Raw genomic sequence first — 113,436 nt, 5'->3', positions numbered from 1 at the left:
ATACATCGACGGCTGGAGACCCCAACAGATGTAGTCGATAGTGTGCTTCGCATTATCGATGGCATCGTATAAGGCGCCGAACGCCTCCTCGCCGTTGACCAATGGGCGATACGATGCCTCCATCGGAGGATACTCAGTCAGTTGCACGAACCATGGCGTACAGATCAGTGCCGAGGTGGTCTGGTCAAGTGCAATCGGGGTAACAATAGATGAAGGTTTGCCCACGTTTTCATTGCTCCGCTTCAGGATTGAGCAACTTGCTGTAACGCTGCCGGTTTAGCGCGCGGTCGCCCGATGGATTGATATCAGCGGATGGCTGACTCTCATGGAAGTGAAAGCCCTGATTCGCGAGATCACCATTCGCTGCGTTGCTGCGATATGCCTTCGCGACTGGAATCGTGTGTGTCACCCCGCTCGCCAGTTCGAGTTTGTATTGCTGCGTGGTCGGATGGTGATCGACCTGGAGCAGCCCGGTTTCATCGAATACCCCTTGTTTGACCAGGGTGCTGCCCACAAACAGCCTGTAGGGCATGCCAGCGGGAATCGCAGCCCGCGAAGCGGGTGACGCCGCGGTATTCAGCGCGAGCGGCACGGTCGGCAGGCCTGAGAGCACCGGGTGCGTCAGGTCCAGCGGCTGGTTCAGCGTCGCCTTGCCCTGCTTCTGGATCGTGATGACCTTCAGGAACAGATCGTTTGGACCGCCGAGCGTGATGCTGCCGTCCTTGAACTGGATGAACGCACCACCACAGGTCAACGTCATTTCCTGCTTCGCCACGATGCGCGCCACGCCATTGACACTCGATATCGTCAGGTCCTGGTTCGCATCGAGCGACAGCGGGCCGCCCTGCGCCTGTATCTCGACGGGGCCTTTGGCCGCAAAAATCTTGATGCCAGCCTTCTGCACGAACAGCGAAATCTTCTCTCCCGCCGCCACCGTCCAGCGCTTCAGCACGCTCCAGTCGGCGTTCTTACCGGTCACGGTTGAAATGTTCTCCTGGGCCGCGAACTGGATGCCCTGGCCCGCAACGATCCCCGCCGAGGCGGGAGTACTCATGAGCAGCCCCGGCTTCTTCAGGCCGTCGAAATCCTCCTTCATCTGCTGCTGCGCGTCGGTGTCGGCCGGTTCGGCCTTCGCACTCGCCGCAGATGCAGCCAACGCCTTCGCGGTCGCCAGGGCGCTTTCGAGCTGCGCGATGGTCTCCTGCATGTCCAGTTGCTTGCCGGTCGCGGCGGGGCGGTCGTAGGCCGTCAGCATCATGCCCTTGCCCGCGCGATTCACCCCGTAACCCGATGTTCTCACCTCGAAGCCTTCGCCCCGGTATTCGAGTTTGTTGTTAACCAGGTATCCGAGATTCAGTTGTGACTTGCCCGAGTGTTCCGTACTGAGCTTGACCCCTTCCTGGCCCGCCCAGTCTTCCATCCGCAACTTGTTGTTCGCCTGCGTGCGGATCATGTTGCGCGAGAGCCAGCGCCGGTCGTTCGTGATGAGGTCGCGCGCCTGGCTGTGGTGATGAAACCCGCAAATTTCCGGCTTGTCAGGGTCCCCGTCTCTAAACCGGATTATGGCCTCGTCATTATCCAGCGCGACAAAGTGCATGCCGGTCTGCAACTTCCCCGCGAAGGGTTTGGCCAGCCGCATCGGCACGCTCTCACCGCCTTTCGGCCAGGTGCCGAAGTCTGCATCCAGACGGATGACGTAGTAGCCGACAGCATTGAGATAGCCGTAGGTGTATCTGTCAGGACTGCAAATCCGTGCGCTGAGTGTGCCTGAAATGCGAGCCCAAGTTTCCGGCCTGAGCTGGAGCCGGAAGCGCCGGTTGGCGGGAATCGCCCTGAAGCGGTTCGTATAGGGCGCATCGCGCGCACCGCTGTGCGTGACCTCGATGATGACCTGGCCTTTGGGCGCATCGGGCAGGACAAGATCGGACTCCAGCACACTTGCGCACTGCAACGCCAGTACGTTGCTCTTGCCCTCGTAGATGATCTGCCGTGCGAGGGCCGCCTCGTGGCGAAGCTGCGCCTCCCACTTTGCCCCGGCCTGGTCGAGGTGGTGAGTCCCGTAAATGTAGGGCTGGCCGTAGGTCGTCGGGTCCTGCGGGGCGAGGTTGGCACTGTCTCTAAATCTCTCCCAAGCCGATTCCGGGTTGTAGTCGGCCACCGTGTACGACTGCGGCACCGTCTCCGCGTGGGTCTTCAGTGCCGTGACCGCCTCCACGCCCCCCGCTTCGAGCCCCGCCGCCTCGTGGTACGGCACAATGTGCTGCGGCTCGTCGTAGAGATAATGGTCGATGTCATCGGCGAAGACGACCTGATCGCCGTACTCCGATTCCTGGATAAAGGCGTAGATGCCCTCTTTCTGCATCAGCATCTGGACATAGGCCAGATCGGTCATCTGGTGCTGGAAGCGCCACGCATGCACCGGATACTGGCGGCGCAGCCGGAATGCCATCAGGTGATCCGGAATGCCGTGGCGGCGCAGTACCGCCCTGATGATGTCGGGGGCCGATATGTGTTGATAGACTTCGGTGGTGGTGACCGCCGCCAGCCGCCCGAAGTGCGACTTCAGGACGAACTGGTGCCGCGTAAAATCGTTCGTCGTCTGGATGGCCGAAACGCGTTCGAGGTAGCCTGAAAACTTCTTCACGCTCCCGTCTTCCGCGGTGATGACGAAAACGGCGTCGAGGTTCAGGTAATCCGCGCGGGGCAACTGGTCGGGATGTGTTGCCTCGATCATCACAGTGACTGGCTCCCCCATCGCCTCGGTGGCCGTGAATGACACGACCGACAGTTCTGCGGCACTTGCAGTTCCGGGAATCTCAAGGTGAAACGCCTGCCTGCCGGGGATGGCAAGCAATACGTCTTGCAGGTCTGCCACAGGCCTGGCCTCCTTGCTGTTTATTGTGAGAGGCGCGGCCTGGTGCATCAGGACTGCAAAGGGTAAAAGGCCGCGATACGGGGCTCGTTGAGCCCACCACGTTTTCTACGCCTGCGGCCAGCCCACCTCAACAGGGTCCGGTCAGAAAATTGCAATGGCTTGACGGGCCGCAACACTGCTGGCGGCACACGCACTGACGTCTTACTGGATTTACGGAGAAGGCCGATACACATCGGAGCGCAAACCCGGCGCGGCAAGGCTTGTCCTTCCCGCGTCCGCCCGCCCAGGCCCAGCCCACATGATGCAGGTCCCCTGCGAGCCTCTATAGCGGGGTGCCGTCGCTCGGGTCGGGCTTAGACGGCACGGCGGGCGCATCCGGATGCAGGGCGTTTTGGCGAACTGGCGTGGTACGCGTTACGGACTGACATGACGGTCAACGCGAACCACCGAATGAAAGCTCAAAATTGAGCGCTCGTTGCCCTCTGCACGCGTCGCGCGATCCGGTGACGAACTGTTTTCCGCGAACGGTTTGCCACGCCGGCTCTCTTCGACGACGCGCAGGAACATGCCGAGCGCTCCCCGCTTGACGTGCTTCTGGTGGTTGGCAGACAGCCCCTCATCGCGCAGATTCAGGGAGGTGTCGAGTACCAGTCTGCGCTCTGCCGCCCACTTCGCAGCGTAGCTGGCCTGGCGTTCGATACCGGTGCCGGCGCTCTGGGTTTTCGTGCTGATGCGCTCGTAGGAGTACACGCGGCGGCCGTGGTGTGGCGTGCTCGCCGGGGTGCGTTTGGTGTTCATGTTCTTCCCGCTGTATGGGCTCAAACATTCGGTATAGTTTGAAGTAGCACCAGCAATCTGGTGGACTATTACATCGTTTGTCACGGCGATTACGACGTCGATTCGTTCTTCCGCCAGGATGGCGGCGTCTATGGGCGGTTTAATACGACGGCCGTTTTTTCATACCTCGTTGGCATCGTCGTGCAACTGCCGTTTATGGCAACGGACCTCTACACGGGTGAAGTCGCCAAACGGCTCGGCGGCGCGGATATCTCGTGGATCGTCGGACTCTCGCTGACGTCGCTGGTTTACTACTTGGGTTGCAAGCTGAAGCCGGCCTCTACGGCGGGTGCCGCCGGACAGTCCGGCCGCCGTTTCCGGTCGACTCCCACGCAGGCGCTTGCCGATCGAAATGTGCGTGAAGCCATCGCCGAAGTCGAATGACGCTCTGAGCGATCGCATCGTGACTACCGTGGGCCTGCCGCAGGCGTTGACGTACGGCGCCGGCCCGATGCGGCCCACGGTAATCCAGTCGCCGTCCGTGTAGCGCCAGGTCCGACAGATTCAGGCATGGAAACCGTGCCTCCATGTCGGAAAGCCCCAGGCATGGCTTCACGCGGACGCTCGACGAGTGGGATCTCGAACTCGTCTGATTCCGCGAGCCGGGTCGTCTGTCTATCCTGAAACCAGTTCAGCCGATTTTGACAGAGACCACCATGAGCCCGCTTTCACTGATTGAAATTTCGTCCATTCGCGCTCGCGCTCATGCGCTTGCTGGGGATGAGCCGCCGCACGCCGGGACAGGCGCCTTGCGCTCGCGCGACGAGACTGGCGCTGCCGCCGAAGGGCGCGGCAAGAGGTTTGCCCTGACCGGTGCGGTCTTCGCCGGCATTCTCATGTCATTCGGCGCGCTTGCCGCGACTCACAGCATGTTCGACGGAAGCGGCGCGACAAACGACACGCATGACGCGCACTGAGGCACTTTCGCCAGTCCGCTCGCGATCGGGATTCACCATGTTCAACACTCGCCATTCTCGCGCGGTCAAATCGACTCCGGTCGATCCGGACCGCTTGCTCGCCACGCATATCGAGCGCCACATCCATCTGTATATGGATATCGGCATGGTTCTCGCGTGTCTGCTCATTTTCTCCAGCGCATATTCCGCTATCCACATCCTGCTTGATAGCCTCTGGTAGGGGCACGGGCACACCATCGCGACCCGGCAGACCCACGCACGGCGCGAACCGCCCGTGCCTCCCATGGGCAGAATGCTGTGCGCCGATCCGTCTGGCCGCGCGGAGCGCCGAACGTCCGATTCGATCCATCCCCAAAACGCGCCGTACCACTTCCAGGCGTCGCCCCCGGAAACCGGGGCTCCCCCAAAACGTCAGTGCCGAATATCAGACGATAGGCCGCAATCAAATCGCGGAAAATCGTCTGAATAATCACGCCAAACGTTTGCAAATACGTCGAGTAAAAAGGGTGATATAAAGTCGCGACACATCAGTGCCGTAGACTTGCGAGCGGGCCGCATACGCATGGCGCCGGACCGCTTTGAAACCGCATTGCAATCGTTAAATCCAGGCGCAAAGGAGGCCTTCCCGTGATGACCGTGCTGGGCTGCATCGTCTACAAGCACAATATCTGGCTTGTCATCGTGGCCCTGCTGATCTGCGGCACCGGCTCGTGGGTCACCGCGCGCCTCGTGCGGCGCGCGTTCGCCACGCGCGGCGTGCAGCGCGCAGGCTGGCAGTTTCTCGCGGCCACCGCGTCGGCTGTCGCGATCTGGTGCACGCATTTCGTGGCGATGCTCGGCTTCGATCCCGGCGTGCCCGTGAGCTTCGATCCCTTGCTCACCTTCGTCTCGCTGGTCATCGCGCTGGCCGGCAGCCTGATTGGCTTCGCCGTGGCGTGCAGCGGCTTCACGCGCGCGGCGCCCGCGCTGGGCGGCGCGCTCGTCGGCCTGGCCATCGCGCTCATGCACTACACCGGCATGGCGGCCTACCACGTCGAAGGGCTCGTGACATGGAGTTGGCCGTACCTGATCGCCTCGATTGCGCTCTCGGTCGGCTTTGGCGCACTCGCGCTCGACTGCGCCGCGCGGCGAGCGGACGGCTCGGTGGCCGTCGTGGCCGGCTTGTTCGCGACTGCGATCGGAACGCTGCACTTCACGGGCATGAGCGCGTTCCAGGTCGAGCCGATGGCCGTGTCGGGGCATTTCTCCGATCCCGCCGCGCTGCAGGCGCTCGCGCTTTCGGTGGCCTGCATGGCCTTCGTCATCGTGGGCGCGGGCCTCGTGAGCTATTTGCTCGACGACAGCGTGCGCGCCGAATCGCTCGAGCATCTGCGCAGCATGGCGCTCTCCGACATGCTCACCGGCATGCCCAACCGCGCGGCCTTCAATGAGCGGATCGATGTGGAGATGGCGCGCGCGGAGGCCGAGGGCGGAAGGCTCGCGCTGATCGGCATCGACCTGAACCGCTTCAAGGACGTCAACGACCTGCGCGGCCACCATGCCGGCGACGAGGTGCTGCGCATTCTCGCGCGCCGCTTCGCGAGCCTCGTGCGCGAGGACGAATTCGTCGCGCGCGTGGGCGGCGACGAATTCGTGGGCATCCTGCGCTTCGCGCGGCGCGAAGCGCTCGACGACTTCCTGTTGCGGCTCGAAACTGCCTTGTTCCGGCCAATCCGTTACGACGACTGGGAGGTGCTCTCGGGCGCGAGCCTCGGCGTGGCGATCTACCCCGACGATGCCACCACGAAGACCGTGCTCGTGAACAACGCGGATCTCGCGATGTATCGCGCGAAGGCCGACCTCACGCGCTCGGTGTGCTTCTACGAGCCGAAGATGGACGAGACGGCGCGGGCGCGCCGCACACTCGCGGCCGACCTGCGCGAGGCGCTCGCGCGCGGCCAGTTGAGCGTGCACTATCAGGTGCAGACCTCGGTCCCGAGCGGCGAGATTTGCGGCTATGAGGCGCTGCTACGCTGGGAGCATCCGCGCCTTGGCTTCGTCTCGCCGGCCGTGTTCATCCCGCTTGCGGAGGAGAACGGCCTGATTCTCCAGATTGGCGCGTGGGTGCTGCGCGAGGCCTGCATGCGCGCGGCGACCTGGATGCCGCCGTACAAGGTTGCCGTGAATCTTTCGCCCGTGCAGTTCGTGCACGCCGACTTGCCCGCGCTGGTGAGCGAGGCGCTCGCCGAGACCGGCTTGCCGCCCGCGCGGCTCGAACTCGAGCTGACCGAATCGACGATCTTTGCCGATCGCCAGCGCTCGCTCGACGTGCTCCAGCGCATCAAGGCGCTTGGCGTGAGCCTCGCGCTCGACGACTTCGGCACCGGGTATTCGTCGCTCGATACATTGCGCTCATTCCCGTTCGACAAGATCAAGCTCGACCAGTCGTTCGTGAGCGAGGCCCAGTCGAACCGGCAGGCGACGGCCATCATTCGCGCCGTGCTCGCGCTCGGCAAGAGCCTTGGGATTCCCGTGCTGGCCGAAGGCATCGAAACGCAGGACCAGCTCGATCTGCTCGCGGGCGAAGGCTGCGACGAAGTGCAGGGCTTTTTGCTGGGCCGGCCCGCGCCGCTCGCGCAACTCGTTCAGAGCGGCAAGATCCGACTGGCGGGCGAGCCGCAGACCCAGCTGGCGGCAGCGGGCTGAAGCGAGACGCACCGCCAGGCTGCACCGCACGCGTGAGCCGCGACGCGCGATTCAATCGAAGCTCAATCGAAGGCGCTAAAGCGTGGCGCGCATTGCGGCAGCCAAGCGCCGTGCTCTTGCGCGAAGGCCCCGCGCGAGACGTTGTGCGGATGATGGGGCGCCTCGGCGAGCCCCAGCACCGGCGAGACGCAGGCGTCGCTGCCTTCGAACAGGGCGATCCATTCGTCGCGCGTGCGCGTGGCGACGGTTTGCTCGATCCGCGCGGCAATCAATGGCCAATGCGCCTTGTCGCGCTGCGGCAGCTCGAGCAGATCGTCCGCGCCGATGCCCTTCATGAACGCCGCGTAAAACGGCGGCTCGATGCAGCCCACGGCAATCCAGCCGCCGTCCGCGCAACGATAGGTGCGATAGAACGGCGCGCCGCCGTCGAGCAGATTGGTGCCGCGCGCGTCGCTCCAATGGCCGGCCGCGCGAAAGCCGTACAACATGCTCATGAGCATGGCCGCGCCGTCGGTCATTGCGGCGTCCACCACGCAGCCTTCGCCGCTCGTGCGTGCGCGCAAGAGGGCCGCGATCACGCCGAACGCGAGCACCATGCCGCCGCCGCCGAAATCGCCGACCAGATTGAGCGGCACCACGGGGTCGCCGCCTGCCGCGCCCACGGCGTGCAGCGCGCCCGAGATCGCGATGTAGTTGATGTCGTGGCCGGCAGTGTGCGCGAGTGGCCCCGTCTGGCCCCAGCCCGTCATGCGGCCGTAGACGAGCGCGGGCCGCCGCGCGCGGCACACGGCCGGGCCGATCCCGAGGCGCTCCATCACGCCGGGGCGAAAACCTTCGATGAGCGCATCGGCATTGGCGATCAAGTCGAGTGCGCGCGCCACGTCCTCCGCGCGCTTCAGATCGAGCGAGACGTGCTCGCGTGCGCGCGACAGCGGGTCTTGGGGCAGCGCCTCGCCCGCACGGCCGATGCGGATCACACGCGCGCCCATTTGCGCGAACAGCATGCCGCAGAACGGCGCGGGCCCGAGGCCCGCAAATTCCACGACCGTTACGCCTTGCAGCGGTTGGTTCATCTTTGGTGTCTCCCGGGTCTCCGATGGAGCGCGCACATTCACAGCGTGCGCGCGATGATTTCCTTCATGATCTCGTCGGTGCCGCCGTAGATGCGCATCACGCGCGCATCCACCCAGGCGGTGCCTACTACGTACTCCGACATATATCCGTAGCCGCCGTGCAGTTGCAGGAAGTCGTCGAGCAACTGGTTCTGCAGCTCGGTGGCGTTGAGCTTGGCCATGGCTGCGTCCACGGGCGAAAGCTCGCGGCGCAGATGCCGCGCGATGCAGTCGTCCACATAGATGCGCACCATCTCGGCCCTGGCGCGGGCGTGTGCGAGCTTGAAGCGCGCGTTCTGAAAGTCGAAGATCGCCTGTCCGAAGACCTTGCGATCGCGCGTGTACTGGAGTGTGCGCTCGAGCATCCCTTCGATCGAGGCGACGGCGCGCACGGCGATCACGAGACGCTCTTGTGCGAGCTCATGCATGAGGTAGGAGAAGCCGGCGTTTTCGTCGCCGAGCCGTTGCGTGACCGGAATGCGCACGTCCTCGAAGAAGAGTTCCGAGGTGTCCTGTGCGCGCAGGCCGATTTTCTCGAGCTTGCGGCCCTTGCTGAAGCCTGGGGTGCCGTCTTCCACCACGATCAGCGAAACGCCTTTCGAGCCGAGCTTTGGTGCGGTCTTGCAGACGAGGATCACGAGGCTTGCGTTCTGACCGTTCGTGATGAAGGTTTTCTGGCCGTTGATGATGTAGTTGTCGCCTTCGCGCCGTGCTGTCGTGCGTACCGACTTCAGGTCGCTGCCGGTGCCGGGCTCGGTCATGGCAATTGCGCCGATGTGCTCGCCGCGGGCGAGCTTGGGGAGCCAGTTGCGCTTTTGGTCTTCGGTGCCGTAGGCGTAGATGTAGGGGGCGACGATGTCTGAGTGTAGCGGGAAGCCGATGCCGCTTGCGTTCACGCGTGCTAGCTCTTCGATCAGGATGGCCGCGTGGCCGAAGTCGCCGCCGCCTCCGCCGTATTCTTCGGGAATTGTGCAGCAGAGCAGGCCTTCTGCGCCGGCGCGGAGCCAGATTGATTTGGGGACGATGCCGTCGTGCTCCCATTGCTGGTGGAATGGGACGATCTCACGGTCGATGAAGCGGCGGGCCTGCTCGCGGAAGAGTTCGTGGTCTTCGCGGAAGATGCTGCGCATGATGGATGTCTCCTGAAATTGAGATTTAATAAGTTAAACTGATTGTTTTTTTAATCTGATGATTGCTGTATTGCTTTGGCCTTAACTTGTATTCGCGGCGGGCCGCAGGCGTTGCCCCTGTGCGGGGCGGCACCTACTTTTCTTTGCCGCGGCAAAGAAAAGTAGGCAAAAGAAAGCCGCTCAAACCGCCAGTGTGACGCCGTCCACCACTGCCCTGTATATCGGAGCGGCTCCGGGGCGTCTGTCACCACGCGACGTCAACCGGAGTGACTAAGGGCTCATCCATCCGGCGGCGCTGCGCGCGCCGTAGGGCATAACCAAAACCGGTGGGATTCACACGTATTCGTAGGACTCCAGCATATTCGATCGGCGCACGCCCACGCATTCGCCAGCCAGCACGCCTGTGCATTCACTAGTCAGCACCCCAACGCATTTACCGGCAGAACCCCAGCGCATTTACTGATCAGCACTTCAGCACATTTACCGGTCCGCACCTTCGCGCACTTACCGGGTGGCACCCCAGCGCATTTGCCGGCCAGCGCGCCCGGTTTTCCTTGCAGACCCTTCCGCCCGCGCGTAGCGCGTGGCGGGAAGGATGAGCGCCTTGTCACTGAGGCGGAGTGTGCGAGGCGACGGATGCTCCGGAGCCGCTCCGATGGACAGGGCAGTGGTGGACTGCGTCACACTGGCGGTGTGAGCCGCTTTCTTTTGCCTACTTTTCTTTGCGGCTGCAAAGAAAAGTAGGTGCCGCCCCGCACAGGGGCAACGCCTGCGGCCCGCCGCGAAAACAAGTAAATGCCAAAGCGCGTTAACAAGCGAAGAAAATCAGCGCACAGCGATCCGATATCGCTCTTTCAACAGCCGCCGCAGCAGCTTCCCATTATCATGCCGAGGCAGCGCCTCCTCAAACTCCACCGATCTAGGTACCTTGATATGGGAGAGCCGTTCCCGGCAGAACACTAGCAGCGCCTCCACAAGCTGCGGACTAGCCGCATCACGTTCACGCAACTGCACGACGGCCTTCACGGCCTCCCCAAACTCATCATGCGGCACGCCAATCACGGCCACATCGGCCACGGCTGGATGCTCCGCAAGCACATTCTCAATCTCCTGCGGATAGACATTCACACCACCGCTGATGATGAGATCGACGCGCCGATCACTCAAATACAAATAGCCATCGGCATCCACATGCCCAATATCGCCATACGTCGCCCAACCGTGCCGGTTAAAGACACCCCGGGTCTTCACCGGATCGTTGAAATACTCGAACGGAGGCCCGCCTTCGAAGAACACACGCCCAATCTCGCCCACAGGCAAATCGCGGTCTTCATCGTCGACGATATGCAACGTGCCGAACTTGGCGCGCCCAACCGAGCCGCGATGCGCGAGCCATTCCTCGGGCCCGATCGCCGTGAGCCCCACGCCTTCGGAGCCCGCGTAGTATTCGTAAATCACAGGCCCGAACCATTCGATCATCTGCTCCTTGACAAGCGGCGGACAAGGCGCGGCCGCGTGGATCGCCACTTTCAGGCTGCGCACGTCGTAGCGCTTGCGCACCGCCTCGGGCAGATTGAGCATGCGGATGAACATCGTCGGCACCCACTGGCTGTGAGTGACCCGATAGCGCTCGATCGTATCGAGCGCGGCCTTGGGATCGAACTTGCGCAGCACGATGATGCGACCGCCCACGCGCAGCACGCGCATCAGATAGCGCAGCGGCGCCGCGTGATAAAGCGGCGCGGTGCTCAAATACACGGAGTCCTGATCGAATCCGAAGCTCTTGCGCCACGAGGCCATTTCGGTGTCGTCGATGGCGCGCTGTTCCCACGGCACGAGCGGCTTGAGCACGCCCTTCGGCAGGCCCGTCGTGCCCGACGAGTAAAGAAAATCGCGGCCCTGGGGGCAGGCGGGCAGCGGCTCGCGCGTGTCCACACGGGCGAGCGCATCGTTGAGCGAAGCGAAGCCAGGCGGCGGTGCGCAATCCACCGCGCTACCCAAGGCGTCTTCCGCTGTCGCCATGAAGCACGCAACCCCTTGCGTGGCGCCCTCGGTCACGAGCGTTTGCGCGAGCTCGCGCATCGCCTGCGAGGCGATCAGCACGCGCGCGCCGCAGTCCTTGAGGACGTGGGCGACCTCGCGGGTCTTCAACTGGATGCTGATGGGGGTGTAGTAGAGGCCGGCGCGCTCGGCGCCGACGGCGAGCACGGCAAGCGCGGGATGATTCTCGAACAGCAGCGCTATGCCGTCGCCGGGTTGCAGGCCAAGGCTGATCAGCCAGTGCGCGACCCGGTCTGCGCGTTCGTTCAGTGCTGCGTAAGTGAGGATTTCGTTGGTGCCGGCAAAGCGCAGGGCTTCCTTGCCGGGTGCTGCGACTGCTAGTTCGCGGACACGCTCCACGGTCTCGTCTCCATATCGTGCGCGGCTCCAGTCACACTGCCGAGCGCTGCCTCCACGCGCCTGACCAGCGACATCAGCCGGGGGGCAATGTCGGCGGTCAACTGGTTGCCGCTGATGTTGAATACCGCAATGGAACAACTGAAAACCCAGTACTCGTCGTCGATGGGCGAAGCGAGTGGAATCGCCACCGAATGAATTTCGCGCTGCATGTCGCCGTGCGAGATCGTGCAGCCGTATTCGCGCAACTCCTGCTGCGCCTGCGTGAGGCGCTGTGCGAGCAGCTCGCCCTTGGCCGGGTCGCGCGTGAGCGTTTCCTGCAGATACTGCTCGCGCGCCTCGGCCGGCAAGGTCCACAGATACGCGCGGCCCGATGCCGTGCGCGAGAGCGAGACCCGCGTGCCGATCTCCGAGCGGTACACCGCGCTGCCCGCGCCCTGGATCACCTCGGCGTAGGCGAGGTTGAGGCGATAGCCCACCGCGAGCGTCACCTGGCCCTGGCAATAGTCGGCCAGCTCCTGCATCAACGGCCGCGCAAGCTGGCGGATCGTCATGCGGCCGAGCGCAGGCGCGGCGAGGCTCAGCATCTCCGTGCCCAGCACGTACTTCGAAATGCGCTCCGAGTAGCGCAACAGACCGAACTCGCACAGCGTGTTGATGAGCCGCAGCGCCGTGGGCTTGGGCAAGCCCGTGCGCTCCACCAGCTCGCGCGCCGACAGCTCCGACGCCCCCATCGAAAAGCACTGCAGGATCCGCACGCCGCGCGCGAGCGCGCTCACAAGCTGCGAATCGGGCTGTGCATCTGCTGCATCGTCGCTGCGCGGGGTGGCCATGTCGGTCATTTCGGGTTCCTTCGTCAAGGGTGAGGGCGCTGCAGGCCGGGTTGGGGCGAGCGCGGCCCGCCGTGCGGCAAACCCGGCATTCTAGCTTTCACCTGTGGGCTGGAACAATTTTTCAAGACGACTGGCTCATTTTTTCGCAACAGCGGCGCTTTGCCGCGCCTAACAAGACGCTCAACTGTGCTGCCGCGGCTGAAATTCGATCTTGCAAGTCCGAAACATGAGCCTAGTGTTGCGGATTGACGATCAGAAATCAATAAAAATGATCCTTGTGTTTCGAAAAATGTTAACCGCTATTGAATTTTTGAGATGGCTTGGTGTATTTTGATCCGGTGGATTCATTTTTAGTCTCCGGTGCGCGGTTTTTGCCATCGCGCTCTCGCGTCCGATGAAACGGCGCCACCGGTTTCCCCCACTTCAATCATCGAGCGAACCATGATCCAAAGCGCGGTAATCGTCGACGCAGTGCGTAGTCCCATGGGCCGGAGCAAGACGGGCGGCGCCTTCGTCGACTTGCATCCGGTCGACCTGCTTTCGCAGGTGATCCAGCAACTCGTCGAGCGCAACGACCTCGACCCCGGCACCGTGGACGACGTCATCATCGGCTGCGTGAGCCAGGTGGGCGAGCAGGCCTCCACGCCGGGCCGCGCCGCCTGGCTCGCGGCTGGTTTTCCGCAGCACGTCCCTTCCACTACGGTCGAGCGCAAGTGCGGCTCGAGCCAGCAGGCCGTGCACTTCGCGGCGCAGGCCGTCATGGCGGGCGTCAACGAGATCGTCATCGCGGGCGGCGTGGAGTCGATGAGCCGCGTGCCGATGGGCTCGTCGCGCATCGGCCGCGATCCCTATGGAGCGCGCTTTCACGCGCGCTATCCGCAGGGGCTCGTGGGCCAGGGCGTCAGCGCCGATCTGGTCGCGCAGAAGTGGGCACTCACGCGCGAGATGATGGATGCGTACGCAGCGCAGTCGCACCGCCGCGCCGACGAAGCGCGCGCCGCGGGCCATTTCGCGCGCGAGATCGTACCGATCGAAGTGCAGGGCGAAGCGGGCACGCGCCGCATCGACCTGGACGAAACCATCCGCGCGGGCACCACGGCCGAGCGTCTCGCGAGCCTCGCGCCCTCGTTCGAGGACGCCGCGCTGGCCGAGCGCTTTCCGGGCATCCGGTTCAACGTGACGGCGGGCAATGCCTCGCAAATTTCTGACGGCGCGGCGGCGCTGCTCGTGATGAGCGAACAGAAGGCGGCGCAACTGCGCCTGAAGCCGCGCGCGCGCATCGTCTCGTTCGATGTCTGCGGCGACGATCCGCTGCTGATGCTCACTGCGCCCATTCCCGCCACCGAGCGGCTGCTGAAGAAGGTCGGTCTCTCGATCGGCGACATTTCGCATTTCGAAGTGAATGAGGCGTTTGCCTCGGTGCCGCTCGCGTGGCAGAAGGCGCTGGGCGCGGACGCGTCGCGCCTGAACCCGGCGGGCGGCGCGATTGCGCTGGGGCACCCGCTGGGCGCGTCGGGCGCTCGCCTCATGACCACCATGCTCAATGCGCTCGAGCGCAGCGGCGGACGTTACGGCCTGCAGACGATGTGCGAGGCGGGCGGCATGGCCAACGCGACGCTCATCGAGCGCCTCTAAGCACAACACGGCAACACAACGACAGGAGAGACGGCATGGAACTGAAGGGAGCGGTAGCCGTGGTGACGGGCGGTGCGTCGGGCCTGGGCCTCGCGAGCGCGAAGCAACTACTGGAGAAGGGCGCACAGGTCGTGATCGCCGACCTCGCGAGCTCGCGCGGCGCGGCGGTAGCCGACGAACTGGGACCGGCGGCGAGCTTCGTGCCCGCCGACGTCACCAGCGAAGCGGACATGACGGCCGTGTTCGAAGCGGCCACGAAGCGCGGCACGCTGCGCGCGCTCGTGCACTGCGCGGGCCGCGGCGGCGCGGTGCGCCTGATCGAGAAGGACGGCTCGCCCGGCTCGCTGCAAGCCTTTGAAGACGTGGTGCGCGTGAATCTCATCGGCACCTTCAACGCGCTGCGGCTCGCGGCGGCGGCCATGGCGCGCAACACGCCCAACGCGGGCGGCGAGCGCGGCGCGTGCGTGCTGACCGCATCGGTGGCCGCCTACGAAGGGCAGATCGGCCAGGTGCCATATGCGTCGTCGAAAGCGGGCGTGGTGGGCATGACGCTCGTGGCCGCGCGCGATCTCGCGAGCAAGGGCATTCGCGTCTGCACTATCGCGCCGGGCCTGTTCGACACGCCGCTGCTCGCGCGCCTGCCCGATGAGATCCGCGATGCGCTCGGCAAGATGGTGCCGTTTCCGCCGCGTCTCGGTGTCGCCGACGAGTTTGCCTCGCTCGCGCTGCATATTCTCGAGAACCCCATGCTCAACGGCGAAACGATCCGCCTCGACGGCGCGATCCGCATGCAGCCGCGCTGAGCGGACCCTCGGGACGCTCACAGGCGTCCGCCGATGCGCGCGAGGGGGGGGCGGCGGCGTTTGCGGAGAAGCGGCCGGCGCGGTGGCAGGGGAGATAAACGGCTAGTTCAACGGCGCGCGGGCAGTTGACGCGCGGTGCGAGCGTGCGGCATCATCGTTTGCATGAACTTCGATTTCATCGCACACCTCACCACCATGACAACAACGACCGCCTCTGGCGGGTCGTGAGGTTGGTGCGCGAACGGTCACCGTATCTGCTGTATCAGCCACAAGGCCCCGCCGGCATCGGACGGGGCCTTGTCGTTTCTCCGTCCGGGGTTGGCGCTTGCCGAATTGCCCGCTAACGCCCCAGGCACTCAACGGAGAAAACTCATGCTCAGTTCCGCTTTCAATCGTCGCGCGCTATTGATCGTCGATATGCAGGTCGGCTTGTTCAAAGGCGGCGAGTCGCCCTACGAAGGCTCGCGCATTCTCGCGAACATCAACAGGCTCATCGCGAAGGCGCGCACGGCGGGCGCGCCTATCTTCCTGGCGCGCCACACCGGCCCAGCGGGCTCGCCGATAGCGCCCGGCAGTGCGCTCACGCAACTGTTGCCAGAACTCAACGTGGACGCCGAACGCGACACGGTGTTCGACAAGATGCGGCCCAATTGCTTCATGGGCACGGGTCTCGCGCAATGGCTAGCGGACGCTGGCGTGGTCGAAGTGGCGATTGCCGGAATGAAAACGGAATACTGCGTCGACACGACCTGCCGCGCAGCGCCGGATCTCGGCCTGCGACCGGTGCTGGTCGAAGACGCGCACACCACGATGGATACGCCTGTGCTGCGCGCGCGCGACATCGTTGCTCACCACAACCGTACCTTGAACGGGCCGTTCGCGACGCTCGCGCGCACGGCCGATGTCCGCTTTTAGCCGGCGCGAATGTGCCGTAGCGAGGCCTTAATGGTGCAAGGTCGACGCGAGCGTTTGCGACGATGCTGGTGGCGGCATCGCCGCCTCATCGAGCGCGTCGAAAATACCGACCACACCCTCGGCCACGCCATTCCAGTGATCGAGCGCGTGCGTACCCACGATCTCATCCCAGAAGGATTCCGAACCATATTGCAGGCGCTGCGCATGCAGCCGCCGCGTATAGAGCTGCAGATCGAACCCGGCGGCGATGCCCATGGCGCCCACGAGGCCATGCGCGCCGTTCGCGACGAGCGGCGCCGCGCGGCTCGCGCGCGCCTTGGCAATCGCGCTCGCGAGGCGCTGCCGGCCGCTGCGATGCGCGGCGCAGCCGAGCTGCGCGGCCATGCGCGTGGCCGCGACGTGATCGGCCATCACGCCCAGTTGCTGCTGCACGGCCTGGACCTTGCCTGGCGAGCCGCCGAACGATTGGCGCTCGTTCACATAGCCGGTCGTCATGTCGAGCACGCGCTGCATCGCGCCCGCCATGGTGGCCGCGGTCACGAGCGCGCCCAGCTCGGCAATGCCGCGCGCGGGCAGCGCGTGCGCCGTGCGCGTGTCGAAGCGCACGGTGGCGTCCAGCGCTTCGCCGTGCTTTTCCACGCAGGCCGTGTCGAGCGAGACGAGAAACGTGCCCGCCGACGTTTCGACCACGACCGCGTCGGCCACCTGCCCGTAAGGCACGAAGGCCATGCGTTGCGTGGAATCGGCGATCGCCAGCGCGACGGGCCCGCGCGGCGCCTCCACGCCGGCCGCGGCCAGCAGATGGCGCGCGATCATCGTGTGCGCCGCCGGCAGCGGCAAGGCGTGCTGGCCGAACGCGAACAGTACGCCCGCGGCCTCGGCGAGCGGCAAGTCCGCGCCGCCCTGCGCCTCGGGCACGAGCGCGTCCAGCAATCCCAGTGCCTCGAGTTGCCGCCAGAGCTCGCGGCCCGCGCGGCGGTCGTGCGCCGCTTCCACGCCGCGCACGAATTGCGGTGTGCAGAGGTCGGCGAGCACGGTTTGCGCCGAAGCGGTCAGCATGTCGTCCATTCGTTTCTCCCCTTTGTCTAGCGTAGTCCTGGCATCGTTCGCGCTCAGGCGGGCCGGCCCGCTTCGCACGCCTGCCCGTAGAAGCCGTGGCCAGGCAGCAGTACGTCCGGTGCTATCGCCATGTCTCATCCCCATGTTTTTTTCTAAAGGGCGGCGCGTGAGCGCGGCCCAATTCCGTTCCGATTCTAGGATCGCGGTCAAGACGAGGCAACCTGAAAAAAATCTCCGCTGCATCAATTGGCCCTGTGTTTTAGGCCCTGTTTCGTTGATTCGAAAACAAAAATCGCGCGCCACGCCAATAACTTCGGGGTATACGCCAGGGCTGTGCCGTGGCGGACGGGCCGTGCCACTTTCCTGCGCAACAATCCATTGCCGGATCCGAAATGGCGTAGTGCGCGCGAAATGGAAATATCAGCTGGCTAGTTGCATATGCAATTAATCTTCGGCACTGCGCGAATGATCGGTGTGTGCCGTGTTGGCTTGAGGGTTTTCCCGTAGCCGCCGGATACGCAGGCTCGAAGCCCACCCCCCAAACCTAGGTGCAATTGCCGACTTCCACCGAGCCGAACGCCGGCTTTTCCGAAAACAAATTGTTGGCTTGCTGGTGCTCGCCCACACTGGCACCTGTTCCATAGCGGCAAACCCATTGCAGCAGGCGCGTTGCAGCCACTGGGCGCGGCGCACCCGGGGCCCCCAGGCCGGTGCCGCTATTGAATGATTCGAAATGCGAACTAAAACGCGGCGGTAAAACCTCATACAAAAGGCCCTCGAGGCAACGGAGGAGACATGACCCGATTCAAGCCGCGCGCGGCGCAAGCGCGCCGTGCCGTGCGAAGGCTGCGCCGTCTCGCCGGCGGCGGCACCTCGACGGCGGCGCTGGTCGCCGCGCTAAGCGACCTCCTGGCACCCGCGCAAGCCCACGCAAGCGAATGGAAAGTGGGCGTCGAGTTGCCGCTGACCGGGCCGCTCGCGCAAGCCGGCACGGAGATGTACCGCGGCATCCAGGTGGCCGCCGACCAGTTCAACCGGCGCCATCCGCAAGACAAGATCACGCTCGTCGCCATTGATGACGAGTCGAATCCAGCCAAGGCCGTCGCGGCTGTCGAGCAGCTCGCCTCGCAGCACGTAGTGGCCATCGCGGGCGCGGCGAACTCGAACTGCGCAGGCCCGGCCTCCGAGGCCGCGAGCAAGGCGGGGCTCGTCTACGTCACCTCGGGCGGCACCAGCGACGACATGGTCACGCGCGGCCTCAAGAACTTCTTTCGCGTGAGCAACACGCCCGGCTATACGAAGGGCATGACGGGCCTCTTCGAGACGCTCGGTGTGAAGTCGGTGGCCATCGTCTATTCGACGAAAGACGCGACCAGCGACCTCGCGCGCCAGCTGGACGCCGCGCTCAAGGCCAAGGGCGTGAAGACCTTCCTGCATGCCTACGATCCTTCGATCAGCGACTTCAAGCCGCTCATCAACAAGGTGAAGCTGCAGGACAAGCCCGACGCCATGGCCATGCTCGGCTACGAGAACGACTACGTGGGCATCCTGCGCGCCTCGCGCGTGCTCAAGCCCGAGCTCAAGGCGATTGCCGCACCATGGGCGTTCGCGAGCCCGAAGATGGCGCAGTCGTTCCCCGATCTCGTGCCGAACGTATACGGCGCGACCGTGCTCTCGTCGCCGGCCGATTACCGCTCGGCGGACCAGCGCGACTTCTCGGACACCTATGAGCGGCTCTTCAAGACCGTCTCGAACTACCAATCGCAGACTTCGTTCGTCTACGCGCAACTGCTCTTTGACGCCATTGCGAGCGCACAGAGGGCCGGCACGCTCGACAAGGGCGGCCTGGCCGACACCTTGCGCGCCACCCGGCGCGACGACACCTTCCTCGGCAAGGTGAGCTTCGATGCGCGCGGCGACAACCCGAACTATGTCGCGCACATGGGCCAGTTCGCCGCGAACGGCAAGCTCGCGCTCGTCTGGCCTGCGCAATATGCCACCGCGAAGCCCGCCTACCCTGGCGTGCCGTGGTGAGCCTCCGCGATTCAGATAGCGCCTGAAATCCTCGCCACGCGAAGCGCGCATCCAGACGCGCCGCGTGCGAGCTGCACGAAGCACGCCCTCGCCATCGAGCCAGGGCGCGCACGACAACATCATAAAAGACGGTTTGGAGGACTCGATGTCCCGCAGCACTTCTCGCAACGCCGATTGCGGCAAAGGGCGCGTGTTCGCGCGCGCGATCATCAACCTTGGCGCCTGTGCGCTCGCGCTGCTGGCAGCCACACCGTCCGCATTCGCGGACGTGCTGCCGGTGGGCGTCGAGCTGCCGCTCACGGGCTCGATGGCGCGCGCGGGCAACGCGCAGCTCGAAGGCATCAAGGTGGCCGCTGACATGTTCAATCGCGGCGATGGCAAGCACAAGGTCGCGCTCACCGTGATCGACGACGAAGCGCAGCCGGCTAAGGCCGTTTCCGCCGTGGAGAAGCTCGCCTCGCAGGGCGTGCTCGCGATTACCGGCGGCTATGGCTCGAACGCCGTGAGCCCGGCCTCCGAGGCGGCCGACAAGGCCGGCCTCGTCTACATCACCTCGGGCGCCGTCGATAGCGCGATGACTTCGCGCGGCCTCAAGCGCTTTTTCCGCATCGGACCGGCGTCGGGCTACTCGAAGGCCGTGTTGGGGCAGTTGAGCGCGATGGGCGTGAAATCGGTGTCGATCGTCGTCTCGACGAAGCAGGCCACCACCGACCTGAGCAACGACGTTTCCACGAAACTGCGCGCGCAGGGCGTGACGGTGACCGTGCACGCCTTCGAGCCCACGATGACGGATTTCAAGCCGCTCGTGAACAAGATCCGCCTGCAGGACAAGCCCGAAGTCATGCTGATGATCGGCTACGAGAACGACTATATCGGCATCCTGCGCGCAGCCAAGGTCCTCAAGCCGCAGCTGAAGGCGGTGATGGGGGTATGGGCGATTGCCACGCCGAAGATGGCCGCCGAGTTTCCGGACCTCGTGAACAACGTGATCGGTTGCGCGATGCTGCCGCATCCGGCGCAGTTCGGCAGCGCCGAAGGCAAGGCGTTCGTCGACGCCTATGTGGCCGCCTACAAGAAGGAGCCCGACTACGTGGCCGAGTTCGCGTTCGTGCAGTCGATGCTGCTCTTCAACGCGATGGCGCGCTCCGCCGACGCCGGCACGCTCAAGAAGGACGGCATTGCCGCCGAGCTGCGCGCGAAGCCACACGACACGCTGATCGGCAAAGTGAGCTTCGCGGCCAACGGCGAGAACCCGGCGTTCTCCAACAACATGGCGCAGATTCAGGGCGACCGTATCGTGCTCGTGTGGCCGAAGGAGCGCGCCACGGGCAAGCTCAACTATCCGGCGCTGCCATGGTGAGCGCGCCGCGTTCGCCGCATTCGCTGCTATCGCCGCAATCGTCGTTCTGGAAGAGGAGGTCGCGATGACCGAACTCGTTTTGCAATCGCTGTATTCGGGCGTGCTCGTGGGCGGTGCGTATGCACTCGTCGCGCTCGGGCTCGCGCTCGTGTTCGGCTCGATGCGCATCATCAACCTCGCGCACGGCGAGCTCGTGCTGCTGGCGGCCTATATCGCCTACACGTTCGAGACGCGCCTGAACCTGAACCCCGTGTTCGCGATTCCCGTGGCCATTCCGGTGGTGTGCGTGGCGGCGGTGGCCGCGTGGTATCTGGTGAGCCGCATCAAGCGCGACCGCGAGTTGAACTCGCTGATCCTCACCTACGGCATCGGCATCGTGCTGACCAACGCCGTGCTGCTGGGCTGGGGCGCCGACGTGCGCTCGACCGGCAACGCCTGGCTGCAAGACAGCGTGATGCTCGGCAACCTGCTCTCCATGCGTAGCGAAGTGCTGTCGTTCGGCATCAGCGTCGTGTTGATGCTCGCGCTCTGGTGGTGGCTCTCGCGCTCTTGGTACGGCCGCGCCGTGCGCGCGATCTCGAGCAACCGCGACGCCGCGCGCCTCATGGGCATCGATCCGCGCAAGACCGAGCTGGTCTCGTTCGTCGTGGCGGGCGTGCTGGCCTCGTGCGCGGGCGTGTCGATCTACGTGTCGAGCGCCGTGCAGCCCTCGATCGGCGAGGCGCTCACCGTGAAGGCGTTCATCATCACCGTGCTGGCGGGCGTGGGCTCGATACCGGGCGTGCTGGCGGGTGCGATGCTGCTGGGCATCACCGAAGCGCTGACCGTCACGCTCGCCAGCTCCGCATTGCAGGAGCTGGCCGGCATGCTGCTGTTCCTGATCGTGCTGTACGTGCTGCCCAACGGCCTGTTCGGCGTGGCGAAGCGAAGGGGGTAAGGCCGATGACGACGCATTTCAATCCGCAAGCGGGCCGTTCTGCGTGGCCCGCCTCGCGTGTGGCCGCACTGGCCGTCACGCTGGCCGTGCTCTATGTGGCCGTGCCGCTCGCGCTCGGCCAGAACCTCTATCTGATGAGTCTCGCCGTGGCCTCGCTCACGATTGCGGGCATCGCGCTCGCGTGGGCGTTGCTTGGCAACCTGGGCGGCATGGTGAGCTTCGGGCACAGCGCGTTCTTCGGCGTGGGCTCGTACATCTCGGCGCTGCTCACGCTGAAGGCGGGCTGGCCCGTGTTTCCCGCGATCGCCGCGGGCGGCGTGGGCGCGGCGATGGCCTCGTTCGCCATGGCGCCCGCGCTGCGCCTGAAGGGGCCGTACTTCGCGCTGGCGATTCTCGCCTATGCGCAGATCTTCCGTATCGTCGCGACCGAATGGTCGGGGCTCACGGGCGGTGCGAGCGGCCTTTCCAGCATCCCCTCGCTGCCGAAGGTGGCGGGCTTCGACTTCGGCAGCAAGAGCGGCGGTTACCTGGTGATCCTCACGATCGTCATTGTTTTCGCCGTGGTCTATGCGAAGCTGCGCGGCTCGCACGTCGGGCTCGCGCTGCGCGCGATGCACGAGTCGGAGGACGCCACGCGCGTGGTGGGCGTGAACAGCGTCATCCTCAAGCTGGCAATGCTGATGCTCTCAGCGCTCATGACCGGCCTCGTGGGCGCCTTCAACGCGCACTACATCAACTTTCTCGAGCCCGACTACGCGTTCAACGCGAGCTGGGCCGTGGTGCCCATCATCGCGGCGATCTGCGGCGGCTATCGCACCCTACTCGGGCCGCTGGTGGGCGCGGTGTCGGTGTACCTGATCGATCAGCTGGTGCTCAAGAGCCTGTTGCCGACCGGGCATCAGATCGTGCTCGGCATGCTGCTCGTGGCGATGATCATCGTGAGTCCCGCGGGCCTGACCGCGTTGCGCCTCAAACGTACCCGGCGAGGTGTCTATGCAGCAGGCTGAATCGAAAGCGGAACTGCAGTTGCAGGACGTGTCGATCCGCTTCGGCGGCATCACGGCAGTGAGCGGCGTCTCGCTCACGCTCGGCACGCACGACGTGGTGGGCCTCGTCGGCCCCAACGGCGCGGGCAAGACCACGCTCTTCAACGCGGTCTCGGGACTCGTGCGCCCCACCAGCGGGTCAATTCGCTTCGAGGGCGTGGACCTGCTCAAGACGCCGCTGTACCGGCGCGCGCGCCTTGGCATCGGGCGCACCTTCCAGGTGCCGCAACCGATGCACGAGCTCACGGTGCGCGAGAACCTCCTGGTCGCGCAGCGCTTCGGCGCGGGCCGGGTGGACGAAGCGCGCATCGACGAAATCCTCGATTTTCTGGGGCTTGCCGGCAAGGCGCAGCGCGACGCGGCCACCGAACTGGCGCTCACCGAGCTCAAGGCGCTCGAAGTGGCGAAGGCGCTGGCGACGGGCCCCAGGCTGCTGCTGCTCGACGAAGTGCTGGGCGGCCTCGAGACAGCCACCAAGCGGCGCTTCATGAAGACGCTCATCGACGTGCACGAGCGCTATAACGTAGGCATCCTGATCATCGAGCACGATATCGAAACGGTGATGAACCTGTGCCGCCGCGTGGCCGTGCTCAACTTCGGCAAGCTGATCGCCGATGGGCCGCCTGCCGAGGTGTTCCGCGACCCGGAAGTGGTGCGCAGCTATACGGGGGAGGCGGCCCATGCTTGAGATCAACAACGTGCGCGCGGGGTACGGCGCGATCAACGTGCTGTGGGACGTGACGCTGAACGTGGCGAGCGGCGAGGTGACCACCATCGTGGGCCCGAACGGCGCGGGCAAGACCACGCTGCTGCGCGCGATCATGGGGCTCGTGCCGCTCGAGCGCGGCCAGATCGCCTTCGCAGGCGCGCCGCTCGCAGGCGTGCCCACTTGGGACATGGCGCAGCGCGGCATTGCGATGGTGCCCGAGGGCCGCATGATCTTCCGCGACATGTCGATCGAGGAGAACCTCATGCTGGGCGCGTTCGCGAAGACGCGCCGCGCCGGGGCCGCCCGGCAGCTCGAAGAGGTCTACGCGCTGTTTCCGCTGCTCAAGGAGCGCCGCGCGCTGCCGGCGGGCACGCTCTCGGGCGGCCAGGCGCAAATGCTCGCGCTCGGACGCGGGCTCATGTCCGCGCCGCAACTGATGCTGATCGACGAGCCCTCGCTCGGGCTCGCGCCCGTGATGGTGCAGGAAGTGTTCGCGATTCTCGAGCGGCTGAAGGCGGCGGGCCGCACGATCGTGCTGGTCGAGCAAAACACCCATATGGCGCTGCGGCTGGCCGACCAGGTCTACCTCATGCAGGGCGGCAAGGTCACGTTCGCGGCGCGCGCGGCGGAGGTGGAGGTCGAGGTGCTGCACGACATGTACTTTGCGCGTTGAGGGTGTGGGTCGGGTGGGGTGAGGGTGCGATCAGGGCGCGAAATTGAGACGCACGGTCAAGCCTGCCGGACAAGCCTGGGTATTGTCGCTGGGTAACTAACAAGGGCGATCGGCCGCGTTCGTGACGTTAACGAACGAGGGGCGGCCGGGGAACACCTTGCGCATCGCGGTGCGGGTTCGGGGGGCAGATCGACCCGCGACGACGATGCTCCGGACCGCTCTTCCCGGGCGCCGGAACCCACGACCACAGGCAAAAAAAATGCGTTCCACACAGCAGCCACAGAGACCCAATGCCGGCAGCCTGCTGCCGGCCAGCCTTGCCGACACCGAGCTCGACCACGTCGAGCGCATGGTCCAATACGTGACCCACACGCAGGGCGCCCATTCGCCGCGCGGGATCGACGCCGATTACTGGAAGAAGCGCCTGCGCGTGCTCGAGCAGACTTACGACCTCGTGGCCTCGCAACGCCAGCGCGTAGCCAGGTTGTTCGCGCTGCTCGAGCGTGGCCAGCTCGACGGGCAGGGCGGTGCTGGCGTGTCCGTAGCTGCAGCGCGGCGGGGCGTTCCTGCGTTTTAGCTTGCCAGCTCCACGCCGCGTGCTGTCCGCGGGGGCTACCCGAAGCCATTGCGCTGAGGCGCGTGGGTGCGTCACGCCATCGGCGAACCCGGGCGGCGCTTCCTGCTTGCTTTCCGCCGGCTTCCCGCTGGCGCTCGCGTGCGGCTTCGCAGGTGGCTTCGCGGCCGGGTGGGCGCGTTCGTGTAAGATCGCCGGATTCTCGGGCGCCGCACGAATGCGAGCCGATGCCCGCCTGTCCATGCCGCCGCCACAGCAATGAAAGCATCCGAGCGCCAACGTATCATTCTCGACCTCGTGCAAACGCGCGAGGCCAACGTCGAGCAGTTGACGGAGGCGTTGGGCGTATCGGAGGCCACCATCCGCCGCGATCTGGCGGCGCTGCACAAGCAGCGCCGGCTCGTGCGCACCTATGGCGGCGCGACGGCGCTCGTGGGCGTGCACGAGCCGGAGGCTTCACTGGAAGAACGCAAAGCGGCGCGGCGCGAGCAGAAGGAGACCATTGCGCTCGCGGCGGCCGCTCACGTGCATGACGGCGACACGGTCATGCTCGACGGCGGCACGACCTGCGCGGCGCTGGCGCGGCATCTGGCCGTGCGCAAGGATCTGCACGTGCTCACAAACAATCTGCTGGCCGTGACGACGCTCGCCAACGCGCCGGGCGTGCACGTGACGCTGCTCGGCGGCGACTTGCGCAGATCGAGCATGAGCACGATCGGGCCGCTGGCCGAGCTGCTGCTCACGCGCGTGAGCGTGGACAAGGCTTTTCTGGGCGCCGATGGCGTGGTCGCGGGCTTCGGCCTGTGCGAAGCGAGCGCGCCGCAGGCCTCGCTCAAGGACTGCATGATCCGGCGCGCGGCGCAGATCATCGTGCTGGCGGACGCCGACAAGCTCGGCCGCGCGCGTCAGCAGCACTGGACGCCTATCGAGCGCGACTGGCGTCTGATCACCGCTATGAGCGCGAGCGAAGATGCGCTCGCCCCGTTTCGCGCGCTGCCGCAGGTGGTGGTGGAGCTGGCGGGGGAGTCGGCCCCGCGTTGAGAGCGGCAAGCGGCGCGGCCCGCGGGACTGCTCGTTGCGCCGCCCGCTGGTTCCCCAAAGCGGCCCGACGCTGGCTCTACAGCCCGCGCCGCTTTGGCGCGACAATAGCGGGATCATTGCCACAGGCGCGCGGCCCGAACGCCGTTAGCGCCGCCCAACCGCGGAGCCGCCATGTACGTCCCAGCCCATTTCGACGAGTCCCGAACTGAAGTCCTGCATGCGCTCATCGCGCAGCATCCGTTCGGCACGCTCGTCACGCACGGTGCAGGCGGGCTGGACGCCAATCACATTCCGTTCGAACTCCTTGCCAATGAAGGCGCGCTCGGCACGCTGCACGCCCACGTCGCGCGCGCGAATCCGCTCTGGCAGGACGTGGCTGACGGCGATGAAGTGCTCGCCATCTTCCGCGCCGGCGACGCCTATATCTCGCCCACCTGGTATCCGAGCAAGCACGAAACGCATCGTCAGGTGCCCACCTGGAATTACGTGGTCGTGCATGCCCACGGCCGCATCCGCATCCGCGACGACGAAAAATTCGTGCGCGGCGTGGTGGCCCGCCTCACGCGCACGCACGAGGCGAACGAGCCCCAGCCCTGGAAGATGGGCGACGCGCCCCAGGACTATCTCGACACCATGCTCAAGGCGATCGTCGGACTGGAGATCGAGGTCACGCGGCTCGTGGGCAAGCGCAAGCTCAGCCAGAACAAGGAGGCGCGCGACATCCACGGCGCCGGCGACGCGCTCGTGGCGCGCGGCCGGGAAGACCTTGGCGAGCAGATGCTCGAGATTGCCGCGCGCAAGGCGGAGCAGGGCTGAAACGCGCGCGGCGGCGCAGGACACGCCACGCACCGCACGCCACACGCTTCGCACCGCGTGTTCAGCGTGGCTAGATCACCAGCCGCGAATGGCCGATCCCGCCGCCCTTTTCTACGCGGATCTGCGTGGCGATGCGCTCCTTGAGGCCGTCGACGTGGCTGATCACGCCGATCATCTTGCCGCTCGCGTTGAGCGTGTCGAGCGCATCGAGCGCGATTTCCAGCGTATCGCCGTCGAGCGTGCCGAAGCCTTCGTCGAGGAACAGCGAATCGATCGAAGTCTTGTGGCTCACCAGATCCGAAAGCGCGAGCGCCAGCGCGAGGCTCACGAGGAAGCTCTCGCCGCCCGAGAGCGTGCGCGTATCGCGCTTGGCATCCGCTTGCCAGCCGTCGACGATCTCCAGTTCGAGCTCGCCCGTCGACTTGCGGCGCAGGAGATAGCGCGCGTGCAGGCGGTCGAGGTGACGGTTCGCGAGCGCAAGCAGGTGGTCGAGCGTGAGCCCTTGCGCGAAGCGGCGGAATTTGTCGCCCTTCGCAGAACCGATCAGCGCGTCGAGCCGTTGCCAGAGATCGGCGTCGTGGGTCTGCGCTTCGATCTGCTCGAACAAGGCGCGCTGGCTCTCGCGCTGCTGCGCGTCGCGCGTAAGCAGCCCGCGCTGGTGGCCTAGCCGTTCGTTGAGCATGGCGCCTTCTTTCTCCGCCGTTTCGAGCTGTGCTTCCAGTGTGTCGAGGGTGGCCTCGGTCAGTGCTTGCTGCTGCAGGCCCACGAGTTTTTCGCGCACGCCTTGCAGCAGTGCGCTCGCCGTTTTCTGCTCCTGCTCGCGTTGCTGCTTGAGCGTCTGGAGTTGCTTGCGCGTCTCGGCGGGCAGGAGCGCGGTGAGGAAGGCGGCTTGATCGGCGAAGGGGCTGCCGCCGAGCGCTGCTTGCCACGTTTGCGTGGCGTCGTCGAGCGCGGTGCGCTGTTGCGCGAGTGTGCGTTCGAGATGCGTGAGCTGGCCATCGAGCGTGGCCAGTTCGTGTGTCAGCGCCTCCGCGCGCGCGACACTGGCTTCGAAGGCTTCCGGTGAGATGAGTTCGCTGCCTTCGTCATCGTGATCGACATCGTCGAAGAGGGATGCCGTCTGGTGACCACGCGCCGGGTCGGTTGGTACGGATGTCGAAGTTTCGATGCCGATGCCTTTGCAACGCTCGCGCCACGCCTGAACCTGCGCGTGCGCGACGTCGCATTGCCCACGCTGGCGCACGAGCGCCTGCTCGAGTGTTTGCAGGCGTCGTTGCGTCTCTTGCCACGTGCGCCATTCGGCGCCGCGCGCTTGCAGCCATGCGGCGCCGTCCCCGGGCACGGCGTCGAGCGCGTAGCCACCCGCGCGCACCGATTCGAGCAAGGCCGCTGCCTCGTGTTCGAGGCCGGCTTGCAGCGTGTCGCGCTCACGGGCGATCTCGGCAAGCCGCTCCTTCATGCCGTTGAGCGTCTGCTCCAGCAATGCAGCCTGAGCGCGCGCGGCTTGCAGCGCGTCCGAGTGACGGCCGTTCGCTTCGCGTGCTCGTGCGAGCGTTTGCTCCGCCTCTTCGGCGGCGTCCAGATGCTGCTTGACCTGCTGCGCGGCCTGCGCGGCAGCCTCGCGCGCCGCTTCGAGCGCCTCGGCATGTTGCCAGCCGGTTTCATCGATGGCCGATTGCGGTGGTAGCGCCGCGACAATCGCGTCCCATTCTTCGCGGCCCTTGGCCGCGCCCGCGGCGAGCCGTTCAAGCTGCGCACGCTGCTGACCCTGCGTGGCGCGTAGCGCCGACAACGCCTCCGCGGCCCCGCGGACACGTTGCTCCAAAGCCTGCAACTCAGCACGAACCGCTTGCAGCGCGGCTTGCGTGGCCGAGACGTCGAGCCCGCGATACGCCTCGATGGCGGGATGCTCGTGCGAGCCGCAGAGCGGGCATGCCTCGCCGGGCCGCAACTGTTCGCGGTGTTGCGCGAGACTGCGAATGACCTGTTCCTGTTCGAGCAGCTTCTGCTTGTCGTCCGCACGGGCCTGACATTGCACATGTTCCTGCTGCAGTGTCTTGAGCGCATCGTCTTGCGCTTCGATGTCTTGCGCCACGCGCGTCAGATTGGCCGCGAGCACGCGTTCATCTTCGGCGAGCGTGCGGCGGCGCCCGGCCACGGCTTCCAGTTGCTGCCAGCGACTGAACGTGGTTTGGCCGGTTTGCCAGGCGTCGCGTAGTTGCGCGAGCGTCTGGCCGGCGAGGCGCTGCTCATGTGCGGATTGCAGCGCTTGCAGGCTCGTGTCGGATTCGGCTTTGGCGCGCTCCGCTTCGGCGAGCGTCGCGGCGTGCCGTTCGCGTTGCGCGCGCCGTTCGTTCTGTTGCTGCTCGAGATCGGCGCGCTGCTTCTCGCGTGCGGCTAGTTCGGCCTGCGTGCGGCGGCGCTGCTCGAACTGCTGACGCCACGCGCCAATCCGCTCGCCAAGCTGCGAGAGATTTTGATTGGCACTGCAAAAGTCTTCAAGCTGCCGCTTTTGATCGTCGAGCTTCGCGAGTTGCGCAAGCGCTTCGCGCGCGATGCCCGCGGCCAGCGCGGCGGTCGAACCGTACTCGCGCCGCTGCGCGGCGAGCCGCTCTGTGCGGTCGCGGCGCAATGCAACAAGATCCGCGCTGGATTGCCGGCACGCCGCTTCCGCCTGCTGCACGGTTTGATAGGCCGGGCGCAGTGTCTCCGCAGGCTCGCTTGCCGAGAGGCGCGCGAGCTCGGGCGCGGCGGCCTCCAGCGCGGCGGTTGCCGCGGCAACACGTGTTTGCGCCGACTGCGCATCGGCTTCGGTCTGCGCCAGGTCGCGGCGCCATTGGCGCTGAGCTTGCAGCGTTTTCGTCTGCGTGGCGAGTGCGTTCAACTGGCCCGTGAGCGTGCCGATCTCCAGCTCCATCGACTCGCGCTGCTCGGCGCTCAGCAGTTCCATGCCCTCGGCCCTGGCGCGCAACTGCTTGAGCGCGTCACGCGCTTCGCCGGCGCGCTCGAAGACCTTGCGCGAGATTTCGCCGTAGATCTCGGTGCCGGTGAGCTCTTCGAGCAATTCGGCGCGGTCGTTCGCGGTGGCGTTGAGAAACGCCGCGAAGCCGCCCTGCGCGAGCAGCATCGAGCGCGTGAAGCGCGGGAAATCAAGCCGCGTGATGTCCGTCACGCGCTTGAGCTTCTCGTTGATGTGCGTCGTGAGGATCGTATCGCCGCCGCCTTCGGGCGCCACGCTCGCCAGTTCCACGCGCGGCGGCTGCAAGGCGCCGTCGACTTTGTCGCGCGCGCGGCGCTGGCTCCAGAACGCGCGATAGACCTCGCCCTTCACTTCGAAGACCACTTCCGCGAGACAGTCGGCGGTATGGCGCGTCATGATCTCGTTCGCCGATGCGGAAACCGTCTTCAGGCGCGGCGTCTCGTGATAGAGCGCGAGGCAGATCGCGTCGAGCAGCGTGGACTTGCCCGCCCCGGTGGGCCCGGTGATGGCGAAGAGGCCTTGCTCGGCGAACGGCGGCTTCGTGAAGTCGATATGCCACTCGCCCTTGAGCGAGTTCAGGTTCTTCAGGCGCAGGCTGCGGATCTTCATGCTTCGCCCTCCACGGTGGCGGCGAGCACACGCTTGTAGCGCTCGGTGAGGGCATCGCGCACGTCGTCTTCGAGAGTTTCGTGGGCGAGACGGCGCGCGAACACGTCGAGCGGATCGAGATCGTCGAGCGTGACGCCTGCATCGCCCGATAGCTGCGCCACGTCGGTGCCGCGCTCGCGACGAATGCGCAGCACTTCGAGCGGCAGGCCCTCGGTCATCGTCTGGATTCGTGCGGGGAGGTCGGTCAGGTAGTCGTCTTCGGCCACCGTCACTTCGAGCCAGACGGGCCGCTCCGCCGAGGCATCGCTCGCGGCTTGCGCGAAGGCGTCGGGCAGCGATTTCAGGTTGCCCTTGAGCGCGACGAGCGGCTGAAACACGGGCACCGGCAGGGGCGTCACGGCCTCGAGGCCCGCTTCGCCCAGATCGACGAGCAAAACTTCTTTTTGCTGGGTGGCTTCGTCGAAGCTCAGCGCGATGGGCGAGCCGCTATAGCGGATATGCTCGAGGCCGCCCACCTTCTGGGGCCGGTGGATATGCCCGAGCGCGAGATAGTCCACGCTCGGGAACGCGCTGGTGGGGAAGGCATCGAGCGCGCCCACGTAGATCTCGCGCACCGATTCGCTCGCGCTCGCGCCCACCGTGGTGAGATGGCCCGTGGCGATGAGCGGCACGTTGCGGCCTAGTTGCGCGCTCAACGTTCTGCGCTGGTCCTCCGCTGCCGCGTGGACGGCCTGATAGTAGGCCTGGATCGCGAGCTGCAGCGATTGCTGCTTTTGCTCGGCGCTCTGGCCGTATTCGCTTTGCATGACGTCGCGCGCGCGAATGAAGGGCACCGCGCAGACCACGCAGCCGGGCGCCGCGCCCGCACCGCCGCTTTCCTTTGCCTCGACATTCGCGTTGCCGTTCGAGCGCCGTGGTCGTAACGGCAATACGCGCACCTGATGCTCAGGCGCATCGGCGGCCGGCACCACACGTGCGGAGAGTTGCTCCAGCAACGCGCTGCTTTCGCGCAGCGTCGCCACCGAGTCGTGATTGCCGCCGAGCAGCAGCAGCGCCACGCCGGCCGCGTGCAGGCGCACGACGAGCTGGCTATAGAGCTCGCGCGCGTAGCTGGGCGGCGTGCCGGTGTCGAAGATGTCACCGGCGATCAGGACGGCATCGACGGCATGCGCGTCGAGCTGGGCCACGAGCCAGTCGATGAGCTGCTGATGCTCGGCCTGGCGGCTCTTGCCCATGAAGTTCTGGCCCAGATGCCAGTCTGAGGTGTGGAGGAGGCGCATGGGGGTGAGGCAGAGTTCGTTGTGAAGGCGGCCCGCGCGAATGCGGCGCGAAAGTGAAGCGCGTAAAGGATCTAAAGCGGACCTGAAGCGGATTCGCAGCGGGCGCAAGTGGAGGATTGTAGTGCAGGCGCGCGCTTGCGGCGCCCGGCGGCTTTGCGTCCCGTGGGCGCAGGGGTTCCAGCGACCGTCTCCGCAATGGCCTCGATTGCCCCGAATCAGCCCATTGTCGAGCGTGCTGTCAATCATGACGTCGCCGCAGATTTGCATACTTTCAGCAGGCAGAAAATTTGCCGATCGCGAGATTGCGTAATGGAGTAGAGTCGATCCGGCAGCAGATCGGGCGCTTCGCGCGACGTGAGGCGCTTCAACCTATCGCGGTTCTTGCAGGGAGAACAGCATGGAAGCCATCACTCCGGAAGGTCTCGAGCCTGATGCGTTTGGATTCGGTGGTAATGGACAAGTCGTCGTCTGGGCATTGCTCGAGAATGACGACGACGACGGCGAGATGCTCCAGATGACCGCGTTGCTCAAGACACTGCTTGCAAAGACAGGGAGCCTGGCCACCTGCGTCGAGTCGACTAAAAGCGTCTCGGGCGCACATAAGAAGCTAGGCGGGGGACGCTCGATCTGCATTACAGGTCATTCGCGCTTTCGCGACGAGGACGGCGCGATCATCCCGATGCCGGACCGCACGCTGGGCGGCTTCAAGGTGGACGACGTGATTCAGGAGCTGGCGCTTGCCATCCGGTATCACGGGATCAGTTACATCGAATTCTGGTGCTGCGAGACGGCCTGCAGTGAGGAGACAAAGGACCTGGACGGCGGCAGCCGCAAGGGGGTCGTCGAGCAATGCTCAATGAAGACGTTCGCGAAGATCCGGGGGTTCGACGACGCAAAAACGTGGTCTCATCTGAGCACGCTCCAGTACGTCTGCCTCAAGTTGTCGAAGATTCTGTACGCGTACTACAAGGAAACCTGGGTCGACTATGCCCTGCACATCACGGGCCTGAACGGCGTTGGGTACATCACGGCCAGCGACAGGCAAATCGTGACGTTCGACCAGGTTCAGATGCTGAAAACCGTGAAGGACATCGGCGCCCTCGAGGAAAAGATCGGGACCAAAGCCGAAGGGACCCATGACGCAGGCAACCTCAAGCTAGCCGAGGGCCGTTTGCGCAACCACATCGCGGCACGGCGATGTCACTACATCTCCATGTTTATCGATACGGCAGTGATACGCCGGTACATGGAGAAACAAGCGGAGAAGGCGGCCCGCAAGGCGGAGGAGGACGCAAAGGGATCCGATGGAAGCTCGGGTTCGCCTGGGTTGCCGAAAGGGCCTGATCCAGGTCCGGGCACCGGTGGCGCGGGGCTCACCGTCGGCGCCTTTTAAGCACGATTCGCCATGCCGCCGCTCGAGCCTGACGGCAAGCGCGTCGTCTGGCAGGTGCGGCCCGCGCGAGCGGCCGACTGGCCGGCCATCGAGGCCACGCGCTTTGCCGCGATCTCGTCGCCCATCGGCCCCGCCTTGTCGGCGCGCGAGCAGGCGGCCTGGTTGACCATGCCGATGACCGACCTTCGTGCGGTCATCGGCATCTCCGAAGGTGCGTGCGTGGTAGGCGAAGCACAGTGCGCCAGCACCGGTGTAGCCGGTTACGCCTGGGCAAGCGCAGGCGCCCGCCCGCATCTGCGCGCGTTGTACGTCGAGCCGGGCGCCCGGCGTCAAGGCCTCGGAAGCTTTCTTCTGCATGCCGTCGAGCGTCAATTGTTCGAGCAAGGCGCCCGCGAGCTATTCGTTGCCGCGGCACCGGGCGCCGTCGACTTCTACCGCCATTGCGGCTATGCCGTCGACTGTGAGTTCACGTTGCCACTGCGCGACGACGAGGGCCCTGTGGCGCTGCGTCTGCGCAAGATGTGGAAGCGGCTCGCTTGATCATTAAGCAAACGCCTAAAGTTTTGGCGCCGTCCTGCCGTTGACCCGGGTTGAATCGGGAACACCGCAAAAGGAGACGCCAGCGCACGGCCATCGACTTGATGTCGATACGCCATCGATTCCGCTTGTGTCCCGGGAGACCAGCATGCTTCACAAGCTTTCGATACGCGCGAGTCTGACCCTGATGGTCGCCTTCTTTGGCGTCGTGCTCGTGATTGGCGCGGCGGCAGGTTTGCTGTCGATGCGCGCGGGCAACGACGCCATGCAGGACATGTACACGGTCGACACGCCGGCCGTCGCCGATCTCGAGGGCAGCGCGGGCCAGTTGCTGCGCCTGCGGCTCGCGCTCGCCACGTATGCGTCGCTTGCCGATCTCGGCGACCAGGACGGCGCCCACGCCGTGCTCAAGCGCTTCGACCAATACCTGAAGATCTCGAACGAACGTCTCGATCACTATCTCTCGATCGTCTCGGGCGACGAAGAAGACCGCCGCCTGATCGCCCAGATGCAGGACAAGCGCAACACCTTCCTGCACGAGGGCGTCGATCCCGCGCTGGCCGCGCTCAAGGCGGGCGATCGCAACACCTTCCAGGAACTGCAGGCGCACAAGCTCCCTGCGCTCTACAACGGCTTCGAAAAGGCCATGCTCGTGCTGGAGCAACGCCAGATCGAGCGCGGCGCGCAGCGCTATCGCGAGGCGCAGGCGCGTTTCAAGGCAGTGAGCATTGCTGTGGCCGTGGGCATGGTGCTCGCGCTCGTGTTCGCGTGGCTCGCTCGCGTGGCGCTGATCCGCGCGATTGTGCATCCCGTTAGCGCGGCGGTCGAGCAGTGCGAGCGGATTGCCTCGGGCGATCTGGGCGCGGCGGTCGCGCTCGCGTCGCGCAACGAGATGGGCCGGCTCTCGGCGGCGCTGCAGCGCATGCAGACGGCGCTCATCAACATGGTGGGCACCGTGCGTGACGGCGCCCAGTCGATCGACACCGGCGTGAGCGAGATTGCCACCGGCAACACGGATCTTTCGCAACGCACCGAGGAACAGGCCGCCTCGCTCGAACAGACGGCGGCGAGCATCGAGCAGCTCACCTCCACGGTCAAGCAGACGGCCGGCAACGCGCAGGAAGCCAGCGCGCTCGCGCACGGCGCGTCGGGTCTCGCGGCGCGCGGCGGCGAGCTCGCGCGCGAAGTGGTGGGCACGATGCAGCACATCGTCGACGATTCGCGGCGCATTGCGGAGATCGTCGGCGTGATCGAGGGCATTGCGTTCCAGACCAACATTCTTGCGCTGAACGCCGCCGTGGAAGCGGCGCGCGCGGGCGAGGAGGGGCGTGGCTTCGCCGTGGTCGCGGGCGAAGTGCGCTCGCTCGCGCAGCGCAGCGGCGCGGCGGCCAAGGAGATCAAGGCGCTCATCGACACCTCGACCTCGCGCGTCGAAACCGGCGCGGGCCTCGTGGAGCGCTCGGGCACGACGATGGAGGAGATCGTGGGCGCGATTGCGCGCGTGAGCACGATCATGGACGAGATCGCCACGGCGGCGAAGGAGCAGAGCACCGGCATCGACCAGGTCAATCTCGCGGTCGCGCAGATGGACCAGGTCACGCAGCAGAATGCGGCGCTCGTCGAGCAGGCGGCCGCGGCGGCGGCGTCGCTGGAGGATCAGGCGCGGCGCCTGAGCGCGGCGGTGGCGGTGTTCAGGACCTGAGGGCGAACCGCCTGGGGACCTGGCCGGAGAGGGCGCTGGGGGTGGATGCGGCGCTTCGCGCTATCATTGCCCCCATGACCGACGGGGTCGCCCCGATCGAAGCCGAATTTCACGCCGATTCAAGCCGACGATGGCCACAAAAAACACGACAGGCACCGCGCGCCGCAGCGCGGGGCCGGGCAAGCGCGCCGCGCTGCCACCCGAGGAGACGCTCCCCGACACCGAAGCCGGTGAAGCGGGCGCCAATGCAGACGAGGAAAGCGCGGGCACGTCCACCTATCTCGTGCCGGGCCTCGAGCGGGGCCTGCGCATTCTCGCCGAGTTCTCGGCGCGCGAGCCCGTGCTGGGGGCGCCTGAACTTTCGCGGCGCATTGGCATTCCGCGCACGACCACGTTTCGTCTGTTGCAGACGCTCGAAGGGCTGGGCTTCATCGAGCGCGCCAACGGCGACCGGCAGTACCGTTTGAGCGTGGCGGTGCTGCGCCTGGGCTTCGAGTACCTTAGTTCGCTCGAGCTTACGGACTTTGGGACGCCGGTGCTGGAGCGCCTGCGTGACGCTACGGGCCTGAGCACGCATCTGCTGATTCGCGACGAGCGCGACGTGGTGTTCGTGGCGAAGGCGCAAACGCGCGAGCCGATGTTCAGCTCTGTGAAGGTCCATGTGGGCACGCGCTTGCCCGCGCATGCGACCGTGCACGGTCAGGTGTTGATGGGCGACCTCACGCTTGGCGAATTGCGGGCGCTTTATCCCGAGAAGCAGCTCGAACGCTATACGGACCGCACGCCCGCGACCGTGGCCGATCTCTATGCGCGGGTGCGCGAGTTTGCGCAGCAGGGCTATGCGGTGAGTGAAGCGTCGTTCGAGACCGGTATTTCGGTGGTGAGCGCGCCGGTGCGCGATCAGTCGGGGCGGATTGTGGCCGCGCTTACGGCGACGGTGCCGCGGTCGGATATCGGTGAGGGCGAGCGTGGGCCGCTCGTGGGTACTGTGTGTGCTGCGGCGCTCGATTTGTCGATGCGGCTTAATTATCGGCCTGCGCCGGCTGATCCTACTGCGGTTCAGGCTGCGCAGGCGCCTGTTGCTAAGAGCCGTAGTCCGCATTTGCTCTGATGCGGTGGGAGGTGGCCTGGGATGCGCCTCCAGGCGTGGTGTTGGTTTTTTGGTGCGGTTCTTTGTGGCGTTGGCCTTAACCTGTTTTCGCGGCGGGCCGCAGGCGTTGCCCCTGTGCGGGGCGGCACCTACTTTTCTTTGCCGCGGCAAAGAAAAGTAGGCAAAAGAAAGCCGCTCACACCGCTAGTGTGACGCAGTTCACCACTGCCCTGTCCATCGGAGCGGCTCCGGAGCGTCTGTCACCACGCGACGTCACCCGGAGTGACTAAGGGCTCATCCATCCGGCGGCGCTGCGCGCGCCGTGGGGCATATCCAAAACCAGTGGGATGCACGCGTATTCGTAGGACTCCAGCGTATTCGATCGGCGCTCGCCCACGCATTCGCCAGCCAGAACGCCCGTGCATTCACTAGTCAGCACCCCAAAGCATTTACCGGCAGGAACCCAGCGCATTTACCGATCAGCACGCCCGCGCATTTACCGGTCTGCACCTTCGCGCACTTACCGGGCGGCACCCCAGCGTATTCGCCGGCCAGCGCGCCCGGTTTTCCTTGCAGACCCTTCCGCCCGCGCGTAGCGCGCGGCGGGAAGGATGAGCCCCTTGTCACTAACGTGGAGTGTGCGAGGAGACAGATGCCCCGGAGCCGCTCCGATTAATAGGGCAGTGGGGGACGGCGTCACACTGGCGGTGTGAGCCGCTTTCTTTTGCCTACTTTTCTTTGCGGCTGCAAAGAAAAGTAGGTGCCGCCCCGCACAGGGGCAACGCCTGCGGCCCGCCGCGAAAACAAGTTAAGGCCAACGCCTTGAGCTTAAAGCACTCAGAACGAGTGATGAATCCCCGTAAGCACGATAGCCTGATTGCGTCCGCTGGACACGCCCGCCGTGAAAAAGGCCGCCTGCGCACTCGAATTCGCGTGCTCATAAAGCGCATTCACATAAACCTGCGTACGCTTCGAAAGCGAGTAAACGTCGCCGATCATCACCTGGCTCCAGCGCCGGCCCTCGAGCGTCGAGGTCGCCGCACCGCCCACCACGCTGTTGAACGCCGTGACCTGGTAGTTCGCGCCGGCATCGTAGCTCTGGAACGTATCGGACTGGCCGCCGGACTCCAGCTTCGTGCGCGTATACAGCCCGTGCAAAAGCACTTTGCCAAACGAATACGACGCGCCAATACCCATATTCTCCACCTTGTCGGCCAGATAAGTAGCCGCAGGCTGATCCTGGAACGTCGTGATACCCGTAGTCGCAATCGACACCGTACGATCATGCTCGTTCGACCAAGTGGCGCCAGCCTTGAACGGACCATTCGCATAACTGAGCGAAAAGCTCATCGTGCGGCCATCCGAAAAGTTCGTGGTATTGCCGAAGCCGAACATCGCGCCCGCCGTAAAGCCATACCACGTGGGCGAGCGGTATTTCACCGAGTTGTTGTAGGGCACGACGCCGGTATCCGCGAGCTCGTCGATATTGCCCGGATGGAAGGCATACCAGCTCCCCGCGAGATACGCCGTGCTGAACGGGTCGAGCACGTCGAACGAAAAAGGCGTCTGATGACCGAGCGTGAGCGTGCCGAACTGGTCCGATGCGAGACCCACGAACGCCTGACGGTTAAAGAGCGTATTGGCCACCGCCATCGCGCCCGTGTTGGTGTAGAAACCGTTTTCGAGCGTGAAGATCGCCTTGAGACCGCCCCCCAAGTCTTCCTGGCCGCGCAGGCCCCAGCGGTCGGGCTGCGTATTGCCCTGCTCCTCCATCCACTTCGAATGGCCACCCACGTTGCTGACGTAGGCCACGCCCGCATCCAGACTGCCATATAGCGTGACGCTGCTCTGCGCCCATGCAGACGAGACGGCGCAGATTCCCGTCAACCCCGCGGCAATGAAGTGTTTCAACTTTGGACTCCTGATCGTATGACGAAATGCCGGTGTGATCATCCGGCAGACCCAATCCCTCGGCGTTGCGCGGCGCGCTTCTAGCGGCGGCTCACGTTCTTCGTTGTATGTTCCATATATGGTACGACGTACTGTGTATGGAACGTTTTGGGAAGTATAGTGACTCTCGCGCGACGCCAAAATACTTTTTTTGGACGGTAGTTCCCCCAGGTACGCACACGCGGCGGTTGGCTCGATACGCGCGTAAGTGCCCGCACCGTAAGCGTTTTGGCAACTTTGGCGGCACGCCCGGTGGCGTTGTTCATGTCCCTTTCAAAGTTGCGCTCGGTGTTTTCCCCAGGCGCAGCGGATTTCTATTTTCTCCCCGCCGGAACGTTCCTATAATGACCATACATAAACTAATGTTCCTTATATGGAACACGGTTGATCGAGAAAGGTGAGAAATGGCTGAAGAATGGCGCTGCGCCGGGCATGCCGGCGATCTGTCCGAAGACGCACCGCTCGAGTTCAAGCTCGACGGCACGGAAATCGGTATCTACAAGGTGGGCGACGAGGTCTACGCACTCGAAAACGTCTGCCCTCATGCATACGCGTTGCTGACGCAAGGCTTCGTCGATGGCGACACCGTCGAATGCCCGCTGCACGAAGCCGTGTTTCATATCCCAACCGGGAAGTGTCTCAAGGAGCCTGGCGGCCGCGATCTGAAGACGTACGCGGTGCGACTCGCTGGTGAAGAAATCCAGATCAAGGTGGAATGACATGCGTGAAGTCCCCGTGAATTTCAATCCGTTGCTCAAGCCCTGGCTCGCGCCGCAACCGAACAACGTGGCCGGCAAGGGCGTGATCGAGCAGCCGGGCCAGACCGAAAACCTGGTCTGGCAAACGCGCAAGGCCGAGCCCACGCAATACGAGAACGATTTCGGCGACGCGCTCGAACAGGTGTTCGAAGCCGGCGCCACCGAGCTCGACGAAGTGGTGGCGGGCCTGAACCGCATCGGCTTCCGCACGCCGGAAGGCACGGCCTGGAACGCCGAGCGCCTCACCGCCGAATTCCGTCTGCTCGCCGAATGAGCCCGGCTCCGGAAACACGGAACCACGGCAAACACTGAACACGGAGACCCCACATGACGTCCCCCACGCCTGAAGCCACCGGCAGCGCCGACCCGATTCGCGCCTATCTCGACCGCGGCATCAAGAACTACTGGTATCCCGTTGCGCCGAGCTGGCAAGTCGGCAACGCGCCCATCGGCATCACGCGCCTTGGCGAGCAGATCGTGCTGTGGCGCGATCAGGACGGCCAGGTCCACGCACTCGAAGACCGCTGCCCGCACCGCGGCGCGCGTCTGTCGCTCGGCTGGAATCTCGGCAACCGCGTGGCGTGCTGGTATCACGGCATCGAAGTCGACGGCAGCGGCACCGTGCAGAACGTGCCGGCCGTTTCGGCCTGCCCGCTCGAAGGCACGAAGTGCGTGAAGTCGTATCCGGCGCAAGAGCACGCTGGCGCGGTCTTCCTCTGGTTCGGCGACGAAGCGCACAAGGAACCGGCGCCGCTGCAATTGCCCGAGGAGCTCGTGGGCGACGAATATGCGAGCTTCCTGTGCATGTCCAACTGGAAGTGCAATTACCAGTACGCCATCGACAACGTGATGGACCCGATGCACGGCGCCTACCTGCACGCGACCTCGCACTCGATGGCCGAAGGCGACAAGCAGGCCGACATGCGCGTGCGCAAGACCGAGAGCGGCCTGATGTTCGAGAAGGTCGGCCAGCGCGACGTCAACTTCGACTGGGTCGAGCTCGGCGAAACCGGCTGCCTGTGGATGCGCCTCGCGATTCCGTACAAGAAGAAGTTCGGCCCGGGCGGCAACTTCGGCATCATCGGCTTCGCGGTGCCTGTGGACGAAGACAACTGCCAGGTCTACTTCTGGCGCACCCGCAAGGTGCAGGGCTGGCAGCGCGACGCGTGGCGCTTCATGTACCGCAACCGCCTCGAAGGCCTGCATTGGGACGTGCTCGAGCAAGATCGCTACGTGCTCGAAAGCATGGCGCCGAATGCACGCGATCACGAGTTCCTCTATCAGCACGACGTGGGCATGACGCGCGTGCGCCGCATGCTGCGCCAGCGTGCTCAACAGCACTTCGCCGAGCTTGACGCGCTGCGCGCCCAGCATGGCGAGGCCGCGCAAGCCGCAGGGCACAGCCATGCATGACGCCCAGCTTGCGGCGCAGGCAGCGCTTGCCGGCCGCCGCGTGATCGTCACGGGCGGCGCGCGTGGACTGGGTGCGACGTTCGTGAGCGCGCTGGCCACGACCGGTGCGCGCGTTACCTTCGGCGACGTGCTGCACGATGCGGGCGAGGCGCTCGCGAAGTCGCTGGCGGCCGAGGGCCACGACGTGGCGTTCGCGCCGCTCGACCTCGCGCAGCCCGAGAGCATTGCCGCATTCGTCGATGGCGCCGCGCAACGCATGGGCGGCGTGGATGCGCTCATCAACAACGCGGCCATCACGAACTCGGGCGGCAAGCTCGCGCAAGAGATCAGCGTGGCCACGTGGGACGCCGTGATGGACGTGAACGTGCGCGGCACCTGGCTCATGTGCGCAGCGGCGCAGCGCTGGCTGCGCGAGTCGGGCCGTGGCGCCATCGTCAACATCGCTTCGGATACCGCACTTTGGGGCGCGCCCAGGCTGCTCGCCTACGTGGCCAGCAAGGGCGCCGTGATTGCGATGACGCATTCGCTCGCACGCGAGTTCGGTGCGGATGGCATCACCGTCAACGCCATTGCGCCGGGCCTCACGGAAGTGGAAGCCACGGCCTACGTGCCGGCAGAACGCCACGCGTATTACCTCGAAGGGCGCGCCCTGCAGCGTGCCCAGGTGCCCGAGGATGTCTCGGGCCCGGTGTTGTTCCTCTTGTCCGACGCGGCGCGCTTCGTGACCGGACAACTGCTGCCGGTGAACGGCGGCTTCGTGATGAATTGATTTCGTGGAATTGAACATGAGTTCTCAGGAACCCAAGGAGAAAACGATGGCCGATGCCGATATCGAGTGCAAGTCGTGGGACCGTCCCGCCGACGCGAGCTTTGACGACTGGATGACGAGCCGCGTGGCGCGCTATGAAACGCGCCGCTACGACTGGGACGCGCTGAAGTTCCAGGCCGACTACGACCCGAAGTACCGCCGCGCGCAGATGCGCTACGTGGGCACGGGCGGCACCGGCGTCGCGAAGGACACGAACACCGTGCCCGCGGGCGGCTTCACGTTCTCGACCATGGTGATTCCGGCCGGTAACATCGGCCCGAGCCATATCCATATGGATGTCGAAGAAATTTTCTTCGTGCTGCGCGGCAAGATGAAGGTGATCTGCGAGAAGGACGGCGAGACGTGGGAAGCCGTGCTCGGCGAACGCGACCTGATCTCGGTGCCGCCCGGCGTGTACCGCACGGAAATCAACGTCGGCGAGGAAGACGCGCTGATGTGCGTGATGCTCGGCTCGCCCAAGCCCGTCACGCCGACTTATCCGCCGGATTCGCCGCTCGCGAAGATCAAGCGCGAAGCGAAGTAACGCGACGCAGGCAAGCGACGCAGTCAAGCCAACCACCCACGACTCCGCAACGGACCACCCAGTCATGAACGAAGCGATCGACACCGCCGCCTCATCGGCCGCCGCGCTCGAAACGCGTCTCGCGCGCTTTGCGCTGCGCGAGGCCCGGGCCGGCGAGGCGCGCGTGAGCTATCGCGAGGCAGCCGGCGAGAGCGGTAAAGAGGCACTGCCGCTCGTGCTGCTGCATGGCATTGGCTCTGGCGCGGCTTCGTGGGTGCAGCAGTTCGAAGCGCTTGGCGAGGCGTTGGAAAATCCGCGCCGCGTGCTCGCGTGGGACGCGCCCGGTTATGGCGCTTCCACGCCGGTCGCGAGCGCGTCGCCCGTTGCCGCCGACTATGCGCGTGTGCTGGCCGGCTGGCTCGACGTGCTCGGCATCGAGCGCTGCGTGCTGGTGGGCCATTCGCTTGGCGCGATCATCGCGGGTGCGTTCGCTGCGGCCCATCCGGCGCGCGTGAGCGGCTTGCTGCTGATTTCGCCCGCCGGAGGCTACGGCGCCGCCGATGCTGCCGTGCGCGAAGAAAAGCGCAATGCGCGCCTCGCGATGCTGGCCGAACTCGGCCCGCAGGGCCTCGCGGAAAAGCGCAGCGCGAACATGCTCTCGCCGTACGCAGACGCCGGCTCGCGCGCCTGGGTGCGCTGGAACATGTCGCGCGTCGTGCCGCACGGCTATGCGCAGGCCACGCATCTGCTCGCGAACGCCGAACTCGCTGCCGACCTCGCGCGCTGCGTGGGCAAGGTGCCGATGGCCGTCGCGGTGGGCGCCGAAGACACGATCACGACGCCGGCGGCCTGCGAGCGGCTCGCGCATATCGCGCAGGCGCCGTTTCAGACCGTGCCGTGCGCGGGTCACGCAGGCTACATCGAACAGCCCGACGCATACAACGCGCTGATCGATGCTTTCTGTTCTGCATACTAAGTACTACGGAGCTTATAGAATGACACCCGACGTCGCCAGCGCGTCCCCCGACGCCGACGCAGACCGCAACGACACGAGCTACCGCGTGCCGGGTCTGGAACGGGGCCTGCGCATTCTGACCGAATTCTCGCCGCGCGAGCCGGTGCTCGACGCGCCCGAACTATCACGGCGCCTCGGCATTCCACGCACCACGGTGTTTCGTCTGCTGCAGACGCTCGAATCGCTCGGCTTTCTCGAGCGCGCCGACCGCGACCGCAACTATCGCCTGGGCGTGGCCGTGCTGCGCCTCGGCTTCGAATATCTGAGCTCGCTCGAGCTGACCGATCTCGGCCTGCCGCTGATCGAGGCGCTGCGCGACGCAACCGGCCTGACCACGCACATCGTGATTCGTGACGGACGCGACATCGTGTTCGTCGCCAAGGCGCAGAGCCACGCGCCCATTTTCAGCTCGGTGAAGGTCAATGTCGGCACGCGCCTGCCCGCGCATGCCACGACGCACGGCCAGGTGCTGATGGGCGATTTCACGCTCGACGAATTGCGCGCGCTCTATCCGGAGCCGCGGCTCGAACGCTATACGCCCTCCACGCCGGAAACCGTCGAGGCGCTCTACGAGCGCATTCGCGAGGACGCGGAGCGCGGCTACGCCGTGAGCGAATCGTCGTTCGAGCGCGGCATTTCGGTGGTCTCGGCGCCGGTGCGCAACGACTCGGGCCGCATCGCCGCCGTGGTGACGACGACCATTCCGCGCCCTGGCATCGACGCGCAGTTGCTCGACAGCGGCCTGATCGACAAGGTGCGCCACGCCGCTGACGAACTCTCGAAGCGTCTGAATTATCGGCCGCAACTCCGGCCGCAAACGGCTGCCCACGCAGCCGGCAGGAAATCGCCTTACATGAAGGCATTGGGGATCAAATGATTGAACTCGACTTGAGCGGCCAGGTTGCGGTGGTGACGGGCGGATCGTCCGGCATCGGCCTCGCCAGCGCCGAACTCTTCTTGCGCGCGGGCGCCTCGGTCGCGATCTGCGGCCGCGACAGCGACCGCCTCGCACGCGCGGAGCGCGAACTGCGCGAGCGCCATCCGCAGGCGCAACTGCTTGCCGCGCGCTGCGACGTGCTCGACGCCAGCGACGTGGCCGCCTTCGCGGCCGCAGTGGAACAGCGCTTCGGCCGCGCCGACATGCTCGTGAACAACGCGGGCCAGGGCCGCGTCTCGACCTTCGCCGACACCACCGACGAAGCCTGGCGCGAGGAACTGGACCTCAAGTATTTCAGCATCATCCGTCCGACACGCGCGTTCCTGCCGATGCTGCGCCACGCGGCACAGCAGGGCAACGGCACCGGCAATGCCGCGATCGTCTGCGTGAACTCGCTGCTCGCGCTGCAGCCCGAGCCGCACATGGTGGCGACCTCGTCGGCGCGCGCGGGCGTGCTCAGCCTCATCAAGTCGCTCGCGGTGGAGCTCGCGCCCGAGCACATTCGCGTGAACTCGATCCTGATCGGCATCGTGGAGTCGGGCCAATGGCGCCGCCGCTACGAGAACGACAGCGAGGCGCAGGCCGCCGGCCAGAGCTGGGAAGACTGGACGCGTGAGCTCGCCCGCAAGAAGCACATTCCGCTCGGCCGCTTCGGCCGCCCCGAAGAAGCCGCACAGGCACTGTTTTATCTGGCCACGTCCCTGTCGTCCTATACGACGGGCAGTCATATCGATGTATCTGGAGGCGTTGCACGTCATGTCTAATCAAACCACCGTCGGCGAACTGATCGCCGCCTTCCTCGAACAATGCGGAGTCCAAACCGCTTTCGGCGTGATCTCGATTCATAACATGCCGATCCTCGACGCCATCGGCTGTCGCGGCAAGATCCGCTATGTCGGTGCGCGCGGCGAAGCAGGCGCGGTCAACATGGCGGACGGGCTCGCGCGCGTCTCGGGCGGTCTCGGCGTGGCGTTCACGAGCACGGGCACGGCGGCGGGCAACGCAGCGGGCGCGATGGTCGAAGCCCTCACGGCCGGCACGGCGCTCTTGCACATCACCGGCCAGATCGAAACCGAATACCTCGATCAGGACCTCGCCTATATTCACGAGGCGCCCGATCAGCTGTCGATGCTCCAGTCGATCTCGAAGGCCGCATTCCGCGTGCGCTCGGTCGAGACGGCGCTGCCGACGATCCGCGAAGCGGTGCGCGTGGCGCAAACCGCGCCGAGCGGCCCGGTGAGCGTGGAGATTCCCATCGACATTCAGGCCGCGCTGACCGACTGGCCTGCCGATCTGAGCGCGCCGCATCTGACGACGCTCACGCACGACGAAGCGCGCGTGGAGCAACTCGCGAACGAACTCGCGAAAGCCAAGCGCCCGCTGCTGTGGCTCGGCGGCGGCACGCGCCACGCGCGCGCTGCCGTGGAGCGTCTCGTCGCGCTCGGCTTTGGCGTGGTGACGAGCGTGCAGGGCCGCGGCGTGCTGCCCGAAGATCATCCGGCCACGCTGGGCGCGTTCAACGTGAGCCCCTCGGTCGAGCGTTTCTACAAGACCTGCGACGCGATGCTCGTGGTGGGCTCGCGCCTGCGCGGCAATGAAACGCTCAAGTACAAGCTGGGTCTGCCGCAGCCGCTCTATCGCGTCGATGCCGACGCGCTCGCCGACAATCGCGGCTACCGCAACGCGCTGTTCGTGCACGGCGATTCGGCGCGCGTGCTCGACGCGCTCGCCACGCGCCTCGAAAACCGCATCAAGGTCGATCCGCAATTCGCCGCCGATCTGGCCGAGGCGCGCGAGATCGCCGTGTCGGAAACGGCGAAGGGGCTCGGCCCGTACCGCCGCCTCGTGGAAGCGCTGCAACATGCCGTGGGCCGCGACTACAACTGGGTGCGCGACGTCACGATCTCGAACAGCACGTGGGGCAACCGCCTGCTGAAGATCTTCTCGCCGCGCGCGGGCGTGCATGCGCTCGGCGGCGGCATCGGCCAGGGCATGCAGATGGCGATTGGCGCGGCGCTCGCGAACGCCGCGGCGAAGACCGTGTGCCTCGTGGGCGACGGCGGCCTGATGGTCAACGTGGGCGAGCTCGCGACGGCCGTGCAGGAGAAGGCCAACGTCATGATCGTGCTGATGAACGACCAGTGCTACGGCGTGATCCGCAACATTCAGGACGCGCAGTATGGCGGGCGCCGCATGTTCGTGGATCTGCATCAGCCGGAGTTCTCGCAGTTCTGCGCGAGCCTCGGCCTCAAGCACTACCGCCTCTCGTCGCTCGACGACGCGGACGCTGTGATCGGCGAAGGCATCGCGTTCGAGGGCCCGGTGCTGCTCGAGGTGGACATGAAGTCCGTGGGCAGCTTCGAGACCGCGTTCGCAGGCCCGCCGGTGCGCAAAGAGGAACCCCAACATGCATAACAGCCAGGCTAACTCCATGCCCCACGCACCTATCGACATCGCGATGATCGGCTTCGGCGCGATCGGGCAGACCGTGTATCGCGCGGTCGCGGCGGACCCGCTCGTGCACGTCTCGCACGTGATCGTGCCCGAGCAGCACGCCGCTGCCGTGCGTGGGCAGGTGGACGGCGCGGTGGAGGTGGTCTCGTCGGTGCACGCGCTTTCAACGAAGCCGCAATTCGCGCTCGAATGCGCGGGCCACGCGGCGCTCATCGATCACGTCGTGCCGCTGCTGCAAAGCGGCACCGATTGCGCGGTGGCCTCGATCGGCGCGCTCTCCGACGTCGATCTGCTCGAGCGCCTCTCGCTCGCCGCCGACGCAGGCGACGCCACGGTCACGCTGCTCTCCGGCGCGATTGGCGGGATCGACGCGCTTTCGGCAGCGAAGCTCGGCGGCCTCGACGAAGTGCTGTACACGGGCCGCAAGCCGCCGCTCGGCTGGCTCGATACGCCGGCGGAAAAGGTCTGCGATCTGCGCACGCTCACGAAGGAGCAGGTGATCTTCGAAGGCAGCGCGCGCGAAGCGGCGCGGCTCTTTCCGAAGAACGCGAACGTGGCGGCCACCATCGCGCTGGCGGGCCTTGGCCTCGACCAGACGAAGGTGCGCCTGATTGCCGATCCGGCCGTCGAGCGCAACGTGCACCGCATCGTCGCGCGCGGCGCGTTCGGCGAGATGTCGCTGGAGATGTGCGGCAAGCCGCTGCCCGACAACCCGAAGACCTCGGCGCTCACCGCGTACAGCGCGATTCGCGCGCTGCGCAACCGGGCCGCGCGCTGCGTGATCTGACGAAGCGATTTTGAAGCGATCACCGGCGGTGTGCGTGCATATGCACCGCATCGCCGGCACTGAAACAAAGAGACCTCTGAAATGACTCCATTCGATACCAGCCTCGTCCCGAACGACGATATCCTGATTGGCGGTGAGTGGCGCCAGGGACGCGCCGCGCCCTTCGCGAGCATCTATCCCGCCGACCAGTCGGTGAACATGGAGGTCTCGACGGCAAGCGCCGAAGACGCCAGCGAGGCGGTCGAGAAAGCGCACGCCGCGTGGAAGAACAGCGAGTGGGCCGGCATGAAGCCGCATCAGCGCGCGCTCGTGCTCTACCGCATCGCCGAGCTCATCATGCAGCGCCACGAAGCGCTCGCGCAGCTGCAGCGCCGCGACAACGGCAAGCCCATCGGCGAGACGCGCGTGCTGGTGGCGAGCGCCGCCAACACGTTCCGCTACTTCGCGGCCTGCCTCGAAACGCTCGACGACGAACTCACGCCCTCGCGCGGCGACTACCTGACGATGAGCGTGCATGAGCCGATTGGTGTGATCGCGGCCATTACGCCGTGGAATTCGCCGATCGCCTCGGACGCGCAGAAGCTCGCACCCGCGCTCGCGGGCGGCAATGCGGTCGTGCTCAAGCCCGCCGAAGTCACGCCGCTCGTCTCGCTCGCGCTTGCGCGCATCTGCGAGGAAGCGGGCGTGCCCAGCGGCATCCTGAGCGTGCTGCCGGGCAAGGGCTCGGTGATTGGCGACGTGCTGGTGCGCCATCCGCTCGTGAAGAAGGTCTCGTTCACGGGCGGCACCGAGGTGGGCCGCGGCATTGCCCGCATCGCGGCGGAAAAGCTCATGCCCGTATCGCTCGAACTGGGCGGCAAGTCGCCGACCATCGTGTTCGAGGACGCGGATCTCGATCACGCCGTGAACGGCGTGCTGTACGGCATCTTCAGCTCGTCGGGCGAGGCCTGCATCGCCGGGTCGCGGTTGTTCGTGCAGCGCTCGATCTACGACGCGTTCATGAAACGCCTCGTGGAAGGCGCACGCAAGCTGCGCGTGGGCGACCCGTCGCGGCCCGATACGCAGATGGGGCCGCTCATCACGGCGAAGCATCGCGAGTCGGTGGAGCGCTACGTGGCGATCGGTCTGGAAGAGGGCGGCCGCCTCTTGTGCGGCGGCGAGCGTCCCGTGGGCGACGATCGCGAAAACGGCTTCTTCTATCAGCCGACCATTCTGGAAGGACTCCAGAACAGTGCGCGCATCTGCCAGGAAGAGATCTTCGGGCCGGTGCTGGTGGCCATGCCCTTCGACGACGAAGCCGCACTGATCGAAGAAGCCAACGACAGCGTGTTCGGCCTTGCGGCCGGCATCTGGACACGCGACTACAAGCGCGCGTGGCGCGTGGCCCGCAAGCTCGAAGCGGGCACGGTCTGGATCAATACGTACAAGCTGTTCTCGATCTCCACGCCGTTCTCGGGCTGGAAGGAGAGCGGCATGGGCCGCGAGAAAGGGCGGCTTGGCATTCGCGAATACATGCAGCAGAAGAGCCTCTACTGGGGCTTGAACGACGCGCCGCTGCCCTGGGCCAACGCCTGAGCGCGCGCAACGGAGCAATGAACATGACGATTCTTGGCATCGAACAGATTACCTACGGCGTGACCGACCTCGAAACCTGCCGGCGTTTCTTCGCCGACTGGGGTTTGACGGAGACGTCGCACGATGAAACGCGGGCGCGTTTCGAAACGCTCAACGGCTGCACCGTGCTCGTGGCCGATGCGAACGACGCCACGCTGCCCGCCGCCTTTGAAGCAGGCCCGACGCTGCGCGAAGTGACGTGGGGCGTGGCCACGCGCGAAGAACTCGACGCATTGCGCGAGCGCCTGAAGGGCCAGCCGGGCTATTACAGCGTGCCGGAAGCGGTGGGTTGCTTCGACCCGGCAGGCATGGCGATTCGTGTGGAAGTCACGCGTCGGCGCGAGATCGACGTGAAGGGCTCGCCGTCGAACGTGTGGGGCCAGACGCTGCGTGTGGATACGCCGTCGCCGATCTATGAGCGCGCGCGACCGGTGGAAGTGGGTCACGTGGTGTTCTTCACGAACTGCCTCGCGGAGCAGGAGCAGTTCTATCACGAGCTGCTCGGCTTCGAGACATCGGACCGCTATCCGGACCGCGGCGCGTTCATGCGCTGCGCGCCGCACGGAGGCCACCACGACCTGTTCCTGCTCGCGCTGCCCGACGGCAAGAAGGGCCTCAATCACGTGGCATTCACGGTGCGCGACATCCACGAGGTGTTCGGCGGCGGCCTGCATATCAGCCGTTGCGGCTGGACCACGCAGCTGGGCCCTGGCCGGCATCCGGTTTCGTCGGCGTACTTCTGGTACTTCAAGAACCCGGCGGGCGCGCTGATCGAGTATTACGCCGACGAAGACGTGCTCACGCCGGAATGGCAGCCGCGCGAATTCGAACCGGGCCCGACCGTGTTCGCGGAGTGGGCGGTTGATGGCGGCCTCGACGGCAACACGCGCCGCCAGAAGAATGCGGAAGCGCCGCAGGGCAAGTTCATGACGGAGCGTAAGCAATGAGCGACGCAATCGAAAACCACGCAGAGGAAGCGCCACGCACCGTCGTGGTGATCGGCGGCGGCCAGGCCGCGGGCTGGGTCGTGAAGACGCTGCGCAAGGAAGGCTACGCGGGCCGGCTCGTGATGATCGCGGACGAAGTGCACCTGCCGTATGAGCGACCGCCGCTCTCGAAGGCCGTGCTGGCGGGCGAAGCCGATATCGAAACGGTGCGTATCGCCAAGCCCGACGAATTTGCTGCCCTGAATGTGGAAGCCTGGCAACCCGACTGCGCGACGGCCATCGACCGCGCGGCACGCGTGGTCACCACGCGCTCGGGCCGCGAAGTGAAGTACGACCGCCTCGTGATCGCCACGGGCGGCGCGGCGCGCAAGCTGCCGGCGAGCATCGCGAAGAGCGCGCACGTGACCTATCTGCGCACGCTCGACGAGGCGGTGGCGCTGGGCGAGCGGCTGCGCAGCAGCCAGCGCGTGCTGGTGGTGGGCGGCGGCTGGATCGGGCTCGAAGTGGCCGCGACCGCGCGCAAGCTCGGCGTGGCAGCGACCGTGGTGGAGGGCGCAGGGCGTCTGTGCGCGCGCTCGCTGCCGCAGGACGTCTCGGACTTCCTGCTCGAATTGCACCGCGCGAATGGCGTGGACGTGCGCCTGAACGCGGCGCTCGTGTCGCTCGAAGACTGCGAGCAAGGCGGCGTGCGCGCGACCTTCGCGGACGGTAGCACGCTCGACGCCGATTTCGCCGTGGCCGGCATCGGCCTTGCGCCGCACACGGCGCTTGCCGAGGCCGCGGGCCTTGCCGTGGAAGACGGCATTGTCGTGGACGAGTTCGGCGAAACTTCGGATGCCTGCATATTCGCCTGCGGCGACGTGGCGAACCATCCGAATGCCTGGCTCAAGCGCCGGGTGCGGCTGGAGTCGTGGGCCAATGCACAGAATCAGGCCATCGCCGTGGCCAAGGCCGTGCTCGGCGTGAAGACGCCTTACGCGGAAATTCCGTGGTTCTGGTCCGATCAGTACGACGTGAACCTGCAGATTCTTGGTGACATTCCCGCTGCCGTTGCGCCGGCGCTGCGCGGCAGCCTCGAGGAAAAGCGCGCGACGCTCTTCTTTGTGGAGCAAGGGCATCTGCGGGGCGTCATCGCGATCAACTCGGCGCGCGACCTCAAGCTCGCGCGCAAATGGATGAGCCAGGGGCGCGCGGTCGACATCGCGGCGCTCACGGACACGAGCAAGGCCCTCGCATAAGGCCCGAGACAACACGGAGACGGGACCACAGGCATGAGAACTTTCGATACCCCCATCGGCAATTGCGGCGACGCGCCGGTTGCCGAGACGTTCAGCGGGCCACACACGCGCGGATCGATTATCGCGCGGCTCGAACGGCTGCCGACCAACGCCATGCAGGTGCGCGCGCGCCTCTTGATCGGCCTGGCTACCTTCTTCGACGGTTTCGACGTGATTGCGATTGCCGCGACATTGCCGATTCTGATCCAGAAGTGGCATCTCACGCCGTGGGAGATTGGCTTTCTGATCGCCTCCGGTTCGGTCGGTCAGTTGTTCGGTGCCTTTCTGTTTCCGTGGCTTGCCGAGCGCCATGGCCGCGTGCGGGCGATTGCCTGGAGCTCGGGCATTATCGGGGTGACGAGCATTGCTTGTGGCTTCGCGCCGACCTTTCTCGTGTTTGCGGCGCTGCGCGTGATTCAGGGATTTGGGCTGGGTGGCGAGTTGCCCGTGGCCGCGACCTATATCAACGAGGTGAGCCGCGCTCATGGCCGTGGACGGTTCGTTCTCCTCTATGAGATCGTGTTCCCGGTTGGGTTGCTGGCGTCGAATGCGCTGGGTGCGTGGATAGTGCCGCGGTTCGGCTGGCAGGCCATGTATTTCATTGGCGCGCTGCCGCTCGTGCTGTTCTTCGTGTTGCGCAAGCTCGTGCCCGAGTCGCCGCGCTGGCTCGCTGAACGCGAGCGGATGCAGGAGGCCGCCGATGCTGTGAGCGCGTTCGAGCGTACCGCGAAGGGGCCGCTTGATCCGGTCACCAATGCGGGTGACTTTGATGCGCTCGTCAAGCGCCATCCGAAGCGGAGTGTGAAGGATCTGTTTGGGCCCGCGTATCTCAAGCGCACGCTTGCGGTGGCCATGCTGTGGATGACCTGCGGGTTCATTCAGTATGGGCTTTCTACCTGGTTGCCTACGATTTATCGCAACGTCTATCATGCGCCGCTGCAGCTTGCGCTTAATCTCGCGGTGGCCGCTTCGGTGCTGGGGGTGATCGGGTCGCTTACCTGCGCGTTGCTGGTGGATAAGGTGGGTCGCAAGCCCATCATCAACGTCTCGTTTGTGTTGTGTGCTGTGTCGCTCGCGATGGCCGGTATTTGCCATGGGATGTCGGTTTATGTTGTGGCTACGTTCTGTGCGTTGTCGCTTGGGTTGCTTGCTTGTGGTTTTATTACTGCGTATGTTTATACGCCTGAGCTTTATCCTACGAGTATTCGGGCGTTTGGCTGTGGGATGGGCGGTGCGTGGCTGAAAGTGGCCGCCATCTTTGCGCCTACTATCGTCTCGAAGACGATGATCGGGGGGAATCTCGATGTGGCGTTTTATATCCTTGCGGCTGTGCCGTTTCTTGCTGCTTTGACAGTGCATTTTCTTGGGATTGAGACGAAAGGGAAGGTGCTTGAGCAGCTTGAGGCTTGAGATTGGTTTTTGGGGGCGTTGGCATTGCCCCCTGGTTTTGCCTTGGCCCTAACTTGGTTTCGCGGCGGGCCGCAGGCGTTGCCCCTGTGCGGGGCGGCACCTACTTTTCTTTGCCGCGGCAAAGAAAAGTAGGCAAAAGAAAGCCGCTCAAACCGCCAGTGTGACGCCGTTCACCACTGCCCTGTATTTCGGAGCGGCTCCGGAGCGTCTGCCACCTCGCGACGTCACCCGGAGTGACTAAGGGCTCTTCCATCCGGCGGCGCTGCGCGCGCCGTGGGGCATAACCAAAACCCGTGGGATTCACGCGTATTCGTAGAACTCCTGCGTATTCGATCGGCGCACGCCCACGCATTCGCCAGCCAGCACGCCTGTGCGTTCACTAGTCAGCACCCCAACGCATTTACCGGCAGAACCCCAGCGCATTTCCCGCTCAGCACTCCCGCGCATTTACCGGTTCGCACCTTCGTGCACTTACCGGGCGGCACCGCATCGCATTCGCCGGCCCGCCCGCTCGGTTTTCCTTGCATACCCTTCCGCCCGCGCGTAGCGCGCGGCGGGAAGGATGAGCCCCTTGTCACCAAGGCGGAATGTGCGGGAAGACGGATGCCCCGGAGCCGCTCCGATGGACAGGGCAGTGGTGAACTGCGTCACACTGGCGGTTTAAGCCGCTTTCTTTTGCCTACTTTTCTTTGCGGCTGCAAAGAAAAGTAGGTGCCGCCCCGCACAGGGGCAACGCCTGCGGCCCGCCGCGAATACAAGTTAAGGCCAACGGGCCAGGAACCTGGACACACGCACACAACTAGTCTACCAACACCCCATCAAAATCTTTTAATCAAACACATTCTAAATAGCCAAATTAAAAAGTCTACAGACCGCGACCGCGATGGAATTCCCGCGCGAGCCACGCGCACCTCCTCACCAACCCATCGCAGATCCAGACAAACACCAACGCCCTTGGATACCCACCAATTCTGTGCTATCAAAATAAAAAGCAAAAAAAATTGATTCCGATGTCTTCCGTTTTCAGCCGGGGGCAATAAGCAAGATCAGAAAGCGGAGGCAGCCATGAACGAACTCAGTGGCTTTCTTCTTTCGTTGCATGGCGCAGCCCGCGAAGTGCCTTTCAATGCCTTTCAGGAACATGCGCTCAAGCTGCTCAAAGCGCTCGTGCCATTCGACGCGGCACGCTGGGGCACAGCGCGCCACGACGCGCGCGGCGCGGCCTATCATGAGCCCTATCTCTACAACGACTCGCCCGAGTCGCTCAAGGACTACGAAGCCGTTCGCGAGCACGATTGCGCCGCCACGTGGTGCCTCGAGCATCTCGGCACCGTGGCCAACCTTCCCCTCTCCGTGGTCTATGCGCACGAGCGCAGTCCGGGCCTGTTGAACTACGTGCACCGCTACCGCCATATGCACGGCCTGATCATTGGCTGCAAATCCGGCGAGGACGGCCTGCGCCAGGCCATCTCCCTGTACGGTGCATACGAGCACAAACCGTTCGACGAGTCGCAGCGCAGAACACTCGAACTCGTGTTTCCGCATCTGATGGAGGCCTTGCAAACGAACCTCGTGCTCCAGATGGAACGTATCAGACCGCACCGCGGTGATGCGGCGTGGTCGATGGCGGTTTGCGATGTGGGTGGCGATTTCCTGTTCGTCGAACCAGACTTTCGCGATCTGCTGCGCGAGGAATGGCCGTCCCTCGCGCATCGTGCTCTACCGGCGAATCTCGCGCGGCTCGCGGCCATCGGCGGCCAGTCGAGCTTTCACGGGCGAGCCGCGCTGTTCTTCACCGAAGTGGTGCACGACGCAGTGTTCGTCCGCGCACGTGCGCGCGTGCCAGTGGATACGCTTTCACCGCGCGAACTCGAAGTCGCGAAGCTCGTGACCACGGGCCTCACGCACAAGGAGATCGCGCGTTCGCTCGCCATCGCGCCCGCCACGGTTCGCAATCATCTGCAAGCGATACACGAGCGTGCCGGCGTGCATTCGAATGCCGAGCTCGTGCAGCAGCTCAGACGTGCGGGTCACTAGATCGATTTCCACCAGCGCGAAGCCGGTGCTTCCAGATGCACGAAGTGGCCCGTGTCGAGCTCGACGTATTGCGCGTGCGGAAAGAGCTGCATCCACGTATGGCGCTCGGCGTCCAGATCGACGAGTGGATCCTCGCGACCAAAAACGAGCTGCACCTTCTGCGCGCCCGCCACCGGATCGAGAGGCGGCACTGGATCGGCCCAGAAGTCGCGCACGATGACTTCGAACGCGCTAGGGTCCACCAGGTTCTGGCGCGCGAGCAGGTCCAGATACCAGCGCCGGCGCGTGTTCGCCCCTGCGCCCCAGTAAAGCTCGAAGAGGTTTGCAAAGCTTGTGACCTGAACCGCGAGTCGCGCGAAGCGCGCGTAGTCGCTGGTCGCCTTGAATTCCGCGAGCGCGGCGAGCAGCGGCTCGGAGGCCGGCGAGAGCGTCAATAGCCGCGTCGCGAGCCGCACGAAGGCATCGCCGATGTCATAGACCGGTGCGAGCAGCCACAGCTTGCCGACATGGGCAGGCACGCGCGCGATGAGTCGCAGCGCGAGATGCGCGCCAAACGAATGCGCGAGCAGATCGATCGGCCCTCCGGTCGTATCGGCGAGCATGCGGATCTCGTCTTCCGCCGCTTCGACGAGCGCACCAAACGGCCGCGCGAACAGCACGACCGAGCGCGGCTGGTCCCACCAGTGAATCGGCAGCGTGTGGCCGTAGAGATCGCGCTCGGCGATCGAAGAGAGTCCCGGGCCGCCGTGCAGGAATAGCGTGGACAGGGGGGCGTTCATGATCGCTGGGCTCGAGGTGCGAGGGTTGCCCGCCTTGGGACAGGCGGGCTTTGCGCGTGGCGGTGTGGCCGTGTGGCCTCTCGAAGGGCGCGTTACTGGACGTCGACCACGCCGTGATGATCGCCGCACAGGCAGTTCGAACCCGGCTCGAGGCTCTGGTCGTGCAGATGGCAGGTCCAGCCGTGTGTCATGCGGCAGATTTTGTTGGCACCCGCAGCCTGGGGCGCCGGGGCGGGTGCAGCGGTCGTCGCGGCTGTCGCTTCGGTTTGTGCAGTCATCGCGGCTGCGGGCGGTGCGGGGTTGTCCTCGGCTGATGCTGTCGAAGAGAGAACGAAGGCGACAAGGAGGGCAGTCGGCATCTTCATGTGCATCTCCAGATAAGACGAAAGGCATCGTACGCGGCGGCTTTGCGGGTACGATGCCGGACATCGTTCAGCGCGATGGTGTGACGTTGTTATGCCTGCCGCTTGTCTTGTGTTCGTCGTTCAACAAGGATCGAATCGCGGGGTTTGCCGTGCTGTCGATCCTGTTCTGGAGATGGTGCGGGGTTCAGGCATCGCGGGCAATGATGCATTTGCATCATGCTTTGTGAGGGAGCGCGCATTGGCGCGGTGTGCTTTGAGCAGCGGGTGGTCAAGACCGATATCTAGCTGCGTGTCCCCAGCGCTTCCTTCACGCACTCGATGAAATGGAGCGCGGTGAATGTGAGCTGACTGCCGCGGCGCTGGATCACGCAAGTCTGCATGACCGATAGCCCGAGCGATGCCCACATTGGTCGGACGATTGTCGCGACCACGATCGGCAGTGCGCTCGGGTGTTCCGGATTTACGGTCTACGGGTTTCACGCCTTCATCGTCGGCGAGCCGTTTCTCTCGACCTTCCACGCCTATGGCTAGATCTTGCTTGCGATGGACACGTTCGGTGTCGCGCCTGCGATCACGCCGGCGGTCGCGCAAATCCACGAGGTGGCGCCGTCATCGACGCCGAATCGGTTACTTGCGCGCGCAGGGTTACGCTTCAAGTATTAGCTTACGCGGCGAGCGCAGCGGTCTCTTGCTTGGCCGAGGCGATGGCGCCATTGCGTGCTTCCTCACCCATCGCGACACCTTCGGCGCGGATGAAGGTGATGTCGGTGATGCCCAGGAAGCCGAAGGCCGCCTTCAGATAGGTTTCCTGATGATCGTATGCAGCGGCGGGCGCGCCGCCGCTGTACACGCCACCGCGCGACGAGGCGATGACCAGCTTCTTGCCGCCGCACAGGCCGACGGGGCCCTGCTCGGTGTAGCGGAACGTCTTCCCGGCGATGGAGATACGGTCGATCCAGGCCTTCAGTTGCGAGGGGATGCCAAGGTTGTACATCGGCGCGCCGATGACCACGATGTCGGCGGCCAGGAATTCTTCGAGCGCGGCCAGGCCGATGGCGACGTCGGCCTTCAATGCATCGTCGACGGGCGCGCCTTGCGCGGCCGCGAGGTGTGCAGCCGTGAGATGGCCGATGGGCGTGGCGGCCAGGTCCAGACGCGTGACCGTGAGGTCGGGTTGGCGGCCCTTGAAGGTCGCGACGACATCCGCCGACAAATCGCGGCTAACCGAGCCGGGGCCGAGGATGCTGGAATCAACGTGCAGCAGTTTCATGGAATTTCTCTCCGATGTGGCAGACGATATGTTTGCCGGTTAGCTGCACGATAGGCTTCGAATGACCATCTGAATAGCCTGGTTTTTTTGATGGGACCCATCGCTGTGGGCGATGGACGCTGGCCGAAACCGTCAAGGCCGGATGGCCGCTATTTGGACCTGTGCGTGGCAGATCGCGGCGTTGCGGGTGCGGGCTCCGAGCGCAAGACCCTCAGCGCGGACCACCGTCACGTCGCGTAACCCGAGGAAGGAGAACACGCCTTTCAGAAAGCGCTCATGGTGCTCGAGCGCCGCCGTTGAGGTGTCGGCCCGGTAGACGTAGCCGCGTGTCGAAGCAATGATGACCTTTTTGCCGGGTGGGAGCAGTGTCCTGACCGCGCCGGTTTCGTCATAGGTGAAGGTTTCTCCCGCTATGACAATGCGGTCGATCCATGCCTTCAACTGGGACGGGACCGTCAGGTTGTACATCGGCGCGCCGATGACGATGATATCGGCCTCGAACAGTTCATCCAGATACTCCTGGCTGAGTTCGAGATCGCTGCAGAGTTCGGCGCCTTGGAGCGTTTCACCGGCCCGCGCGGCCATGTGCGCGGCAGAAAAGTGCAACGCGCAATCGCACGCAAGGTCGCGGTACACCACGTCGAGAGCCGGGTGCAGTCTCCTTTCTTGTTCGACGATTTTTGAGGAGAGCAAACGGCTAACCGAACGGGCTCCGAGAATACTGGAATCGATATGCAGCAACTTCATTGCGAACGGCTCCGATAAACGCGGGGGATTCGCGGCATTACGGCTTCGGCGCGGCGCCTTCGAACGCGCGTTGCAACAGCGCGCGAATCGCGTCGCGTTCCAGCGGACGGGGATTCCAGTACGCATTGCTGCACGCGAGGTCGGTGGCATGGTCCAGCTGGTCTTCGCGCATGCCGATGTCTTTCAGCGCAATGGGCGCGCCGTTTGCGCGTGCGAGTTCGTACAGCCCCTGCGCCGCGTTTTCATGCCCGACGGCCTTTGCGATGCGCTTCATCGCTTCCGGTGCAGCCTCGGCGTTGTACGCCAGCGCATGTGGCAGCACGATCGTGTGCGTTGGCGCGTGCGGCAGATCGAAACTGCCGCCCAGCGTATGGCAAAGCTTGTGATGCAAGGCCATGCCGACGCTGCCGAGCACGGCGCCGCACAGCCAGGAGCCGTAGAAGGCGTCGGCGCGCGCGGCCGGATCGTCGGGCTTCGCGACGATATTGGGCAGGCTGCGCGCGAGCGCCGCGATCCCTTCTTCGGCCATCAGGCTCGTTAGCGGATTGGCATCGCGCGCATACAGGCCCTCGGCCGCGTGCGCGATGGCGTTGATGCCGCTCGTGACCGACATGGCAACGGGCAGCGTCAGCGTGAGGTCCGGATCGTAGATGACCGTCTTCGGCAGGACGCGAAGGTCGGTTCCGGTGCGCTTCTGGCCGGCTTCGGTGAGCCCGTAGATGGGCGTCATTTCGCTTCCGGCGTAAGTGGTGGGCATGGCGAGAATGGGCAGGCTCGATTCGAGCGCGATGGCCTTGGCGAGTCCGATCGCCGATCCGCCGCCCGCCGCGACGATGCAATCGGCCCCCAGCGAGCTGGCTGTTGCCCGCGCTTCGCGCGCAAGCTCGACCGGCACGTGCATGGCGGCGCGATCGAACAGGCCCGCTGAGCGGCTAGCCAGTTGTTCGGCCACCGATGCCCCGAGTGCATGCTGCTCCGGGCTGCACAGGACCAATGCACGCTGCGCGCCCAGCGCCAGCAGTTCACGTTCGAGATGGGCGCGTGATCCGCTGCCGAACACGACGCGTGTCGCGCGACCGTTATAAACGAAGTCAGATGTGGGCACGATGGAGCTCGAAGTTCGGTTGATCGGGAAGGGTGCCGGCGTCATGCCGTCTGCGCGACCGGATTGAGGACGAAGTCATAGTCGAGCGTGTAAAACGGCGTGTCCATCCGCGTGCCATCGGGCGCCACGCCCGGGGCGTGCTCGACCCAGTCCGCCACCAGGGTGGAGCGCACGCCAAAGACGGCGTCCGAATCGAGGTACTGGTCCCCGTTGCGGAAGACATGCGTGATCAGGGGCTCATACCCGGCCGCATTGATCCAGAAATGCAGATGTGCGGGACGCCACGGATGTCTTCCGAGCGCTTCGAGCATCTTGCCCACCGGGCCGTCGTGCGGGATGGGATACGCCTCCGGGAGGATCGAGCGAAAGTGGAAGCGGCCGTCGGCCAGCGTGCGCAGACGGGCGCGTGCCCGAAATTCCATCTCCTCCTGCTGTGGATCGGCGTATTGGACGTCGTAGTAGCCGTCCTCGTCCGATTGCCAGATCTCGAGCGCTGCGCCCGACACGGGCTCGCCGTCCAGGCCGCGAACGTTGCCCGAGACAAAGCACGGCAGACCGGCCGCGCCATTGGATACGTCCTCGCCATTCTGGTACTCGGGCGCGCCTTCCACGAAGAACGGGCCCAGCACCGTGGCCTCCGTGCATTCGGGCGGCTTGCGGTTGTTCTGCGTCGTGGTCAGCATCGAGAGGCCGAGCGTATCGGAAAGCAGTATGAACTCCTGACGTTTGTCATCGGTGATATGACCGACCTCGGTGAGGAACTGGATCGCGTAGCGCCACTCGTCCTCGGTCAGTTCGATGTCGCGCGCAAAGGAGTGCAGATGCTGCACGAGACTGGTCATGACGGTGCGCAGCCTGGGATTCTTGCAGCCGCTCATGGCTGCAAGGACGGCTTGGGTAATGGTGTCTTCGCTGATATTGCGCATTGCTGCCTCCACGTATCTCTTTGCCGGCTTCATTGTTGAGCGGTCATGCCCGCACTCTAGCGGCGTTCGTGAAGGAAAAATATGCGTGAGCGCGAAAACAAATTTCCAGTAGGTGGAAAAGTGGTGGATGGAGTTGCCAGGCGCCAACAGGATGACCTCAGTGTGATTCTTCCACCATGCGGAGGACAGTTCTTCCGCGAGGCTATTTCTCTTGTCACGAGAAGGGCCTATCGTGGATCTAAATTGCACGAACGGAAAATATAGTGTGGAGGAGTCGCTGGCGGAGGAGAAGTGTTCCGGCTATGCGGTCGTTTTGAGTCTATTTACAAGGGCATGAGCATGATCAGGCACATCGTGATGTGGCGTGTTGCGGGTCGAACCGCAGAGGAGCGTCGCGAGACGGCGTCGTACGTCAAGAAGGAGTTCGAAAGTCTTCGAGGGGTGATTCCCGGTTTGGTGGCGCTTGAAGTGGGGATCGATGTTAGCGCAGTCGATTACGCCTGCGATGTGGTGCTGGTTACGGATTTCGAATCGCGTGCAGCGCTCGAGGCTTATGCGGATCATCCGGAGCATCTGAGGGTTCGTGAGGCGCTTACTGGTATGCGGGAGGCGCGTCATCAGGTTGATTATTACCTGCACTAGGCAGGTCTGCGGGCGGTGCGCCGCGTTGGCCTTAACTTGTATTCGCGGCGGGCCGCGGGCGTTGCCCCCGTGCGGGGCGGCACCTACTTTTCTTTGCCGCGGCAAAGAAAAGTAGGCAAAAGAAAGCCGCTCACCCCGCCAGTGTGACGCAGTTCACCACTCGCCTTATAGCGGAGCGGCTCCGGAGCGTCTGTCTCCACTCGCCTTCACCCGGAGTGACTAAGGACTCATTCATCCGGCGGCGCTGCGCGCGCCGTGGGGCATAACTAAAGCCGGTGGGATGCAAGCGTTTTCGTAGGACTCCAGCGTATTCGACCGGAAACGTTCCTGTGTACACTTGCCACTTTGCCTGGCATCACCCCGCGCAATCGTCTCGCAAAACGAACGGTTTTCCTTGCAGACCCTTCCGCCCGCGCGTAGCGCGCGGCGGGAAGGATGAGCCCCTTGTCACTAAGGCGGAGTGTACGAGGCGACGGATGCCCCGGAGCCGCTCCGAATGACAGGGCAGTGGGGGACTGCGTCACACTAGCGGTTTGAGCCGCTTTCTTTTGCCTACTTTTCTTTGCGGCTGCAAAGAAAAGTAGGTGCCGCCCCGCACAGGGGCAACGCCCGCGGCCCGCCGCGAATACAAGTTAAGGCCAACGCCTTAAAAATCACACCGTTTTCAAACGGAGCCCTTAGATCGCCACAAGATTAACAATAGAAAGCGGCCCAAACGGAATCTGAATCAACCGTCCACCAGATTCAAGCGACCCCAGGTCAATGCTAGCCAGCCCCAGCTGCGCAATCAGCTTGCCAACCTGCACCTTGGCATCAGCATCATCACCCGCAAGGAAAAAGACCCGCTGCCCATTGGGCACCTGAAGACTATCAAACACCTGCGCATTCAGATGATTGAACGCCTTCACGACACGCGCGCCGGGCACCCAGTTAGAGAACACCACACTCGACGACCGCCCGCCGATATCCGCGGGCTTGATCCCAAGCGCTGCAAACGGATTCGCCGTATCCCCAGCATCAGCGGAATCCGGATCAAGATGCACAAGCGGATTGTTACTGTCGATCACGATCCGGCCATTCCAGTCCGGGAGCCCGCCAAGCGCATCCTTGATCGCGTCCCATGGCACCGCCACCAGCACGATGTCGGCCCGAGCCGCTTCGGCCACCGTGACGGCCCTGATGGACGGCCCCAACTCTTCAGTCAACGCCTTTAGCGATTCCGGGCCGCGACTGTTGGCAATCACAGCGGGGATATTCTTGCTGGCCAGCGCGCGAGCGAAACCGCCGCCGATATTGCCCGATCCAATGATACCGATGCTCATACAAATCTCCAGAAAATCTGTCACCGACACAGTGACATTTGTGGGTAAAAAAAAGCACTACTACAACGCAATGGCGAACTGACCGAGCCGCGCGACCTCTCGCGCGATATCGGCCACGCTCACCTTTTCCAACTCGTCTTCGAGCGCCCGACGCGCGCGATCCAGCGATGGCTGCATCGCGGCGAGGATGTTGCCGCCAATCGGGCAGTCGGCGCAGGGCGGGCTCCGGTGCAAGGAAAAAAGCGCCGGGTCCTCCACTGCGAGATACACGTCCAGCAATCTGATCTCTTTCGCAGGCCTCGCCAGCAACGCGCCGCCGCCCGCGCCGAGCTGCGCGGTCGTGAGCCGTGCATCGCTCAAGCGCTGCAGCAGTGCTCGGATCACGACCGCGCTAGTGCTGGCGCTATGCGCCAGGTCTTCGGAGCGCAGGGGCTTGCCACCGCTTGCCGCCATGGCGGCAAGCGTGTGAACGGCGACAGCGAAGCGCGTGCTGGTCGGCATGATGATGGGCGAATCAAACGATCGAGATGGCCGCGCCGCTGGCCTAGAACGGATAGGGCGTCTGCGCGCTGCGCGAATTGATCCAGATGACGTCGCTGAAATCGGCCAGGCTGTCCGGGCCGGTGCGGCCCCAGCCGCTGTCGCGCACGCCGCCCATCGGCGCATGGATCTCGTCGTTGACCGTCGCCGTATTGACGTTGACGATCCCGCACTGGATCTTGGGAGCGAGCTCGAACGCGCGGTACGTGTCGCCTGCCAGAATCGAGGAGGACAGGCCATACATGGTGCGGTTGGCGGCTGCCACGGCTTCCTCGGGTGTGTCCACAGCTTCGACCACGACCACGGGCCCGAAGGTTTCCTCTTGGGCGACCAGCGCGTCGGCGGGAACATCGGTCAGAATCGTAGGTTCGTAGACCTGACCTTCGTGGCGGCCGCCGGTGCGTACGACGGCGCCCTTGGCGACGGCTTCCTTGATACGGTCATCAACGAGCTTGACGGCGGCGGGCGTCACCAGCGGTCCGATGATGGTGGCCGGATTCTGCGGATCGCCCTTGGTGAGGGTCCGGGTTCGGGCCACGAATCGCGTCACGAACTCGTCGTAAATCTTGCGCTGGACAATGATGTGGCGCGTGTTCAGGCAAATCTGCCCCTGATGGAAGAACGAGCCGAATGTCGCCGTACGGACCGCATAGTCGAGATCGACATCGTCGAGCACGATCATCGGGTTGTAGCCGCCGAGCTCCAGCACGGTGCGCTTGAGCGTGCGGCCCGCGCGCTCTGCGAGCATGCGCGCTGTCTTGACGCCGCCGATCAGGTTGATGACCCGCACATCCGGGTTATCGAAGAACTCGTCAGCGATTTCGCCTGCCGCGCCCGGTGCGTGGGACACGACGTTGATTACGCCTTCAGGGAAACCCGCTTCGTGCGCAATCTCGGCCAGCATCAAGCCGGCAGAGACGGGCGCGAGTTCGGAGGGCTTCACCACGACGGTATTGCCCGCGCCGATCGGCGAGATGACCGCGCGCCAGGAAAGAATGTTGGCGCCGTTCCAGGGCGTGAAGCTCGCTACCACACCCAGCGGGCGGCGCACCGCGATGGAGTGCGCGCCGGGCTGGTTCGTCGCCAGCACCTGGCCCGCCGGCTGGTACATCCAGCCGGCCGCTTGTTCGAGCGTTGCGGCCACGAGATCCTGCTGGAAGTTGGCGAACGAAATCGTGCTGCCGGTTTCGCGGGCGAGTGCGTTGGCAATCTCGCTGCGGCGGCGCTTGACGATCTCAGCCGCCTTCAGGAACAGGCGCGCACGCTCGGCCGGCGGCGTGCTGGACCAAGCCGGAAATGCCTCGGCAGCGGCTTGTACCGCAACGCGGGCTTCCGGGCGTCCGCCCGCGGCAACCCGCGCGAACGGTTGGCGGCTATAGGGCTCCAGGACCTCGAAGGTTTGCGCATCCTGGGCTTCGAGCCATTTCCCGCCCGCATAGTACTTGTAAGTTGGTGTTGTACTCATTTCGGAATCCTGATTCAGGTGGTTGGTCCACGCAAGCGCAGGTGAAGATGCGGCCGCTCGGGCCGAAGCGTGGAGTTACGGGTCACAGCGCAATACTATGTCGGCCGCGATCATGCGCACATCTCCTGTACGGCAACGCAACGTTGCACGCGATAGAACGATGAGTGCGATTCGGCGGACGGCCAGCTGCGCACAAAGCCGTTGAAATCAATGACCTTTGACGCTTCGTTGTGGTTCGCCACGAGTCGGCCATGTAGCGCTTACTTACTGTCCATCCATACACGAAAAATGTATTCCACGGAAGACTATGCGGAAATCAATTCGCGTACTCGGGAAGGTGACGGCATAGCCGTCAGCTTGCAATGCATGGAGATTACAGAAGCATTTTCCGTGAAATAACGCGCCGCTTATGAGCATTTCGCCACTGGGGTAACTCCCTGGAATCGCCTTGGTTGACGCAGAAGATGCCATGGATGTATCTTCCTTAGAAGATGATTTGTATGAAATGGTCTACTTGAGCGGGGCGAGCGAGTCGAGCGTGTGCATCCTTGCGAGCAGGATCCCAGGGCTGTGAAGGTTTGAGTGGACGAACTGGACGAATTCGCCGGCGCACGCCGGTGGCTATGCTTCTGAGTGCCGCACCATCTTTCTATGTAATCAGTACATCAAAATAAACACTGCGGTAATTTTCCGAAAAATATGGGGTGTTTCTGGTAATCGCGGGCACCGTGACCCACGCTGTACGAACGACTGTGTCGGGTAGAGAGCTTCTGGTTTTCTGCCGGACAGGGGATGTTTGACTTGTACTTAACTAGAATCGATATATCGGAGACGACTGGAGATGGTAAAGACGGAATGGTTCGCCAAGCGCAATATCGCAGTCGGTGTGACGATGGTGCTTTTCGCAGGCGTGGCTCACGCGCAAAGCAACGTGACGTTGTATGGTCTGCTCGATTCGGGCTTGTTATACACGAGCAAAACCTTGAATAGCGCCACCGGACAGAATGCCGGGAAGCAATTTTCTCTTATCGACTCTGGATCCGCGCCGTCTCAGTTTGGTCTGCAGGGCACGGAGGACCTCGGAGGCGGTCTGAAGGCGGAGTTCAAGCTCGAAAGCGGCATCAGCGTTGCAAACGGGGGCTTTGGCATTTCGAACGGGAATCTGTTCGGCCGCCAGGCCTACGTTGGCTTGAAGAGCGATCTGGGCGAAGTGAAGGCGGGCTTGCAACTTTCCCCGTTCTTTCTTGCAGCCTATAGACTCGATCCTCGCGGTATGTCGACCTTCGGCAGCAGCGCCATTATCTACGTCGACAGCGTAGCGGCTACGGGGGTGTTCAATTCAAACGCCGTATCGTACACGAGCCCCGTCATATACGGGTTTCAGGGTAGCGTAATGTATGCGCTTGGCGGCGAGGCCGGTAATTTCGCGGCTGGCCGGCAATACTCGGCGGATCTGCATTACGACAATGGCACGCTGTTGATCGATGCGGCTTTCTACAACGGAAATTCGGGTGGCACGGGGCAAACGCCTATTCCAACCACCGTGGACTTTTTCGGCCGGATGCTGGGGGCCTCATATAAATTCGGCTCGTTGACCGTCAAGGCATCGTTCGCCAGCTACAAGGTTTCCGGGTCGTTCAGCAGCAACGTGTACGGTGGCGGCGCTGACTACTATATTACGCCGACGATCGATGTGAACGGGGGCGTGTGGTACACGACCGACCGCAATGATTCTTCGAATCACTCTGTTCTGGGCGCGGTGGGTGGTCAATATCTCCTGTCCAGACAGACATCGGTTTACGCCCAGGTCGGCATTGTGAACAACCACGGGAAAATGGACACAGGCTTGTCCATCGACGGGGCGCTTTACGGCACCACGGGCACGACGGTAGGCACGGTCGTCGGCATTCGCCACCTGTTCTAGCGCGCTCAGTCCGCGCGCCGCGTATTTTTGGCGCGTGACTTCGGTGCTGCCTGATCGGGCTCTTCGAGTCCGGGCAGCACATGTTCTTCCATCAATGCGAGCGCGCGCAGGCAAAACGCATTGCCTGCGGCGCGCTCTTCCTCCGAAAAGTGCGCCATGGCCGGTGCGATCGACGATTCTTCGGCGAGCCGCACGACCGCCTTCTCGACGAGATCGAGACCCTTCCTGGTCAGATGCACGATGAACCCGCCGCCGTGGCTGGGATCGGGTTGCCGCTCCACGAGGCCGAGGCCGGCCAGGCGGTCGATCTTCTTGGTGATTGCGCCCGAGGTCACGAGCAGCGCGCGATACAGGTCGGTGGGGCGCTTCGCGTACGGATGGCCGCTGCGGCGCAAGGCGAGTAGCACCCGCATGTCGGAGCCGCTGATCCCCGCCATGCGCTGGCACATCTTGTCGAAGGCCTGCTCGACGAGTGTGCCGAGCCCCATGAAGTAGATCGCGAGCAGGAAGTTCGAAAGATCGAGATCGCTATGTTCGCGCTGCCATTGCAGCGTGATGAATTCGATCTGGCTGCTCCCGGGGAGACCCGGCTTTCTCACGGATTCCGTTTGTGCCGGCAAAGCTTTCTTGCTGGTGCGGGTGCGTGCGGGTTGCTTGGGAACGGCGCTGCTCATCTCGATGGTTTCCTTGCCATTTCATGCGTTTTTTTGAGCTCGACTGGCGCGGGCCAGCCGCCAGTACGGCCGTTCACTATTGTACGGAAATTTCCCGGCGCCAAATCATGACGCGGGTCCGTGAGGGACGGGAGCGAAGGAAAGGGTATTGGCGGAGGGCGTGTGGCGGGCACGGCATATCCGTATAAAGCAGGGAAGCCGGCCTCGGCCGGCTTCCCTCGCAAAGCTTCGCCGTCGATCGGCGTCAGGGTGTCGGTGTCGCGGACGGTGCGAATGTCAGCTTGGGCACGGCGGCAAGCACGCCAATACCGCCATCGACGTTGACGATTTCGCCGGCCATGTGGGCGCTGAGGTCCGAGCTCAGGAACAGCAGGTGGCCCGCGATGTCAGCAGGCGAGGCGGCACGCCCGAGGGGGATCGCTTCGTCGATGGTTGCCCACGTGGCTCCGCTCAGGCGCTGCACCAGCCGCGGCGTGCGCACGAAGCCCGGCGAGACCGCGTTGATGCGCACGTCGTGGTGCGCATACTCGGCGCCGGCGCTGCGCACGAAATGATGCAACGCGGCCTTCGAGCTGGCGTAGGCGACCTCGTTCGGCACGCAGCGCTCACCGGCCAGCGAGCCGACGAACGCGAAGGTGCCGCCGCCATCGGCCTTCATCATCTCACCGCCGATCTGCACGGCGAGGTACGCATGGCGCAGGACGATGTCGAATTGCTGGGCCCAGGAGTCGTCGTCGACCGCCGAAAGCGGCTTGATGCCCGCAACGCCGATGATGTCGACCACGCCGTGCACGCGTCCGAACTGCCGGCGCGCCGTATCGAACACGCGCTCCATGTCGGCGCGCGAGGTCGCGTCGGCGGCGCAGGGAATCCCGCCAACGGCTTCGGCAATGTTGCGGGCCAGCTGCGGGTCTTTGTCGACGCACAGGACGCGGGCACCGGCTTGCGCGAGCGCATGGGCGGTCTGCTCGCCGATGCCCTGACCGGCGCCCAGCAGCACGAACCCCCGGCCATCGAGCCGCAAGAGGGAGAGGTAGTCGGGCGCGTCGTGGCGCATGGAATGACTGGTCATGGCGAGGCTCCTCAGGCTGTTGCCGGCTGGCGGTGCGAAGGCAGCAGATCCTGCCAGGACTCGTTTTCGTCGAGCTGCCTGTCGCAAGCGCTTACGCCGCGCAGGTCGAGGCCGAGCGCCGCCGGCTGACGGTTTTCCGCTACGCGCCGGATCGACTCGAGGAGCACACGGCGCACGCGCACGACGGCCTGGTCGGCGGGCACGAGGTGCTCGCGCGAACGGTCGTAGAGGGGCCCCTGGGAGAGCCCGATCGTGGCATCTTCAACCTCTACGCCGCGCAATCCGGTCCAGTTCTCCTTCATCAGCTCGCGGTTCTGGCCGAACGTATCCGCCCAGCTGGCCGTGAAGGTGCAGCTCTTGCGATCGTAGTAGCGCGGGTCATTCAGTCCCAGCAGCTCGATGATCTTCTCTTCGGTGATCGGCGCATCGCCATGCACGACGATGAAGGTGCTCGTGTGCATGTCGTCCTCGGGCACCTCGAGCACGGTGAACAGGAACGCCGGGGCCGGGATGATGCGGCCATAAGGCACGATGAACGGCACCACGCGCGCATTGCGGATCTTCGGATCGTCGGTCTTGCGCAAGGCAACATAGTGGAAGCCGAACGCCGTTTCCTCGATCTTGAGCGTCGGCTCCAGGTCGTTGGAAGCGAGCGCGGCAGGATTGACCACATCCGGGTTGCGCGTGAACTCGTTGTCCTTCCAGCCGGGGCGCGCCATGTTGGTGTGCAGCACGCCGACATGCGAGCTGTCTTCGCCACCCTCGACGAGCTGCAAGTAGTTGCAGGCGACGTTGATGCGCAGGACGACGCGGTGCTGCGGCTGGGCGTCCATGAACGCGTAGCGCGAGAACGGCGGGACCTGCCCGGCGGGGCCCACGTAGGCCCAGACGATGCCGCCTTCCTCGCGCACGGGAAAGGCGGGCGCCTTCAGGCGCTGTGCATACTTCGGGTCAGCATGATTCGGCGTTTCCATCACGCTGCCGGAGGCGCTGAACTTCCACCCGTGATAGAGGCAGCGGATGCCGCCTTCCTCGACACGTCCCAGCGCGAGCGACGCGCCACGGTGCATGCACAGCTCTTCCAGAAAGCCGACCTGGCCTTCGGTGTCCCGGAAGGCGACATAGTTTTCGCCGAGCAGGCGCACACGCAGTGGCGCGCAGTCCGGGTGGGGCAACTGGGCGGACGTGCACACCGGGTGCCAGAAGCGTCGCATCAAGGCGCCGCCCGGCGTTCCCGGGCCGACACGGCAGAGCAGCTCATTGTCTTCGCGATTCAACATGCAGGACTCCTTGTCAGTGTTCAGTTATTGGCTGCGTTCTGTACGTGCGCCTTGCGCCGAGACGATCCGGTGGTGCGGAACCAGGCTACGCCAGTCCTGGTCCTGGCCGATCTCGGCGGAGATGCCGATGGCGCCGCCCGACGCAGCGCGCAGCGCAGGGATCTCGCGTTGGTCGCGAGCGGCCCGTGCGCAGGCCAGCAGGCTGCGATGCAGGCGGCTGATCGCGATATCCGCGGGGCACAGCAGCTCCTGCGAGCGGTCGCGGATCGCGCCGCTCGACACGCTGCACGCCGCGTCTTCTTGCGTGATGCTGTCGAAGCCGGTGAAGTGGCCGCCGCGCTGCTTTGCGCGGTCCTGGCCAAAGGCGTTGGCAAGCGACATCGCTGCCGCGGAGTCGCAGGTATCCGCCGTCATGCCGTACTTGCGCAAGGTTGGCTCGTCGAGACCGACGAACAGCAATTGCTCGCTGCGCAGCGGCTCTTCGCCAACGCGCTTTTCGGCGTCCCACCACACGTGATACAGGTTGCAGCGCTCGTCGTTCACCGGAACGATCGCGAGCCAGATATCGCCGTTTGCATTGGCGATGAAGCAGGGCGCGGCGAACGCCGTGACCCGGGCGATGCGCGTGTCACCGGTCTGGCGGATGGCGACATAGTGGAAGCCGAAGTCCGTTTCGTCGGCTTCGATTTTTGGCGCCGCGTCGAACTGCATATGCGAGGTCTTTTTCGCATAGTCGAGCTCGGAGTCATTGGTCCTCGCCAGTGCCGAGCTGTGCAGCACGGTCAAATGCGAGGAGTCGACGAGTCCTTCCATCACCTGGACGAAATTGGCGTTGATGACCGCGCAGGCGTTGATGCGATGCGCGTCCGGCTGGTCCATGAACGCCCAGTGCGGAAAGGGCGGCGCGTCGCCCTGCGGGCCCAGATACGCCCATACGAGGCCGCCCGCCTCGCGCACCGGATAGGTGCGGCCCTTGATGCGCTCCTTGAATTTCGGGTCTTCTACGTTCGGTGTTTCCAGCACCTTGCCGTCCACGGCAAACTTCCAGCCGTGGTAGATGCAGCGCAGGCCATCGCCTTCCGAGCGGGCCAGCTGCATCGAGGCGCCGCGGTGCAGGCAACCTTCCGCAAAGAGGCCAGGCCGGCCCTGCTCGTCGCGCCACACCACGAAGCGCTCGCCCAGCAGCTCGACCGTTTGGGGGTCGCCGTTCGCCTCGGGCATGTCCGCGGACTGGATCACCGGCAGCCAGAAGCGGCGCATCGCATCGCCCATGGGTGTCCCTGCTCCAATCCGGCACATTAATTCGTTATCCTGCCTGCTTAGCATTTGCGACTCCTCGCTAGAATATTTGGCGATGATTGACCGGCGATCAGAGATCAAGCACGAGACGGGATGTCCTGGCACGTGAGCAGCACGGCAGGAAGCAATCGTTGCTTGCGCGCTCGTCGTCAGTCAGATAAAGGTCCCGATGGTCCGGCACGCCGGCCAGCACCTTCGTCACGCAGGTGCCGCAGACACCCTGCTCGCAGGACAGCGGCAGATCGAAGCCCGCATCGAGCAAGGCGTGCGCGACGCTTTGGCCAGCGGCGACCTCGATCACCTGGCCACTGCTGTGGATCTCGATTTCGAAGCGCTCGTCCCCCGAGGTCTCGATGGGCGCCGCCGCGAAATATTCGCGATGCAGGTGGCCTTCGTCCCAACCGAGTTCGCGTGCCGTCTGCAGGATGGTGTCCATGAAGCCGGTGGGGCCGCACACGTACAGATGCCGGTCGGCAGACGGTGCGCCTATCGCGGCTCGCGCATCGAGTTGCTGCTCGGCCGGGCCGTCGTCCATGTGCATATGCACCTGCGCTTGCATCTGCGCCTGCACGCCGTCGGGCGACGCGATCTGGCGCAGGCGATCGATCAGCGCCATGCGCGGCAGCGAGCGCCCGCAGTAGTGCAGCTCGAAAGGCCGGTTCTCGCGCGCGAGTTGCTGCGCCATGCTGAGGATCGGTGTAATGCCGATGCCGCCTGCAAACAGGATCGATCGGTCAGGGCCGCTCTGCAGCGCGAAGTGATTGCGCGGGACGCTGATCGAGAGTGTGTCGCCCTCCTGCACGCTTTCGTGGAACGCAACCGAGCCGCCTCGAGACCTGGCGTCGCGCAGCACACCGATGCGATAGCGCGGCGTGTCGCCTGGCAGGTCGTACAAAGAATACTGACGCACCAGGCCGCCGGGCAGGTGCACGTCGATGTGCGCGCCGGCTTCGAAGTCGGGCAACGGTGTGTCCGAGACAGGGGTGAATTCGTAGCCGAGAATATCTTCGGCCAACGGCGTCCTGGCTGAGACCCGGACCTGCAACGTATCGCCGACGGGGGATTTGACAGTTTCCATGAGAGCGTCCAGATAAAAGAGGGGCATGTCAGGCGGCAAGGTCCAGGCGGCGCCGGATGACCACGGGAGCCGCCCCGAGTTCCTGCTGAACCAGCCAGCGTGCGAGGCCTTGGTCCATCACACGCACATGCTCGGGAAACCAGTCCACGAGCGCCTTCGCGAAGGCACGCACGACTTGGGTTCGCCCTTGTGCGAGCGCCTCGCGAACTTCGTCGACTGAGCGGAGCACAGCGGCGTGTTCATCGATATGGCAGCCGGCCGAGCCATAGGCGCTCGCACGCATGGCGTCGTCCTCTTCGCCGAAGTGCCGGTTTGCGTGCTCGGCGAAAGTCTCGAGCGCTGCCGCGATGCCGTCGTCTCCAACGGTGAGCAAGGCATTGACGCACGCAACAAACTCGTGATGCGTCTCGTCCATCGACCGATGGCCGAGCGCGTAGTCGTCGTCCCAGACGAAGCGCGGAGCCGCTGATATTTGCGCTTCAGTTGGTTTCGGTGCAGACGGGGACGCGCAGATCGTCCCGTGATCATCCAGTGGTTTCATTTGTCAACGCACGCCTGTCCTGTCAAACACGTTTTCTTAAACATCTTCTCAGGAAGATATAATGGCGAGGCAGACGGTGTCGAGGTAGGGGAAACGCTGATGGGTGAAGCGGGGAACGGAGTGTCATTGAACGATGCATCGGTCCAAGATCACTTCCAGGGAAGGCAAGTACAGCGTGGCTGAGTGCGAACGGAGGGCGCGCGCGTGATCGCGGCGCCATCCCGCAGGTTCATGGAGTCAAGGGGCGGTGCTGTCCCACTGCGGAGCGAGTCCGGGAGGATCGACGATCCGGCTGTTCGCCGTCGCCAGTGCGTGTATGGCCGCCATGTCCGCACGGTCCAGCTCGAAGTCGAACACCGCAAGGTTCTCCGCGAGCCGATCGACGCGAGTGGTTCTTGAAAGCGCAACCGTACCGTGCTGTTGCACGAGCCATCGCAAGACAATTTGGGCGATGGTTTTGTCGTGGCGGGCCGCGATCCGCTCGAGCGCTGGCTCCTTGAAGACACGGCCGACAGCCATGCCGCAATAGGCGGTTACGGCAAGTCCTGCCTGCAGGGTACTTTTGACGAGTAAGGACTGGTTCAGGTACGGATGATATTCGAACTGGTTCGTCACAAGCGGGGCCGCGGAGAGCCGGACCGCTTCGGTCATCAGGCCGCGGTTGAAGTTGCTGACGCCGATATGCCGGACCTTGCCCGCGCGCACGACCGTGTTGAGCCCCTCGATCTGTTCGGGCAGCGGCACGTCCGATCCCGGCCAGTGCAGCAAGAGCAGGTCGACATAGTCGGTCCTTAGCTTGCGCAGACTCTCGTCGACCGATGCTTCGAAGTGCTGACTGCCGTAGTGGCTTACCCAGACCTTGGTCGTCAGAAAGAGATCACGTCTTGGAATGCCGGACGCAGCGATACAGTCACCAATCTCGCCTTCATTACGGTAGATTTGCGCGGTGTCGATATGACGGAAACCGGCGCGCAGGGCCTCGGGTACCACCCGGTAGATGTCTGCGCCACTCATTCCGTAAGTGCCGTAGCCAATGGACGGAATGGCCGCGTTACCGACATGGACGTCTGGCACGGCGGGTTCTTCGCGGTTGTTCGGGGCCATGGGGTCTCTGTACTTTGGTGAAGCGGTTAAAGGGAATGAGGGAGGCATGGGGCTATTTGATGCGGCCAATGCGACGCAGCTCTGCCCCAATCTCCATGATGCGGTCTTCCCCCGCGCGCAACGCCTGCGCCGTGGTATGGACCGAGTAATAGCCGAGCACGAGCTCGTGCGCATGCGCGACGGCAGAGCCGAGAACGAACTCCGAATCCCCGTCTGCCGTGATGACCAGACGCTCTTCGGATTCTTCGAATACTACGAGCTCGTTGGCGACGCGCTCGTCGCCAATATTCAGTGCGCCGCGTTGAACGCTGAGCCAGGCGACGTTGTGCCCCGGTGGCGGGATGTACTGCCACTGGGTCCCCGCCGCTAGCCGCACGAGCAGATAATTGATGCCTGGCGGCGCGGCAATCGGGCTTTCGACATTTCCATAGGACCCCAGTACGACGCTGGCCGGTCCGATGCGAGGGACTTCGCTCGCGGACAAATACTGGCTATGGGGAACGCCCAGTTCGAGCCCGGGCGGCAACGCGACCCACAGCTGATAGCCGCGCCCACGCCCATCGCCCGTTGCGCGGCCGTCATGCCATACGCCCGACCCCGCGTTCATCCACTCGACGCCGCCGACCGGCAGGATCCCTGAAGCGCCTGTCGTGTCTTCATACTCGACCTCGCCTTCCAGCAGCACGGTCGTCGTCGCAATGCCGGAATGAGGGTGCATGGCAAACCGCATGTTGGTTGCTGCCGAGTTATCGAAGTGATCGAGAAAAACAAAGGGCTTCAGCAACTCGCCCAGATCGGACGGGCTGACGAGCCGCGTGATGGGACCATGCTGGCGGCCAGCGGTCCGGGCAACAATCGTTCTTTGCGATGAAGCCAGTGACAGGTCGGTTGCGGAATGTTCGGAATACATGATGGGCCGGCATCCTCGATTCGTGATGGCATACGGCAAGGTTACGCGACGGCGTTTTCGCAAAGAAGCCTGTATTCCTCGATGCAACCCATCGCCACGGGCGATACATCCGAGCCTGGATATCCCCGGATCAAGATTGAACGGGGCTCGCGGGAATTGAGTTCAACATTAATGAATGACATAATCTATGTTGAATTACCTGAGGCTGCGCCCTCGGGCGCCAATATGGCGGCCGTCCGTGCGAACGCGGTGTGGAGTTTTTCGCGACTTCGATATGACTGAACAATGGACAATGTGACTGCGAGACGCGGCATCCAGTCCGTCGAGATTGCGTTCCGGATCTTGACGGCGTTGCAGACGAGTGTGCGGGCATTGCCGCTCAAGGAGATTGCCGCGCTCTCCGAACTCTCGCCAAGCGCGACGAGCAACTACATGATCAGCCTCGTGCGGACCGGGCTGGTTGCGGCGGACGAGAAACCCGGGTGCTACAAGCTCGGGCCGGCGTCGCTTGCCCTGGGCATGAGCGCTATCAATCAGCTTGATGGATTCGACATCGTGCGGCGGGAGGTCATCGCGCTGCGGGACGCAACGCGCAGTGGCGCCGCCGTGACCGCCTGGGCCGAAGACGGGCCGGTCAGTCTCTTCAAACAGGAAGGCGACGCGCGCAGTATGCTCGAGCTGAGAACGGGCCTGATCCCGCTTGTCACGACGGCGGCGGGCAAGTTGTTCATTGCGTGCCTTCAACCTGCCCGCACAGAGGAACTCATCAGCCGCGAGCTCAGCGCGCAACAGCCGTTGACGCCCGCTTCGCTGCGCGAAGAAGCGCTTGCCGAATTGCGCGCCAATGGCTTTACATCCATTCATCGCGCGGACCTCGGCTATGTGTCCGTCGCCGCGCCCATTTGGGACAGGGACGCGGAGCTTCGATTCGCGATCAGTCTCATTGGTACCTCCGCCACGCTGGACACGGACGCGCAGAGCGACGCGGTCAAGGCACTGCTCGATTGCGCCAATCGGGCTACGGTTGCGCTGGGCGGAAAGGTCGCCCGCTAAATCGGCTAGCGGCCGGGCATGCGCCGCGGCCGCAGCGCGGCTTATGCGCTTTCGTCAAGCGGCCTTTGCTGCTGCAGCTGCGAGCACGATGGCGTTGAATGCGCCCGGCGCCTCCAGTTTCGGCATGTGGCCGATGCCGTCGAGTGTATGCAGCGTCGAGTCTCGGCCGGCCATGTGAAGGGGCCGGGCATGCTCTTCAAGTGGAGCGACGCGGTCGAGGTTGCCGACAACGACGGACATCCGCGCCTCGATCGACGCAACCACAGTGGGCGTGGAGGTGGAAAACAGCATGTCCACGGCGTGTTGCCATCCCGTCGGCGTTACGGCATCTCTTAGCCTGGCCACGTGCGCGCGAACCAGAGGCCCGGCACCCGGCGCGACCAGGGCGTCCACCACGGCGGCGCGCGCCTCGTCCGACTGCGCCGCGCCGCTTCGCATCAGGGCCTCTCGTGCCACGCTCCGTTCCTCACCGGATAGATGGCCCCGCGCCACATTGGGTGCGCTCAAGACGAGGGCATGCGTCGCCAGCGGATACCGCGCCGCGAACGTCGCCGCGATCACGCTTCCCCAGGAGCTGCCTGCAACGGTTGCGCATGCGATGCCCAGCTCGGTTAGCAGGGCCAGCAGCACCTGTGCATAGTCCGAGGCAGCGGGCGCGTCGATTGCGAACGGGCTGCTTTGCCCGAAACCTGGGGCGTCCCAGGCAATCACGCGATGCGTCTTGCTCAGTGCCGCGAACTGCGCACGGTAGCCCGCCGAACTCGAGCCAATGCCGTGCAGCAGGACGATGGCGGGCGCGCGCGCGTCGCCCGCCGCGCGATATGTGATAACCCGTTGATCGGCCAGAGTGGGGAGATTCAGTTGAATTTGCTCGATGGCGGGCAACGACGCTTCAAGCAGATGACGGTCAGATTCAATCATGTATAGGTGGCTCATATTTCAGGCGCTTTTTCGAACGCCTCGATCGCTGGCTGTTCGGGAGCGAATAGATGGCTTGCGCTCATGAGAGGAGCATTGGCGACTCGCCGAATGCCGGCATGATCGATTCGCTAAACAGACCGATACTGGTCCTCGCTTCCGACACGGACATGTCGCCAAACATGAACGTCCCGATCAGATAGTTGAACGCGCCTTGCTGCGCCTGTTCCAGCAGCTTTTCGCGGACCGTTTCGGGCCGGCCGACCACGGCGAGTCCCGATTCCACGAGCGGCTCGAACGTCGGCGGAAGCTTTGCGTTGACGGGCTGCGTGCCGTGCTTCTTCCAGAGCTTGAAAAAGTTCGGATAGAAGGTCGACCATGCGCGCGAGCCGATTGCCATGGCTTCCTGGTCCGTTTCGGCCACCACGATATAGCGGTTCACACCCATGAGCGGCTCGTGGGACAAGGGATGCCTCTTTGCGAACTCCTCGCGATAGCGGTCGGTAATCGACCTGACGCGTTGCACGGGGCCGCCGCAAACGATGTTCATCTTTTCCTGGGCGGGCCATACGGTCGAATCGGGCGATGCCAGCGCGTACCACGTCGGGGGCGGTGTTTGCAGCGGCTTGAGTTCGACTGGCACATCGTTGAATTGCCAGAACTTTCCCTGGTAATCGAGGGTAGCCGAACTCAAGTACCGCTTGATGATTTCATATGACTCGACGTACCTGGCCTGAGCGGTGGCCGAATCGATACCGAGCGCCTCGATTTCATGGGGCGAGGCGCCCCGGCCCACGCCATACTCCAGGCGGCCGTGGCTCAGATGGTCGAGCATGCAGATTTCTTCGGCAAGACGCACGGGATGGTGGACTGGCAGGATGTAGACCAGCGGCGACAGGCGCAGCCTCTTCGTGCGTTGCGCGGCGGCCGCAAGAAACACGTTTTGTGAAGGGCAGGCGCTTAGCGTGGTCGCATGGTGCTCCGACATGTGATAGCCATGGAAGCCAAGCTTGTCGTAAAGCTCGATGATCTGCAGCCTGTCTTCGTACTGCTTATGAACAGGCAGGCCATTGCGATCGTTTTGGTCAAAGATGCCGAATTTCATCGTTGTTCCAGTAAGGTGCAGGTGATCTTCGGGCTCAGCGCTATCTGCCGACAAAAACGACCGGAGCCGGTTCGACTCCGCGAGCAAGGGCTTCTGCACGTGCCGTTCTCCCCATGCGCGCGTCCTCAGTCCGGTGCAGCCCCATGGTGAGATCGAGGATCAGCGCATCGGCGCCGGGCACACCGCCTGCCGACCATGCCTTCAGGAGCGCGCGAATCGCGCCATAGGAGCGCGTGGGGCCGTTGGAAAGCTTGACGGCGAGATCCTCGGCAACGTCCTCGACCTGCTCTTCGCCAACGACAAATGCTGCAACGCCAAGTTGGCCCGCGGTGGTGCCGGACATGGGTTCGCTCAGCATGGCGTAGCGCGCCGCGTAGGCACGGCCGGCGCGTTCCGCCAGGCGTTGCACGCCGCCTGCGACTGGCGCCGAGCCAACGGAGGCTTCGATGCAGCGGAACGTGGCGTTTTCCGCAGCAACAATAATGTCGCAAGCCAGCGCGAGCTCGAACGCGCCGCCGAACGCCGCGCCGCGCACGGCCGCGATCGTCGGAATCTGCAGCGCTTCGATGGAACGGTAGGTGTAGTGCATCTGCGAGATGAACGTGCGCCACTCGTCGAAATCCTTGTCGATGAAATCCAGCACGTCGCCCCCGCAGCTGAAGTTGGGACCCTCCGCGCGAATCAGCAATGACCTGATATCGGACTTGCTCGCTTCGCGCACGGCGCTTTCGAGCGCGTTGGCGAAGTCGGACGCAATGAGATTCGCGGGAGGATTGGCGAGGACGATATGACCCACGTTCTCGTGACGCTCGAAGGAGATGACGCTCATTGAAAGGAATCCTTAATAAATGATGAAAATGACGAAACCTTCATGTCTCCCAGCTTCACGCCGATCTAACGTTCAACAATATTGAATGCGTGCAGCATAGTTGTATGTTAGGGCGCGGAGATGAGCGTGTCAATCCATCTGGCGATGGGGGTTTGCCTGGTTTGGCATGTGCTATTGAGCGCACGCGCGAACGTCAGGCGCGTGCTGGCGGATTGGAGCGTCTGGGGAGGAAGTCCCGCAGAGCCGCGGGGCGAGGGAAGGAGGCTTGACGCAGCGCGCCGTGTCGAGCCTTGCTCGCACGGCGCAGTGTGGGGAGCTTACGCGCTGGACTTCGCGCGAGATGCCGGGCGTAGAGGCTTCTCGACGCCGAAAGCACGCGGCTGCGCTTTCGCGAGTTCCAGAGGCAGGGCCTTCTTGTTGAAGACGAGATCCTCGACGGCATTCCAGTAGCTCTCGACCACAGCGGGATCGGACGGAGAGATATTGGCCGTCGCCTGCATCTCGGGCCCAAAGCCGGAAAGCGTCGAAGTCAGGCTGATCACCAGGTAATGGAACAGGATGGGTTCCATCTTGGGCAACGTGCCCTCGTCCTGCGCCTCTTGAATCTGCGGCAGCAGCCAGTTGATGAGCGGCTTGAGCACAGAGTCGGCCACCCACTGCAACCGCGCGCTATACCCGAGAAATTCCTGCAGCATGAAGCGATGAAACTCGGGATAGTCGACGGTGAAGCGGAAGAGGGCGCGATACACGAGCCGGACCCGCTCAGCGGCGCTATCCGGGGGCGTCTCGTCCAGATAGACCTCCCACTGCGCGCGGATGCGTTCGAAGACATGCTCCGCCACGGCCTGCCACAGAATATCCTTCGACCGGTAGTGGTAAGTGATGAGCGGATGCTGCAAGCCAATCCGCTCGGAAATGCCGCGGATGCTCGCACCCTCATAGCCCTTCGCGGCGAACTCCGCAAGCGCCGCGTTCAGAATGGCGCAGCGCGTTTCCTGCGCGCGCTGCTGCTCGGCTCGCTTGAGATCCGTCGGCCGGCCCTTCCTGCCGGTGCTCTTGCTGGCGACTGCGCGTTCTACCATTTGCATTCCCGATAGTGAATCACCGCACCGGGCGCTCATCCCGACGGCGTTTGGGTGGCTGGCGCCCACCAATCAGGCGGGTCAGCGGAAAACTGTACAAAAGTATAATACAAACGAAAGCATGCGCCTGCGGTGAGCGTCTCGGGCTTCGGCACACACTCCTTTTAAATTTCACGAAAGTAAAATATAGTAAGACCGCGAGACGGTTAACTGGGGATAGTCCTGAGCCGTCCACCCGTGAAGGGCACGCACCCTCCAGCAGCGTTCGCGTGCCAATAACGTTTGGTCCACCTGATTGAACGGCCGTTCTTTCCCACCGAGATGCCCAGCCCATGCCACGCCCCATTACCCTGACCGAAGTCGACGAGATCGCCGTCATCACGTTGAGCAACGACGCCGAAGCCAACGCAATCGATCTGGCATTCTGCGAAGGCTTGCTGAACGCGCTCGAAACAATCCAGACGAGTGCGAAGCATCGCGTGGCGGTGATCCGCGCAACCGGCCGAATTTTCTCGGCGGGAGGCAATCTCGCCCAGATTCTGGCCGGGTTGGAGCGGTCCGATACATTTCTCGCAACCTTGATCGGCGAGCTTCACGCCGCAATTCTGGCGATCAGGCGCTTGCCCATTCCCGTGATTGCGAGCGTTCAAGGGGCTGCCGCGGGTGCGGGCTTCTCGCTGGCCATGGCGTGCGACTTTGCCGTCGCGTCCACGTCAGCCCGCTTCGTGGTCGGTTACGGAGCGCTTGGCACCTCCAGCGATGGCGGGCTCTCCTGGCATCTGACGCGCCGGCTGGGGCCGGCCCAGGCCCTTGAGCTGATGCTGGCGCGCGGCGCGCTGAGCGCGGACGAAGCCGCCGCGTTGCGCCTCGTGCAAGCGCTTGCCGAGCCGCACGCGCTCGAGGAAGAGACGCTTGCGATGGCGCGAAAGGTGGCGGCTTTGCCGCCTGCCGCCGTTCGCGAGATGAAGCAGCTCGTTGGCCTGGCCGCGGGCGATGGCCTCGAGCAGCACCTCGAGAACGAGAAGCAGGCGTTTCTGCGGTGCGCCTCCACGAGCGAGTTCGCTCGCCGCGTTGCAGCATTCGTTGGCCGATCGGATCGGCCGGTAAGCTCGCCCTCCGCGTGACGTCCTTGTATCCGGCGGGGCCGATCAACCCCGCCGGGCTGCACAGCCGCTGCCTTTGAGTCACTAGGGCGGCCGCCACCGCTTACGCGCAGTCGTGGCGCTCGCACGAAAACACGAAAACACGAAAGCACGCCCCCTCCAGCGCGTTCGCGCTCCCTCACTCCATCAGCAATCTCGGGCCCCGGCCCGATTCGTGCAGGCGCCGCGCTCCATAGTCGTCCCACCGACGCCCTATAGGGATAGTCCCAGTCTAACAATACTGTACGACCGGAAAATATTTGGCTAATCTAAAGCTGTACGATCGGTAAAAATAAAAACAGACATTGCGGTGGCTATCGACAATGTTCGGACGAAAGCAAACAAACGTTGGAGGAGACTGGAGATGAAGGGCGTGACGTGTGTGGTCGCTTCGCTATGTGCCGTCTCGGCATCGGCGTATGCGCAGAGCAGTGTGACCTTGTATGGAATCATCGACGAAGGCATCACCTATACCTCCAACCAGAAGGGCCATTCGAACTGGCAGCTTCAGAGCGGCGGGGCTTCGATCTCGCGTTGGGGGCTTAGAGGTGCAGAGGATCTGGGCGGAGGCATGAAAGCGGTCTTTGTTCTGGAAGACGGTTTTGACCCATCCACCGGCAACATCGGCAACAACGGCGCGCTCTTTGGCCGGCAGGCTTACGTGGGGCTCACAAGCCGGTACGGGGCCCTGACGCTGGGGCGTCAGTACGAGGAAATGGGCGATCTGCTTTCAAAGATCAATGCGGGGCTGAACTGGTCCGTCTATTTCGCCCACGCCGGCGACATCGACAATACGGCCGGGAGCAATCGTATTAACAATGCGGTCAAGTACGTCAGCCCTGTTGTCGCCGGATTCTCCGTCGCGGGACTCTATAGCTTTGGTGGCCAGGCGGGACAGTTCTCCACCGATAGCGTGAAGTCATTCGGCCTGAGCTACGCTCGCGGGCCGTTGTATGCCGCCGCCGCGTACACCTATATCAAGAATCCCTATACCGCTGTCTTCAACAGCGTGGCGCCGAACGCGGTTTCATTTGCCGCCTACGTGCCCAATGCACAAAGTCAGACGATCGCAGGCACGGGTGCGCAATACCGGTTCGGCAACGCAACAGTCGGCCTCGAGTACACCACGACTCGGTTCAAGAAAGCGTTTCAGGGCGGCGATGTTCGCTTCGACAACTACGAGGCGAATCTTGGCTACCAGTTCAAGCCCGATCTGCTCGCGGGTATCGTGTATGTGTACACCCACGGCAAGATCGATTCGACCAGTGAGTCCCCAATCTATCGGGCACTCGGTCTTTTCACGGATTACTACCTTTCCAAACGCACCGATATTTACGCCGCCGCCGAATGGATGAAGGCGGGCGGCTCGGCGACGCAAGCACAGATCACTTACGACACCGCCCCATCGAGCGGGCGGTCGCAGGGCATTCTTCGCGTGGGCTTGCGTCACAAATTTTAGTCAGGAGAACAGAGTCATGCCGCAGCAAAAAATTGATACGCACCAGCATTTCCTTCCGAAGCTTTATATCGATGCCGTTGGCCTCGACATCCTGAACGCCGCGATGCCAAACGGCGTCGCGCCAACGTGGTCTGAAGAGGCCGCGCTCGCGATGATGGATGAAAACGGCATCGACGTGGGCATTCTGTCGATCTCCTCCGGGCCCACGATTCCGGAAGCTGCCACGCTGCTCAGGAAATGCAACGATTTTGCGGCCGATCTGAGGGCGAAGCATCCGACGCGCTTTGGCTCGTTTGCCAGCTTGCCGCTGCCGGATATCGACGCGGCCTTGAAGGAGGTGAGCTACAGCCTCGACGTGCTCAAGGTCGACGGCTTCATTCTCTTCACGAACTACGACGGCATGTATCTGGGGGATCCGCATTTCACGCCGCTGTTCGAGGAGCTGAACCGGCGCGGCGCCGTGGTGTTCGTTCACCCGAACCAGCCGCCCCACGAGATACCGCGCGTCGCGCCGGCTTCGGTGCTCGAGTATCCGTTCGAGACCACGCGCACCGCTACCAGCCTGATCATCTCGGGCGCGCTGCGCAAGTTCAGCAATGTCCGCTTCATTCTTTCGCACGCGGGAGGCACCTTGCCGTTCCTCGTGCCGCGTATCGCGCTCTCCATTTCCATGATGCCGGGCGCGATCGAGCGTGTGGGCGACCCGCTCGAGGCGTTCAAGTCGCTGTATTACGACACGGCGCTATCGGGCGGAAAGGCGCCATTGAGCGCGCTCGCGCAAATCACGACGCCCGATCACATCTTGTTCGGAACCGACTTCCCGTTCGCACCAACCGCGGCGATCCGGCAGTTTGGCACGGCACTCGACCACATCGAGATTCCCGGCGTCGACATGGATAAGGTCTACGGAGAAAACGCAGCGCGCCTGCTGGGGCGTTGACGTTTGCCCTTTGAGGCCGAGCTCGCGGCGCGGCCACCAGGGTTTTTCGTCTTGCGGACTTTACGGTCGTGAAGTATAGTGAATCAACAGTCCGGATCCCCCGGATTGCGCTGGTGAAGAGCCAGCGTGAAGTGCAACGTACACAGGCAGGTTTCGCATGCGAATGCGCAAATGGCTGCCTGCCTGAGCAGGACGTACCAACATCCGTGGAGGAGACATGATTGAGGAACGCGATGTCATCGTGACGATGCGGGATGGCACCCGCCTCGCGGTAGACGTCTATCGGCCGGATGGCGCCGGCCCGTACCCGGTGCTTTACGCTTCGGCGCTGCACAACAAGGACCTGCAGGGTCCGGACATTGCCGATGTGCTGCCGCCGCAGCCCGCGCACGCGCCGCTCTGGTTCGGGCCCGTGGAGGCAGGCGACAGCCGCCGCTTCGTCGCAAACGGCTACGTGCACGTGATCGCGCAACCGCGTGGGTCCGCGAAATCGGAAGGCCACTACGGCGAGGAAAACACCGACCATTACGACATGATCGAGTGGATCACGCAGCAGCCGTGGTCGAACGGCAAAGTCGGCATGGTGGGTATTTCGGGCTTTGCGGGCGAGCAGTGGCGCGCCGCTTCACAAGGGCACCCGGCGCTCAAGGCCATCTTCCCCTACGATGCCTGCAGCGCATACGGTGGCATGTTCGGCTTTCGCGACTTCAACCCTGGTGGCGTCGTGCATACGTTCCCGTATCTGCTCGATGTCTTCAGCACGGTGCACGAGCCGCGCGGCGTGCCGGGGCCGCTCCCCGACGAGCAGGAAGCGCTGTGGCGCGAGGCCATGCGCAACCCCGACTACAAGATGTACATCAACCTCTACAACATCCTGACGCAGAAGGGTCAGAGAACGTGGGTGATGTATCACATCATGACCAACCCGTGGGAGCAGGACGGGACCGTCGAGCGCGCAGAGGAATTCTTCAAGTCGATCAAGGTGCCGTTCTATACGGGTTCGGGCGCCTATGCCTACACCTACAAGCTGCACTGGCTCGGCGCGCAGCATTACTTCCAGAACGTCAAGCAGCCGCGCAAGCTGCTTTTCACGGGACCCGCGCACCTGGAGCGTCCGTTTCATCAGTACCACGACGAAGTGATCCGCTGGTACGACTACTGGCTCAAGGGCATCGATACCGGCATCATGGACGAGCCGCCCGTGCGCTATTGGGCGATGGGCGCGAACGAGTGGCGCACGGGCACCGACTGGCCCTTGCCCGAGACGCAATGGACCAAGTACTACCTGGGTAGCTGGGAGCAGCTCTCCACGGAGCCGCCGCGGCCGGCTGCGGAAGTCGGCAATGCGCTGCGCGAGCCCGACGTGTTCACGCAAATGCCGCTCAAGAAGACCTCGAAGGTCGAGCGTCTGCGCTACATGACCGATCCGCTTCCCCATGACGTGATGGTCGCGGGCCCGATTTCGCTGACGGTCTACGCGGAGCTCGACCAGCCCGATACGAACTGGATCGTCACGCTCAAGGACGTGGGCCCCGACGTCTCGGTCGTCACTGCGCGCGTAGGCGAGCGCAGTGTTCCGGATACGCTGCCGGAGCGCGAGCTGACGCGTGGCTGGCTCAAGGCTTCCTACCGCGCAACGGATCCCGACCGCTCCAAGCCGGGTGAGCCGTTCCACAAGCTCACGAAGGATTCGATCGAACCGGTCACGCCGGGCGAGGTCGTCAAGTACGAGATCCAGATTCTGGCGACGGCCAACCAGTTCAAGGCGGGCCACCGCATTTGTGTCGAGATCAGCAGCCTTGATGTGCCGACCGGGACGGGCGCGATGACGGACGTCGAATACATTCCGTATCACGTGTGCAGCAGCAATACCGTTACGCACAAGATCTATCGCGACGCCGAGCGTCCCTCGCATCTGCTGCTCCCGATCATTCCGCCGAATAAATGAGGTTTCCTGATGAAAAGTATTCGTTTTGAGCGCGACGGCAAGGTGGGGAGCATCGTCCTGGCGAATCCCCCCTACAACCGGCTCGATACTGAGTTCGCCCGATGCCTGCGGGAAGCCGTTCATGAAGCGAGCGAAAGCGATATTCGCGTGCTGGTCGTGCGGGCCGAAGGGCCCCACTTCAGTCTCGGCGGCGAAGTGCGCGAATGGCCGGGCAAGGATCTGAACTGGTTCCGCACCTTCGTGGCCGAAGTCAACACTTCGTATCGTGCGATCGAGGCGCTGCGTATCCCGACGGTGGCGGTGGTGCAGGGCCTGGCGTTAGGCGGCGGCTTCGAGCTTGCGCTGAACTGCGACTTCATCGTGGCGGAGGCCGACACGGTATTCCGTTGCGTCGAGGTGACCACGGCGATGCTGCCCATTGCCGGTGCGCTGCAGCGCCTCGCCGAACGTGTCGGACGTGGCCGTGCCTCGCGGTTCGCCATGCTCGGTGAAGGCATTCCGGGCAGCGAGGCGGAACGTCTGGGCATCGTGACACATCTCGCGGAGCCGGGAACGCTCGAGCGCGTCGCTAACGAGTTGGTCGCGCGTCTCGCCGACGGTCCTACGCTGTCGTACGCGGCTACACGCACGCTGCTCAAGGCGTGGTCGGGCGGCGGCGTGGCGGCTGCCGACACGGCCATGCTCGATATCACCATGCCCCTTTACCTCACGGAAGACGCCACGCGTGGATTCGCTCACACGGCCAAGGCGTTCGACCGCGACGAGGAACCCAGCGACATGGTTTTCCACGGGAAGTAGCCGCGTTTCACGTCCGCAAAGAGGGCAGGGGCGGGCGTTATTCGGGCTCGGGAATTGTACGGAATCGTTAGCATGTCAAATTATTTGAGTGAATCGGGCGACACGGATCTTGTGCCGCCGACGAGGGGAGCAAACGTCGCCCCGGTGGAGCCGTTCCGTATCAGCGGGCCTCGAGTCCGAAACGCACAGCAGCGGTGGAGGATCGCTTCATGAATACTTTAACGGGCCTTCCCGCGCTTATCCGCCCGGAGAACGGCGTTTCGTACGTGCGTGGTTCGACCGAGGTCGCGCTGAGCGAATCGACGATCGGCCAGTTCTTGCGGGAAACGTCACGCAAGTTTCCCGCCCGGCAAGCCGTCGTCTTTCGGGAGCAAGGCGTGCGCTGGACGTGGCAGGAGTTCGACGAGCAGGTCGACCAGCTCGCGGCCGGGTTCCTGTCGCTGGGCATCAAGAAGGGCGACCGCGTGGGTATGTGGTCTCCCAATCGTGTCGAGTGGCTGATCACGCAATTCGCCACCGCGCGCATTGGCGCCGTGCTGGTCAACATCAACCCCGCCTATCGGGTCGCCGAGCTCGAATACGCGTTGCGCAAGGTCGGCTGCAAGGCGCTCGTCATGGCGCAGACGTTCAAGACATCGAACTATGTTTCGATGCTTCTCGAAGTCGCACCGGAGCTGGCGTCCCAGCAGGCGGACCAGTTGCAGGCGGCGCGTCTGCCGGACTTGCGCGCGGTGATCTGCGTTGGTGTGCCGGATGTCTCCGGCATGATGGGGTTTGGGACCGTCATGGCGCGCGGGAAAGCGTTCCTGCAAGAGAAGGGCAGCGTGCCGCTCCAGACCGTCGAGCGGACATTGTCGGCCAACGACCCGATCAATGTTCAGTTCACGAGCGGGACGACCGGCAACCCGAAGGGGGCCACGCTGACGCACCGGAATATCGTCAACAACGGACGGTATGTGGCGATGGCGATGAAGCTTTCGGAGGCCGATTCGCTATGTATTCCGGTCCCGCTCTACCACTGCTTCGGCATGGTGCTCGGCGTGCTCGCGTGTGTCTCGGTCGGCGCGCAGATGGTCTTCCCGGGAGAAGGATTCGACGCGCGCTCGACGCTCGCGGCCGTGGCCGAGGAGCGCTGCACGGCACTGCACGGCGTGCCCACGATGTTCATTGCGGAGCTGGGCCACGCGGATTTCGATACGTTCGATCTGGGCAGCCTGCGCACGGGGATCATGGCGGGCTCGCCGTGCCCGGTGGAAACGATGAATCACGTGGTGACGAAGATGCACATGCGCGAGGTGACCATCGCCTACGGCATGACCGAGACGAGCCCCGTCTCGTTCCATAGTTCGACGACGGATCCGCTGGACAAGCGCACGACGACGGTCGGGCAGATCCAGCCCCATCTCGAAGTCAAGATCGTGGATACCTTCGGGAACATCGTCCCGGTTGGCGAAACCGGCGAGCTGTGCACGAAGGGCTACTCCGTCATGCTCGGCTACTGGGAAGACGAAGAAAAGACGCGCGAAAGCATCGTCGATGGGTGGATGCATACGGGCGACCTCGCGACGATCGACGAGGACGGCTACTGCAATATCGTCGGGCGTCTCAAGGACATGGTGATTCGCGGCGGCGAGAACATCTATCCCCGCGAGGTCGAGGAATATCTGTTCAGACATCCGAAGATCCAGAACGTCCAGGTGTTCGGCGTGCCGGACAGCAAGAACGGCGAGGAGCTGTGCGCGTGGATCGTCCTTCATCCGGGCGAGGGCGCGACTGAAGACGATATCCGGGACTTTTGCCGCGGGCAGATCGCTCACTACAAGATTCCGAAATACATCCGCTTCGTCGACGAGTTGCCGATGACCGTGACAGGCAAGGTGCAAAAGTTCGCGATGCGCGAGCAGATGATCCGGTCGTTGAACCTGACCGAGCAGAAGACGGCCTGATTTTTTGGGTCTTGAGAGGAGACAACGGATGCAGGACCGATTCAAATAATCAGGTATGCATACGAATCTGTCGAATAGGTGATATGGAGGCATGGAATGTACGAAATTACCACGGATGTGCTGATCGTCGGATCTGGCCCGGCCGGATCGGCAAGCGCTGCGTTGCTCGCGACGTACGGCATCGACAATCTGGTGGTCAACCAGTATCGCTGGCTGGCCAATACCCCGCGCGCGCACATCACGAACCTGCGCACGATGGAAGTGCTGCGCGATCTCGGCCAGCAGGTCGAGCAGGAGGCCTACCTCCATGCGACCAATGAAGATCTCATGGGCGGCACGGTGTTCTGCGAGAGCCTGACGGGCGAAGAGATCGGCCGCGTGCCGAGCTGGGGCCTGCATCCGCGCTCGCGCGCCGAGCGTCAGCTGTCGAGCCCGGCGAAGATGAACGATCTGCCCCAGACGTTCATGGAGCCGCTCCTGTTCAAGACGGCTTGCTCGCGCGGCACCGAAGCGCGCATGAGCACCGAGTATCTGAGCCATACCCAGACCGACGACGGCGTGATCACGCACTGCCGCGACCGGCTCTCGGGCGAGGAGTTCGTCGTCAAGTCGAAGTACCTGATTGGCGCCGACGGCGGCAACTCCAAAGTCGCGCAGAACGCCGGTCTGCCGTTCGAAGGCAAGATGGGCGTGCGAGGTTCGATGAACATCTGGTTCCGCGCGGACCTCTCCGAGCTCGTGGCGCACCGGCCGGCCGTGCTGTATCCGGTCATGCAGCCTGGCGCGGAAGTCGGCGGCATCGGCATGGGCCTCATCCGCATGGTCCGTCCGTGGAACGAGTGGCTGATCGTCTGGGGTTACGACATCGAGCAGCCCGCGCCCGTGATCGACCAGGCGAAGGCCACCGAAATCGCGCGCCAGCTCGTGGGCAAGCCCGATCTCGAGATCGAGCTGCTGGGCGCCAATACGTGGACCGTGAACAACATGTACGCGACCCGCATGCAGGACGGGCGTGTGTTCTGCATGGGCGACGCGACGCACCGGCATCCGCCATCGGGCGGCCTCGGTTCCAATACGTCGATTCAGGACGCGTTCAATCTGTCCTGGAAGCTGGCGCTGGTGCTCAAGGGGCAGGCGGGGCCGGAGCTGCTGGACTCCTATACGGTCGAACGCGCACCGATCGCGAAGCAGATCGTCACGCGCGCGAACCAGTCGATTGCGGAGTTCGCGCCCCTCTATCACGCTCTCGGCATCGACGAGTCGAACGACGCCGCGGTGATGCAGGCGAACATGCACGCCCGCAGCCAGTCGACCAAAGAGGCCGAGAAGCAGCGCGAGGCCATTCGCGATGCGCTGGCGTTCAAGCAATATGAGCTCGACGCCCACGGCGTGGAGATGAACCAGCGCTATCGCTCCAACGCGGTGTTCCAGGACGGCGACGCCGAACCCGCTTTCGAACGCGACGCCGAGCTGTTCTACCAGGCGACAACGTGGCCCGGCGCGCGGCTGCCCCATGCGTGGGTGTTCGACTCGCGCGGACGCAAGGTCTCGACGCTCGACCTGGCGGGCCACGGCCGCTTCGTGCTGCTTACGGGCCTCGGCGGAGAAGCATGGGTGGAGGCGGCCGCCCGGGTGAGCGAGGAGCTGGGCTTGAAGATCGACGTGCAGGTGATCGGCCCGCGCCAGCGCTACGCCGACCATACCGGCGACTGGGCGCGCGTGCGCGAGATCTCGGACAGCGGCTGCGTGCTGGTGCGCCCCGACCATCACGTGGCATGGCGTACCTTCGCACTGCAAAACGATCCGGAAGGCGAGCTCCGCACGGTGTTGCAGCGAGTGCTCTCGCGCTGAAGGTTGAAGGTGGCCGTGCGTTGCAGCGCACCTCGCTGGGCGGTTGCGATACCGCGCCCAGCGAGGCGATGCATTCACACGGGCGAGCGTGCCAGCCAGCATTGAACAGGAAACAGGCCGTATGGATCGCTACACGCAAATGGAGTTTTTTGCGTTGACGGCCGACCTTGGCAGTCTGTCGAGGGCGGCGGAGCGGCTCGGCATCTCGAATGCCGCCGCGAGCCGCATGCTGAACGCGCTTGAAGACCGGCTCGGCGCGCGCCTCATGGAGCGAACGACGCGCCGGCTATGGTTGACCGACGCGGGGCGCGAATACCAGCGTCGCTGCGCGTCGATCCTGGCGGATATCGCGGATGCGGATACGGCAGTCGGCGACATGACGGTGCAACCGAGGGGCGTGCTGCGTGTGACGAGCTCGGTGTCTTTCGCCGTGGCCCATATCTCGCCCTGGTTGCCGGAATTCAATGAGCGCTATCCGGAGCTTTGCGTGCAGATTACGGCGGCAAATCGATATCCGAATTTCATCGAGGCGGGCATCGACTGCGCAATCCGCACGCGCGAACATGAAGGCGATTCAGGCATCACCGTGCGGCGTCTCGCGGATACGGGCCGCGTGCTGGCCGCGTCGCCGGCGTACGTCGCGCGATACGGCGCGCCGCAAACGCCGGAGGCACTGGCCGACCACAAGCTGCTGGTTTACAGCTACGCGTCCAGCCCTTACCGGCTGCAGCTCAAGCGAGGGCGCGAGCGGCGCGATATCGCGATCAGCGCGGTGATGGAATCCAACGAAGGACAGGTGATTTGCGCGGCGGGCCGGGCCGGACTCGGCATCGTGATTCAGCCGCTCTACATCGTTCACGACGATATCGTCGCCGGGCGTCTGATCCCGCTGCTGACCGACTGGGAGTTGCCGCCGCTGACCATCAACCTCGCGTATCAGAGCCGGCGCAACTTGCCCGCGAAGATCCGCGTGTTTGCGGATGCGTTGAGCGAGCACATGAGGAGCCTGGACCGCGAGAAGCGCTGGAGCACGACGCCAAAGCGCGAACTCGCCTTACCGAACGGGCAGGCAAAAGATGCGAGCTGACTGGCGCGGCGCATGCGGCCGCTACGACTTCTGGTTCAGTTCTTCGAACCCCGCGACCAGCGCGTCGAGCAGATGCCGTACAGCCGGCACCATGCCGCGACGCGAAGGAAAGATCGCGTGCACGAGGCCCGGTGTGGAGGCCAGCTCCGGCAGCAGGTGGATCAGCCGGCCGCTGCGCAGATCGGCGTCCACGAGCTCGCGCGGCACCATCGCGATGCCGATGCCTTGCAGCGCTGCCGTTCGCAAGCTGGCCAGGTCGTCGGTCGCGAGGCGCGGCCGATGCGGCCAGGACGTCACGTGGCCGCTGGCGTCGACGAGATTCCATGCAAAGCGCTCGCCGCTATTGGCCATGGCAAGCGTGGGCCATGCTTCGAGCGATTCGATCGAGCCGGGCGGCGGATACTGCGCCGCCAGATCAGGGCTGGCCACCAGAATCTGGACGGACAAGCCCAGTTGGCGCACTGCGAGATCGGTGTTTTCCAGCGGCGGGACCCGGACCCGAATCGCGAAGTCGAGACCCTCTTCGACGACGTCCACGCGCCGGTTGGTGGCATCGACGAGCACCTGGACCTGGGGGTTGTCGCGCAGGTATCCGGTGATGATCGCGGTGATGCCGGAGCTCAGCAGTCCCACGGCGCAGCTGATCCGGATGGTGCCCTGCGGTTGCGAGCGCGTCTGGTCGACGATGTCCTTGGCGGCTTTCGATTCGGCAACAAGGGCGACGCAATGCTGGTGGAAACGCCGCCCGGTTTCCGTCAACGAGAGGCTGCGGCTCGTGCGATTGAGCAGGCGTACGCCCAGTTCTTCTTCCAGCGCGCGAACGCGGCGGCTCAGTTTGGACGTCTGCAAACCAAGCGCGCGTGCCGCCGAGGTGAAACTGCCATGGTCGACGACTTCCGCGAAGAGCCGGAGATCGTTGAGGTCGGTGATCGGGGTCATGGGCAGGGAGCGTGGGGTTTTAACGTTCTATCAGCGGCAATGATGCTTTGCGATTCAGGAGATAGGCGCACTCTCGTTGCAAATATAGTATGCCTCCACGGTTCACGCCATCGCTGATCAAAGGGCTGCCAAACACAAACAGGCACCCGGCGCACAACGAGGATTGGCCGGCGACTCGTGAATGGAGTTGCAAGCGAAGTCTGTGTCTTTGAAGGCTCTGATCTGGTGATGGTGGACCCTGGTCAGATTTCATTTACCTCGCCACCAAAGCCATTTCATATCAGGAGTTCGTCGTGGATCAATACAAGTTTCTTCCCCTGCTGGGCCGCATCATGTTCGGCGCCCCCTTTGTCATGAGCGGCCTCGGCAAGTTGGGCGCCTATGCCGCGACGGTCGGCTATATCCATGCCATGGGTCTGCCGGTTCCGCCGCTCGCGTACATCCTCTCGGTGGTGGTCGAGCTGGGTGGCGGTCTGCTGCTGATCACGGGCTACCGCGTGCGCTTCACCTCGCTCGTGCTCGCTTTGTTCTGTCTTGCTACCGCCGCGTTCTTCCACCGCAACTTCGCGGACCAGAACCAGATGATTCACTTCCTCAAGAACGTGATGATGGCGGGCGGCCTGCTGCAGATGACGTATTTCGGCGCCGGTGCATACAGCCTGGACAAGGTCTTCGGGCGAGGCAGCGCGAAGCTCGCCGCAGCAGGGGCGAACTAGTCGAGCGGCGCGCAGGACCGGACGGCAGATGGCATCGGAGAACAGCATGAAAGCGATAGGTTACGCAGTCAAAGGAGGCGTCGAAGTCCTGACCGACCTCGAGCTGCCGATGCCCGAACCCGGTCCGCGCGATCTGCGGGTTGCCGTGAAGGCCGTGTCGGTGAATCCCGTGGATGTGAAGCGCCGCCGTCACGAGGACCCATCGGAGCACCCGCAGCCGAGAATCCTGGGCTATGACGCCGCGGGCGTGGTCGAAGCGGTAGGCAGTGCGGTCACGCTCTTCAAGCCCGGCGACGAAGTCTTCTATGCGGGCGCGATGGACCGGCCGGGCACGAACGCGGAGTTTCACCTCGTGGACGAGCGCATCGTCGGGCCCAAGCCCGCCACCTTGTCGTTCGCCGAGGCGGCGGCGCTGCCGCTTACGTCCATCACCGCGTGGGAAATGCTGTTCGACCGCATGAAGGTGCCACGCGGCTTGCTCCAGCCCCATGGGACGCTGCTCGTGCTCAATGGCGCTGGCGGTGTCGGCTCCATGCTGATCCAGCTGGCGAGCCGTCTCACGGGCCTCACCGTCATCGCCACGGCATCGCGGCCCGAAAGCGCCGAATGGGTGCGCAAGCTCGGCGCGCAGCACGTTGCCGACCACAGCAAGCCCATCGACGAAGCGCTGCGCGCGATCGGCTTCAGCGGCGTGGACTATATCGGCGCCATTACTTCGACGCCCGGCAGCGCCGCGAGCCTCGCACGCGCGTTGAACCCCCAAGGCCATATCACGCTGATCGACAACTTCGACGACAGCATCGCCCCGTTCAAGCCGAAGAGCATCACGGTGTCGTGGGAGATGATGTTCACGCGATCGCTGTTTCAGACGGCGGATATGGACGCGCAGCATCGCCTGCTCAAGGAGGTCTCGGCGCAGGTCGATGCCGGCGTGTTGCACACGACGCTCACGCACGTGGTCGGCCCCTTGACGGTGGCGAATCTTCGCCTCGCCCACGAGCGGATCGAAACGGGCAGGGCGATCGGCAAGACCGTGCTCGAAGGATTCGAGCGATGAGCGCCGTGCTCGCATGGCTTTGCGCTGATGTCTTCATACAAGGATGATCCAATGAAAGCGACCTACAAGGCGGTGTTTTGGGTACTGGCCGGCTGCTTGTCGGCCGTCGCGCTTGCGCAGGAGCCGGAGGCGAGCGCAACGAACGGTGTCGCGGCATCGCAGGCGGCGTCGGCGCCTGGCGCCTCGAAGAAGGCCGAGCGCACGGCCAACCGCATGTTCGCGCGGAAAATCCATCAGGCGCTGAACAAGACCAAGGGCCTCGCGGCCGCGGACATCGCCGTATTCGCCAATGCGCAAACGGGCGAGGTCATTCTGGGCGGCTTCATCGACACGCAGGACCAGGAGCACATTGCGACCGATGCGGCCAGCAAGGTGCCCGGCGTGAAGTCGGTGACCAGCAAGATCGTCTTGCGGCCCCAGCTCTAGCCGTTTGCATCGGGTTTGCATCGATCGATCGGGACGCCACGGAGGCCAACATGCTGGACGGTGTATCGCTGGATCAGCTACGGACATTCATCGCAGCCGTTGAAGAAGGCAGTTTTTCAGGCGCGGCGAGGAAGTTGCGCCGGGCGCAATCGATGGTCAGTGAGCTGGTGTCCAACCTCGAAGGGCAGATCGGGGTGACGCTGTTCGACCGGTCCGGCCGCTACCCGACGCTCACGACCGAGGGCCGGGTCTTGCTGGCCGACGCGCGCCATGTCGTCTCCGGCGTGGACTGGATGAAGGCGCGCGCCAAAGGCATGGCTTCCGGCCTCGAACCCGAATTGTCGGTCGTGCTGGACGTCTTTTTCCCGCTTCAGGCCGTTGTCGAGGTTGCCAAGGCGTTCCGCGAACGCTTTCCGCAAGTCCCGTTGCGGATCTATGCCGATGCGCTTGGCGGCGCTTTTGAGCCCGTGATCGACGGGCGGGCCGCGCTAGGCATTGTGGGCTCCTTGCCCTATGTGCCGGCGGGCCTCGCCTCCGAGCGGCTCACGGCCATCGGCTATGTGATGGTCGCGGCCAGTTCGCATCCGCTGGCTGCGATCCGCGGACCGATCGGCAAGGACGAGCTCGCGCGCCATATGCAGCTCGTGCTGACCGACCGCTCCGCGTTGTCCGCCGGCCGCGAGTTTGGCGTCATGTCCGGCTCGGTCTGGCGCTTCGTGGATCTGTTCGCCAAGCACGCTTTTTTGCTGCAAGGACTGGGATGGGGCGGGATGCCCTTGCACATCGTCGCGGACGACATCGCGGCCGGGCGGCTCGTCGAGCTTCAGATTGAAGACGTGCCGCCGGGCGGGCTCATTCTTCCCATGCTGGCGGTTTATCCGTCTGCTGCGCCGCCCGGGCCAGCGGGGAGATGGCTGGTGGAGCAGTTGCGCGTGTCGTAGCGCGATGAGGCCAAGGCGCTACGCAACTAGGGATCGTTGACCAGGTTGATGAGGTCCGTGAGGAACCACGGCAGGATCAGTTGCGTATTGGGGTCGCTGACGCCAACGGTGAGCACCGGCGCTCGCCGGGCCGATTGATCGTTCACGGGCGGTTGTGTGGAGGCACAAGCGGCACAACCGAGCGTGAGCACGATGAGCGAAATTGCGGAGCAAACGCGTTTCATGAGGGAGAACTCCAGCCACGTTATTTTGACAACGTGGCCGATGGCGAGTTCGTCCCGGCGCGTTCGCGCTGCCCAACTCAATCCGGCAATAGCGAGCCGCTGCGAACGGGCTCGGCGCCCGCGACGCATGCCACTTCCATCCCCGCCGTGGCAAAGCGAGCGCGCTGTCGCGCGTACAGCACGCCGGTAACGGAACTCTTGATCGTGACGACGCGCTCGGTCAGCGGGTCGACGATGTCGGCGATCGGCTGGCCGGGCTCGACGCGCGCGCCAACCGCAGCGCGGAACACGAGCACGCCGGAAATAGGCGCGATGAGCGGCTCGCTGCCGGCGAACGGCGTGGGCCCGAATTCGAGCGGCGGCAGAGGCGCGGGCGTGCCGTCGATCACGCCGCGGTGCGTCAGGTATTCGACGATCGCATTCGCGTCGTGCTCGGCGAACGCGTAGGACACGTCGGCCTGGCCGCGCAGCTCGATCGTTACGGAGATCGAACCATTTGGAATGGGATAGCGCTCGCCGTAACGCGCGCGCAACGCGGACCAGCAAAAGCTGTGGATCTCGTCGAAGGGATTGCCGATCGAATTGAGCGCGAGCAGCGACGCCTTCGCGTCGAGATAGCGCGCGAGCGGCTCGACATCAGGCCACAGGTCGGGGTTCGTGTAGAGGTGCATCGCGGCTTCGAAGTCGCAGTGCAGGTCGAGCACGGCATCGGCGTCGTATGAGAGGCGCTGCAGCGCGAGGCGCTGCGACTGGAGCTCGGTAGTTGGCGTTTGCTCGGCGAGTGCTTCGCGCATGGCGGCGCGCACGGCAAGCAGGTTCTGCTGCGCGTCGCCGGTGAGGCGCGACTCGATGCGCGGCATCACGAGCTCGGCGAGATCATGGAAGCTGCGGTTGAAGTTCGAGGCGGTGCCGGTTTCGTAGCGGCCCAGCATCTGGCCGAGCAGGCGCTGGTTCAAACCGATTGGATTGGGTACGGGTACAACCACGATCTCGCCGCGCAGCTTGCCCGCCGCTTCGAGCGCGGCGAGGCGCTTGCGCAGCGCCCAGGCGACCAGCATGCCGGGCAGTTCGTCGGCATGCAGCGACGACTGGATGTAGATCTTCTGCCCGCCGGCCGGGCCGTAGTGGAAGCTCGTCAGGTGCCGCTCGGTGCCGAGCGCCGGGGAAATCAACGGATGCGTCTGTGTTTGCATGATGGTGTGACTGCGCCGGCTGTCGAACCGGCGCGCGGGATGAGGAGATGCGGATCGGGACAACGCAGCAGGGCGCGTGGAGCGTCCTGCTGCGTGCGGTGTTAGCCGCCGTACACGTCGAAGTCGAAGTACTTCGACTCGATCTTCTTGTACGTGCCGTCCTTGATCATGTCGGCGATGGCTTTGTCGATCTTCGTCTTCAGCTCCGCGTCGTCCTTGCGCAGGCCGATAGCGGCACCCACGCCGAGCGTGCCCTGCGGATCGCTCAGGTCGGCGCCCGTGAACTGGAAGTCTGCGCCGCGCGGGGTCTTCAGGAAGCTCATGTTGGCCTGCACGGCGTCTTGGAGTGCCGCATCCAGACGGCCTGAGGTCAGGTCCGCATAGACCTGTTGCTGGTCCTGGTAGGGCACGACTTTCACGCCTTTGGGCTCCCAGTTGAGCTTCGCAAAGGTTTCCTGAGTCGTGCCTTGCTCCACGCCCACCGTTTTACCCTTGAGCGAATCGGCCGTCGGCTGGAGGTTCGAGCCCTTCTTCGCGACGAGGCGCGTCGGCGTGTGGAACAGCTTCGACGAGAACGCGATCTGCGCTTCGCGCTGCGGTGTCATCGACATCGAAGAGAGCACGCCGTCGAACTTCTTCGCCTTCAGCGCCGGGATCATGCTGTCGAACTCACTCTCGACCCAGACGCACTTCGCGTTCAAGCGCTTGCAGATCTCGTTGCCCATGTCGATGTCGAAACCAACGAGCTTGCCGTCCGTGCTCTTCGACTCGAACGGCGGGTAGCTCGCATCGACACCAAACCGCACGGTGGACCAGTCCTTCGCGAAGGCGGAGGTTGCGACGGCCAGGATCGCCATGGAAAGGGCTAGCTTCTTCATTGACATGAGGTCTCCAGTATCGAAATCCGCGCCGCCGTGAATTGGCGGCGTCTTCAAGCAGAAGGGTTCATCTGCAAAGTTGAATAGACAAGATAACTGGACGATGATGATTGGTTAAGTAGGGTTTTCGCTGAAGGGGACGCGCATTGAACCGGTTAAATATGGCGATGGTGCGCAACGGCGCGGGGTGGGGCATCCAGGAAAAACACCTCGTGAATTAAATGAATAGACAAGTCAGCGTTCGTAATATGGACGTCATGAAAAACGAGGTGGGAGATTGACGACGAGCTTCCTGAACCCGAACCCAGAAATGAAAAAGCCCAGACTCGGCTGAGTCCGGGCTTTCTTCTATCGATCAGGCCGGCCCCGCGTCTTCACGCGGGGCCGGCCGTTTTGCAGTCCTTAGCTGCCGTACACGTCGAAGTCGAAGTACTTCGACTCGATCTTCTTGTACGTGCCGTCCTTGATCATGTCGGCGATGGCCTTGTCGATCTTCGCCTTCAGGTCGGTGTCTTCCTTGCGCAGGCCGATACCGGCTGCGTCCGACGGGATTTCATTGCCCGCGAACTGGAAGCCCGCGCCGCGCGGCGTCTTCAGGAAGCCCATGTCGGCTTGCACTTCATCCTGCAGCGCTGCATCCAGACGGCCCGAGAGCAGGTCCGCGTAGACCTGGTCCTGGTTCTGATACGGCACCACGTTCACGCCCTGGGGCGCCCAGTTCTTCTTCGCGTAGGTTTCCTGAATCGTGCCCTGCTCGACGCCCACCGACTTGCCCTTGAGCGAGTCGGCCGTGGGCAGCAGGTTGCTGCCCTTCTTGGCGACGAGGCGCGTGGGCGTATTGAACAGCTTCGCCGAGAAAGCGATTTGCTGCTCGCGCTCCGGCGTCATCGACATCGAGGACAGCACGCCGTCGAACTTCTTCGCTTTGAGTGCCGGAATCATGCCGTCGAATTCCTGCTCGATCCAGACGCATTTCGCGTTCAGGCGTCTGCAGATTTCGTTGCCGAGGTCGATGTCGAAGCCGACCAGCTTGCCATCCGCGCTCTTCGATTCGAACGGGGGATAACTCGCGTCGACACCAAACCGGATGGTGGACCAGTCCTTCGCGCAGGCGGAGGTTGCGATCGCGAGGATCGCGATGAACAGGGCAAACTTCTTCATTGCTTTGGAGTCTCCAGGGTCGACTTCGGGGGCCGCCACGAAGGCCAGCGGCATCTTCGGGAAAAGGCAGTGCTATCCGCCAGTTGGATAGACAAAATAGACAATCAGCGATGCGCGGTTAAGTAGGGTTTTCGCTGAAGACGAGGAGATTGATTTGATCGCAACGACAATGCGTGCGAGTCGGGCACGCGGGATCGATGGCGAGCTTTCGTCTTATGTATTTAACGTATAGACAACAAAACGCCGTAATGAAAAAGACAGGGAACGAATAAGCCGCTGCGGACCATTGGATTATGGTGCAGCGGCTTAAAAACAGCGGTTTCAGGCGCTTATGCGGCTATGCGCTTATTCCCAGAAGCCGTGATGCGAACACGCCGCCTCGTCTTCGAGCACGGGGCCGACGACATCGATATGCCGCTGGCCGCGCACGAAGACTTCGCGGCAGGGCAGCGAGAACGTCGGATTCTCGGGGTGAGCGCCCGTGAGGCTGAGCAGCCGATGCTCGGAGAGCGCATACACGACGCGCCCGATGTTGCACCAGTAGATCGCGCCCGAGCACATGCAGCACGGCTCGGCGCTTGTGTAGAGCGTGCATCGCGCGAGCTGCTCCGGCGACAGCACGCGCGCGGCCTTCGCCGCGGCCACGAGCTCGGCGTGCTGGGTGGGATCGCCTTGCGGCGGCATCGAATTGTTGCCGGCGGTCGCCACGATGTTGCCTTCCTCATCCGCGACGAGTGCAGCAAACGGATGGCGGCCGTTGCGTCGGGATTCGTCGGCCAGCTCGATCGCTTTGCGCAGCAGCGCGAGGTCGCGTTCGTCGAGCTTTGCGGATTCGAGTTCAGTGGTGGCGTTCATTTGCGTTTTCCGTTGTGGTCGGTGAAGAAAAGAATAGATTCAATGCGCTTCGGTGCTCGCGCTGTTTGCCAGCGCGGGGGCGCTATCGTGCGCGAGAGCCTCATGGCGGTCGCGATTGAGCATGACGTTGAGCACGATGGCGGTAATCGCGCCGAGGAAAATGCCGCTATCGAGAACCAGCTTCACGGGGCCGTGGACCTGGGCGAACAGCGTGGGGAACGACATCGGCAGCACACCCACGCTGACCGACACCGCGACGATGATTGCGTTGCGCGTGCCATCGAACTTCACGCGCGAGAGCTCCTGAATACCGGCGACGGTCGTCATGCCGAACATCACGATCGCGCAGCCGCCCAGCACGGGCCGCGGCACCGAAGCGATCAGCGCGCCGAGCTTCGGAAAGAGCCCCATGAGCACCATGATGACGCCAGCGGACGCCACCACATAGCGGCTCTTCACATTCGAAAGGGCGATGAGGCCCGTGTTCTGCGTAAACGCGTTGTAGGGGAAGCTGTTGAAGAGGCCGCCGAGCATGGTCGAGAGGCCGTCGGCGCGAAACGCGTTGCCGAGCGTCTTCTGCGAGGAGGGACGGCCGATGATCGTGCCGATGGCCAGCACGTTGCCGGTGGTCTCCGCCATGATGACCAGCATGGCCAGCGCCATCACGAGGGTGGGCATCGCGGCGAAGCGCGGCATGCCGAACGCGAAGGGCGCGCTGATCTCGAACCACGCGGCTTCGCCCACATGCGTAAAGCTCGTCATGCTGCAGGCCGTTGCAATGATCGTGCCGACGACGAGCCCGATCAGCACCGAAAGATTGCCGATAAAGCCCTTGAAACGCGCATAGATGAAGAGCGTGACGGCGACCGTGGCGAAGCCGAGCAGCAGATTCGCGGCGGAGCCGAAGCCCGGCGCATCGGGATTGCCGCCGCCGAGCCAGATGGCGGCCGCCGGCATCAGCGAAACGCCGATGATCGTAATCAGGCTGCCGATCACCACGGGCGGGAAGAACCGCAGCAGACGGCTGAACACCGGCGCGATCAGCACGGTGAGCGCGCCCGCGGCGATCACGGAGCCGAACACGTACGCGAGGCCGTATTGCTTGCCGATCATGATCATGGGCGCGATGGCAATGAACGAGCAGCCCTGGATCAGCGGCAGGCGCGCGCCGAACTTCCAGATGCCGATGGTCTGGATCAGCGTGGCGATGCCTGACGTCAGCAGGTTGGCGTTGATCAGCGTGACCATCTGCTGCTGCGTGAGGCCGAGTGCGCTGCCGAGTATCAGCGGCACGGCCACGGCCCCCGCGTACATCACCAGCACGTGCTGCAGGCCGTAGCTCGCGAGTTGCCGTAACGGCAGGATTTCGTCGACCGGATGAGTACTGCGCTTGCTCATTGAGTGTCTCCTTGGTATGGGCTCCGGGCCTTGGTGGCGCACCATCAACGCCCACGCGGGGAAATCCCTCCCCTTGGAGCGGCTGGTCATGCGTGGGCCGGTACGCCATAATCCATCACGTTTTCAGCGGCACCAAATGAACATCCATCGCTTTTTTCAATAGATCAGGGAAGCGCAATGCGCTATTCGCTCGACCAGCTTGAAATGTTTGCCCGGGTCGCAAAGACCGGCTCGTTCTCCGCGGCCGCGCGCAGCCTCGGCAAGACGCAATCGACCATCAGCATCGCCATCGCGAACCTCGAGGTGGACTGGGGCTTGCCGCTTTTCGACCGCACGAGCAAGCTGCCCGTGCTCACGCCGGCGGGCCGCAAATTGCTCAACGAAGTGGAGCTGGTGCTCGAGCGCTGCCTCGATCTGGAATCGCAGGCCAACGATCTCGGCGAGCTGGTCGAGCCGCGGCTGACGCTCGCGATCGAAGTGCCCTACAACACGCTGATGCCGGCGATCGCCGACTTTTCCACGCATTTCCCTGCGGTGGACCTCGATATTCGCCATCCTTTTCATGGCGATGTGAGCGAGCTGCTGCTGAAGGACGAGGTGGACCTGGGCATTGCCTTTGCGCAGCCGGCCTATCCGCGCGACCTCGGCTTCTCGCAGATGGGCAAGCTGATTCTCGCCCACGTCGCGCGCCGCGATCATCCGCTCGCGCGTCAGGCGAGCGTGAGCTTTGCCGAATTGCGTTCGCATCGGCGCCTCGTTTTCAGCGCGCACAACAACACGCTGCCCAGCACGGAATACCTCGATTCGGCGCGTAGCTGGCAGGCCGAAAGCTATCTCGCGCTGCTGGAGATGACGCGTGCGGGACTCGGCTGGACGACGCTGCCGCGCCAGTTGATTTTGCGCGAGCTTGAAGAGGGGGAGTTCGTCGAGCTTCAGCTGGCGGCGTATCCGCACACCGACTGGCTGGTGGGCGTCGACCTCATCTGGTCGAAAGCGCGCGTGCTGGGCAAGGCGGGGATGTGGCTAAAGCGCCGGTTGCAGGCTCATAAGGTGTACGAACTGGATCGCAATGGGAATGCGACTACGCTGTAGCTGCGGTTGCGCCCGCTCACCAGACGAACGGCACCAGACGCCAGCGCACGCGGCGCGCATAGTCGTCATAGCCATCGAGGCCCGAGCGCAGCGTCCGCTCCTCGATGCCGATCCGGATGGCGAGCAAGGGTACGAGGAGTGGGACCGATGCCAGTCCCCACCACGACCCCAGCACGAGCGAGGTCGCGGCGATATAGAAGAGCGCACCGAAATAAAGCGGATGGCGGACGATGGCATACGGCCCGGTTGTAATCACCGCTTGTCCGCGGTCTTTCTGTATTTTGACGACCGGTGCCGCGAAGCTGTTGGTGCGCAGGGTCCAGTACATGAACACGAGCGATGCCAAAAGGAGTACGCATCCTGCCCACTGCACCGTGGGCGGCATGCTTGACCAATGCCAGCGCGCAGCATCCGCTGCCATGAAGCCCAACCCTCCGAACATCAGGAGCAGGATGGGGATGAGAACCAGCTTGTCCGCGAGTGGCTGATCTTTCTGCATCGGCGGCTTCAGGCGCTCTTTGAGCAGGCCAGGATCGAAGCGCATCATGTCCTGCGCAAAATAAGCTGAAGCCGCGATCATTTCGCCGAGATAGAGCCAACCGCCGGCGTAGTCCATCGTGCCCGCAGCAAAAAAGATGATCGCGCCCATGAAGGCGTACGAGACGACCGTCTGGATGAGAAGATTCAGAAGCAGGCCCATTTCCAGCCTTTCCAGATCCTTTTGATCAATTCAGCCCGGCAGCGGAGTCCTTCACTGGGGAAGCTTCAACCCGAGCATGCGCTCGAATTCGAACAATCGATACGCGTGAGGGGCGATGACCGACACGTAGCCATGCACCGCCGTTCTGATCGTGGTGCGCAAGCGGGCCGGATCGATGCCCGGAATGCGCGTGATGAGCGCCTGAGACACGAGTCCATAGATCATCGAATGGATTGTAAAGGCAGTCCCGGTATCGCGTCGTTGCGCGGGCAAACCCGGCCCCGCGTCGAGCATGTCGATCCAGAGTTGCACGAACTCGGCGTAGGGTTTGCGAAATGCATCGGCTTCAGAGATGCGCCGCTCAACCAGAAATAGCGCGGCCCAGTGTTCGGATTCGGCGAGCGGCGCCTGGATTTGCGCGTCGATCAGCGCGTCGATGCGCTCGGGCAGAGGGGCGTCGCGGTGCGCGTCGATGCAGGCGCGCATGGTCGTGGCAACGGCCTTGACGCGCAGATGAATGCAGACAGCAGCCAGCGCTTCCTTGCTCGAGAAATATTCGTAAAAGCTGCCAATGCCTACGCCGGCGAGCGAGATTACCTGGCGAATCGAAGTCTGGTCATAGCCCTGCTCGACGAGCAGCTGGATAAATGCCTGCTGGATAGCCTCAGCCGTCGCGCGGGCGCGCGACTGGGCAGGCTTGCGACGCTTTGCGTTGACGCTGGTCTTTTCCTTCATTGCAATCAAACCCGAACACCTTGTCACCAAGCTGTCCGTATAGTGGTTCGGATTACGCCGGCGCGCCAGAGTGGCGCGTAGCCAGGCGACGCGCAGCTGCAAAACCGGAAACACCGCACTGGAGACACGGAAATGAACTGGAATACCCACGACGTCACCAACGTCGTGTCGGAGTTGAGCGATTATAACCTTTACACAAGCGATATCGCCTTGCAGGAAGCCGTCAAGCGCGCGGGCGGCGACCTTCATGAAGCGGAACTGACCGACTACGGCGCGCGGCTCGGCAGCGCCGAGTCGATCGCGATGGCCGAGGCGGCGAATCATTGCAAACCCGAACTGCAGACCTTCGATCGCCAGGGGCGGCGCATCGACCGTGTGCAATTTCATCCCTCGTGGCATGCGATGATGACAATGCTGCGAGAACAGAATCTTGTTTCGCAGCCCTTTTCGGATCTGCGCCCGGGTGCGTGGGCGGCCTACGCAGCGGGTTTTTCCATGCATGGCCAAATCGAGGCCGGCTCGCAATGTCCGAACTCGATGACGTTTGCGTGCATTCCGGTGCTCAAGCAAGATCCCGAGCTGTTCGCTCGTCTCGCGCCGAAGCTCTATTCCCGCACCTACGACGCGCGCGATATCCCGCTTGAACAGAAAGACTCGATTCTCGTCGGCATGGGCATGACGGAAAAGCAGGGCGGGTCGGACGTCCGCACGAACACCACGCAAGCGGTCGAACACACGGTCTTCGGTGGCGGTCGCGAGTACGCGCTCGTCGGTCACAAGTGGTTCTTCTCTGCACCGATGTGCGACGCGCACCTCGTGCTCGCGCGTACCGAAAGCGGCCCATCGTGTTTCTTCGTGCCTCGATATCGCCCCGATGGCAGCAAGAATGCCATTCATATCCAGCGCCTGAAAGACAAGGTCGGCAACCGCTCGAACGCGAGCAGCGAGGTCGAATTCCTCGGCGCCTGGGGGCGGTTGATCGGAGAGGAAGGGCGCGGCATTCCCACCATCATCGAAATGGCCACCTATACGCGGCTCAATTGCGTGATGGGCAGTACGGGGGGCATGCGCCAGGCGGTGGTCCAGGCTATCCACCATGCGCGTGGCCGCTCGGCGTTCGGAAAGAGCCTCGTGCAACAGCCGCTGATGCAAAACGTTCTGGCGGACATGGCGCTCGAGAGCGAAGCGGCGACGCAGCTCATGATGCGGCTGACCGGGGCATTCGCGTTGGCGCGGGAAGACGCGCTGCAACGCGCCTACCAGCGCATCGTCACGCCGGCGGCCAAGTTCTGGGTGGCCAAGCGCGCGATCGAACTGTCGGCCGAAGCGATGGAGGTATTCGGCGGCAACGGCTACATGGAAGAGAGCCCGACGGGCCGGCTCTATCGCGAGGCACCCGTCATTTCGATCTGGGAAGGCTCGGGCAATGTGATGGCGCTCGACATGATGCGCGCGATCCGGCGCGAACCCGACGCCATGATGGCGTTGATCGAAGACCTGCGCGAAGGCTGCCTCGACGATGCGCGCTTGCGCGAGCATTTCGACGGCCTCGGCGCATTGCTGGACGCGGACGACACGACGCGCGAAGTGCTGGCGCGCCGCGAGGCCCAGCGGCTGATCCTGCTCATTCAGGCGCGTCTGTTGAAGGAGCATGCGCCGGCTTGCGTGAGCGACGCGTTTATCGAAAGCCGCTTCGACGCGCAATGGGGCCGGACGTTCGGTATGCTGCCTGCCAACACGTTGCGCGAGGCGATCATCGAGCGTAGCTGGCCGGTGTGAGCGGCGCGAGGTCAACCGTCAAACGCCAGAGGGCACTCGAACTATCATGAATATCGTTTCCCTTTTTGAAAGCGCTGTCCGGAAGTACCCGGGCAAGGCGATGCTGCGTCATGCGGGGCGCACGTACACCTATGCGCAGGTCGACGACCTTGCGCGGCGCGGCGCGACCGTGCTCGCGCGGCAGGGTGTCGAGCCGGCCGACCGCATTGCCATCATGTGCTACAACACGCCGGGCTTTCTGATTGCGATGCTGGCCGCCTTGCGTCTCGGGGCCAGCGTGGTGCCGGTCAATCACAAGATGCAGGCGCCCGAGGTGGATTATGTCTTGCAGCATGCGCGCGTGAAGCTCGCGGTGGTCGACGGTGCGCTCGCGTCCGTCGCGGGAAGTCTTGCCACGACGGTCACGCTCCTCGCGACGGACAGCGATCTGCCCGGGCACGCTTCTTTCGATGCGCTGCTGGGCGATGCGCCACGTTACGACGGCAAGCCGCCCGGCGAAGACGTGCTCGCGGAGATCCTCTATACGTCTGGCACGACCGGGCGCCCGAAGGGTTGCATGATCAGCCACCGAAGCGCCTGCATGGCGGCCATGACCACCGCGCTCGCGCTTTCGATGACGCGCGATGAGCGTACGCTGATGGCGATGCCGCTTTGGCATTCGTCGCCGCTGAACAACTGGATGCTCGGTACGCTCTATGTCGGCGGGACCCTGGTGCTGCTGCGCGAGTACGAGCCGCGGGCGTTTTTGCAGGCCGTGCAGGACGAGCGCGTGACGCTTTACTTCGGTGCGCCGGTGTCGTACTTGCTGCCCTTGCATCAGGACCTCGACATTGCGAAGTTCGATCTGGGTTCGATGCGCGCGTGGGTCTACGGTGGAGGCCCGATAGGCGCCGATACGGCGACGAAGCTCACGGCCAGCTATGGCAGCGACCGTTTCTACCAGGTATTCGGCATGACAGAAACCGGCCCCTGCGGCTCGGTCCTTTATCCAGAGGAGCAAATTGCGAAGGCGGGCTCGATCGGGCGCGTCGCGACACCTGGCGTCGACCTGCGCGTGGTTCGCGAAGACGGCAGCGACGCGCTAGCGGGGCAGGTCGGCGAGATCTGGCTGCGCTCCGACTCGCTCATGCAGGGTTATCTCGACGATCCCGCGGCGAGCACCGAAGCGATCGTGGACGGCTGGTATCGCTCCGGCGATCTGGCGCGCATCGACGCCGATGGCTTTCTCTTCATCGTCGACCGGCTGAAGGACATGATCGTGACCGGCGGTGAAAACGTCTATTCGAAAGAGGTGGAAGACGCGTTGCTCGCGCATCCCGACGTGGCGGATGTCGCGGTGATCGGCCGCGCGCATCCCGAATGGGGAGAAACCGTGATCGCAGTCGTCGTGCCGCGCGGGGGCGCCGCGCTCGATGGCGAAGCCCTGCGAAATTTCCTTGCTCCGCGGCTGGCTAAATACAAGATTCCCCGTGAATATCTGATTCGCGAGGCGCTGCCGCGCACCCCAACCGGAAAGCTGAAGAAGGCGCAATTGCGCGGCATGGCGCAATGAAACGCTGGGCAGGCAGGTGTCGTGTTGACACGCGCCTGCTTCACCGTGTTCAATGTGCTTCGGTTGTGAACAGGATCGGCTTTCCGACTTCAAGGAGATGCGTGAATGGAGACTCTCGCACCGGCGCACACCGCGCTTGTCGTCATGCATTACCAGACCGATATTCTCGGGCTCTTTCCATCGGTGGCGCCGGCCTTGCTCGCCAATACGCGCAAGCTATGCGACGCGGCGCGGGCCGGGGGCGTCAGCGTTCATTTCGCCAACTTGCGCTTCAGCCCAGGCTATCCGGAAGTCAGCCCGTTGAACAAGAATGGTCAGGGCATCAAGCAGCTTGGCCTCTTCCTCGACGACCGGACCGCGCCGGAACTGGGCCAGCAGGCCCATGAACCGCTCGTCATTGCGCATCGCGCCAGCGTGTTCTTTGGCACCGGTCTCGAGGCACGGCTGCGCGCGCAGGGTGTCGATTCGCTGATTCTGGTCGGCATTGCGTCGACCGGCGTCGTGCTCTCGTCGGTCGCGTACGCGAGCGACGCAGACTTCCGCCTGTACACGGTCAAGGATTGCTGTTACGACCCGGATCCGGTCGTCCATGAGCATTTGTTCTCCACCGCATTCGATTCGCGCACAACGGTGCTGTCACTCGCCGATGCCCTGCAACTGCTCGCTTAGGCGTTCTCGTAGATACAATACGTCGTCAACACGGGCTACGGGTCGCGTACCGGCGGTTCTGAATAAACGGAGAGTCAATAATGGCGTTGTACGGAGTATCGGGCCTGGCGATCCTTATGTTGTTGTCGCTCGTCCTGACTGTCCCGCTACTTCTTGTTCTTGCAGCGCTCGGATTCAGCCGCAGTATGCGCGAACGCAAGTTCTGGTGGCGCAGCGTCCCCATTCTCGTTTGCCTCCTGCCCGTGCAGGTCCTCGTGATGCTCAACGCTGGCGCGCTTGAAGACGGCTACGATCGAGCGGTCCTCGCCTGGTACACCCACCATCTCACGCGGACCACGGTTTTGGATGGCATGACCTTTCCGCCGGGGTCAACTGTGGTCCAGCACGACTATTCGCCCCATTCGGTCGCAAGCGGAACCGTCCCCGTAGGCACCTCACTGCTGGGGCTGACCGTGATCGGCGACTTCATGATTCTTCAAACGGACGACCACGTGAACTACCTGGCCGAAGGGACGCTGGCCAAGCCCGGATCGCTCGCCGGAATCCAGTGTGCGCCGGGCTCATTCACGCAGAAGAAGAGGCCGGCCTACGATGTAGCAAAGACCATCGAAACGGTGGAATGCACGCTCGCTTCCGAATACCAAAACGGTGAGTTCGATTTCCCGCCTGGGACCCACGTCAAAGCAGACGTTTTCGATCGTAGCGAACTGCTCTCGATTTCGGGCGCACTGCCCCGCGAGTGGCGTATTTTCGGCCTGCAATGCGACAAGGGACCCTTTGAATCCGACGACGGCCATCGCTTCAGCTGCACCCTGGCTGCAGACCAGCGCCTGGGACAATACTTGTTTTCCCGCGGAGAAGAGCTCATGGTGTCGAGGGACCCGGACGGCAGCCTCAGGATCTACGGACGGCACTGACGAGGCCACGGCAATCAGGCGTTCGAGATACTTCCCATGCATCGCACTTGTGCATTTCGCATACCGAAGGTTATGGGCTTTTCATCGTGTCGCCCAGTTTCTCAATGAGAAATTCAGCGAAGACCGCCACCGCCGGCGGCACGGGCGGCCGGCTCGTGTAGACGAGCTGCAGGCCGAGGTCGGTGCTCGAACGCCTCCAGCTCGGTAGCACGCGGACCAGCTTCCCTTGCTCGATGATGGGCTCGACCATCAACTGCGGCAGCAGCGCAATGCCGAGCCCGGCGATGCACGCCTGCGCGAGCACGCGCATGTCGTTCACTGCGAAACGGCTGTTGATCGATACGTCCTGGCTGCCGCGTGGCCCCTGCAGACGCCACGTGTTGCGACCCTGGCGCGAGGAGATCGTCAGGCAGTCGTGTTCGGCGAGTTCGCGCAGCGTGCGCGGTGCGGAGCGCCGTTCCAGATAGGCCGGGCTCGCGGCAAGGATCATGGCGCTCGGCGCCAGCCGGCGCACCCTGAAGCCGGTGCCGGTCTCTACGCCCATGCGCAAGGCCAGATCGACGCGTTCGGCAATCAGATCGGTCGGCGTATCGTCGAGCAGGAAGTCGATGCTGATATGCGGATAGCGCGCGTAGAATTCGGTCATCCATTCGATGCGGAAGATTTCGAACAGGCCGGCCATCGCGGTGACGCGAACCGAGCCGGACGGCGCCTGCTTGCCCTCATGGAGCCGCTCGATCTCGAGGATCTGGTCGAGCGCCGGCGCATAGCGCTCGAATAGCGCCTGACCGTCGGTGCTCGGCGCGAGTTTGCGTGTCGAGCGATGCAGCAGACGCGTGCCGAGCTGCTCTTCGAGTTGATCGATGCGCCGGCTCAGCGTGTTCGCCGGCATGCGCAAACGCCGTGCCGCTTCGGAGAAGCTGCCGGCCCGCACGACCTGCACGAACATCGCCAGATCATTCAGATCGAGCATGGTGGGATTCCTCCATAAATGGATTAATCAAATCACATTTTACCATCTAGTGTGTAACGCTCTCCGTCACCATACTTGAGGTGTCGCGCAGCAGGTGGCCTTTTTCGGGCCGCTGCAAGGCTACAGCCTGATCACCGGGCTGCTACTCCCGGCCAAAGCGCTCAGGCAGTCACCTCATTCGGAGATCCGCTTCATGAAACTGTTACACGTAGATTCCAGCATCCTCGGCCCAGGCTCCGTGAGCCGCGATCTGTCCTCGAATATCGTCGCGACCTTCCAGAGCCGCCATCCCGGCCTTGCGGTCACGCGCCTGGACCTTGCCGCCACGCCGATCGGCCATCTCACGGCCGCCCACCTGGCAGCCGCGCAAGGCGCTCCGGTCGACGAAGCATTGAAGGCCGACGTCGCGATGGGCAACGCCGCGCTCGAGGAATTTCTGGCGGCGGATATCGTGGTCGTTGGCGCACCGATGTACAACTTTGGCGTGCCTTCTCAACTGAAGGCCTGGATCGACCGCATCTCGATCGCGGGGAAGACGTTCCGCTACGGTGAGAATGGCCCGATCGGCCTGTGCGGCGGCAAGAAGCTGGTTATCGCCTCGTCGCGCGGCGGTGTCTACAGGGCAGGCTCGCCTACCGCCGGCTTCGATCATCAGGAAACCTATCTGAAGGCAGCCTTCGGATTTCTGGGCATCACGGACATCACCTTTATCCGCGCGGAAGGCGTAGCGATGGGTGAGGAGGCACGTAGCGGGGCGCTCGAGTCGGCGAAGAAAGAGACCGCGGCGCTCGCTGCGTAAGGTCGCACCATCCCAACCCAATATTCACTGGAGAGCGACCATGTCGAACAGTCAGAAGATCATCGCCGTTGTGGGCGCCACCGGTCAGCAAGGCGGCGCCGTTGTGCGCGCGCTGCAGGCGAGCGGTCAATTCAAGGTGCGCGCGTTGACGCGCAATCCGCAGAAGCATCCGAACCTGGGCGACGAAGTCGTGCTGGCGGATTTCAATCGCCCCGAAACGCTTGAAGCCGCATTTGCCGGCGCACACGGCGCTTTCGTGGTGACCAATTCCTGGGAAGCGGGCGCGGACGAAAGCCGCCAGGCACTCGCCGCCGTCAACGCGGCGAAAGCCGCCGGCGTGCAGCACTTCATCTGGTCGACGCTGCCGAACGTGGAGGCGATCAGCGGCGGCAAGATCGATGTCCCGCATTTCACTAACAAGGCGAAGTTCGAGCGCATCGTGAGCGAGGCGGGATTCGCCCACCACACGTTCGTGATTGCTCCGTTCTACTATCAAAACATGATCGGCGTAATGGCTCCGCAAAAACAGGCCGACGGCACCGCGGGCTGGGCGCTGCCGCTCGATCCCGAGCAGCGCGTCATCCACATGGGCGACATCAACGAGCTCGGGCGCATCGTGGCGGGCGCGTTCGCACAGCCGGACCGCGTGGGGCACGGCGAGCATTTGCCTTTGGTGGGCGATTTCCTGAGCTTCAACGAGATTATTGAAACCCTGAATCGGCAAGGCCACAAGCTGTCGTTCACGCGCGTCCCGCGCGAGGTTTTTGCAGGCTGGTTCCCGGGCGCGGAGGGCATTGCCTCGATGCTCGCGTGGTTCGAAACGCATACGTATCTCGGCTCGGATTCGCGCGACGCCATCGCGCTCGCCAACCAGATCGCGGGCCAGCAGCCGACGAAGTTTGCCGCGTGGGCCAAAGCGAACGTCGCGTTCCCGGCAACGGCCTGAACGCCGATCTCACGAACAAGTGAATACCCATGAATGCAATTGTCCAGACTTCGCCCAGGTCCCTTGCCGGCGCCGGCCGTCACGTCATCTTCCGCACGCGCGGCAACGCGCACGGGCCACTCGTGCGCATGGTGAATGCCACCGACGTTGGCGAGATGATCAAGCCGTTTGTTTTTCTCGATCTGATCGACACGCAGGAGGCGATGGGCCAGCAGGGATTTGGCTGGCATCCGCATTCGGGCATCGCTACCTTGACGCTGGCCATTGAAGGACGCGGCCGCTATGCTGAATCCACCGGCCACGAAGGCACGATGGAGGCGGGCGATATCGAATGGATGAGCGCCGGCCGGGGCGTCTGGCATTCCGGCTTCGCCGAGCCCCCGATCAAGGCGTTCCAGCTGTGGGTTGCGTTGCCGCCGGAGCGCGAACTGGCTTCCGCGTTCAGCCAGCATCTTTCGGTCAACGCAATCCCCTCGGACGGCCCGGCACGCGTGTTGCTTGGCCATAGCGGGGAAGCGGTCAGCCCGATCGATGCCCCTGTGGGCGTCAATTATTTCGTGGTGGAGCTCAAGGCTGGCCAGCGCTGGCGCCATCAGCCGCCGCCCGGTTACACGGTAGGCTGGACCGCGGTGATGGACGGCAGCCTGCGCAAGCCCGAAGCTGTTGGCAAAGGCGAGCTGGCGGTATTCGACCCGTCCGATGCGGCGCTCGAATTCGAGGCCGAGACCGATGCGCGCTTCGTGGTCGGGACGGCCATCCCGCACCCGCACGAACTGCACCTGGGCCGCTTTTCGGTTCACACCAGCCGCGCGGCGCTTGCCGAGGGCGAGCGCGAGATCGCACGCATCGGACACGAGCTGCGCGGGAAAGGCGTGCTGCGTTGAGCGGCTGTTACGTACCGTTGCCCTGTGACGCTCGCGCGTGACAGGGCTTTTGCAACTGGCTTTGCCAATACCGAACCCGCTGCGCAGTCTTGCACTGCCGGCACCTGACAGGAGCAGTTCCATGACGCACGGCATCGACGAACGCAAACGCTGGTTTGCCCTCATCGTGCTCTGCCTGGGTGTGCTGATGATCGTGCTGGACACGACTATCGTGAACGTCGCACTGCCGTCCATCCGGGCGGACCTGGGCTTTACCGAGACCTCGCTCGTGTGGGTGGTGAACGCCTACATGCTGACCTTTGGCGGCTTCCTGCTGCTGGGCGGGCGGCTGGGCGACCTGTTCGGCCACCGGCGGCTGTTCCTGCTCGGCATCACGTTGTTTACGCTGGCCTCGCTGGCTTGCGGGCTGGCCAATTCGCAAGGATTGCTGATCGCAGCGCGCGCCGTTCAGGGGCTGGGCGGGGCCGTGGTATCGGCGGTGTCGCTGTCGCTGATCATGAACCTGTTCACCTCGCCGGCCGACCGCGCGAAGGCGATGGGCATCTACGGGTTTGTGGGCGGGGGCGGCGGCAGTATCGGCGTGCTGCTGGGCGGGCTGCTGACCAGCACCTTGAGCTGGCACTGGATTTTTCTCGTCAACTTGCCGATTGGCGTGGCGGTGTACGGCGGTTGCGTGGCGCTGCTGCCGGTGGCGAAGCTGCCGGCGCAGCGCGCGAAACTCGATGTGGCGGGTGCGATCACTGTGACTGCATCGCTGATGCTGGCGGTGTACGCGGTCGTGCACGGCAACGAAGCTGGCTGGACTTCCGCACAAACCGTGGCGCAACTGGGCATGGCTATCGCGTTCATGATTGCGTTCCTCGTTATCGAGTTGCGCGTGGCGCATCCGCTTATGCCGCTGCATATGTTCGCGCTGCGCAATCTGGCCACGGCCAACGTGGTGGGCGTGTTGTGGGCGGCGGCGCTGTTCGCGTGGTTCTTTATTTCGGCGCTTTACTTGCAGCGCTTGCTTCATTACAGCGCGATGCAGGTGGGGTTGGCGTTTTTGCCGGCCAACATCATCATGGCGGCGTTTTCGTTGGGGCTCTCGGCCAGGCTGGTGATGCGCTTTGGGATTCGCGCGCCGCTGTCATTGGGTTTGCTGCTGGCGGCGCTTGGGTTGCTGTTGTTTGCGCGTGCGCCGGCCGCGGGGAGCTTCGTGGTGGATGTGTTGCCGGGCATGCTGCTGATGGGGCTTGGGGCGGGACTCGCGTTCAACCCGGTGTTGCTGGCCGCGATGAGTGACGTGGCGCCCGATGAGTCGGGGCTGGCTTCTGGGGTGGTGAATACTTCGTTCATGATGGGGGGAGCGCTGGGGCTCGCTATTCTTGCCAGCCTGGCGGCCGCGCGGACCGAAGGGCTGGGGACGGCGGGGGCCGATGCGGTTACGGCGCTTAATGGTGGGTACCATTTGGCTTTTTTGTTGGGGGCGATTGCGGCGGGGGTGGCTGCCGTGTTGGCGGGGGTGTTTGTGCGTACCCGGATGCATGGTCAGGAGCAAGGTGAGGTGGCGTCCGCCGCGTCTATCTAGGGCAGGTGCCTTAACTTGTTTTCGCGGCGGGCCGCAGGCGTTGCCCCTGTGCGGGGCGGCACCTACTTTTCTTTGCCGCGGCAAAGAAAAGTAGGCAAAAGAAAGCCGCTCAAACCGCCAGTGTGACGCAGTTCATCACTCGACTTTTGTCGGAGCGGCTCCGGGGCGTCTGCCATCACGCGACGTATAGCGGAGTGACTAAGGGCTCATCCATCCGGCGGCGCTGCGCGCGCCGTGGGGCATATCCAAAACCAGTGGGATGCACGCGTTTTCGTAGGACTCCAGCGTATTCGATCGGCGGATCGCCGACACATTCGCCAGCCAGCGCGCCCGTGCATTCGCCGATCAGCAGTCCAGAGCATCTACCGGCCGGCGCCTTCGCGCGCGTACCGGGCGGCACCCCAGCACATTGGCTGGCCAGCCCCCCGGTTTTCCTTGCAGACCCTTCCGCCCGCGCGTAGCGCGTGGCGGGAAGGATGAGCCCTTTGTCACTGAGGCGGAATGTGCGAGGCGACGGATGCCCCGGAGCCGCTCCGATATACAGGGCAGTGGTGGACTGCGTCACACTAGCGGTGTGAGCCGCTTTCTTTTGCCTACTTTTCTTTGCGGCTGCAAAGAAAAGTAGGTGCCGCCCCGCACAGGGGCAACGCCTGCGGCCCGCCGCGAAACCAAGTTAAGTCCAACGGCGCAAGGCGCCCCGCCAATCACGCCGCCCGAGCACGCTCATTCGCTCAACATGCAAAGTTCGAGCATGCAACGAACACCGGCCCGGTCGGCTACTACATCAGGCAGCGCCGCTAAAAGGCGCCAAGCACGCCTCACACGGTCCCCAGCAGCGACTTCGGCTCAAGAAACGCCTCAATCCCAAACGTCCCGTATTCACGCCCAATACCTGATTGCTTGAACCCGCCAAACGGCGCCGCCGGCTCATGTGCAAGCGTGTTGACCAGCACGCGTCCCGCCTCGAGCCGTGATGCCACCGCGTTCGCGCGCCCGGCACTGGACGATGCAACATAGGCCTGCAGCCCATAGGGCGTGTCGTTAGCAATCGCGATAGCGTCCTCCTCGTCGCGATAGGCAATAATCGACAGCACAGGGCCGAAGATTTCCTCACGCGCAATGGTCATGTCGTTTCGGACATCGCTAAAGACAGTCGGGCGCACGAACCAGCCTGCGTCGACGCCGTCCGGACGCCCCTCGCCACCCGCAATCAGGCGCGCGCCTTCGTCGATGCCGATGCGGATATAGCGCTGCACGCGCTCCCATTGCTTCTGGCTCACCATCGGCCCGATACTCGTGTGCGGATCGCGCGGGTTGCCGGACTGAATACCCGCCACCGCGGCGACGATCTTTTCCTCGAATTCCTTGAGCCGCGCCTGCGGCACCAGGATCCGAGCGCCGGCGATGCAGGCCTGCCCGCTATTCATGAAGCCCGCCTGAAGCGCGAGCGGGACGGCTTCGTCGAAGTTGGCGTCGTCGAGCACGACCATCGGGGACTTGCCCCCCAGTTCGAGCGTCACCCGCTTGAGCGTTTCCGCGGCGGTGCGCAGAATCGTCTTGCCAACGGCCGTCGATCCCGTGAACGAGATCTTGGCAATATCGGAGTGCGAACTGATCTCCGCACCTACCGTCTCGCCGCGTCCCGTGACGATGTTGAACACCCCCGCCGGGAGCTCCGCTTCATGCAATGCCTCAGTGATCACACGCGTCTGGATCGCGCTCATCTCGCTGGGCTTGATCACGGCCGTGCAGCCCGCGGCAAGCGCCGCCGCAAGCTTGCCGCAGATGAAGCCCGCGTTGCTGTTCCAGGGCGTAATCAGCCCGGCCACGCCGAGCGGCTGCATCACCACCTCGGCCGAGCCGGCGCAGCGCACGAATTCGTAGTGCTCGAGCGTCTGCGCCGTTTGCAGCAGCACGTCGCT

At 64.0% G+C, this 113,436-nt stretch carries 104 protein-coding genes (2 of these 104 only partly in view); 61 read left to right on the top strand and 43 right to left on the bottom strand.

The window, feature by feature from the left end; genetic code table 11:
- The 3 genes from E1956_RS41405 to E1956_RS41395 all read right to left on the bottom strand — a co-directional run.
- Window positions 1-225, bottom strand: the beginning of a protein-coding gene (locus E1956_RS41405; RefSeq protein WP_134759128.1) for a phospholipase D-like domain-containing protein. Its footprint begins 1,602 nt before the window's first position; the window shows 225 of its 1,827 coding nt (coding positions 1-225); its start codon is at window positions 223-225; its stop codon lies off the left edge, out of view.
- 4 nt (window positions 226-229) lie between these two features.
- Window positions 230-2,875, bottom strand: a complete 2,646-nt coding sequence (locus E1956_RS41400) for a type VI secretion system Vgr family protein (RefSeq protein WP_232072266.1) — start codon at window positions 2,873-2,875, stop codon at window positions 230-232.
- A gap of 414 nt (window positions 2,876-3,289) precedes the next feature.
- The gene (locus tag E1956_RS41395; RefSeq protein ID WP_134759124.1) at window positions 3,290-3,673 is read right to left on the bottom strand and encodes a recombinase family protein; all 384 of its coding nucleotides are present in this window, start codon (window positions 3,671-3,673) and stop codon (window positions 3,290-3,292) included.
- Window positions 3,674-3,733: 60 nt separating this feature from the next.
- On the opposite strand from E1956_RS41395, the gene E1956_RS41390 reads away from it, so the two are divergent.
- The 4 genes from E1956_RS41390 (at window position 3,734) to E1956_RS41380 (ending at window position 7,314) form a co-directional block, all read left to right on the top strand.
- A complete protein-coding gene (locus E1956_RS41390) occupies window positions 3,734-4,096 on the top strand; it encodes a cytosine permease (RefSeq protein WP_232072264.1) in 363 nt (120 codons plus the stop codon).
- Between the two features lie 365 nt (window positions 4,097-4,461).
- A complete protein-coding gene (locus E1956_RS46475; protein WP_167760286.1) occupies window positions 4,462-4,629 on the top strand; it encodes a hypothetical protein in 168 nt (55 codons plus the stop codon).
- A gap of 37 nt (window positions 4,630-4,666) precedes the next feature.
- On the top strand, window positions 4,667-4,849 hold the full coding sequence (locus tag E1956_RS41385; RefSeq protein ID WP_134759122.1) for a hypothetical protein: 183 nt from the start codon (window positions 4,667-4,669) through the stop codon (window positions 4,847-4,849).
- A 410-nt stretch (window positions 4,850-5,259) separates the two neighbouring features.
- Window positions 5,260-7,314: a putative bifunctional diguanylate cyclase/phosphodiesterase gene (locus E1956_RS41380; RefSeq protein ID WP_197733029.1), complete on the top strand. Its 2,055-nt coding sequence runs from the start codon at window positions 5,260-5,262 to the stop codon at window positions 7,312-7,314.
- A 62-nt stretch (window positions 7,315-7,376) separates the two neighbouring features.
- On the opposite strand, the gene E1956_RS41375 is transcribed toward E1956_RS41380, so the two are convergent.
- From E1956_RS41375 to E1956_RS41360, 4 genes are all read right to left on the bottom strand, one after another.
- Window positions 7,377-8,387: a CaiB/BaiF CoA transferase family protein gene (locus tag E1956_RS41375; RefSeq protein WP_134759118.1), complete on the bottom strand. Its 1,011-nt coding sequence runs from the start codon at window positions 8,385-8,387 to the stop codon at window positions 7,377-7,379.
- Window positions 8,388-8,425: 38 nt separating this feature from the next.
- Entirely contained in the window at window positions 8,426-9,556 is a 1,131-nt protein-coding gene (locus tag E1956_RS41370; RefSeq protein WP_134759116.1) for an acyl-CoA dehydrogenase family protein, read from the bottom strand.
- Window positions 9,557-10,381: 825 nt separating this feature from the next.
- A complete protein-coding gene (locus tag E1956_RS41365; RefSeq protein WP_134759114.1) occupies window positions 10,382-11,956 on the bottom strand; it encodes an AMP-binding protein in 1,575 nt (524 codons plus the stop codon).
- Window positions 11,935-12,795, bottom strand: coding sequence for an IclR family transcriptional regulator (locus E1956_RS41360; RefSeq protein ID WP_197733000.1), 861 nt, complete (start codon window positions 12,793-12,795; stop codon window positions 11,935-11,937). The genes E1956_RS41365 and E1956_RS41360 overlap by 22 nt, the downstream gene beginning before the upstream one ends.
- A 435-nt stretch (window positions 12,796-13,230) precedes the next feature.
- On the opposite strand from E1956_RS41360, the gene E1956_RS41355 reads away from it, so the two are divergent.
- The 3 genes from E1956_RS41355 (at window position 13,231) to E1956_RS41345 (ending at window position 16,139) form a co-directional block, all read left to right on the top strand.
- Window positions 13,231-14,421 (top strand): thiolase family protein, encoded by a 1,191-nt coding sequence (locus E1956_RS41355; protein ID WP_134759740.1) that lies wholly within the window; start codon window positions 13,231-13,233, stop codon window positions 14,419-14,421.
- A gap of 35 nt (window positions 14,422-14,456) precedes the next feature.
- A complete protein-coding gene (locus tag E1956_RS41350) occupies window positions 14,457-15,224 on the top strand; it encodes an SDR family NAD(P)-dependent oxidoreductase (protein WP_134759112.1) in 768 nt (255 codons plus the stop codon).
- 372 nt (window positions 15,225-15,596) lie between these two features.
- Complete coding sequence (locus E1956_RS41345; protein ID WP_134759110.1) at window positions 15,597-16,139, top strand: cysteine hydrolase family protein; 543 nt, start codon at window positions 15,597-15,599, stop codon at window positions 16,137-16,139.
- Between the two features lie 27 nt (window positions 16,140-16,166).
- Here E1956_RS41345 and E1956_RS41340 read toward each other — a convergent pair whose 3' ends face one another.
- Entirely contained in the window at window positions 16,167-17,207 is a 1,041-nt protein-coding gene (locus E1956_RS41340; RefSeq protein ID WP_167760285.1) for an acyl-CoA dehydrogenase family protein, read from the bottom strand.
- 786 nt (window positions 17,208-17,993) lie between these two features.
- Here E1956_RS41340 and E1956_RS41335 point away from each other — a divergent pair.
- From E1956_RS41335 to E1956_RS41295, 9 genes are all read left to right on the top strand, one after another.
- Window positions 17,994-19,232 carry an ABC transporter substrate-binding protein gene (locus tag E1956_RS41335; protein WP_134759105.1) on the top strand — a complete coding sequence of 413 codons (1,239 nt, stop codon included), beginning with the start codon at window positions 17,994-17,996 and terminating at the stop codon, window positions 19,230-19,232.
- 145 nt (window positions 19,233-19,377) lie between these two features.
- Window positions 19,378-20,592 (top strand): ABC transporter substrate-binding protein, encoded by a 1,215-nt coding sequence (locus E1956_RS41330; protein ID WP_134759104.1) that lies wholly within the window; start codon window positions 19,378-19,380, stop codon window positions 20,590-20,592.
- Between the two features lie 64 nt (window positions 20,593-20,656).
- Complete coding sequence (locus E1956_RS41325) at window positions 20,657-21,529, top strand: branched-chain amino acid ABC transporter permease (RefSeq protein WP_134759102.1); 873 nt, start codon at window positions 20,657-20,659, stop codon at window positions 21,527-21,529.
- Between the two features lie 5 nt (window positions 21,530-21,534).
- Complete coding sequence (locus E1956_RS41320; RefSeq protein ID WP_134759100.1) at window positions 21,535-22,536, top strand: branched-chain amino acid ABC transporter permease; 1,002 nt, start codon at window positions 21,535-21,537, stop codon at window positions 22,534-22,536.
- A complete protein-coding gene (locus E1956_RS41315; RefSeq protein ID WP_134759097.1) occupies window positions 22,523-23,263 on the top strand; it encodes an ABC transporter ATP-binding protein in 741 nt (246 codons plus the stop codon). The genes E1956_RS41320 and E1956_RS41315 overlap by 14 nt, the downstream gene beginning before the upstream one ends.
- Window positions 23,256-23,957, top strand: a complete 702-nt coding sequence (locus E1956_RS41310; RefSeq protein ID WP_134759095.1) for an ABC transporter ATP-binding protein — start codon at window positions 23,256-23,258, stop codon at window positions 23,955-23,957. Before E1956_RS41315 ends, E1956_RS41310 begins: the two co-directional genes overlap by 8 nt.
- Before the next feature lie 259 nt (window positions 23,958-24,216).
- A complete protein-coding gene (locus E1956_RS41305) occupies window positions 24,217-24,534 on the top strand; it encodes a hypothetical protein (protein ID WP_197732999.1) in 318 nt (105 codons plus the stop codon).
- Window positions 24,535-24,789: 255 nt separating this feature from the next.
- Complete coding sequence (locus E1956_RS41300; protein WP_134759093.1) at window positions 24,790-25,572, top strand: DeoR/GlpR family DNA-binding transcription regulator; 783 nt, start codon at window positions 24,790-24,792, stop codon at window positions 25,570-25,572.
- A gap of 171 nt (window positions 25,573-25,743) precedes the next feature.
- Entirely contained in the window at window positions 25,744-26,388 is a 645-nt protein-coding gene (locus E1956_RS41295) for an FMN-binding negative transcriptional regulator (RefSeq protein WP_134759091.1), read from the top strand.
- 70 nt (window positions 26,389-26,458) lie between these two features.
- On the opposite strand, the gene E1956_RS41290 is transcribed toward E1956_RS41295, so the two are convergent.
- Window positions 26,459-29,977, bottom strand: a complete 3,519-nt coding sequence (locus tag E1956_RS41290; protein WP_134759089.1) for an AAA family ATPase — start codon at window positions 29,975-29,977, stop codon at window positions 26,459-26,461.
- Window positions 29,974-31,257, bottom strand: a complete 1,284-nt coding sequence (gene sbcD / locus E1956_RS41285; RefSeq protein WP_134759087.1) for an exonuclease subunit SbcD — start codon at window positions 31,255-31,257, stop codon at window positions 29,974-29,976. Before sbcD ends, E1956_RS41290 begins: the two co-directional genes overlap by 4 nt.
- A 397-nt stretch (window positions 31,258-31,654) precedes the next feature.
- Here sbcD and E1956_RS41280 point away from each other — a divergent pair, with 397 nt between their 5' ends.
- The 4 genes from E1956_RS41280 (at window position 31,655) to E1956_RS41265 (ending at window position 36,000) form a co-directional block, all read left to right on the top strand.
- A complete protein-coding gene (locus E1956_RS41280; RefSeq protein WP_134759085.1) occupies window positions 31,655-32,650 on the top strand; it encodes a hypothetical protein in 996 nt (331 codons plus the stop codon).
- A gap of 12 nt (window positions 32,651-32,662) precedes the next feature.
- Window positions 32,663-33,190, top strand: a complete 528-nt coding sequence (locus tag E1956_RS41275; protein ID WP_134759083.1) for a GNAT family N-acetyltransferase — start codon at window positions 32,663-32,665, stop codon at window positions 33,188-33,190.
- A gap of 145 nt (window positions 33,191-33,335) precedes the next feature.
- The gene (locus tag E1956_RS41270; RefSeq protein ID WP_134759081.1) at window positions 33,336-34,889 is read left to right on the top strand and encodes a methyl-accepting chemotaxis protein; all 1,554 of its coding nucleotides are present in this window, start codon (window positions 33,336-33,338) and stop codon (window positions 34,887-34,889) included.
- A 130-nt stretch (window positions 34,890-35,019) separates the two neighbouring features.
- The gene (locus E1956_RS41265; protein ID WP_134759079.1) at window positions 35,020-36,000 is read left to right on the top strand and encodes an IclR family transcriptional regulator; all 981 of its coding nucleotides are present in this window, start codon (window positions 35,020-35,022) and stop codon (window positions 35,998-36,000) included.
- Window positions 36,001-36,816: 816 nt separating this feature from the next.
- Here the strand turns inward: E1956_RS41265 and E1956_RS41260 are convergent.
- Window positions 36,817-37,932 (bottom strand): porin, encoded by a 1,116-nt coding sequence (locus tag E1956_RS41260; RefSeq protein WP_197732998.1) that lies wholly within the window; start codon window positions 37,930-37,932, stop codon window positions 36,817-36,819.
- A gap of 401 nt (window positions 37,933-38,333) precedes the next feature.
- Here E1956_RS41260 and E1956_RS41255 point away from each other — a divergent pair, with 401 nt between their 5' ends.
- From E1956_RS41255 to E1956_RS41185, 15 genes are all read left to right on the top strand, one after another.
- Window positions 38,334-38,648, top strand: coding sequence for a non-heme iron oxygenase ferredoxin subunit (locus tag E1956_RS41255; RefSeq protein ID WP_134759076.1), 315 nt, complete (start codon window positions 38,334-38,336; stop codon window positions 38,646-38,648).
- A 1-nt stretch (window position 38,649) separates the two neighbouring features.
- Window positions 38,650-38,961, top strand: coding sequence for a recombinase-like helix-turn-helix domain-containing protein (locus E1956_RS41250; RefSeq protein ID WP_134759074.1), 312 nt, complete (start codon window positions 38,650-38,652; stop codon window positions 38,959-38,961).
- 53 nt (window positions 38,962-39,014) lie between these two features.
- Window positions 39,015-40,100, top strand: a complete 1,086-nt coding sequence (locus E1956_RS41245) for an aromatic ring-hydroxylating dioxygenase subunit alpha (protein ID WP_134759072.1) — start codon at window positions 39,015-39,017, stop codon at window positions 40,098-40,100.
- Window positions 40,093-40,869 (top strand): SDR family oxidoreductase, encoded by a 777-nt coding sequence (locus E1956_RS41240; protein WP_134759070.1) that lies wholly within the window; start codon window positions 40,093-40,095, stop codon window positions 40,867-40,869. Before E1956_RS41245 ends, E1956_RS41240 begins: the two co-directional genes overlap by 8 nt.
- A 46-nt stretch (window positions 40,870-40,915) precedes the next feature.
- A complete protein-coding gene (locus E1956_RS41235; protein WP_134752837.1) occupies window positions 40,916-41,452 on the top strand; it encodes a cupin domain-containing protein in 537 nt (178 codons plus the stop codon).
- 64 nt (window positions 41,453-41,516) lie between these two features.
- Window positions 41,517-42,407 (top strand): alpha/beta fold hydrolase, encoded by an 891-nt coding sequence (locus tag E1956_RS41230; protein WP_134759068.1) that lies wholly within the window; start codon window positions 41,517-41,519, stop codon window positions 42,405-42,407.
- Between the two features lie 19 nt (window positions 42,408-42,426).
- A complete protein-coding gene (locus tag E1956_RS41225) occupies window positions 42,427-43,323 on the top strand; it encodes an IclR family transcriptional regulator (protein ID WP_134759066.1) in 897 nt (298 codons plus the stop codon).
- Window positions 43,320-44,147 carry an SDR family oxidoreductase gene (locus E1956_RS41220; RefSeq protein ID WP_134759064.1) on the top strand — a complete coding sequence of 276 codons (828 nt, stop codon included), beginning with the start codon at window positions 43,320-43,322 and terminating at the stop codon, window positions 44,145-44,147. The genes E1956_RS41225 and E1956_RS41220 overlap by 4 nt, the downstream gene beginning before the upstream one ends.
- Entirely contained in the window at window positions 44,140-45,798 is a 1,659-nt protein-coding gene (locus tag E1956_RS41215; RefSeq protein ID WP_134759062.1) for a thiamine pyrophosphate-binding protein, read from the top strand. Before E1956_RS41220 ends, E1956_RS41215 begins: the two co-directional genes overlap by 8 nt.
- A complete protein-coding gene (locus E1956_RS41210; protein ID WP_134759060.1) occupies window positions 45,791-46,624 on the top strand; it encodes an aspartate dehydrogenase in 834 nt (277 codons plus the stop codon). The genes E1956_RS41215 and E1956_RS41210 overlap by 8 nt, the downstream gene beginning before the upstream one ends.
- A gap of 81 nt (window positions 46,625-46,705) precedes the next feature.
- Window positions 46,706-48,199 (top strand): aldehyde dehydrogenase, encoded by a 1,494-nt coding sequence (locus E1956_RS41205; protein WP_134759058.1) that lies wholly within the window; start codon window positions 46,706-46,708, stop codon window positions 48,197-48,199.
- Between the two features lie 23 nt (window positions 48,200-48,222).
- Window positions 48,223-49,185 (top strand): VOC family protein, encoded by a 963-nt coding sequence (locus E1956_RS41200; RefSeq protein WP_134759056.1) that lies wholly within the window; start codon window positions 48,223-48,225, stop codon window positions 49,183-49,185.
- Window positions 49,182-50,423 carry an NAD(P)/FAD-dependent oxidoreductase gene (locus E1956_RS41195; RefSeq protein ID WP_134759054.1) on the top strand — a complete coding sequence of 414 codons (1,242 nt, stop codon included), beginning with the start codon at window positions 49,182-49,184 and terminating at the stop codon, window positions 50,421-50,423. The genes E1956_RS41200 and E1956_RS41195 overlap by 4 nt, the downstream gene beginning before the upstream one ends.
- 33 nt (window positions 50,424-50,456) lie before the next feature.
- Entirely contained in the window at window positions 50,457-51,872 is a 1,416-nt protein-coding gene (locus E1956_RS41190) for an MFS transporter (protein WP_134759053.1), read from the top strand.
- A gap of 1,065 nt (window positions 51,873-52,937) precedes the next feature.
- Window positions 52,938-53,909 carry a helix-turn-helix transcriptional regulator gene (locus E1956_RS41185; protein WP_134759051.1) on the top strand — a complete coding sequence of 324 codons (972 nt, stop codon included), beginning with the start codon at window positions 52,938-52,940 and terminating at the stop codon, window positions 53,907-53,909.
- Here the strand turns inward: E1956_RS41185 and E1956_RS46470 are convergent.
- Together E1956_RS46470 and E1956_RS46465 are read right to left on the bottom strand one after the other, a co-directional pair.
- Window positions 53,906-54,688 (bottom strand): alpha/beta fold hydrolase, encoded by a 783-nt coding sequence (locus E1956_RS46470; protein WP_167760284.1) that lies wholly within the window; start codon window positions 54,686-54,688, stop codon window positions 53,906-53,908. The genes E1956_RS41185 and E1956_RS46470 overlap by 4 nt on opposite strands.
- Window positions 54,689-54,780: 92 nt before the next feature.
- Window positions 54,781-55,053: a hypothetical protein gene (locus E1956_RS46465; RefSeq protein WP_167760283.1), complete on the bottom strand. Its 273-nt coding sequence runs from the start codon at window positions 55,051-55,053 to the stop codon at window positions 54,781-54,783.
- A 53-nt stretch (window positions 55,054-55,106) separates the two neighbouring features.
- Between E1956_RS46465 and E1956_RS46460 the strand changes: the two genes are divergently transcribed.
- Entirely contained in the window at window positions 55,107-55,280 is a 174-nt protein-coding gene (locus E1956_RS46460; RefSeq protein WP_167760282.1) for a hypothetical protein, read from the top strand.
- 151 nt (window positions 55,281-55,431) lie between these two features.
- Window positions 55,432-55,584 (top strand): hypothetical protein, encoded by a 153-nt coding sequence (locus tag E1956_RS46455; protein ID WP_167760281.1) that lies wholly within the window; start codon window positions 55,432-55,434, stop codon window positions 55,582-55,584.
- Window positions 55,585-55,717: 133 nt separating this feature from the next.
- Here E1956_RS46455 and E1956_RS41175 read toward each other — a convergent pair whose 3' ends face one another.
- From E1956_RS41175 to E1956_RS41160, 4 genes are all read right to left on the bottom strand, one after another.
- The gene (locus tag E1956_RS41175) at window positions 55,718-56,323 is read right to left on the bottom strand and encodes an FMN-dependent NADH-azoreductase (RefSeq protein ID WP_134759047.1); all 606 of its coding nucleotides are present in this window, start codon (window positions 56,321-56,323) and stop codon (window positions 55,718-55,720) included.
- Between the two features lie 132 nt (window positions 56,324-56,455).
- Window positions 56,456-57,070, bottom strand: coding sequence for an FMN-dependent NADH-azoreductase (locus E1956_RS41170; RefSeq protein WP_134759045.1), 615 nt, complete (start codon window positions 57,068-57,070; stop codon window positions 56,456-56,458).
- A gap of 37 nt (window positions 57,071-57,107) precedes the next feature.
- On the bottom strand, window positions 57,108-58,175 hold the full coding sequence (locus tag E1956_RS41165; RefSeq protein WP_134759043.1) for a maleylacetate reductase: 1,068 nt from the start codon (window positions 58,173-58,175) through the stop codon (window positions 57,108-57,110).
- Window positions 58,176-58,216: 41 nt separating this feature from the next.
- Window positions 58,217-59,101 carry an intradiol ring-cleavage dioxygenase gene (locus tag E1956_RS41160; protein WP_134759041.1) on the bottom strand — a complete coding sequence of 295 codons (885 nt, stop codon included), beginning with the start codon at window positions 59,099-59,101 and terminating at the stop codon, window positions 58,217-58,219.
- 339 nt (window positions 59,102-59,440) lie between these two features.
- On the opposite strand from E1956_RS41160, the gene E1956_RS41155 reads away from it, so the two are divergent.
- Window positions 59,441-59,743: a Dabb family protein gene (locus E1956_RS41155; protein ID WP_134759039.1), complete on the top strand. Its 303-nt coding sequence runs from the start codon at window positions 59,441-59,443 to the stop codon at window positions 59,741-59,743.
- A 677-nt stretch (window positions 59,744-60,420) separates the two neighbouring features.
- Here E1956_RS41155 and E1956_RS41150 read toward each other — a convergent pair.
- The 3 genes from E1956_RS41150 to E1956_RS41140 are packed head-to-tail and all read right to left on the bottom strand — an operon-like array spanning window position 60,421 to window position 63,070.
- Entirely contained in the window at window positions 60,421-61,065 is a 645-nt protein-coding gene (locus E1956_RS41150; protein ID WP_134759037.1) for an NADPH-dependent F420 reductase, read from the bottom strand.
- Between the two features lie 60 nt (window positions 61,066-61,125).
- On the bottom strand, window positions 61,126-61,566 hold the full coding sequence (locus E1956_RS41145) for an Rrf2 family transcriptional regulator (RefSeq protein ID WP_134759035.1): 441 nt from the start codon (window positions 61,564-61,566) through the stop codon (window positions 61,126-61,128).
- A gap of 43 nt (window positions 61,567-61,609) precedes the next feature.
- Window positions 61,610-63,070 (bottom strand): aldehyde dehydrogenase family protein, encoded by a 1,461-nt coding sequence (locus E1956_RS41140; RefSeq protein ID WP_134759033.1) that lies wholly within the window; start codon window positions 63,068-63,070, stop codon window positions 61,610-61,612.
- An 892-nt stretch (window positions 63,071-63,962) separates the two neighbouring features.
- Here E1956_RS41140 and E1956_RS41135 point away from each other — a divergent pair.
- Complete coding sequence (locus E1956_RS41135; RefSeq protein WP_232072455.1) at window positions 63,963-64,994, top strand: porin; 1,032 nt, start codon at window positions 63,963-63,965, stop codon at window positions 64,992-64,994.
- Window positions 64,995-64,999: 5 nt separating this feature from the next.
- On the opposite strand, the gene E1956_RS41130 is transcribed toward E1956_RS41135, so the two are convergent.
- The 8 genes from E1956_RS41130 to E1956_RS41095 all read right to left on the bottom strand — a co-directional run bounded on the left by E1956_RS41130 (window position 65,000) and on the right by E1956_RS41095 (window position 72,952).
- On the bottom strand, window positions 65,000-65,668 hold the full coding sequence (locus tag E1956_RS41130; protein ID WP_134759029.1) for a MarR family winged helix-turn-helix transcriptional regulator: 669 nt from the start codon (window positions 65,666-65,668) through the stop codon (window positions 65,000-65,002).
- Between the two features lie 244 nt (window positions 65,669-65,912).
- Window positions 65,913-66,740: an SDR family NAD(P)-dependent oxidoreductase gene (locus tag E1956_RS41125; RefSeq protein WP_197732997.1), complete on the bottom strand. Its 828-nt coding sequence runs from the start codon at window positions 66,738-66,740 to the stop codon at window positions 65,913-65,915.
- A gap of 11 nt (window positions 66,741-66,751) precedes the next feature.
- Entirely contained in the window at window positions 66,752-68,020 is a 1,269-nt protein-coding gene (locus E1956_RS41120; RefSeq protein ID WP_134759027.1) for a Rieske 2Fe-2S domain-containing protein, read from the bottom strand.
- 24 nt (window positions 68,021-68,044) lie between these two features.
- Window positions 68,045-69,292, bottom strand: a complete 1,248-nt coding sequence (locus tag E1956_RS41115; protein WP_232072262.1) for a Rieske 2Fe-2S domain-containing protein — start codon at window positions 69,290-69,292, stop codon at window positions 68,045-68,047.
- 97 nt (window positions 69,293-69,389) lie between these two features.
- Entirely contained in the window at window positions 69,390-70,397 is a 1,008-nt protein-coding gene (locus E1956_RS41110; protein ID WP_134759023.1) for a PDR/VanB family oxidoreductase, read from the bottom strand.
- A gap of 28 nt (window positions 70,398-70,425) precedes the next feature.
- Window positions 70,426-70,938, bottom strand: a complete 513-nt coding sequence (locus E1956_RS41105) for a bacteriohemerythrin (RefSeq protein ID WP_134759021.1) — start codon at window positions 70,936-70,938, stop codon at window positions 70,426-70,428.
- Between the two features lie 237 nt (window positions 70,939-71,175).
- A complete protein-coding gene (locus tag E1956_RS41100; protein ID WP_134759019.1) occupies window positions 71,176-72,042 on the bottom strand; it encodes an aldo/keto reductase in 867 nt (288 codons plus the stop codon).
- A gap of 52 nt (window positions 72,043-72,094) precedes the next feature.
- Window positions 72,095-72,952: a pirin family protein gene (locus E1956_RS41095; RefSeq protein ID WP_134759017.1), complete on the bottom strand. Its 858-nt coding sequence runs from the start codon at window positions 72,950-72,952 to the stop codon at window positions 72,095-72,097.
- Between the two features lie 285 nt (window positions 72,953-73,237).
- Here E1956_RS41095 and E1956_RS41090 point away from each other — a divergent pair, with 285 nt between their 5' ends.
- A complete protein-coding gene (locus tag E1956_RS41090; protein WP_134759015.1) occupies window positions 73,238-74,005 on the top strand; it encodes an IclR family transcriptional regulator in 768 nt (255 codons plus the stop codon).
- Window positions 74,006-74,059: 54 nt separating this feature from the next.
- Here E1956_RS41090 and E1956_RS41085 read toward each other — a convergent pair whose 3' ends face one another.
- From E1956_RS41085 to E1956_RS41070, 4 genes are all read right to left on the bottom strand, one after another.
- A complete protein-coding gene (locus tag E1956_RS41085; RefSeq protein WP_167760280.1) occupies window positions 74,060-74,890 on the bottom strand; it encodes an alpha/beta fold hydrolase in 831 nt (276 codons plus the stop codon).
- Between the two features lie 115 nt (window positions 74,891-75,005).
- Window positions 75,006-76,028, bottom strand: a complete 1,023-nt coding sequence (locus E1956_RS41080; protein ID WP_134759011.1) for an LLM class flavin-dependent oxidoreductase — start codon at window positions 76,026-76,028, stop codon at window positions 75,006-75,008.
- 40 nt (window positions 76,029-76,068) lie between these two features.
- Window positions 76,069-76,857, bottom strand: coding sequence for an enoyl-CoA hydratase/isomerase family protein (locus tag E1956_RS41075; protein ID WP_134759009.1), 789 nt, complete (start codon window positions 76,855-76,857; stop codon window positions 76,069-76,071).
- A 317-nt stretch (window positions 76,858-77,174) separates the two neighbouring features.
- Window positions 77,175-77,939, bottom strand: coding sequence for a TetR/AcrR family transcriptional regulator (locus E1956_RS41070; protein ID WP_167760279.1), 765 nt, complete (start codon window positions 77,937-77,939; stop codon window positions 77,175-77,177).
- Between the two features lie 332 nt (window positions 77,940-78,271).
- On the opposite strand from E1956_RS41070, the gene E1956_RS41065 reads away from it, so the two are divergent.
- From E1956_RS41065 to E1956_RS41030, 8 genes are all read left to right on the top strand, one after another.
- Window positions 78,272-79,063, top strand: a complete 792-nt coding sequence (locus E1956_RS41065) for an enoyl-CoA hydratase/isomerase family protein (protein WP_134759005.1) — start codon at window positions 78,272-78,274, stop codon at window positions 79,061-79,063.
- A gap of 382 nt (window positions 79,064-79,445) precedes the next feature.
- Window positions 79,446-80,540 (top strand): porin, encoded by a 1,095-nt coding sequence (locus tag E1956_RS41060; protein WP_134759003.1) that lies wholly within the window; start codon window positions 79,446-79,448, stop codon window positions 80,538-80,540.
- A 16-nt stretch (window positions 80,541-80,556) separates the two neighbouring features.
- Window positions 80,557-81,480: an amidohydrolase family protein gene (locus E1956_RS41055; RefSeq protein WP_134759001.1), complete on the top strand. Its 924-nt coding sequence runs from the start codon at window positions 80,557-80,559 to the stop codon at window positions 81,478-81,480.
- A gap of 217 nt (window positions 81,481-81,697) precedes the next feature.
- Window positions 81,698-83,428: a CocE/NonD family hydrolase gene (locus E1956_RS41050; RefSeq protein WP_134758999.1), complete on the top strand. Its 1,731-nt coding sequence runs from the start codon at window positions 81,698-81,700 to the stop codon at window positions 83,426-83,428.
- Window positions 83,429-83,437: 9 nt separating this feature from the next.
- Window positions 83,438-84,226 (top strand): enoyl-CoA hydratase/isomerase family protein, encoded by a 789-nt coding sequence (locus E1956_RS41045; protein ID WP_134758998.1) that lies wholly within the window; start codon window positions 83,438-83,440, stop codon window positions 84,224-84,226.
- Between the two features lie 209 nt (window positions 84,227-84,435).
- Window positions 84,436-86,172: an AMP-binding protein gene (locus E1956_RS41040; RefSeq protein ID WP_134758997.1), complete on the top strand. Its 1,737-nt coding sequence runs from the start codon at window positions 84,436-84,438 to the stop codon at window positions 86,170-86,172.
- A 96-nt stretch (window positions 86,173-86,268) separates the two neighbouring features.
- Entirely contained in the window at window positions 86,269-88,023 is a 1,755-nt protein-coding gene (locus E1956_RS41035) for an FAD-dependent monooxygenase (RefSeq protein WP_134758996.1), read from the top strand.
- A gap of 121 nt (window positions 88,024-88,144) precedes the next feature.
- Window positions 88,145-89,110, top strand: coding sequence for a LysR family transcriptional regulator (locus E1956_RS41030; RefSeq protein ID WP_134758995.1), 966 nt, complete (start codon window positions 88,145-88,147; stop codon window positions 89,108-89,110).
- A gap of 21 nt (window positions 89,111-89,131) precedes the next feature.
- On the opposite strand, the gene E1956_RS41025 is transcribed toward E1956_RS41030, so the two are convergent.
- Window positions 89,132-90,049 (bottom strand): LysR family transcriptional regulator, encoded by a 918-nt coding sequence (locus E1956_RS41025; protein ID WP_134758994.1) that lies wholly within the window; start codon window positions 90,047-90,049, stop codon window positions 89,132-89,134.
- A 293-nt stretch (window positions 90,050-90,342) separates the two neighbouring features.
- On the opposite strand from E1956_RS41025, the gene E1956_RS41020 reads away from it, so the two are divergent.
- The 4 genes from E1956_RS41020 to E1956_RS41005 are packed head-to-tail and all read left to right on the top strand — an operon-like array spanning window position 90,343 to window position 93,189.
- Window positions 90,343-90,765: a DoxX family protein gene (locus tag E1956_RS41020; protein WP_134758993.1), complete on the top strand. Its 423-nt coding sequence runs from the start codon at window positions 90,343-90,345 to the stop codon at window positions 90,763-90,765.
- A 46-nt stretch (window positions 90,766-90,811) separates the two neighbouring features.
- Window positions 90,812-91,822 carry a zinc-binding alcohol dehydrogenase family protein gene (locus E1956_RS41015; RefSeq protein ID WP_134758992.1) on the top strand — a complete coding sequence of 337 codons (1,011 nt, stop codon included), beginning with the start codon at window positions 90,812-90,814 and terminating at the stop codon, window positions 91,820-91,822.
- Between the two features lie 51 nt (window positions 91,823-91,873).
- A complete protein-coding gene (locus E1956_RS41010; protein WP_167760278.1) occupies window positions 91,874-92,248 on the top strand; it encodes a BON domain-containing protein in 375 nt (124 codons plus the stop codon).
- Window positions 92,249-92,298: 50 nt separating this feature from the next.
- Complete coding sequence (locus tag E1956_RS41005; RefSeq protein WP_134758990.1) at window positions 92,299-93,189, top strand: LysR family transcriptional regulator; 891 nt, start codon at window positions 92,299-92,301, stop codon at window positions 93,187-93,189.
- 26 nt (window positions 93,190-93,215) lie between these two features.
- Here the strand turns inward: E1956_RS41005 and E1956_RS41000 are convergent, their stop codons facing one another.
- From E1956_RS41000 to E1956_RS40975, 6 genes are all read right to left on the bottom strand, one after another.
- A complete protein-coding gene (locus E1956_RS41000) occupies window positions 93,216-93,413 on the bottom strand; it encodes a hypothetical protein (RefSeq protein ID WP_134758989.1) in 198 nt (65 codons plus the stop codon).
- 77 nt (window positions 93,414-93,490) lie between these two features.
- On the bottom strand, window positions 93,491-94,606 hold the full coding sequence (locus E1956_RS40995; protein ID WP_134758988.1) for a succinylglutamate desuccinylase/aspartoacylase family protein: 1,116 nt from the start codon (window positions 94,604-94,606) through the stop codon (window positions 93,491-93,493).
- A 101-nt stretch (window positions 94,607-94,707) separates the two neighbouring features.
- Window positions 94,708-95,484: an ABC transporter substrate-binding protein gene (locus E1956_RS40990; protein ID WP_134758987.1), complete on the bottom strand. Its 777-nt coding sequence runs from the start codon at window positions 95,482-95,484 to the stop codon at window positions 94,708-94,710.
- Window positions 95,485-95,886: 402 nt separating this feature from the next.
- A complete protein-coding gene (locus tag E1956_RS40985; RefSeq protein WP_134758986.1) occupies window positions 95,887-96,645 on the bottom strand; it encodes an ABC transporter substrate-binding protein in 759 nt (252 codons plus the stop codon).
- A gap of 345 nt (window positions 96,646-96,990) precedes the next feature.
- Window positions 96,991-97,500 (bottom strand): nucleoside deaminase, encoded by a 510-nt coding sequence (locus E1956_RS40980; protein ID WP_134758985.1) that lies wholly within the window; start codon window positions 97,498-97,500, stop codon window positions 96,991-96,993.
- A 39-nt stretch (window positions 97,501-97,539) separates the two neighbouring features.
- A complete protein-coding gene (locus E1956_RS40975; RefSeq protein WP_134758984.1) occupies window positions 97,540-98,898 on the bottom strand; it encodes a nucleobase:cation symporter-2 family protein in 1,359 nt (452 codons plus the stop codon).
- Window positions 98,899-99,075: 177 nt separating this feature from the next.
- Between E1956_RS40975 and E1956_RS40970 the strand changes: the two genes are divergently transcribed.
- The gene (locus E1956_RS40970) at window positions 99,076-99,990 is read left to right on the top strand and encodes a LysR family transcriptional regulator (RefSeq protein ID WP_134758983.1); all 915 of its coding nucleotides are present in this window, start codon (window positions 99,076-99,078) and stop codon (window positions 99,988-99,990) included.
- Between the two features lie 16 nt (window positions 99,991-100,006).
- Here E1956_RS40970 and E1956_RS40965 read toward each other — a convergent pair whose 3' ends face one another.
- Both E1956_RS40965 and E1956_RS40960 read right to left on the bottom strand, forming a co-directional pair.
- On the bottom strand, window positions 100,007-100,690 hold the full coding sequence (locus tag E1956_RS40965; protein WP_134758982.1) for a methyltransferase family protein: 684 nt from the start codon (window positions 100,688-100,690) through the stop codon (window positions 100,007-100,009).
- 51 nt (window positions 100,691-100,741) lie between these two features.
- Entirely contained in the window at window positions 100,742-101,575 is an 834-nt protein-coding gene (locus E1956_RS40960; protein WP_232072258.1) for a TetR/AcrR family transcriptional regulator, read from the bottom strand.
- Between E1956_RS40960 and E1956_RS40955 the strand changes: the two genes are divergently transcribed.
- The 4 genes from E1956_RS40955 to E1956_RS40940 all read left to right on the top strand — a co-directional run bounded on the left by E1956_RS40955 (window position 101,558) and on the right by E1956_RS40940 (window position 106,342).
- The gene (locus E1956_RS40955; RefSeq protein ID WP_134758981.1) at window positions 101,558-103,204 is read left to right on the top strand and encodes an acyl-CoA dehydrogenase family protein; all 1,647 of its coding nucleotides are present in this window, start codon (window positions 101,558-101,560) and stop codon (window positions 103,202-103,204) included. The two genes, E1956_RS40960 and E1956_RS40955, sit on opposite strands and share 18 nt — an antisense overlap.
- 46 nt (window positions 103,205-103,250) lie before the next feature.
- Window positions 103,251-104,756, top strand: coding sequence for a class I adenylate-forming enzyme family protein (locus E1956_RS40950; protein WP_134758980.1), 1,506 nt, complete (start codon window positions 103,251-103,253; stop codon window positions 104,754-104,756).
- Between the two features lie 105 nt (window positions 104,757-104,861).
- Window positions 104,862-105,425 (top strand): cysteine hydrolase family protein, encoded by a 564-nt coding sequence (locus E1956_RS40945; RefSeq protein ID WP_134758979.1) that lies wholly within the window; start codon window positions 104,862-104,864, stop codon window positions 105,423-105,425.
- 80 nt (window positions 105,426-105,505) lie between these two features.
- Window positions 105,506-106,342, top strand: coding sequence for a hypothetical protein (locus tag E1956_RS40940; protein ID WP_134758978.1), 837 nt, complete (start codon window positions 105,506-105,508; stop codon window positions 106,340-106,342).
- Between the two features lie 70 nt (window positions 106,343-106,412).
- Here the strand turns inward: E1956_RS40940 and E1956_RS40935 are convergent, their stop codons facing one another.
- Window positions 106,413-107,315, bottom strand: a complete 903-nt coding sequence (locus E1956_RS40935; protein WP_134758977.1) for a LysR family transcriptional regulator — start codon at window positions 107,313-107,315, stop codon at window positions 106,413-106,415.
- Between the two features lie 193 nt (window positions 107,316-107,508).
- Between E1956_RS40935 and E1956_RS40930 the strand changes: the two genes are divergently transcribed.
- From E1956_RS40930 to E1956_RS40915, 4 genes are all read left to right on the top strand, one after another.
- Complete coding sequence (locus E1956_RS40930) at window positions 107,509-108,114, top strand: FMN-dependent NADH-azoreductase (protein ID WP_134758976.1); 606 nt, start codon at window positions 107,509-107,511, stop codon at window positions 108,112-108,114.
- A gap of 40 nt (window positions 108,115-108,154) precedes the next feature.
- A complete protein-coding gene (locus tag E1956_RS40925) occupies window positions 108,155-109,060 on the top strand; it encodes an NmrA/HSCARG family protein (protein WP_134758975.1) in 906 nt (301 codons plus the stop codon).
- 29 nt (window positions 109,061-109,089) lie between these two features.
- Window positions 109,090-109,944 (top strand): pirin family protein, encoded by an 855-nt coding sequence (locus tag E1956_RS40920; protein WP_134758974.1) that lies wholly within the window; start codon window positions 109,090-109,092, stop codon window positions 109,942-109,944.
- 121 nt (window positions 109,945-110,065) lie between these two features.
- Window positions 110,066-111,514: a DHA2 family efflux MFS transporter permease subunit gene (locus E1956_RS40915; protein WP_134758973.1), complete on the top strand. Its 1,449-nt coding sequence runs from the start codon at window positions 110,066-110,068 to the stop codon at window positions 111,512-111,514.
- A gap of 818 nt (window positions 111,515-112,332) precedes the next feature.
- On the opposite strand, the gene E1956_RS40910 is transcribed toward E1956_RS40915, so the two are convergent.
- Window positions 112,333-113,436 carry the 3' portion of an aldehyde dehydrogenase family protein gene (locus E1956_RS40910; RefSeq protein ID WP_134758972.1) on the bottom strand. Its footprint extends 318 nt past the window's final position, so the window shows 1,104 of its 1,422 coding nt (coding positions 319-1,422); the start codon falls outside the window, past its right edge — the gene reads right to left on this strand; its stop codon occupies window positions 112,333-112,335.

This window comes from Paraburkholderia pallida (assembly GCF_004524855.1).
Taxonomy (GTDB): domain Bacteria; phylum Pseudomonadota; class Gammaproteobacteria; order Burkholderiales; family Burkholderiaceae; genus Paraburkholderia; species Paraburkholderia oxyphila.
Note: the sequence above shows the minus strand (reverse complement) of the source record. Positions and strands in the feature narration are given on the sequence as shown.

Excerpts from the sequence above, each read along its gene's own strand:
- E1956_RS41130 (WP_134759029.1), bottom strand. The coding sequence starts at position 65,668 with ATGAGCAGCGCCGTTCCCAAGCAACCCGCACGCACCCGCACCAGCAAG.
- E1956_RS41200 (WP_134759056.1), top strand. The coding sequence starts at position 48,223 with ATGACGATTCTTGGCATCGAACAGATTACCTACGGCGTGACCGACCTC.
- E1956_RS40970 (WP_134758983.1), top strand. The coding sequence starts at position 99,076 with ATGCGCTATTCGCTCGACCAGCTTGAAATGTTTGCCCGGGTCGCAAAG.
- E1956_RS41070 (WP_167760279.1), bottom strand. The coding sequence starts at position 77,939 with ATGGTAGAACGCGCAGTCGCCAGCAAGAGCACCGGCAGGAAGGGCCGG.
- E1956_RS41290 (WP_134759089.1), bottom strand. The coding sequence starts at position 29,977 with ATGAAGATCCGCAGCCTGCGCCTGAAGAACCTGAACTCGCTCAAGGGC.
- E1956_RS41185 (WP_134759051.1), top strand. The coding sequence starts at position 52,938 with ATGAACGAACTCAGTGGCTTTCTTCTTTCGTTGCATGGCGCAGCCCGC.
- E1956_RS41275 (WP_134759083.1), top strand. The coding sequence starts at position 32,663 with ATGCCGCCGCTCGAGCCTGACGGCAAGCGCGTCGTCTGGCAGGTGCGG.
- E1956_RS41255 (WP_134759076.1), top strand. The coding sequence starts at position 38,334 with ATGGCTGAAGAATGGCGCTGCGCCGGGCATGCCGGCGATCTGTCCGAA.
- E1956_RS41380 (WP_197733029.1), top strand. The coding sequence starts at position 5,260 with ATGACCGTGCTGGGCTGCATCGTCTACAAGCACAATATCTGGCTTGTC.
- E1956_RS41205 (WP_134759058.1), top strand. The coding sequence starts at position 46,706 with ATGACTCCATTCGATACCAGCCTCGTCCCGAACGACGATATCCTGATT.
- sbcD (WP_134759087.1), bottom strand. The coding sequence starts at position 31,257 with ATGCGCCTCCTCCACACCTCAGACTGGCATCTGGGCCAGAACTTCATG.
- E1956_RS41260 (WP_197732998.1), bottom strand. The coding sequence starts at position 37,932 with ATGATCACACCGGCATTTCGTCATACGATCAGGAGTCCAAAGTTGAAA.
- E1956_RS41295 (WP_134759091.1), top strand. The coding sequence starts at position 25,744 with ATGTACGTCCCAGCCCATTTCGACGAGTCCCGAACTGAAGTCCTGCAT.
- E1956_RS41330 (WP_134759104.1), top strand. The coding sequence starts at position 19,378 with ATGTCCCGCAGCACTTCTCGCAACGCCGATTGCGGCAAAGGGCGCGTG.
- E1956_RS41080 (WP_134759011.1), bottom strand. The coding sequence starts at position 76,028 with ATGAAATTCGGCATCTTTGACCAAAACGATCGCAATGGCCTGCCTGTT.
- E1956_RS41305 (WP_197732999.1), top strand. The coding sequence starts at position 24,217 with ATGCGTTCCACACAGCAGCCACAGAGACCCAATGCCGGCAGCCTGCTG.
- E1956_RS41155 (WP_134759039.1), top strand. The coding sequence starts at position 59,441 with ATGATCAGGCACATCGTGATGTGGCGTGTTGCGGGTCGAACCGCAGAG.
- E1956_RS41055 (WP_134759001.1), top strand. The coding sequence starts at position 80,557 with ATGCCGCAGCAAAAAATTGATACGCACCAGCATTTCCTTCCGAAGCTT.
- E1956_RS41280 (WP_134759085.1), top strand. The coding sequence starts at position 31,655 with ATGGAAGCCATCACTCCGGAAGGTCTCGAGCCTGATGCGTTTGGATTC.
- E1956_RS41300 (WP_134759093.1), top strand. The coding sequence starts at position 24,790 with ATGAAAGCATCCGAGCGCCAACGTATCATTCTCGACCTCGTGCAAACG.
- E1956_RS41230 (WP_134759068.1), top strand. The coding sequence starts at position 41,517 with ATGAACGAAGCGATCGACACCGCCGCCTCATCGGCCGCCGCGCTCGAA.
- E1956_RS40930 (WP_134758976.1), top strand. The coding sequence starts at position 107,509 with ATGAAACTGTTACACGTAGATTCCAGCATCCTCGGCCCAGGCTCCGTG.
- E1956_RS41160 (WP_134759041.1), bottom strand. The coding sequence starts at position 59,101 with ATGCGCAATATCAGCGAAGACACCATTACCCAAGCCGTCCTTGCAGCC.
- E1956_RS41190 (WP_134759053.1), top strand. The coding sequence starts at position 50,457 with ATGAGAACTTTCGATACCCCCATCGGCAATTGCGGCGACGCGCCGGTT.
- E1956_RS40920 (WP_134758974.1), top strand. The coding sequence starts at position 109,090 with ATGAATGCAATTGTCCAGACTTCGCCCAGGTCCCTTGCCGGCGCCGGC.
- E1956_RS41395 (WP_134759124.1), bottom strand. The coding sequence starts at position 3,673 with ATGAACACCAAACGCACCCCGGCGAGCACGCCACACCACGGCCGCCGC.
- E1956_RS41145 (WP_134759035.1), bottom strand. The coding sequence starts at position 61,566 with ATGCCGACCAGCACGCGCTTCGCTGTCGCCGTTCACACGCTTGCCGCC.
- E1956_RS41250 (WP_134759074.1), top strand. The coding sequence starts at position 38,650 with ATGCGTGAAGTCCCCGTGAATTTCAATCCGTTGCTCAAGCCCTGGCTC.
- E1956_RS41360 (WP_197733000.1), bottom strand. The coding sequence starts at position 12,795 with ATGACCGACATGGCCACCCCGCGCAGCGACGATGCAGCAGATGCACAG.
- E1956_RS41385 (WP_134759122.1), top strand. The coding sequence starts at position 4,667 with ATGTTCAACACTCGCCATTCTCGCGCGGTCAAATCGACTCCGGTCGAT.
- E1956_RS41170 (WP_134759045.1), bottom strand. The coding sequence starts at position 57,070 with ATGAAGTTGCTGCATATCGATTCCAGTATTCTCGGAGCCCGTTCGGTT.
- E1956_RS41345 (WP_134759110.1), top strand. The coding sequence starts at position 15,597 with ATGCTCAGTTCCGCTTTCAATCGTCGCGCGCTATTGATCGTCGATATG.
- E1956_RS41235 (WP_134752837.1), top strand. The coding sequence starts at position 40,916 with ATGGCCGATGCCGATATCGAGTGCAAGTCGTGGGACCGTCCCGCCGAC.
- E1956_RS41340 (WP_167760285.1), bottom strand. The coding sequence starts at position 17,207 with ATGGACGACATGCTGACCGCTTCGGCGCAAACCGTGCTCGCCGACCTC.
- E1956_RS41110 (WP_134759023.1), bottom strand. The coding sequence starts at position 70,397 with ATGGAAACTGTCAAATCCCCCGTCGGCGATACGTTGCAGGTCCGGGTC.
- E1956_RS41335 (WP_134759105.1), top strand. The coding sequence starts at position 17,994 with ATGACCCGATTCAAGCCGCGCGCGGCGCAAGCGCGCCGTGCCGTGCGA.
- E1956_RS41045 (WP_134758998.1), top strand. The coding sequence starts at position 83,438 with ATGAAAAGTATTCGTTTTGAGCGCGACGGCAAGGTGGGGAGCATCGTC.
- E1956_RS41095 (WP_134759017.1), bottom strand. The coding sequence starts at position 72,952 with ATGTATTCCGAACATTCCGCAACCGACCTGTCACTGGCTTCATCGCAA.
- E1956_RS41375 (WP_134759118.1), bottom strand. The coding sequence starts at position 8,387 with ATGAACCAACCGCTGCAAGGCGTAACGGTCGTGGAATTTGCGGGCCTC.
- E1956_RS41040 (WP_134758997.1), top strand. The coding sequence starts at position 84,436 with ATGAATACTTTAACGGGCCTTCCCGCGCTTATCCGCCCGGAGAACGGC.
- E1956_RS40995 (WP_134758988.1), bottom strand. The coding sequence starts at position 94,606 with ATGCAAACACAGACGCATCCGTTGATTTCCCCGGCGCTCGGCACCGAG.
- E1956_RS46460 (WP_167760282.1), top strand. The coding sequence starts at position 55,107 with ATGCCGGACATCGTTCAGCGCGATGGTGTGACGTTGTTATGCCTGCCG.
- E1956_RS41115 (WP_232072262.1), bottom strand. The coding sequence starts at position 69,292 with ATGGGCGATGCGATGCGCCGCTTCTGGCTGCCGGTGATCCAGTCCGCG.
- E1956_RS40925 (WP_134758975.1), top strand. The coding sequence starts at position 108,155 with ATGTCGAACAGTCAGAAGATCATCGCCGTTGTGGGCGCCACCGGTCAG.
- E1956_RS40990 (WP_134758987.1), bottom strand. The coding sequence starts at position 95,484 with ATGAAGAAGCTAGCCCTTTCCATGGCGATCCTGGCCGTCGCAACCTCC.
- E1956_RS41135 (WP_232072455.1), top strand. The coding sequence starts at position 63,963 with ATGGTGCTTTTCGCAGGCGTGGCTCACGCGCAAAGCAACGTGACGTTG.
- E1956_RS40955 (WP_134758981.1), top strand. The coding sequence starts at position 101,558 with ATGAACTGGAATACCCACGACGTCACCAACGTCGTGTCGGAGTTGAGC.
- E1956_RS41050 (WP_134758999.1), top strand. The coding sequence starts at position 81,698 with ATGATTGAGGAACGCGATGTCATCGTGACGATGCGGGATGGCACCCGC.
- E1956_RS40950 (WP_134758980.1), top strand. The coding sequence starts at position 103,251 with ATGAATATCGTTTCCCTTTTTGAAAGCGCTGTCCGGAAGTACCCGGGC.
- E1956_RS41025 (WP_134758994.1), bottom strand. The coding sequence starts at position 90,049 with ATGACCCCGATCACCGACCTCAACGATCTCCGGCTCTTCGCGGAAGTC.
- E1956_RS40915 (WP_134758973.1), top strand. The coding sequence starts at position 110,066 with ATGACGCACGGCATCGACGAACGCAAACGCTGGTTTGCCCTCATCGTG.
- E1956_RS41005 (WP_134758990.1), top strand. The coding sequence starts at position 92,299 with ATGCTGGACGGTGTATCGCTGGATCAGCTACGGACATTCATCGCAGCC.
- E1956_RS41140 (WP_134759033.1), bottom strand. The coding sequence starts at position 63,070 with ATGAGTACAACACCAACTTACAAGTACTATGCGGGCGGGAAATGGCTC.
- E1956_RS41195 (WP_134759054.1), top strand. The coding sequence starts at position 49,182 with ATGAGCGACGCAATCGAAAACCACGCAGAGGAAGCGCCACGCACCGTC.
- E1956_RS41240 (WP_134759070.1), top strand. The coding sequence starts at position 40,093 with ATGCATGACGCCCAGCTTGCGGCGCAGGCAGCGCTTGCCGGCCGCCGC.
- E1956_RS41370 (WP_134759116.1), bottom strand. The coding sequence starts at position 9,556 with ATGCGCAGCATCTTCCGCGAAGACCACGAACTCTTCCGCGAGCAGGCC.
- E1956_RS40935 (WP_134758977.1), bottom strand. The coding sequence starts at position 107,315 with ATGCTCGATCTGAATGATCTGGCGATGTTCGTGCAGGTCGTGCGGGCC.
- E1956_RS41075 (WP_134759009.1), bottom strand. The coding sequence starts at position 76,857 with ATGAGCGTCATCTCCTTCGAGCGTCACGAGAACGTGGGTCATATCGTC.
- E1956_RS41320 (WP_134759100.1), top strand. The coding sequence starts at position 21,535 with ATGACGACGCATTTCAATCCGCAAGCGGGCCGTTCTGCGTGGCCCGCC.
- E1956_RS41015 (WP_134758992.1), top strand. The coding sequence starts at position 90,812 with ATGAAAGCGATAGGTTACGCAGTCAAAGGAGGCGTCGAAGTCCTGACC.
- E1956_RS41030 (WP_134758995.1), top strand. The coding sequence starts at position 88,145 with ATGGATCGCTACACGCAAATGGAGTTTTTTGCGTTGACGGCCGACCTT.
- E1956_RS41125 (WP_197732997.1), bottom strand. The coding sequence starts at position 66,740 with ATGACCAGTCATTCCATGCGCCACGACGCGCCCGACTACCTCTCCCTC.
- E1956_RS41265 (WP_134759079.1), top strand. The coding sequence starts at position 35,020 with ATGGCCACAAAAAACACGACAGGCACCGCGCGCCGCAGCGCGGGGCCG.
- E1956_RS41225 (WP_134759066.1), top strand. The coding sequence starts at position 42,427 with ATGACACCCGACGTCGCCAGCGCGTCCCCCGACGCCGACGCAGACCGC.
- E1956_RS41315 (WP_134759097.1), top strand. The coding sequence starts at position 22,523 with ATGCAGCAGGCTGAATCGAAAGCGGAACTGCAGTTGCAGGACGTGTCG.
- E1956_RS41060 (WP_134759003.1), top strand. The coding sequence starts at position 79,446 with ATGAAGGGCGTGACGTGTGTGGTCGCTTCGCTATGTGCCGTCTCGGCA.
- E1956_RS41010 (WP_167760278.1), top strand. The coding sequence starts at position 91,874 with ATGAAAGCGACCTACAAGGCGGTGTTTTGGGTACTGGCCGGCTGCTTG.
- E1956_RS41035 (WP_134758996.1), top strand. The coding sequence starts at position 86,269 with ATGTACGAAATTACCACGGATGTGCTGATCGTCGGATCTGGCCCGGCC.
- E1956_RS46465 (WP_167760283.1), bottom strand. The coding sequence starts at position 55,053 with ATGAAGATGCCGACTGCCCTCCTTGTCGCCTTCGTTCTCTCTTCGACA.
- E1956_RS40985 (WP_134758986.1), bottom strand. The coding sequence starts at position 96,645 with ATGAAGAAGTTTGCCCTGTTCATCGCGATCCTCGCGATCGCAACCTCC.
- E1956_RS41105 (WP_134759021.1), bottom strand. The coding sequence starts at position 70,938 with ATGAAACCACTGGATGATCACGGGACGATCTGCGCGTCCCCGTCTGCA.
- E1956_RS41350 (WP_134759112.1), top strand. The coding sequence starts at position 14,457 with ATGGAACTGAAGGGAGCGGTAGCCGTGGTGACGGGCGGTGCGTCGGGC.
- E1956_RS40945 (WP_134758979.1), top strand. The coding sequence starts at position 104,862 with ATGGAGACTCTCGCACCGGCGCACACCGCGCTTGTCGTCATGCATTAC.
- E1956_RS41310 (WP_134759095.1), top strand. The coding sequence starts at position 23,256 with ATGCTTGAGATCAACAACGTGCGCGCGGGGTACGGCGCGATCAACGTG.
- E1956_RS41150 (WP_134759037.1), bottom strand. The coding sequence starts at position 61,065 with ATGAGCATCGGTATCATTGGATCGGGCAATATCGGCGGCGGTTTCGCT.
- E1956_RS40980 (WP_134758985.1), bottom strand. The coding sequence starts at position 97,500 with ATGAACGCCACCACTGAACTCGAATCCGCAAAGCTCGACGAACGCGAC.
- E1956_RS41325 (WP_134759102.1), top strand. The coding sequence starts at position 20,657 with ATGACCGAACTCGTTTTGCAATCGCTGTATTCGGGCGTGCTCGTGGGC.
- E1956_RS46455 (WP_167760281.1), top strand. The coding sequence starts at position 55,432 with ATGACCGATAGCCCGAGCGATGCCCACATTGGTCGGACGATTGTCGCG.
- E1956_RS41270 (WP_134759081.1), top strand. The coding sequence starts at position 33,336 with ATGCTTCACAAGCTTTCGATACGCGCGAGTCTGACCCTGATGGTCGCC.
- E1956_RS41210 (WP_134759060.1), top strand. The coding sequence starts at position 45,791 with ATGCATAACAGCCAGGCTAACTCCATGCCCCACGCACCTATCGACATC.
- E1956_RS41100 (WP_134759019.1), bottom strand. The coding sequence starts at position 72,042 with ATGGCCCCGAACAACCGCGAAGAACCCGCCGTGCCAGACGTCCATGTC.
- E1956_RS41000 (WP_134758989.1), bottom strand. The coding sequence starts at position 93,413 with ATGAAACGCGTTTGCTCCGCAATTTCGCTCATCGTGCTCACGCTCGGT.
- E1956_RS46470 (WP_167760284.1), bottom strand. The coding sequence starts at position 54,688 with ATGAACGCCCCCCTGTCCACGCTATTCCTGCACGGCGGCCCGGGACTC.
- E1956_RS41175 (WP_134759047.1), bottom strand. The coding sequence starts at position 56,323 with ATGAAACTGCTGCACGTTGATTCCAGCATCCTCGGCCCCGGCTCGGTT.
- E1956_RS41220 (WP_134759064.1), top strand. The coding sequence starts at position 43,320 with ATGATTGAACTCGACTTGAGCGGCCAGGTTGCGGTGGTGACGGGCGGA.
- E1956_RS41120 (WP_134759027.1), bottom strand. The coding sequence starts at position 68,020 with ATGTTGAATCGCGAAGACAATGAGCTGCTCTGCCGTGTCGGCCCGGGA.
- E1956_RS41215 (WP_134759062.1), top strand. The coding sequence starts at position 44,140 with ATGTCTAATCAAACCACCGTCGGCGAACTGATCGCCGCCTTCCTCGAA.
- E1956_RS41090 (WP_134759015.1), top strand. The coding sequence starts at position 73,238 with ATGGACAATGTGACTGCGAGACGCGGCATCCAGTCCGTCGAGATTGCG.
- E1956_RS41065 (WP_134759005.1), top strand. The coding sequence starts at position 78,272 with ATGCCACGCCCCATTACCCTGACCGAAGTCGACGAGATCGCCGTCATC.
- E1956_RS40940 (WP_134758978.1), top strand. The coding sequence starts at position 105,506 with ATGGCGTTGTACGGAGTATCGGGCCTGGCGATCCTTATGTTGTTGTCG.
- E1956_RS41245 (WP_134759072.1), top strand. The coding sequence starts at position 39,015 with ATGACGTCCCCCACGCCTGAAGCCACCGGCAGCGCCGACCCGATTCGC.
- E1956_RS40965 (WP_134758982.1), bottom strand. The coding sequence starts at position 100,690 with ATGGGCCTGCTTCTGAATCTTCTCATCCAGACGGTCGTCTCGTACGCC.
- E1956_RS40975 (WP_134758984.1), bottom strand. The coding sequence starts at position 98,898 with ATGAGCAAGCGCAGTACTCATCCGGTCGACGAAATCCTGCCGTTACGG.